At 31.1% G+C, this 115343-nt stretch carries 99 protein-coding genes, 3 tRNA genes, 5 rRNA genes, 2 pseudogenes, 2 riboswitches and 2 other annotated features (2 of these 113 only partly in view); of the genes and pseudogenes, 28 read left to right on the top strand and 81 right to left on the bottom strand.

Features of this window, described 5'->3' with window-relative positions:
- Nucleotides 1-3861: the 5' portion of an AAA domain-containing protein gene (locus tag CLOPA_RS01355; protein WP_015613669.1), read on the bottom strand. 195 nt of this gene lie to the left of the window's left edge; only the first 3861 of its 4056 coding nucleotides appear in the window; the start codon lies at nucleotides 3859-3861; its stop codon lies beyond the left edge, outside the window.
- A 175-nt stretch (nucleotides 3862-4036) separates the two neighbouring features.
- Here CLOPA_RS01355 and CLOPA_RS24665 point away from each other — a divergent pair, with 175 nt between their 5' ends.
- The gene (locus tag CLOPA_RS24665) at nucleotides 4037-4195 is read left to right on the top strand and encodes a hypothetical protein (protein WP_015613668.1); all 159 of its coding nucleotides are present in this window, start codon (nucleotides 4037-4039) and stop codon (nucleotides 4193-4195) included.
- A 122-nt stretch (nucleotides 4196-4317) separates the two neighbouring features.
- On the top strand, nucleotides 4318-5235 hold the full coding sequence (locus CLOPA_RS01350; RefSeq protein WP_015613667.1) for a CPBP family intramembrane glutamic endopeptidase: 918 nt from the start codon (nucleotides 4318-4320) through the stop codon (nucleotides 5233-5235).
- Between the two features lie 67 nt (nucleotides 5236-5302).
- On the opposite strand, the gene CLOPA_RS01345 is transcribed toward CLOPA_RS01350, so the two are convergent.
- The 4 genes from CLOPA_RS01345 to CLOPA_RS01330 form a co-directional block, all read right to left on the bottom strand.
- Nucleotides 5303-5881 carry a hypothetical protein gene (locus CLOPA_RS01345; RefSeq protein WP_015613666.1) on the bottom strand — a complete coding sequence of 193 codons (579 nt, stop codon included), beginning with the start codon at nucleotides 5879-5881 and terminating at the stop codon, nucleotides 5303-5305.
- A gap of 154 nt (nucleotides 5882-6035) precedes the next feature.
- On the bottom strand, nucleotides 6036-7034 hold the full coding sequence (locus CLOPA_RS01340) for a LacI family DNA-binding transcriptional regulator (protein ID WP_015613665.1): 999 nt from the start codon (nucleotides 7032-7034) through the stop codon (nucleotides 6036-6038).
- A gap of 363 nt (nucleotides 7035-7397) precedes the next feature.
- The gene (ileS, locus tag CLOPA_RS01335; protein WP_015613664.1) at nucleotides 7398-10505 is read right to left on the bottom strand and encodes an isoleucine--tRNA ligase; all 3108 of its coding nucleotides are present in this window, start codon (nucleotides 10503-10505) and stop codon (nucleotides 7398-7400) included.
- Between the two features lie 112 nt (nucleotides 10506-10617).
- Nucleotides 10618-10830, bottom strand: a binding site (T-box leader).
- A gap of 184 nt (nucleotides 10831-11014) precedes the next feature.
- On the bottom strand, nucleotides 11015-11956 hold the full coding sequence (locus CLOPA_RS01330; RefSeq protein ID WP_015613663.1) for a CPBP family intramembrane glutamic endopeptidase: 942 nt from the start codon (nucleotides 11954-11956) through the stop codon (nucleotides 11015-11017).
- A 310-nt stretch (nucleotides 11957-12266) separates the two neighbouring features.
- Here CLOPA_RS01330 and CLOPA_RS01325 point away from each other — a divergent pair, with 310 nt between their 5' ends.
- Nucleotides 12267-12902, top strand: coding sequence for an MBL fold metallo-hydrolase (locus CLOPA_RS01325; RefSeq protein WP_015613662.1), 636 nt, complete (start codon nucleotides 12267-12269; stop codon nucleotides 12900-12902).
- 279 nt (nucleotides 12903-13181) lie between these two features.
- Here the strand turns inward: CLOPA_RS01325 and nrdG are convergent, their stop codons facing one another.
- From nrdG to CLOPA_RS01235, 17 genes and pseudogenes are all read right to left on the bottom strand, one after another.
- The gene (nrdG, locus tag CLOPA_RS01320) at nucleotides 13182-13694 is read right to left on the bottom strand and encodes an anaerobic ribonucleoside-triphosphate reductase activating protein (protein ID WP_015613661.1); all 513 of its coding nucleotides are present in this window, start codon (nucleotides 13692-13694) and stop codon (nucleotides 13182-13184) included.
- Nucleotides 13695-13833: 139 nt separating this feature from the next.
- Nucleotides 13834-15957, bottom strand: coding sequence for an anaerobic ribonucleoside-triphosphate reductase (gene nrdD / locus CLOPA_RS01315; protein WP_015613660.1), 2124 nt, complete (start codon nucleotides 15955-15957; stop codon nucleotides 13834-13836).
- 712 nt (nucleotides 15958-16669) lie between these two features.
- Nucleotides 16670-18109, bottom strand: a complete 1440-nt coding sequence (gene gatB / locus CLOPA_RS01310; protein ID WP_015613659.1) for an Asp-tRNA(Asn)/Glu-tRNA(Gln) amidotransferase subunit GatB — start codon at nucleotides 18107-18109, stop codon at nucleotides 16670-16672.
- Nucleotides 18110-18196: 87 nt separating this feature from the next.
- The gene (gene gatA / locus CLOPA_RS01305) at nucleotides 18197-19693 is read right to left on the bottom strand and encodes an Asp-tRNA(Asn)/Glu-tRNA(Gln) amidotransferase subunit GatA (protein ID WP_431602562.1); all 1497 of its coding nucleotides are present in this window, start codon (nucleotides 19691-19693) and stop codon (nucleotides 18197-18199) included.
- 14 nt (nucleotides 19694-19707) lie between these two features.
- The gene (gene gatC, locus CLOPA_RS01300) at nucleotides 19708-19995 is read right to left on the bottom strand and encodes an Asp-tRNA(Asn)/Glu-tRNA(Gln) amidotransferase subunit GatC (RefSeq protein ID WP_015613657.1); all 288 of its coding nucleotides are present in this window, start codon (nucleotides 19993-19995) and stop codon (nucleotides 19708-19710) included.
- 192 nt (nucleotides 19996-20187) lie between these two features.
- The gene (gene aspS, locus CLOPA_RS01295; RefSeq protein ID WP_015613656.1) at nucleotides 20188-21480 is read right to left on the bottom strand and encodes an aspartate--tRNA(Asn) ligase; all 1293 of its coding nucleotides are present in this window, start codon (nucleotides 21478-21480) and stop codon (nucleotides 20188-20190) included.
- A gap of 190 nt (nucleotides 21481-21670) precedes the next feature.
- Nucleotides 21671-21924: a binding site (T-box leader), on the bottom strand.
- 342 nt (nucleotides 21925-22266) lie between these two features.
- Complete coding sequence (locus CLOPA_RS01285) at nucleotides 22267-24828, bottom strand: sugar phosphate nucleotidyltransferase (RefSeq protein ID WP_015613655.1); 2562 nt, start codon at nucleotides 24826-24828, stop codon at nucleotides 22267-22269.
- Nucleotides 24829-25081: 253 nt separating this feature from the next.
- Complete coding sequence (locus CLOPA_RS01280; RefSeq protein WP_041711102.1) at nucleotides 25082-25270, bottom strand: ferredoxin; 189 nt, start codon at nucleotides 25268-25270, stop codon at nucleotides 25082-25084.
- A 198-nt stretch (nucleotides 25271-25468) separates the two neighbouring features.
- Nucleotides 25469-26314, bottom strand: coding sequence for an Mrp/NBP35 family ATP-binding protein (locus tag CLOPA_RS01275; RefSeq protein ID WP_015613653.1), 846 nt, complete (start codon nucleotides 26312-26314; stop codon nucleotides 25469-25471).
- Nucleotides 26315-26420: 106 nt separating this feature from the next.
- The gene (locus CLOPA_RS01270) at nucleotides 26421-27287 is read right to left on the bottom strand and encodes a hypothetical protein (RefSeq protein WP_015613652.1); all 867 of its coding nucleotides are present in this window, start codon (nucleotides 27285-27287) and stop codon (nucleotides 26421-26423) included.
- A gap of 364 nt (nucleotides 27288-27651) precedes the next feature.
- Nucleotides 27652-28233, bottom strand: a complete 582-nt coding sequence (locus CLOPA_RS01265; RefSeq protein ID WP_015613651.1) for a PsbP-related protein — start codon at nucleotides 28231-28233, stop codon at nucleotides 27652-27654.
- Nucleotides 28234-28356: 123 nt separating this feature from the next.
- Nucleotides 28357-30195: a hypothetical protein gene (locus CLOPA_RS01260; RefSeq protein ID WP_015613650.1), complete on the bottom strand. Its 1839-nt coding sequence runs from the start codon at nucleotides 30193-30195 to the stop codon at nucleotides 28357-28359.
- 264 nt (nucleotides 30196-30459) lie between these two features.
- Nucleotides 30460-31285 (bottom strand): annotated as a pseudogene (gene rsmA, locus CLOPA_RS01255) (16S rRNA (adenine(1518)-N(6)/adenine(1519)-N(6))-dimethyltransferase RsmA).
- A 3-nt stretch (nucleotides 31286-31288) separates the two neighbouring features.
- Nucleotides 31289-31834 carry a ribonuclease M5 gene (gene rnmV, locus CLOPA_RS01250; protein WP_015613649.1) on the bottom strand — a complete coding sequence of 182 codons (546 nt, stop codon included), beginning with the start codon at nucleotides 31832-31834 and terminating at the stop codon, nucleotides 31289-31291.
- 252 nt (nucleotides 31835-32086) lie between these two features.
- Nucleotides 32087-33106, bottom strand: coding sequence for a 3D domain-containing protein (locus CLOPA_RS01245; protein WP_015613648.1), 1020 nt, complete (start codon nucleotides 33104-33106; stop codon nucleotides 32087-32089).
- Nucleotides 33107-33580: 474 nt separating this feature from the next.
- Nucleotides 33581-34348 (bottom strand): TatD family hydrolase, encoded by a 768-nt coding sequence (locus CLOPA_RS01240; protein ID WP_015613647.1) that lies wholly within the window; start codon nucleotides 34346-34348, stop codon nucleotides 33581-33583.
- A 19-nt stretch (nucleotides 34349-34367) separates the two neighbouring features.
- Complete coding sequence (locus CLOPA_RS01235; protein WP_015613646.1) at nucleotides 34368-35480, bottom strand: DUF362 domain-containing protein; 1113 nt, start codon at nucleotides 35478-35480, stop codon at nucleotides 34368-34370.
- Between the two features lie 372 nt (nucleotides 35481-35852).
- On the opposite strand from CLOPA_RS01235, the gene CLOPA_RS01230 reads away from it, so the two are divergent.
- Nucleotides 35853-36050, top strand: coding sequence for a cold-shock protein (locus tag CLOPA_RS01230; RefSeq protein WP_015613645.1), 198 nt, complete (start codon nucleotides 35853-35855; stop codon nucleotides 36048-36050).
- Between the two features lie 211 nt (nucleotides 36051-36261).
- Here CLOPA_RS01230 and CLOPA_RS01225 read toward each other — a convergent pair whose 3' ends face one another.
- Nucleotides 36262-36648: a DUF5684 domain-containing protein gene (locus CLOPA_RS01225; RefSeq protein WP_015613644.1), complete on the bottom strand. Its 387-nt coding sequence runs from the start codon at nucleotides 36646-36648 to the stop codon at nucleotides 36262-36264.
- A gap of 207 nt (nucleotides 36649-36855) precedes the next feature.
- Between CLOPA_RS01225 and CLOPA_RS01220 the strand changes: the two genes are divergently transcribed.
- Nucleotides 36856-37128, top strand: a complete 273-nt coding sequence (locus CLOPA_RS01220; protein ID WP_015613643.1) for a hypothetical protein — start codon at nucleotides 36856-36858, stop codon at nucleotides 37126-37128.
- A gap of 55 nt (nucleotides 37129-37183) precedes the next feature.
- Here the strand turns inward: CLOPA_RS01220 and CLOPA_RS01215 are convergent, their stop codons facing one another.
- The 4 genes from CLOPA_RS01215 to CLOPA_RS01200 form a co-directional block, all read right to left on the bottom strand.
- Nucleotides 37184-38476, bottom strand: coding sequence for an ABC transporter ATP-binding protein (locus CLOPA_RS01215; RefSeq protein ID WP_015613642.1), 1293 nt, complete (start codon nucleotides 38474-38476; stop codon nucleotides 37184-37186).
- A gap of 12 nt (nucleotides 38477-38488) precedes the next feature.
- On the bottom strand, nucleotides 38489-40207 hold the full coding sequence (locus CLOPA_RS01210; RefSeq protein ID WP_015613641.1) for an ABC transporter permease: 1719 nt from the start codon (nucleotides 40205-40207) through the stop codon (nucleotides 38489-38491).
- A 252-nt stretch (nucleotides 40208-40459) separates the two neighbouring features.
- Nucleotides 40460-40624: riboswitch (M-box (ykoK) riboswitch) on the bottom strand.
- Between the two features lie 1122 nt (nucleotides 40625-41746).
- Nucleotides 41747-42418 carry an NAD(P)H-dependent oxidoreductase gene (locus CLOPA_RS01205; RefSeq protein ID WP_015613640.1) on the bottom strand — a complete coding sequence of 224 codons (672 nt, stop codon included), beginning with the start codon at nucleotides 42416-42418 and terminating at the stop codon, nucleotides 41747-41749.
- Nucleotides 42419-42439: 21 nt separating this feature from the next.
- Nucleotides 42440-42982, bottom strand: a complete 543-nt coding sequence (locus tag CLOPA_RS01200; protein ID WP_015613639.1) for an NAD(P)H-dependent oxidoreductase — start codon at nucleotides 42980-42982, stop codon at nucleotides 42440-42442.
- A gap of 186 nt (nucleotides 42983-43168) precedes the next feature.
- Here CLOPA_RS01200 and CLOPA_RS01195 point away from each other — a divergent pair, with 186 nt between their 5' ends.
- The gene (locus CLOPA_RS01195) at nucleotides 43169-43768 is read left to right on the top strand and encodes a TetR/AcrR family transcriptional regulator (protein ID WP_015613638.1); all 600 of its coding nucleotides are present in this window, start codon (nucleotides 43169-43171) and stop codon (nucleotides 43766-43768) included.
- 519 nt (nucleotides 43769-44287) lie between these two features.
- Here the strand turns inward: CLOPA_RS01195 and metG are convergent.
- The 7 genes from metG to CLOPA_RS01160 form a co-directional block, all read right to left on the bottom strand.
- On the bottom strand, nucleotides 44288-46228 hold the full coding sequence (metG, locus tag CLOPA_RS01190) for a methionine--tRNA ligase (RefSeq protein ID WP_015613637.1): 1941 nt from the start codon (nucleotides 46226-46228) through the stop codon (nucleotides 44288-44290).
- 641 nt (nucleotides 46229-46869) lie between these two features.
- A complete protein-coding gene (locus CLOPA_RS01185; RefSeq protein WP_015613636.1) occupies nucleotides 46870-50136 on the bottom strand; it encodes a DEAD/DEAH box helicase in 3267 nt (1088 codons plus the stop codon).
- 132 nt (nucleotides 50137-50268) lie between these two features.
- A complete protein-coding gene (locus tag CLOPA_RS01180) occupies nucleotides 50269-50898 on the bottom strand; it encodes a uracil-DNA glycosylase (protein WP_015613635.1) in 630 nt (209 codons plus the stop codon).
- Nucleotides 50899-51164: 266 nt separating this feature from the next.
- Nucleotides 51165-51683, bottom strand: a complete 519-nt coding sequence (locus CLOPA_RS01175) for a spore maturation protein (RefSeq protein WP_015613634.1) — start codon at nucleotides 51681-51683, stop codon at nucleotides 51165-51167.
- Between the two features lie 15 nt (nucleotides 51684-51698).
- Nucleotides 51699-52274 carry a nucleoside recognition domain-containing protein gene (locus CLOPA_RS01170; RefSeq protein WP_015613633.1) on the bottom strand — a complete coding sequence of 192 codons (576 nt, stop codon included), beginning with the start codon at nucleotides 52272-52274 and terminating at the stop codon, nucleotides 51699-51701.
- A gap of 296 nt (nucleotides 52275-52570) precedes the next feature.
- Nucleotides 52571-53443, bottom strand: coding sequence for a L,D-transpeptidase family protein (locus CLOPA_RS01165; protein ID WP_242834250.1), 873 nt, complete (start codon nucleotides 53441-53443; stop codon nucleotides 52571-52573).
- A 186-nt stretch (nucleotides 53444-53629) separates the two neighbouring features.
- Complete coding sequence (locus CLOPA_RS01160) at nucleotides 53630-54409, bottom strand: YdcF family protein (protein WP_015613631.1); 780 nt, start codon at nucleotides 54407-54409, stop codon at nucleotides 53630-53632.
- Between the two features lie 324 nt (nucleotides 54410-54733).
- On the opposite strand from CLOPA_RS01160, the gene CLOPA_RS01155 reads away from it, so the two are divergent.
- Nucleotides 54734-55726, top strand: coding sequence for a putative ABC transporter permease (locus CLOPA_RS01155; protein WP_015613630.1), 993 nt, complete (start codon nucleotides 54734-54736; stop codon nucleotides 55724-55726).
- A gap of 60 nt (nucleotides 55727-55786) precedes the next feature.
- Here CLOPA_RS01155 and CLOPA_RS01150 read toward each other — a convergent pair whose 3' ends face one another.
- A complete protein-coding gene (locus tag CLOPA_RS01150) occupies nucleotides 55787-56065 on the bottom strand; it encodes a hypothetical protein (RefSeq protein ID WP_015613629.1) in 279 nt (92 codons plus the stop codon).
- A 275-nt stretch (nucleotides 56066-56340) separates the two neighbouring features.
- On the opposite strand from CLOPA_RS01150, the gene CLOPA_RS01145 reads away from it, so the two are divergent.
- Genes CLOPA_RS01145 through CLOPA_RS01135 form a run of 3 tightly spaced genes read left to right on the top strand, consistent with a single transcriptional unit; the run spans nucleotide 56341 to nucleotide 57303 of the window.
- Nucleotides 56341-56580 carry a hypothetical protein gene (locus CLOPA_RS01145; RefSeq protein WP_015613628.1) on the top strand — a complete coding sequence of 80 codons (240 nt, stop codon included), beginning with the start codon at nucleotides 56341-56343 and terminating at the stop codon, nucleotides 56578-56580.
- A 10-nt stretch (nucleotides 56581-56590) separates the two neighbouring features.
- A complete protein-coding gene (locus tag CLOPA_RS01140; RefSeq protein WP_015613627.1) occupies nucleotides 56591-56776 on the top strand; it encodes a hypothetical protein in 186 nt (61 codons plus the stop codon).
- A 26-nt stretch (nucleotides 56777-56802) separates the two neighbouring features.
- On the top strand, nucleotides 56803-57303 hold the full coding sequence (locus tag CLOPA_RS01135) for an anti-sigma-I factor RsgI family protein (RefSeq protein WP_015613626.1): 501 nt from the start codon (nucleotides 56803-56805) through the stop codon (nucleotides 57301-57303).
- A 38-nt stretch (nucleotides 57304-57341) separates the two neighbouring features.
- Here CLOPA_RS01135 and CLOPA_RS01130 read toward each other — a convergent pair whose 3' ends face one another.
- The 4 genes and pseudogenes from CLOPA_RS01130 to CLOPA_RS26360 all read right to left on the bottom strand — a co-directional run bounded on the left by CLOPA_RS01130 (nucleotide 57342) and on the right by CLOPA_RS26360 (nucleotide 59705).
- Nucleotides 57342-58253 (bottom strand): polysaccharide deacetylase family protein, encoded by a 912-nt coding sequence (locus CLOPA_RS01130; protein WP_015613625.1) that lies wholly within the window; start codon nucleotides 58251-58253, stop codon nucleotides 57342-57344.
- Nucleotides 58254-58283: 30 nt separating this feature from the next.
- Nucleotides 58284-58625, bottom strand: a pseudogene (locus CLOPA_RS01125) (polysaccharide deacetylase family protein); the annotation flags it as partial.
- A 365-nt stretch (nucleotides 58626-58990) separates the two neighbouring features.
- Nucleotides 58991-59584, bottom strand: a complete 594-nt coding sequence (locus tag CLOPA_RS01120; RefSeq protein WP_015613624.1) for a class D sortase — start codon at nucleotides 59582-59584, stop codon at nucleotides 58991-58993.
- On the bottom strand, nucleotides 59571-59705 hold the full coding sequence (locus tag CLOPA_RS26360; protein WP_278246026.1) for a hypothetical protein: 135 nt from the start codon (nucleotides 59703-59705) through the stop codon (nucleotides 59571-59573). Before CLOPA_RS26360 ends, CLOPA_RS01120 begins: the two co-directional genes overlap by 14 nt.
- A gap of 159 nt (nucleotides 59706-59864) precedes the next feature.
- Here CLOPA_RS26360 and CLOPA_RS01115 point away from each other — a divergent pair, with 159 nt between their 5' ends.
- Entirely contained in the window at nucleotides 59865-60044 is a 180-nt protein-coding gene (locus tag CLOPA_RS01115; protein WP_015613623.1) for a hypothetical protein, read from the top strand.
- A gap of 270 nt (nucleotides 60045-60314) precedes the next feature.
- Nucleotides 60315-60788, top strand: a complete 474-nt coding sequence (ispF, locus tag CLOPA_RS01110; protein WP_015613622.1) for a 2-C-methyl-D-erythritol 2,4-cyclodiphosphate synthase — start codon at nucleotides 60315-60317, stop codon at nucleotides 60786-60788.
- A gap of 150 nt (nucleotides 60789-60938) precedes the next feature.
- On the opposite strand, the gene CLOPA_RS01105 is transcribed toward ispF, so the two are convergent.
- The 7 genes from CLOPA_RS01105 to CLOPA_RS01080 form a co-directional block, all read right to left on the bottom strand.
- Complete coding sequence (locus CLOPA_RS01105) at nucleotides 60939-62189, bottom strand: EAL domain-containing protein (RefSeq protein WP_015613621.1); 1251 nt, start codon at nucleotides 62187-62189, stop codon at nucleotides 60939-60941.
- A gap of 234 nt (nucleotides 62190-62423) precedes the next feature.
- Complete coding sequence (locus CLOPA_RS25480) at nucleotides 62424-62663, bottom strand: hypothetical protein (RefSeq protein WP_015613620.1); 240 nt, start codon at nucleotides 62661-62663, stop codon at nucleotides 62424-62426.
- Between the two features lie 8 nt (nucleotides 62664-62671).
- Nucleotides 62672-62800, bottom strand: coding sequence for a hypothetical protein (locus CLOPA_RS26355; protein WP_278246025.1), 129 nt, complete (start codon nucleotides 62798-62800; stop codon nucleotides 62672-62674).
- A 139-nt stretch (nucleotides 62801-62939) separates the two neighbouring features.
- The gene (locus CLOPA_RS01095; RefSeq protein ID WP_015613619.1) at nucleotides 62940-64070 is read right to left on the bottom strand and encodes an ABC transporter permease; all 1131 of its coding nucleotides are present in this window, start codon (nucleotides 64068-64070) and stop codon (nucleotides 62940-62942) included.
- Entirely contained in the window at nucleotides 64067-64855 is a 789-nt protein-coding gene (locus tag CLOPA_RS01090) for an ABC transporter ATP-binding protein (protein ID WP_015613618.1), read from the bottom strand. Before CLOPA_RS01090 ends, CLOPA_RS01095 begins: the two co-directional genes overlap by 4 nt.
- Nucleotides 64856-64871: 16 nt before the next feature.
- Complete coding sequence (locus CLOPA_RS01085) at nucleotides 64872-65621, bottom strand: HlyD family secretion protein (RefSeq protein WP_015613617.1); 750 nt, start codon at nucleotides 65619-65621, stop codon at nucleotides 64872-64874.
- 85 nt (nucleotides 65622-65706) lie between these two features.
- Complete coding sequence (locus CLOPA_RS01080; RefSeq protein WP_015613616.1) at nucleotides 65707-66309, bottom strand: TetR/AcrR family transcriptional regulator; 603 nt, start codon at nucleotides 66307-66309, stop codon at nucleotides 65707-65709.
- Between the two features lie 362 nt (nucleotides 66310-66671).
- A riboswitch (FMN riboswitch) is annotated at nucleotides 66672-66786 on the top strand.
- A gap of 187 nt (nucleotides 66787-66973) precedes the next feature.
- On the opposite strand from CLOPA_RS01080, the gene ribD reads away from it, so the two are divergent.
- The 4 genes from ribD (at nucleotide 66974) to ribH (ending at nucleotide 70756) form a co-directional block, all read left to right on the top strand.
- Complete coding sequence (gene ribD / locus CLOPA_RS01075) at nucleotides 66974-68068, top strand: bifunctional diaminohydroxyphosphoribosylaminopyrimidine deaminase/5-amino-6-(5-phosphoribosylamino)uracil reductase RibD (RefSeq protein ID WP_015613615.1); 1095 nt, start codon at nucleotides 66974-66976, stop codon at nucleotides 68066-68068.
- Between the two features lie 75 nt (nucleotides 68069-68143).
- Nucleotides 68144-68800, top strand: coding sequence for a riboflavin synthase (gene ribE, locus CLOPA_RS01070; RefSeq protein ID WP_015613614.1), 657 nt, complete (start codon nucleotides 68144-68146; stop codon nucleotides 68798-68800).
- Between the two features lie 130 nt (nucleotides 68801-68930).
- The gene (locus tag CLOPA_RS01065; protein WP_015613613.1) at nucleotides 68931-70133 is read left to right on the top strand and encodes a bifunctional 3,4-dihydroxy-2-butanone-4-phosphate synthase/GTP cyclohydrolase II; all 1203 of its coding nucleotides are present in this window, start codon (nucleotides 68931-68933) and stop codon (nucleotides 70131-70133) included.
- A gap of 161 nt (nucleotides 70134-70294) precedes the next feature.
- Nucleotides 70295-70756, top strand: a complete 462-nt coding sequence (gene ribH / locus CLOPA_RS01060) for a 6,7-dimethyl-8-ribityllumazine synthase (protein WP_015613612.1) — start codon at nucleotides 70295-70297, stop codon at nucleotides 70754-70756.
- A 211-nt stretch (nucleotides 70757-70967) separates the two neighbouring features.
- Here the strand turns inward: ribH and argF are convergent, their stop codons facing one another.
- On the bottom strand, nucleotides 70968-71966 hold the full coding sequence (argF, locus tag CLOPA_RS01055; protein WP_015613611.1) for an ornithine carbamoyltransferase: 999 nt from the start codon (nucleotides 71964-71966) through the stop codon (nucleotides 70968-70970).
- Nucleotides 71967-72417: 451 nt separating this feature from the next.
- On the opposite strand from argF, the gene CLOPA_RS01050 reads away from it, so the two are divergent.
- Nucleotides 72418-73032, top strand: coding sequence for a GNAT family N-acetyltransferase (locus CLOPA_RS01050; protein WP_015613610.1), 615 nt, complete (start codon nucleotides 72418-72420; stop codon nucleotides 73030-73032).
- A gap of 215 nt (nucleotides 73033-73247) precedes the next feature.
- Here the strand turns inward: CLOPA_RS01050 and thiE are convergent, their stop codons facing one another.
- The 5 genes from thiE to CLOPA_RS01025 all read right to left on the bottom strand — a co-directional run bounded on the left by thiE (nucleotide 73248) and on the right by CLOPA_RS01025 (nucleotide 77324).
- Nucleotides 73248-73865 carry a thiamine phosphate synthase gene (gene thiE / locus CLOPA_RS01045; protein ID WP_015613609.1) on the bottom strand — a complete coding sequence of 206 codons (618 nt, stop codon included), beginning with the start codon at nucleotides 73863-73865 and terminating at the stop codon, nucleotides 73248-73250.
- 91 nt (nucleotides 73866-73956) lie between these two features.
- Nucleotides 73957-74760, bottom strand: coding sequence for a hydroxyethylthiazole kinase (thiM, locus tag CLOPA_RS01040; RefSeq protein ID WP_015613608.1), 804 nt, complete (start codon nucleotides 74758-74760; stop codon nucleotides 73957-73959).
- On the bottom strand, nucleotides 74753-75904 hold the full coding sequence (gene cytX, locus CLOPA_RS01035) for a putative hydroxymethylpyrimidine transporter CytX (RefSeq protein WP_015613607.1): 1152 nt from the start codon (nucleotides 75902-75904) through the stop codon (nucleotides 74753-74755). Before cytX ends, thiM begins: the two co-directional genes overlap by 8 nt.
- Entirely contained in the window at nucleotides 75897-76700 is an 804-nt protein-coding gene (gene thiD, locus CLOPA_RS01030; protein WP_015613606.1) for a bifunctional hydroxymethylpyrimidine kinase/phosphomethylpyrimidine kinase, read from the bottom strand. The genes cytX and thiD overlap by 8 nt, the downstream gene beginning before the upstream one ends.
- Nucleotides 76701-76724: 24 nt before the next feature.
- Nucleotides 76725-77324, bottom strand: a complete 600-nt coding sequence (locus CLOPA_RS01025; RefSeq protein ID WP_015613605.1) for a DUF1836 domain-containing protein — start codon at nucleotides 77322-77324, stop codon at nucleotides 76725-76727.
- A 416-nt stretch (nucleotides 77325-77740) separates the two neighbouring features.
- Here CLOPA_RS01025 and CLOPA_RS24055 point away from each other — a divergent pair, with 416 nt between their 5' ends.
- Genes CLOPA_RS24055 through CLOPA_RS01010 form a run of 3 tightly spaced genes read left to right on the top strand, consistent with a single transcriptional unit; the run spans nucleotide 77741 to nucleotide 79672 of the window.
- Entirely contained in the window at nucleotides 77741-78277 is a 537-nt protein-coding gene (locus CLOPA_RS24055; protein WP_155241849.1) for an amino acid permease, read from the top strand.
- A 19-nt stretch (nucleotides 78278-78296) separates the two neighbouring features.
- Complete coding sequence (locus CLOPA_RS01015) at nucleotides 78297-78986, top strand: PspA/IM30 family protein (RefSeq protein WP_015613603.1); 690 nt, start codon at nucleotides 78297-78299, stop codon at nucleotides 78984-78986.
- A 17-nt stretch (nucleotides 78987-79003) separates the two neighbouring features.
- Nucleotides 79004-79672, top strand: a complete 669-nt coding sequence (locus tag CLOPA_RS01010; RefSeq protein WP_015613602.1) for a hypothetical protein — start codon at nucleotides 79004-79006, stop codon at nucleotides 79670-79672.
- A 312-nt stretch (nucleotides 79673-79984) separates the two neighbouring features.
- Here the strand turns inward: CLOPA_RS01010 and thiI are convergent, their stop codons facing one another.
- From thiI to CLOPA_RS00995, 3 genes are all read right to left on the bottom strand, one after another.
- Nucleotides 79985-81133: a tRNA uracil 4-sulfurtransferase ThiI gene (gene thiI / locus CLOPA_RS01005; RefSeq protein ID WP_015613601.1), complete on the bottom strand. Its 1149-nt coding sequence runs from the start codon at nucleotides 81131-81133 to the stop codon at nucleotides 79985-79987.
- Nucleotides 81130-82269 carry a cysteine desulfurase family protein gene (locus tag CLOPA_RS01000; protein ID WP_015613600.1) on the bottom strand — a complete coding sequence of 380 codons (1140 nt, stop codon included), beginning with the start codon at nucleotides 82267-82269 and terminating at the stop codon, nucleotides 81130-81132. The genes thiI and CLOPA_RS01000 overlap by 4 nt, the downstream gene beginning before the upstream one ends.
- A 451-nt stretch (nucleotides 82270-82720) precedes the next feature.
- On the bottom strand, nucleotides 82721-83959 hold the full coding sequence (locus CLOPA_RS00995; RefSeq protein WP_242834248.1) for an HD domain-containing protein: 1239 nt from the start codon (nucleotides 83957-83959) through the stop codon (nucleotides 82721-82723).
- A gap of 768 nt (nucleotides 83960-84727) precedes the next feature.
- Between CLOPA_RS00995 and CLOPA_RS00990 the strand changes: the two genes are divergently transcribed.
- Nucleotides 84728-84973 carry an AbrB/MazE/SpoVT family DNA-binding domain-containing protein gene (locus CLOPA_RS00990; protein WP_015613598.1) on the top strand — a complete coding sequence of 82 codons (246 nt, stop codon included), beginning with the start codon at nucleotides 84728-84730 and terminating at the stop codon, nucleotides 84971-84973.
- A 223-nt stretch (nucleotides 84974-85196) separates the two neighbouring features.
- Here CLOPA_RS00990 and CLOPA_RS00985 read toward each other — a convergent pair whose 3' ends face one another.
- The 4 genes from CLOPA_RS00985 to CLOPA_RS00970 all read right to left on the bottom strand — a co-directional run bounded on the left by CLOPA_RS00985 (nucleotide 85197) and on the right by CLOPA_RS00970 (nucleotide 90013).
- Nucleotides 85197-86330 (bottom strand): NlpC/P60 family protein, encoded by a 1134-nt coding sequence (locus CLOPA_RS00985; protein WP_015613597.1) that lies wholly within the window; start codon nucleotides 86328-86330, stop codon nucleotides 85197-85199.
- Nucleotides 86331-86568: 238 nt separating this feature from the next.
- Nucleotides 86569-87822 carry a C40 family peptidase gene (locus CLOPA_RS00980; protein WP_015613596.1) on the bottom strand — a complete coding sequence of 418 codons (1254 nt, stop codon included), beginning with the start codon at nucleotides 87820-87822 and terminating at the stop codon, nucleotides 86569-86571.
- A gap of 583 nt (nucleotides 87823-88405) precedes the next feature.
- Nucleotides 88406-89248, bottom strand: a complete 843-nt coding sequence (gene rsmI / locus CLOPA_RS00975; protein ID WP_015613595.1) for a 16S rRNA (cytidine(1402)-2'-O)-methyltransferase — start codon at nucleotides 89246-89248, stop codon at nucleotides 88406-88408.
- A 27-nt stretch (nucleotides 89249-89275) separates the two neighbouring features.
- Nucleotides 89276-90013, bottom strand: coding sequence for a tRNA1(Val) (adenine(37)-N6)-methyltransferase (locus CLOPA_RS00970; protein WP_015613594.1), 738 nt, complete (start codon nucleotides 90011-90013; stop codon nucleotides 89276-89278).
- A gap of 517 nt (nucleotides 90014-90530) precedes the next feature.
- On the opposite strand from CLOPA_RS00970, the gene CLOPA_RS00965 reads away from it, so the two are divergent.
- Nucleotides 90531-90887: a CidA/LrgA family protein gene (locus CLOPA_RS00965; RefSeq protein WP_015613593.1), complete on the top strand. Its 357-nt coding sequence runs from the start codon at nucleotides 90531-90533 to the stop codon at nucleotides 90885-90887.
- Nucleotides 90884-91588, top strand: a complete 705-nt coding sequence (locus CLOPA_RS00960; RefSeq protein ID WP_015613592.1) for an LrgB family protein — start codon at nucleotides 90884-90886, stop codon at nucleotides 91586-91588. The genes CLOPA_RS00965 and CLOPA_RS00960 overlap by 4 nt, the downstream gene beginning before the upstream one ends.
- Nucleotides 91589-91816: 228 nt before the next feature.
- Here CLOPA_RS00960 and CLOPA_RS00955 read toward each other — a convergent pair whose 3' ends face one another.
- The 12 genes from CLOPA_RS00955 to CLOPA_RS00900 form a co-directional block, all read right to left on the bottom strand.
- Complete coding sequence (locus tag CLOPA_RS00955; protein ID WP_015613591.1) at nucleotides 91817-92584, bottom strand: OmpA/MotB family protein; 768 nt, start codon at nucleotides 92582-92584, stop codon at nucleotides 91817-91819.
- Nucleotides 92584-93378, bottom strand: a complete 795-nt coding sequence (locus tag CLOPA_RS00950; protein WP_015613590.1) for a flagellar motor protein — start codon at nucleotides 93376-93378, stop codon at nucleotides 92584-92586. Before CLOPA_RS00950 ends, CLOPA_RS00955 begins: the two co-directional genes overlap by 1 nt.
- Nucleotides 93379-93533: 155 nt before the next feature.
- The gene (locus CLOPA_RS00945; RefSeq protein ID WP_015613589.1) at nucleotides 93534-94013 is read right to left on the bottom strand and encodes a PTS sugar transporter subunit IIA; all 480 of its coding nucleotides are present in this window, start codon (nucleotides 94011-94013) and stop codon (nucleotides 93534-93536) included.
- A 122-nt stretch (nucleotides 94014-94135) separates the two neighbouring features.
- Nucleotides 94136-94306 carry a DUF362 domain-containing protein gene (locus CLOPA_RS00940; protein WP_015613588.1) on the bottom strand — a complete coding sequence of 57 codons (171 nt, stop codon included), beginning with the start codon at nucleotides 94304-94306 and terminating at the stop codon, nucleotides 94136-94138.
- Nucleotides 94307-94390: 84 nt separating this feature from the next.
- Nucleotides 94391-94594, bottom strand: coding sequence for a heavy-metal-associated domain-containing protein (locus CLOPA_RS00935; protein WP_015613587.1), 204 nt, complete (start codon nucleotides 94592-94594; stop codon nucleotides 94391-94393).
- A 10-nt stretch (nucleotides 94595-94604) separates the two neighbouring features.
- Nucleotides 94605-95510, bottom strand: a complete 906-nt coding sequence (locus CLOPA_RS00930) for a PSP1 domain-containing protein (RefSeq protein WP_015613586.1) — start codon at nucleotides 95508-95510, stop codon at nucleotides 94605-94607.
- 183 nt (nucleotides 95511-95693) lie between these two features.
- The gene (locus CLOPA_RS00925) at nucleotides 95694-96662 is read right to left on the bottom strand and encodes a DNA polymerase III subunit delta' (protein ID WP_015613585.1); all 969 of its coding nucleotides are present in this window, start codon (nucleotides 96660-96662) and stop codon (nucleotides 95694-95696) included.
- Nucleotides 96662-96991 (bottom strand): cyclic-di-AMP receptor, encoded by a 330-nt coding sequence (locus tag CLOPA_RS00920; RefSeq protein WP_015613584.1) that lies wholly within the window; start codon nucleotides 96989-96991, stop codon nucleotides 96662-96664. Before CLOPA_RS00920 ends, CLOPA_RS00925 begins: the two co-directional genes overlap by 1 nt.
- 355 nt (nucleotides 96992-97346) lie before the next feature.
- Nucleotides 97347-97943 carry a guanylate kinase gene (locus tag CLOPA_RS00915; protein WP_015613583.1) on the bottom strand — a complete coding sequence of 199 codons (597 nt, stop codon included), beginning with the start codon at nucleotides 97941-97943 and terminating at the stop codon, nucleotides 97347-97349.
- 16 nt (nucleotides 97944-97959) lie between these two features.
- A complete protein-coding gene (locus CLOPA_RS00910; protein ID WP_015613582.1) occupies nucleotides 97960-99372 on the bottom strand; it encodes an aminotransferase class I/II-fold pyridoxal phosphate-dependent enzyme in 1413 nt (470 codons plus the stop codon).
- Nucleotides 99351-99557, bottom strand: a complete 207-nt coding sequence (locus CLOPA_RS00905; RefSeq protein ID WP_015613581.1) for a sigma factor G inhibitor Gin — start codon at nucleotides 99555-99557, stop codon at nucleotides 99351-99353. Before CLOPA_RS00905 ends, CLOPA_RS00910 begins: the two co-directional genes overlap by 22 nt.
- 540 nt (nucleotides 99558-100097) lie before the next feature.
- Nucleotides 100098-100769 (bottom strand): L,D-transpeptidase, encoded by a 672-nt coding sequence (locus CLOPA_RS00900; protein WP_015613580.1) that lies wholly within the window; start codon nucleotides 100767-100769, stop codon nucleotides 100098-100100.
- A gap of 220 nt (nucleotides 100770-100989) precedes the next feature.
- On the opposite strand from CLOPA_RS00900, the gene CLOPA_RS00895 reads away from it, so the two are divergent.
- Together CLOPA_RS00895 and CLOPA_RS00890 are read left to right on the top strand one after the other, a co-directional pair.
- The gene (locus tag CLOPA_RS00895; RefSeq protein ID WP_015613579.1) at nucleotides 100990-102168 is read left to right on the top strand and encodes a metal-dependent amidase/aminoacylase/carboxypeptidase; all 1179 of its coding nucleotides are present in this window, start codon (nucleotides 100990-100992) and stop codon (nucleotides 102166-102168) included.
- Nucleotides 102169-102226: 58 nt separating this feature from the next.
- The gene (locus CLOPA_RS00890) at nucleotides 102227-103144 is read left to right on the top strand and encodes a S66 peptidase family protein (protein ID WP_015613578.1); all 918 of its coding nucleotides are present in this window, start codon (nucleotides 102227-102229) and stop codon (nucleotides 103142-103144) included.
- A 195-nt stretch (nucleotides 103145-103339) separates the two neighbouring features.
- On the opposite strand, the gene CLOPA_RS00885 is transcribed toward CLOPA_RS00890, so the two are convergent.
- From CLOPA_RS00885 to CLOPA_RS00860, 6 genes are all read right to left on the bottom strand, one after another.
- Nucleotides 103340-103413, bottom strand: a tRNA-Cys gene (locus CLOPA_RS00885).
- Between the two features lie 8 nt (nucleotides 103414-103421).
- Nucleotides 103422-103497 (bottom strand) — tRNA-Phe (locus CLOPA_RS00880).
- Nucleotides 103498-103506: 9 nt separating this feature from the next.
- Nucleotides 103507-103623: ribosomal RNA gene (rrf, locus tag CLOPA_RS00875) — 5S ribosomal RNA — on the bottom strand.
- Between the two features lie 119 nt (nucleotides 103624-103742).
- Nucleotides 103743-106642 (bottom strand): 23S ribosomal RNA (locus tag CLOPA_RS00870).
- Nucleotides 106643-106814: 172 nt separating this feature from the next.
- Nucleotides 106815-106891 (bottom strand) — tRNA-Ile (locus tag CLOPA_RS00865).
- Between the two features lie 156 nt (nucleotides 106892-107047).
- Nucleotides 107048-108554 (bottom strand): 16S ribosomal RNA (locus CLOPA_RS00860).
- Together the 16S, 23S and 5S rRNA genes with 3 tRNA genes alongside form the textbook arrangement of a ribosomal RNA operon.
- 459 nt (nucleotides 108555-109013) lie before the next feature.
- Here CLOPA_RS00860 and CLOPA_RS00855 point away from each other — a divergent pair.
- Together CLOPA_RS00855 and CLOPA_RS00850 are read left to right on the top strand one after the other, a co-directional pair.
- Nucleotides 109014-109739 carry an NAD-dependent protein deacylase gene (locus CLOPA_RS00855; RefSeq protein ID WP_015613577.1) on the top strand — a complete coding sequence of 242 codons (726 nt, stop codon included), beginning with the start codon at nucleotides 109014-109016 and terminating at the stop codon, nucleotides 109737-109739.
- 164 nt (nucleotides 109740-109903) lie between these two features.
- Complete coding sequence (locus tag CLOPA_RS00850; RefSeq protein ID WP_015613576.1) at nucleotides 109904-110116, top strand: helix-turn-helix domain-containing protein; 213 nt, start codon at nucleotides 109904-109906, stop codon at nucleotides 110114-110116.
- A 396-nt stretch (nucleotides 110117-110512) separates the two neighbouring features.
- On the opposite strand, the gene CLOPA_RS00845 is transcribed toward CLOPA_RS00850, so the two are convergent.
- Together CLOPA_RS00845 and CLOPA_RS00840 are read right to left on the bottom strand one after the other, a co-directional pair.
- A complete protein-coding gene (locus tag CLOPA_RS00845; RefSeq protein ID WP_015613575.1) occupies nucleotides 110513-111703 on the bottom strand; it encodes an ABC transporter permease in 1191 nt (396 codons plus the stop codon).
- Nucleotides 111693-112424 (bottom strand): ABC transporter ATP-binding protein, encoded by a 732-nt coding sequence (locus CLOPA_RS00840; protein WP_015613574.1) that lies wholly within the window; start codon nucleotides 112422-112424, stop codon nucleotides 111693-111695. The genes CLOPA_RS00845 and CLOPA_RS00840 overlap by 11 nt, the downstream gene beginning before the upstream one ends.
- Nucleotides 112425-112977: 553 nt before the next feature.
- Here CLOPA_RS00840 and CLOPA_RS00835 point away from each other — a divergent pair.
- Complete coding sequence (locus CLOPA_RS00835) at nucleotides 112978-114324, top strand: aspartate kinase (protein WP_015613573.1); 1347 nt, start codon at nucleotides 112978-112980, stop codon at nucleotides 114322-114324.
- A 323-nt stretch (nucleotides 114325-114647) separates the two neighbouring features.
- Here CLOPA_RS00835 and rrf (CLOPA_RS00830) read toward each other — a convergent pair.
- A 5S ribosomal RNA gene (gene rrf, locus CLOPA_RS00830) occupies nucleotides 114648-114764 on the bottom strand.
- A gap of 119 nt (nucleotides 114765-114883) precedes the next feature.
- A 23S ribosomal RNA gene (locus CLOPA_RS00825) occupies nucleotides 114884-115343 on the bottom strand (it continues 2440 nt past the right edge of the window).

Below are 115343 nucleotides of genomic sequence, written 5' to 3'. Positions count from 1 at the left end.
TGCAACTCTAGTGCTATTTCCTTCCACTACAAAGTCAACTTTATAATGTTTCAAGTTTACTGCTGGTGTTATATTGTATCCTCTCTTAGCTACCATTCTAAATATTTCTTTGTGAAAATCACTTTGGAACACGTATTGTTCTCTTGTTTTATCATCATTAACCACAGAAGGATCAAGACAATATCTTAACAACTTTGTTCTGACACAATCCGGGTTTAAATTTTCTGTATTTATAGAGTAAAATAACCAAAGCTGATTTTTTGCTCTACTTACTGCCACATTAAATCTTCTTATATCAACCTCCCTGGTAAGTGCTGTAAATCTCATATTTTCCCCCACTACCATAGACAAAAATATTATATCCCTTTCATCTCCTTGGAATGAATAAGCATCTCCACATATAAGCTTCCTATTCATCATTTCTTTTTCACCTATTTTTTCTCTTATTAAATTTTCAATAAGCTCTGCCTGTGGATCTCCAAGGAGTGATATAACTCCCATAGTCATACCTTCGTACCTTCTGTCAGTGCAGCACTTAACTATTTGCTCTGCTAAAGCCTTTGCTTCATTTACATTTATATTCTTTAATTTATCTTTTAATCCATCCATTACTTTTACCGCTTTTATTGGCGAACTAAATAATTCTGTTCTTTTAGGATGTCTTAAAGGTATTATCTCGCCAGAATAGCATAAATCATTACTAAAACCTATAATATCAGGCAGGCACCTAAAATGTTCTTTTAACAAAAGTCTATCTGGAAAAACTCTAAGAGCTGTATTGTACAAACTCGTCTCTAAATCAAACCATTCCCCATGAGGTATCCCCTTTAAATATCTATCAATAAGATCATTTACCATATCTTGATCTATACCTACAGCTTGAGGACTTATCTGTTTATCATCTCCTACAATCACAGCTCTTTTTGCCCTAAAGAGAGCACAAATTGAAAATATATCACTCTGACTACTTTCATCAAAGATTACCACATCAAAGGGAGTGCTATTTAATTCTATATTTTCAATAACCTTATTTAGAGGCATAATCCATACTGGTATACAGTCCTTACATATTTCCATTTCTCTTTGAGCCATGCTTCTATATTTATCTGTAAACTTACCCTTGCCTCTTCCTATTTTCTTAACCGCCTGAAGCCATGCATAAAGACTTCTCTTTTGAGCATCCGTAGTATGGTTTATCTGACTATACCAGGATTTTTTGGCTACTAATTCCTTTATTAAAGCTTTTTCTTTTTCCTTTTCACCCTTTAATAATCTCTCTATAAGTTCTGGTCTAACCTTATGAACCTTTTCCAGCATGCTGCTGAATTGTCTCCATTTCCATGCCATATTCAATTCTTTAAAATTATTTCTATCCTTGCTTTCATACAGCTTCATAGAGAACATAGGTGCTGATTTTTCAAGCTTTCCCATATATAAATTAATTTCCTGTATACTCTTTGATAATTCCTTTAGTCTTATGACTTCTTTATAACTTTCCTTAATATTTTCTATGTCCATCTTTTCAACAGCACTACCAAGCTGTTGAAACTGTGATACATTATTGCAAAGCTTTCTTATATTATTTATATATACTTTATCTTTTTTATATTCATTTATATGTTTTAAGCTTATTATCCCCGTTTTAAGATAAGTATAGGTTTTTTCCTCATACCAATTAATTTTATTTAGAAAAGTTATTTGTCCTAAGATATTTATAATTTTACTTTTAAAATCCATATTCCAATCAATAACTCTACCTAAGCCCTTTACACTTTCTTCAAGAACCATCATAGAATTAACACCTAAATTCTTTATCTGAAAGGCTCCATAATCCTTCATGGTGTTATTCCATAAACTCTTAAATTCCTCTTCTAAAGCTAACTTTTTTATATATATGCTTAATATTTCAGCTTCATCTCTTGACGTTATTAGCTGTGAATCCACAAAACAATTATTAAATATATACCCGTATTCCTTGTGCATTACCTTAAATACCTTAGTTATTTTACCTCTCGTCTTAATAACATCATATATATATTGAAAATCCAATTTAAACTTGTTAAAATCATCTATTTCTGGCACCTGTATCTTATGCACTGTAAGCCTTCTTTGGATTTCTGAAAGCTCTGTTACCAAGAAATTACTTTTTACATATAAATGCTTTAATATAGGTCTCATAATTTCGCTGCTATAATAACACTTCATTACATCTTTAAGCCAGGAACCCTCTATCTTTTTCATGTGTTTCTCTGCCCTTGATAGAATATCTATAAGTTCCTTATAATTTATATTTGAATCATAGCTCAGTGACCAATCCTTTAAATTATTTTTATATTCCTCATACCTTGCATCAGTCTTTTTAAAACTATCTATTTTTGAGCATATATCACTACAATCAGGAAGTGCTGATAATACATTCATTATGCTATTTACTTTAACTATATCCTCTCTTTCAACGGTATTTAAAAGATACAACAATCGTAAGTATTGCTGTTCCGTAAGGGGGCAATTAATCTCAAGCTTTATATCATCCTCTATCCATGAATATTTTCTTTCATTTAATTTTACCCATTTTGCTATATCCATTAATTTACTTATAGTTCCTTGAAACCTTAGTTTTTTATTCTCAATACATTCAGCTTCCTTTAATTTATTATATAAATCTTTCTGCCTATTTTTACAATTCTCCAATTGTCTTTTAAGAGGCATCATTTCTTTTTTTATATTTTCTTTATTCATGGCAAGATTTTCCGTAATCACTCTTACAGATTCATCTAGTTCTCTAAGGGCTTTTGTATCGTCTCCCAAAATACTCATACACAAAGGTTTTATTTCTTCTGGTATATTTTCCGATAAAACTCTTAGTGCTCTCCCAGTTTGACTGGTAATTAAAACCCTCTTTCCATGAGCTAAAAGATGACATATTAAATTTACAATAGTGTGGCTTTTTCCAGTACCAGGAGGACCTTGTACAACTACTCCAAAGTTTTCAGATAATTTTTTAACTATTTCCTTTTGTTCTTCATTACTGGAAAGTGGAAATAAAAGATTTTTGCCAATTTCCTGCCATCTGGCTTTTACTTTTAAATTTTCCTGTATTTCTTCTGAACTGACAAGGGACTCTATAGTAGGGGGAATTTCATATCCATTGTCTATTGCCTTTAAAATATTAGTCAATTCGTTATGCCACAATCTATGATCAGTCTTTCGTATTATAACTGCTGGAGCGTTATAAAATACAGGATATTTATTTGGATTAATATCCTCAGCAATACATATATCCCTTTGAATTTCTCCCTGAGGACTTATGTCTGAAGTTAAATAATGTAATATCTTATGTAGTATATTTTCCACAGCTTTTAAATTTCTTAAATCTATAGATGAATTTTCTATAGCTTCTTTTATCTCCAATAATTTATCTATATTGGGAATATTTATCCCGGAGAATATATCAAACTCCATATTTATTTTTCTATCATAGGGTCTTAAAAAGAAAATACCTTTTTCTGCATCAAAGCAAAGTTCCATTTTTGTTGTAAAAATAGGATGTGTAATCTGTTTATCCTCAGTACTCCAGGCAAGAATATAACTTCCCCAAATGATTTCAAAATTTTCTCCACTTTTCTGTACAGAAAGATATAATTGAAAGAACTCATCATACAATTCCTTATTACTACTATCAATGTAAAACCAGTTTTCCTCTTCCTCTTGATTATTTTCTGAATTATTGCCCGTTGTGTTTAAATTCCTTTGCCAATAAATTTTTTCATATTGATTTATATCTCTTATAACATCCTCGTCCATATTCTTTATGCTCAATAGATATGAAAACAAATTTTTTACCTTTGTCCTACAATTCATATTTACCACCTCTTAAGTTTTTCCTATTACCATCTACGAACTATTATACCATATTTTTCTAAATATTTTTAATTAAATTTCCTACAAATATTTCCTTAAATTTCACATACCATACTTAATTTGATATAATTATTGTCGTAAATAAACTATACAAGAAAATATTGGCGGTGACTGAATGGTTAATATATTGTTAGCTGAAGATGATGTTCTTCAGAGAAATAATCTTATAAAGATGTTAAAGGATATTGTAGGTGATATAAATGTATATGAAGCAGAAGATGAAGACTCTACCTTAAAAATATCTGATAAAGAAAATATAGATTTTTTACTATAATTTTACTATAATTAGAGTATCCATTTTTACAAAATGATTACTTCAGATATTTTCAACGATAGATATAGAATAAATTTAATAATTAAAATACTTTAAAATTTTACTAAAACAGGAGGTCCTACATGTTCAAAAATATTTTTATTAACAAAAACTCTCAACCAAGAGCTGGCTGGAAAATAGCTATCGTATTTATCTTCTTTACCCTACTTACATTCATAACTCAAATAGCTGTTGGAATTGTTTATACTGTAATTCAACTCTTATACCACCAGGATTTACTTAAGACTGCCAGCGACCTAAACAAATCATTAACTCTAAGTACTCCATTAGGCTTTATAGCCACGCTTTTACAATGTGCTTGCATGATTCTAAGTATAGTTATCTTTTGGAGAAAATTTGACAAGAAGCCTTTAAGAGACATTGGTCTGATTAATCTAAAAGATGGCTGTAAGGATCTCATTATAGGCTTAATTCTCGGTGCAGCTGCTCTGACCATAGTGTTCTTTATACTGCTTGTTACTGGCAATATAAAGCTTATAGGCGCTTTAAACAGACCTAATTTTAATACATATGCTTTAACAGGCATAATACTCTTCATCTTCGTAGGCATAAATGAAGAAATGTTTGCCAGGGGTTACTGCTTTACAGTACTTAAGCAGTCCACCAACAAATGGATAGCCCTAATAGTGTCATCTATTATATTTGCTGCCATGCATTCTCTAAATTCAGGCATAAGCTTTCTCAGTTATGTAAATTTATTTTTATTTGCACTTTTGGCTATGTATATGACAATTAAATCGGGAAATTTATGGCTTTCCATAGGTCTTCACATAACTTGGAATTATTTCGAAGGAAATGTATTTGGCTTTTTGGTCAGTGGAAATGAAACTAATGGGATATACAATGTAAGAAATACTGCTGACAATATAATTAATGGTGGACAATTTGGTCCAGAGGGAGGTCTTATAGTTACCCTAATACTCATTTTATGTTTTTTGTTTATGTGGAAATTTTATAATCGCAAAATAATTCATGCTTAAATTTCATTATTATTTTCGTTACCAAAAATCTAGATTTAATGGCATGTATATTTACATTTTCTAATAATTAGTTCTCAATATGTTCGGGTGGGAAATAATGGTTAATTTCTTCAGTTACCTTATCAATATTATCTCTAAAATCACCTTCTACAATAAAATCAGCTTTATCCATAACTTCACTTGCTGATTTTTTAATGTTTGAATTTTGTGTATTCTTTAGCATTATAAAGACTCCAGGTCTCACAATATTTCTAAGACTATTTGATTCACATATTATTAAATTATTTTCTGGAATCTCTGTTAGAAAATACTCTATACCTTCCTTAATATGAGTTTTTAATACCTTAAGCCAATATACTCTTTCAGCTCCAGCTGCAAGTAGAAGGGAGGTATCCTTATTACTATCTGAAGTTTTTTCTTCTATTAATTCAAAATTTTCTTTTATATTAGTACAAACTCCGCAGCCTCTTCCACCTCGGGGACATTTCCCATCTTTTTCTTCAATTGTAGTTATTTTTAAGGCTGTAATGGGAAATTTATCTTTCCAATGTCTAATTAAACTAGCTGCAAGAGTTGTCTTTCCACTATTACGTCCTGAAGAACCTATTAAAAGCATTTGTGGAAGATATATAAGTTTATCCTCCATAATTTTTTCACTCCTTTATTAAACTTTTATCCAATGACTATCCAGAGTGATGCTTCAGTGTACTCTGCAAAAGCCATTCATACAAAATTACATGCAGGTAAAAGCAAATAAAAGGCACCAAAGAATATATACTATGCTTTGATACCTTCCATCTTTATTTTTTACATGTATCTCTTTCAATTATCTTATAATCTAATACTATATGCTCAGTTTCCAATTCTGCTTTATTAATTTTCTTTATAAGCATTCTCATACCAACAGATCCCATGTCATACATTGGCTGTTCTACAGTAGTAAGATTTGGATAATATATGGAAGAAGAATAAATATTATCAAAACCAATAACATCTACATCCTCTGGTACCTTTATTCCCTTAGCTCTTAAAGTATTGATAACACCCATAGCTATTTCATCACTGCAACAGAAAACTGAATCTATTTTACCTTTATTAAGTATGGCTTCCATACCATCTCTTCCATCAGCTGCCTTTAGACCTCCAAATTGAACTAGATTATCATCATATTCTATTCCATTATCTAAAAGTGCCTTTTTATATCCAAAAATTCTTATTCCACTGGCATTAGCTGTATCTGGATTTACACCTATAAATGCAATTTTCTTATTTCCTTTTTTGATTAAAAATTCTGTAGCGTCATAAGCAGCTTTTTCGTTATCAATAGTTACGCTTGGGAAACCAAAATCTTTTCCTCTTGTTTCCACTAAAACTGTAGGCATAGATAAATCATTTAGTACCTTTATGATATCCTCCCCAAGAGAACTGCTCATATATATAACTCCATCTACCATTTTTTCTCTTAAAACTCTAAGATATTCAATTTCCTTTTGTGGATCAAGATCTGTATTACAGAGTATAACATTGTAATTGTAAATGTTTGATACATCCTCTGCGCCTCTAACTATTTCTGGATAAAACTGACTTGAAATATCTGGCACAATTATACCTATAGTTCTAGTTCTTTGTGTTTTTAAACTTCTAGCTACAATATTCGGCCTATATTCAAGCTTTTTTATTGCTTCTCTAACTTTTTTCTTTGTTTCTTCATTTACTACGTCTACATCATTTAAAACTCTTGAGACAGTGGCAATAGAAACTCCTGCCTCTTTAGCTACATCTTTTATTGAAGCCGCCATTTTGATATCAACTCCTAACTTTTTTGTTAAATTTGTCATTATGTAATAAAACGTATACAGATTTAAAAACCTTTATGTCAATTATGTATATTATGCTGTTTTTGTAATTTGAATATAACATTTTTCCTGCAATTAAGCATATGAAAATAAATAGACTAGCATACTGCCTAATTATTTATTTGAATGTGCCTTAGACCTTATCCTAAGATAAAGTAAATTAAAAATATATAGCTTATATTCAGCTTACTTTATTTTATAATAATTTAATACTATCATTATTGTAAATATAAAGCTATGCTTATTATAAACATAGCTTTATATAATTATAACTTTAATAATCTTCAAAGAAAAGATTAGTCTATTCTATAGACTCTTTTCCACTGCTAAATTTAGAGCTTCTCCATTGATATTGCACTCTGTATATTTTCTTTCATTATCATATACAACTTTTACAGCAAGAGTTTCCTTTTTTATAGCCTCTTCATATTTTTTAATTACAGCTTCTAATTTTTCATTATCAGCTGCATAGAGAACTATTTTGTCTGCAACTTCAAAACCACTCTCTTTTCTCATGTTTTGAATTTTACTAAGGATTTCTCTTACATAACCCTCTTCCTGTAATTCTGGAGTTATGGTAGTTTCAAGTACTACTCCCAATTCTCCTTCACCGGCAAAAGCAAAGCCTTCTAATCCTTGCATTGTCACAAGTAGATTACTGCTGTTGAGTTCTATCTCTGTTCCCTGAACATCTATTTTAACAGTTTCCCCAGCATTTACAGTCCTTGCAAGCTCCATCTGATCTTTTGATCCTATTTCCTTCCTTATACCAGGGATTAATTTTCCATAAGCCTTTCCAAGTACAGGTAAATTAGGTTTTATTTCAAAATTAACATATTTTGAAAGATCTGCTCCAAATACAATTTCTTTTACATTTAATTCATCTTTTATTATATCTCCATAATAAGAGGGAATAGCCTTTGTGCTTAAAAGCATTTCTCCCAATGGCTGTCTATTCTTTATATTAGCAGCATTTCTAGCACTTCTTCCAAGTTTAACTATAGTGTAAGCTAAATCCATATCATTTTCTAATTTTTTATCTACAAGTTTTTCATCATATACAGGCCACTTGCATAAATGAACACTTTCTTCAACCTTAGAATCTAAAGCTAATACTAGACTCTGATAAATCTGTTCTGTCATAAATGGTATAAATGGGGCTGCAACCTTACTTAAATCTATAAGTACATTATAAAGTGTTACATAAGCTCCTATTTTATCTTCTGTAAGCTCAGTAGTCCAGTATCTTGATCTGTTTCTTCTTACATACCAGTTTGAAAGTTCATCAACAAAACTTTCAATAGCTAAGGCGCTTTGAGTTATCTTATAAGCATTTAAGCCTTCGTCTACATCTTTAATCAATGTATTTAATTTTGATACAATCCATTTATCCATGACATTTTCAGATACAAAATCTTTATATTCTGTTGGATTAAATTGATCTATTTCAGCATAAAGTACATAGAAGGAATATACATTCCAAAGAGTACTCAAGAATTTTCTCTGAGTCTCAGCCACATCTTCCTCTGAAAATCTTGTTGGAAGCCATGGAGCACTGGAAGTATAAAAATGCCATCTTGCAGCATCTGCACCCTGATGTTCAAGTACTTCAAAAGGATCTACAACATTTCCCTTATGCTTTGACATCTTTAAACCATGCTTATCCAGCACATGACCTAAAACTACACAGTTTTCAAAGGAGTTTGTATCAAATATAGCTGTAGATATGGCAAGTAAAGTATAGAACCATCCTCTTGTCTGATCTACTGCCTCTGATATAAATTGAGCTGGAAAATTGTCTTCAAAAAGTTTTTTATTCTCAAAAGGATAATGATGCTGTGCAAAAGGCATAGAACCAGAGTCAAACCAGCAGTCAATAACCTCATGTGTTCTCGTCATTGGCTTTCCACACATCGGACAAGTTAATTTAACATTATCTATATATGGCTTATGAAGTTCGATATTTTCTGGTACATTTATTCCCTTAGTCTTAAGCTCTTCTATACTGCCTATACATTCTCTGTGACCACATTCACAATCCCATATTGGCAGTGGTGTTCCCCAATATCTATCACGGCTAATTCCCCAATCGATAACATTTTCAAGGAATTTTCCAAATCTTCCCGTTCTGATATTATCAGGATACCAGTTAATCCTGTTATTATTTTCAAGTAATTTATCACGTAATGAAGTCATCTTTACAAACCAACTATCCTTTGGATAGTAAAGAAGAGGTGTATCACATCTCCAGCAATGAGGATATGAATGAGTAAATTTTTCAGATTTATAAAGACTTCCCTTTTCCTTTAAATATTCAAGTATCTTAGGGTCAGCTTTCTTCACAAAAGTACCTTTCCAAGGTTCTACAGCATCTACAAATTTTCCTTCTAAATCTACTAGATTTATTAAAGGCAATCCATATTTTTTACCCAGTAAATTATCATCTTCACCATAGGCCGGTGCTATATGAACTATTCCAGTACCATCTGTTAGAGTTACAAAGTCTCCATGAACTACGTAAAAAGCTTTTTCCTTCGGAGTTTCAAATTTGAACAATTGCTCATATTCTGTTCCAAGAAGTTCTTCTCCTTTAAATTCCCTTACTAATTCATATTCACCTTCAAGCACCTTTAAAAGATCCTTAGCAAGAATTAAATGCTCATCATTATTTATAACTTCAACATAAGTGTAAGCTTTATTTATTGCCAGAGCTACGTTACTAGGTAAAGTCCATGGAGTTGTTGTCCATGCAAGTATGTATTTGTTATTTTCGTTCTTAACTTTAAACTTTACAAAAGCTGTAGCTTCTTTAACATCCTTATAACCTTGAGCTACCTCGTGAGAAGATAAAGAAGTTCCGCATCTTGGGCAATATGGTACTATTTTATGTCCTTTATATAAAAGATCTTTATCCCACATAGTTTTTAGTGCCCACCATACAGATTCTATATAAGTATTATGATAAGTTACATAGGGATTATCCATGTCAACCCAAAAGCCTAATTTCTCAGACATGTCTTTCCAAAGGCTTACATAAGAGAAAACACTATCCTTACATTCTTTAACGAATTTCTCTACACCATATTCTTCAATTTGTGGTTTACCTGAAATTCCAAGTTTCTTCTCTATTTCAAGTTCTACTGGAAGTCCATGAGTATCCCAACCAGCTTTTCTTAAAACCTTATAGCCCTTCATAACTTTATATCTAGGTATAAGATCCTTCATAACTCTAGTGATTACATGACCTACATGTGGTTTCCCATTGGCAGTAGGTGGTCCATCATAGAATGTAAAATATTCACCATCCCCATTAGATTCAAAACTCTTTTTAATTACTTCTTTTTCTTTCCAAAGTTTTAGTACATCTTTTTCCATATCGACAAAGGATTTAGAGCCATCCACTTTTTTGTACATAACATAGAACTCCCTTCAAATGACTTTATATACCAATTAAATTATTGACAATTTTCCAAATTACAAGCTATAATAATTTAAAAATCATTGTAGAATAAAAAAACTCCATCCCAACTAGGACGAAGTTAATTCGTTATACCACCTAAATTTAAGCTATCAAGTACAAACATACTCTATTTTTTAACGTAAAATACGGATAAGCTTACTTTTAGTTTCAGCCCTCAGCTCACAGGTGATTTTCCTTAAGTATCTACTATGGGGTCACAGCATTTCCCACTCTCTTTAAGCATCAAAAATAAGTACTCTTCCCGATCAAAGCTATTATATCAAATTAACTTTTAAATATTCCATATTAATACATTATATTATACTATATTTCTTTTGTCAATTACGAATACTTGGATATTATTATGAATTTTGTATGAGTATTAACTTTTGTACTTTATTTCTGCATTTCAATAAGGATTCAAACATTTGCAATAAAGAATTATTATTAAGATAAATGCACATTATTTATAATTATTAAATGTAAACAAAAAATATATAATTACACTTATTATAATAGGTGAATAAGTCTTTATACTTCCTATTTTCTGTCCACTTCCTAACTCTTCCTCGTAGCCACTATGGTAAACATTATCTGCTCTGCTTTCACTCTTTTGCATATAATTAATATTACTTTTTCTAAGCTGGTTTATTATGACAATAATAATTATAATACTTATAATAGAGGCTATGAAGTATATAATTAATGCTGAATTTCTTACAGCTGGAGATAAAGCCGTTATATCCTGAGGCCTTGAACCATTTTTTAAGCTTATCCAGGAAGCTAACACATTAATTCCATTAAATATAAAGTGGCATATCATAGAAGCAAAAATAGATCCTGTAGCATCTACTATATAGGCCAATATTATGCCAAGTGCAAAAGTATATAAAAACTGAGGTGGATTTAGATGAAGTACTCCAAATAAAAATCCTGTTATAACTGCTGATTTACTAATACCAAGCTTTCTATATCCAGATAATATAGCCCCTCTCATGGTAAGTTCTTCACATATAGCAGGCGTTAAAGCTATAATTAATAACATAGCCCAAAAAGGTAAAGAACTCATTTTGCCAAATACATCATTCACATTATTATGAAATACCAAATTTGTTATAAGTCCTAAAAACGTAGCAACTGGTACTACTAAAAAGCCTGTAATTATAACAAGAAATAACTGACTTATTTTAAGAGGTTTTATTCTAAGTGTGTTAATTGGCGATTGCTTTGTTACTAATAGATAGATTATTATAGGGACTATTAAAAATAGAATCTGAGTGGTAACAAGAATGCTGCCTAAATTTAGATGAAGTAATTTAACAAACGGCTTTATGATGTATCCACCGCAAATTTGAATTAATACTAAAATGAGAAAAAAAATGTTGGCATAAAAAACTTTTTTCATATAAAATCTCCCTAATATTAAAATAATTGTTTTCAAGGTAATGTGATTAAACTATAACTCAAGTATATTATATTCTACAAACCACCACACTATCCTTTTAAATATTTTTCTTATCTATAAGTTTTATCTTAACTTCAATTGGGCAAATAATACAGTGACCCATTGATAAAACTTAATTCTACATTATTTCACTTATTGTTTCTCTTCTATACTTAAGTTTATATAAGTACCAACATGGATATAGTATTATAATAAATACAAACTACTATTTTAGCAAATAATTTTTATACCAATAAGGAGATGAGTTCCATTGGAAATAGCTTGGCTAGGACATTCCAGCTTCCTAATAAAAGATTCAAGAAACAGATTAATTTTAACTGACCCCTTTAATGACCAGGTAGGCTATGAAACCTATAAGGGCAATGCCAATTTTGTAACCATAAGCCATTCACACTTTGATCACGCCTATACTGATGAGGTAAAAGGAAATCCTAAAATTATAAATACGCCTGGAAACTATAATTTTGATGATTTAAATATTATAGGCGTGAACTCCTATCATGACAAGCAATTAGGAGCAGTAAGAGGTAAAAATATTATATTTATCATTGAAGTAGATGGCTACAGAATATGCCATCTTGGCGATCTTGGCTACATTTTAAGTGATGAGGAGGTAACTGCCCTTGGAGCTATAGATGTATTATTAGTACCAGTGGGAGGAAATTTTACTATTAATGGCGTGGAAGCTAAAAAACTTTGTGAAAAAATTAATAGTCATTTAATTATACCTATGCACTATAAAACTCCATTATTAAGTTTTCCTATAGATGGAGTGGAAAACTTCATTAGTGCCATAAAAAATGGAGAACGACTTCAAAATAACACATTAAAGCTTGAAAGTAAACTTACTGAAAACAATAATGTTAAGATACTTACTGCAAATTAATTTTCTCCATATTAATTTTATTTATGTTAAGCCTATCAATATACTGTTACCAAAATCAAAATTGGTGACAGCTTTCTAAAATTATATTTGTAACTGGTTAAAAATAATAAGAGCACTATGAAAACCAATTACATGAATCTCATAGTACTCTTTACAATTATTAAAATTTAGTTAGAGAATGCAAGTCCCATAGCGTTTTCATTGGTGGTTGTGGCACTTGAGGCATGGATGGTTAGTTACCAATGCGTCTTACTTAACATTTTATATCTTCGTTAGATATCAACACTGCACCATACAAGCTCTCCCCATGTTCAAGCTCTTTTTTATATCGATAATCCTCTGATTATTTGAACCTCTAAATTTTAAGCTCTCATTTTTTTTATTTATATCAAACTTACCATCTACAAGGACATCGCAGTATTTAAGAAGTCCATCCCAATCTAAGCGTTTATCCTTAGCCTTAAGTATTTGCTCAAAAGTATATCCAGTGTAGACCCAAACACTTTTTCCTTTTTCTTTAACCTTTTTAGCAATATAGGCGAATTTTTCTGCCTGTTCCAAGGGATCTCCACCACTAAAGGTTACCCCTCTAAGAATAGGATTATTTACTATATCTTCCACAATACCATCCATATCTAGTAGCTCTCCACCTTGAAAAGAATGGGTATGGGGATTAAAGCAATGCTTACAATTATGTCTGCATCCTTGAGAAAATAAAACTCTCCTAAGCCCAGGACCATTGCTTAAGCTTTCATAAAGCATTCCTGCAAGTCTAATTTTATTATCACTCATAAAATTCTCTTCCTTTCCCCAATATACTCTATCCGAACCTTAACCCAAAAACCTCTCATTGATACCTTTTATAAATTAACTAATGCCGCTCTGCAATACATCAAATGCAAAGATGTCGTTAATCTCATGTATTTTCTAACTAAACACTTGTAATATCATCATATACAGAGTTACCATTAGCCTGTGAAATTCTATCAGATCTTTCCTCATATTTTCCCTTACCAAATCTCTCATCAAGACTTAAATAGCCTGTAACTCTTGATACTCCCTGTATATCATGACTTCCGCATTCCGTGCACTGTTGTTCGCCATTGTAAAGATAAGTTCCACAGCACTTACAATATCTTATGTGAAAATTAATTCCCATATAACTTATGTTAGTATTTTTATATGCATAATCTATTATATCCTTAATAGTATTACCATCTGGATAATTGTCTAATTCTATATAGCTTATATGTCCTCCATTACACAACTCATGATATGGGGCTTCTATATCTATTTTGTCTTTTATTGATATATTATAACCTACAGGTATGTGATAGCTATTTGTATAGTAATCCTTATCTGTAACTCCTGGTATTATACCAAATACAGCCCTATCCTTAGGAATAAATTTACCACTTAACCCTTCTGCAGGAGTAGCATAGCAGCTCCAATTAAGCTTAGTTTCCCTAGTCAACTTATCTGTATAATCTCTTATATATTTAATTATCCTTATACCAATTTCTCTTGATTTTTCATCTTCACCATGATGTTTTCCTGTCAATGCCACAAGAGCTTCTGCAAGTCCTATAAATCCTACTCCCCAGGTTCCCTGTTTTAATATAGGCTCGATGGAATCCTCTGGTAATAAATTTTCAGAGCCTTTCATAAGTCCCTGGCCCACAACAAAAGGTAAATCCTTAGATCTCAGATGCTTAAGCATGTTATATCTTTCAATAAGGCTATCCTTGGCCAGTTCTAGTCTTACATCCAATGCAGAAAAGAATTTATTCACATCACCTTTGGCAACTATACCTATTCTAGGTAGATTTATAGTTGTTGGTGCTATATTTCCTCTTCCCTTAGTACCTGGTTCTCCATTTACATTAGAACATACATAGGTTCTGCAGCCCATAGTTGCAGGTATAATTCCTTCATCATAGTACTTTTTATTAAAGGTTGCATCAATATTCATAAATGTGGGATTCATTCTCTTTGCTGCCACGTCACAAGCAAGCTTATATAAATAATAATATGGATCCTCTGGTTCTCTATTAACTCCAGCTTTAACTCTAAATATTATATTAGGGAAAATAGGCTGTTCACCTCTTCCAAGTCCCTTTTCATATTCTTTTAAAAATACCTCACATACCAGTGCCGCATCCTTATTATTTGGAATACCTAGATTTATTGATGAAAAAGGTACCTGGGAACCTGCTCTGCTGTGCATAGTATTTAAATTGTATACAATTCCCTGCATAGCCTGTTCTACAGATTTTATTAATTTTTTTTCAGCTATATCATCTATTCTATTTTCATCTATACCAAATTCTCTAAATTCATCTTTAATCTGCTGCCTTGTTGGATCTACAAATTCTCCCATATCATTATCAAAATCCGGATGAGACTGACCACCAAACATATCATTTTGAGTGGACTGAAGTAAAATACATGAAAGCTCAGCTGCAGATTCTATTCTCTTTGGGGGTCTTATATTCCCGTAACCTGTATTAAATCCTTTAAGTAATACCTCCTTTGTAGGTATATGCAAACAATTTACAGTTAAATTGTAGCTATCCAAATCATGATAATACACATCTCCGTTCTCATGAGCTTTAGCAAGCCTTTTAGGCATCTTAGCAAGATTATGCCATTTATTTGACTCACTGGCTATTCTAAGAAGCTTTGAACTAAAATTATTTCCTACGTTGGCATTGTCGCGATCCGTTTCTATGCCTATTTGAGATATTGCCCTCATTAAATCTGATTTTATATCTCTAACCTTAGTTCTTTCTTTTCTATAATTTGAATAGGCAATACCTATCTCCTTATATCCTTTATGTAAAAGAGTACATTCTACCATATTTTGAATTTCTTCTACGGTAACTCTCTGCAAATCCATCTCCTCAAGCTTCCTTATAAGCTCTTGAGTAAGTTCTAAAATCTCACTAATCTTAATACTAATTCCAATCTCCTCTGCCGCACCTTTTATAGCATTGCTAATCTTAATAGAGTTAAACTCTACCTCTCTTCCATCACGTTTCACTACATATAGCATATATTAATCCTCCCGAACACAATATCTTGTACTGAAATATTATACAGTAGGAAAAATTTTATAGCAATTTGTTAATCTACTTTATTCATATAAAAATTCTTTTTATAGCATCCTAGCTTCAAAATCTTCGCTTTTTTATAGGAAACTGATTGTTGATATTTATGAAGATGCCTAAATAATATTGCTAATACTGACATAACTGAATGTAAACCTGAAATTACATTTAAAAATAGTTGCTTACAAAAGCAGTCTTACTATAAATCAAATTTAAGTGACATACTTCTAAAACCAAATCACAATAAAAATACTATGGAAATCAAATTATCTTAATACGATATCATGTACGTTGTTACTTGGTCAAATAATATCCATTAAGTCTGTACCTAAAATAATGTAAAATTGGATATATTATTAATTTAATTACCTAAGTTTAAAAACTTTAAAGATTGAAATAATTATTTTAATTTTCAATTGTAAGAAAATTGCGAATTCCACAGAACAGTAGTTGTGTGGAATTCGCAAAAATAGTGTAAAGCCCTGGTACATAAGGCTTTACACTATTTTTTCCTTCTTTAAAAAACAAATTTTCAAAAATTAATTCCACATAATATAATAACATAATACATTATGTGGAATTATCTAAAAATTATATATTGATGATTTCAATATATAAATCTATAAATATTATATTGAAATACTCTTTTAAATAAATTTACATTTCTTTTATCTTCTCTTCAAGTATATCCCTTGCCATCTTGGGATTTGCCTTACCCTTACTTTGCTTCATAACCTGACCTACAAGGTATCCTACCGCCTGAGTTTTTCCAGCCTTGTAATCACTTACTGACTGTGGATTTGCATTTAACACTGCAACAGCTATTTCTGAAATAGCACCTGTATCACTTATTTGTGATAGTCCCTTTTCCTTTACAATGTCTTCAGGGTGCTTACCTGTTTTAAACATATCCTCAAAAACACTTTTTGCAGAAGTTACACTTAATTTCTTATCAGCAACCATTTTTAAAAGGGCAGCAAAATCTTCCTTCTTCACAGGAATATCTTTAAGCTCAAGTTCCTGTTCTTTTATTAGTCTTAGCATATCTGAAAGCATCCAGTTTGATACACTTTTTGCATCAGCACCAAGTTTAATAACATCCTCATAGTATTCTGAAAAATGTTTGTCAGACACCAAAATTTCTACTTCCTTTTCTGAAAGTCCATACTCTTTAATGAATCTTTCTTTTCTATCCTCTGGAAGTTCCGGCATATCCTCTTTAACTTTTTCAATTATCTCATCTTTAATTACTATAGGTATTATATCTGGTTCTGGGAAATATCTGTAATCGTTGGCATCTTCTTTACTTCTCATTGTTACAGTTCTTCCTTTACCAGAATCCCATCTTCTTGTTTCCTGAACTATCCTATGTGCTTCACCAAAATCATATAGTTCCTTTTGACGTTTTTCTTCTTTTTCAAGTGCCTTTTGAAGCTCTCTAAAAGAGTTTATATTCTTTATTTCTACTTTAGTGTTGTATTCCTCTTGGCCAACCTCTCTAAGGGATATGTTTGCATCACATCTTAAAGAACCCTGTTCCATTCTACAATCAGATATACCACCATACTCAAGAATTGCCTTTAATGTTCTTAAGAAAGTCACTGCCTCCTGCGGTGATCGCATATCAGGCTCTGTAACTATTTCTATAAGTGGAACCCCTACACGATTGTAGTCTATAAGAGAAAATGGTTCATATTCTAAATGTACAAGCTTTCCCGCGTCCTCTTCTATGTGTATTCTATTTAGCCTTACAGACCTCTCACCCTTTTCAGTCTCAATCTCCACATGACCAGGTCCACATATAGGTAAATCAAGTTGGGATATCTGATAAGCCTTAGGAAGATCCGGATAAAAATAATTTTTTCTATCCATTTTATTTAATTTATTTATTTTACAATTCAATGCTGTTCCGGCTTTCACAGCCAAATTAACTACTTCTTCATTTAGAACAGGTAGTGTTCCTGGAAGTCCCATACATATTGGGCATGTATTTTCATTAGGCCTTGCTCCAAATTTAGTGGAACAATTACAGAATATCTTTGTTTTTGTATTAAGCTCTGCATGTATTTCTAATCCTATTATAGTTTCGTAACTCATAATAATGCAGCAGTATCGCTGCTTGCCCCCTTTCTATTTGAGAGTATCAGACTCTGAGAACCCTAGTGTCTGACCCCCATCAATGTTCTATTTTAACGCACAATTTTTCAATTCAAATCCACCATTTTTTAAAGCTTCTTCAAGTGCTAAGGCAGCTTTGAATATTTTCTTTTCTCCAAAATGTGGTCCTAGAAGCTGTACTCCTATTGGTAGACCTTCTTTACTCTGTGCACAAGGCATGGATATTCCAGGAATACCTGCAAGATTTATATTTACAGTATAAATATCTGCAAGGTACATTTCCAGTGGATTACCCTTCTTTTCACCACATTTAAACGGAAGAACTGGTGATACTGGACTTACTATTATATCATATTTAGAAAATACTTCTTTAAACTGTTCTTTCACCTTTTTCTTAAGCTTTAAAGCTCTCTTATAATAAGCATCATAGTATCCTGAAGATAGTGCATAAGTACCAAGCATTATCCTTCTCTTAACTTCTTCTCCAAAGCCTTCATTTCTGCTTTTTTCCATTAAATCATATACATCTTCATAGTCTTTAGCTCTATGACCATATCTTATCCCATCAAATCTAGATAAATTTGAACTGGCCTCTGCTGAGGATATGATATAATAAGCTGAAAGACCTTCCTTTGTAATAGGTAATGATATTTCTTCTACCTCAGCGCCTAGTGCTTTAAACTTTTCAATGCTATTTTTTACAGCTGCTTTTATTTCTTCATCTAAACCTTCACCTAAGAATTCTTTTGGTACACCAACCTTCATACCTTTTATACCATCTTCTATTCCATTTAGGTAGTCAGTATCTCCAATCTCTTTAGAACTGGTATTATCCAGCGGGTCTGTTCCTGCTATAACTTCAAGAGTAAGTGCACAATCTCTAATATTATTTGAAAAAGGCCCTATTTGATCCAGTGAAGATCCAAAGGCTATAAGTCCAAATCTGGATACAAGACCATAAGTAGGCTTTAGTCCAACAACTCCACAGAAGGCTGCTGGCTGCCTTATAGATCCGCCTGTATCAGAACCTAAAGATATTGGTGCAAGCTCTGCTCCTACAGCTGCAGCTGAACCACCTGAAGATCCGCCTGGCACTCTTTCCAGATCATAAGGATTTTTAGTAGTTTTAAAGGCTGAGTTTTCAGTGGAGGATCCCATAGCAAACTCATCCATATTGGTTTTTCCTATTATAACTGCATCCTGTTCCTTTAATTTCTTTATAACGGTGGCATCATAAGGTGGTATAAAATCCTCCAGCATCGTTGATGCACAAGTAGTTTTCACACCATCTGTACATATGTTATCCTTTATTGCAATGGGAACCCCTGCTAGTTTACCTACTTTTTCACCCTTTGCTATTCTTTCATCTATGCTTTTGGCTTCTTTAATAGCATTCTCTTCACAAAGCGTTAGGTATGAATTTACCTCTCCGTCAAACTTTTTTATTCTATCAAAATAAAATTTAACTACTTCTTCTGATGTAAAAACTTTTTCTCTTATTCCATCCCTCAATTGTTCCACGGACATCTTTTCTATATCCAAAGCTTTCCCTCCTAATCTCATTAGCCTTATTGAATTTACTCTATTATCTTAGGAACTTCAATTGCTCCATCTCTAAGACTCTTTACATTCTGCATAAGCTTTTTCTTATCTTCAAATACCTCTGGAATATCTTTTCTAAATTCTGTATTAACTTCATCAAATTCGTTTAAGTCCACATCATTTAAATCCAGATTATCTATAGTTTTAAAATGAGTAAGTATGGCTTCAAATTCTTTGGCTATTTTTAAAGTTTCTTCTTCTGTAAAACCTAATTTTGCCAACTTAGCAATGTGTTTAACCTCTTCAACACTTACATGTTCCACTTAAATTCACTCCTTCTATCAAATATTAAATCATACTAAATTATTTATTCTGCATTACACTATATATCCACAATAGAAAGTTAAGAGTTGATAGTGACTGAAAATTCACCTTATTGATATTTGAACTTTTATTAACTTTCCACTATCCACTTTCAACTTTCCACTAAGAAAAGAGTTGCTTTGCCCTTTTCTTTAAGGTGTTATTCTCTTCATATCTCTTGGTAGTAGTGATGCTTCTCTGATATTATCTAAACCTAGTATTTTCATAGTAAGTCTTTCAAGACCTATAGCAAGCCCACCATGAGGCGGCATCCCATATCTAAAGTTTTCAGTATAGAATTCAAACTCTTCTGTTTTGAAGCCCATCTTAGCAATATTTGCAACTAGTGCTTCATAATCGTGTATTCTCTGTCCTCCAGTGGTTATTTCAAGTCCTTTGTATATAAGATCAAAGCTCTTAGTAGCTCCTTCTATCTCATCATCAGGCATTGTATACATTGGTCTTTTAGCAGCTGGATATTTTGTTAAGAATACAAAATCACTATCATATTCTTTCTTTATGTATTCCGAAAATAATTTTTCTCCTTCATTATCAATATTGCCCTTTGGAGATCTCTTTCCATATTCCTTAAGAAGTATTTCCTGTGCATCAAATAATGGAATTCTAGGAATCTTAACTTCATCTGGAAGTTCAATGTTATAAAGCTTTAATTCACTTTCGCATTCTTTTTTAATATATTTAAATAGATAGTTTATAAAGCCTTCTTCTAAATCCATTATTTCAAATTCATCTTCTATAAAGCCCATTTCAAGGTCTAAGCTTACGTATTCATTTAAATGCCTGTAAGTATTATGGAGTTCCGCCCTGTAAGCATGACCTATTTCAAATATTCTTTCAAAACCTGAGCCAACCATCATCTGTTTATAGAATTGTGGACTTTGTGCAAGAAAAGCTCTGTGATCAAAATAGTTAACCGTAAATACTTCACTTCCACCTTCCGTTCCCGATGCAAGTATCTTTGGTGTATATACTTCAGTAAAATTTCTTGCCTTTAAATAATCTTTAAAAGCATCAGCTATCTTCTCCTGCACTTTAAATACGGCAGTTATCTTTGGCGCTCTTAAGCTTATTGTTCTATGGTCAAGCTGTGTTTCTAAAGCAGCCTTAATCTTTCCAGCATTTATTGCAAAGGGAAGCTTATCATAATAAGTTTTTCCAAGTACCTTTAATTCATCCACCTGAACTTCTATTCCCTCTGGTGCTTTTTCATTTTTGACCTTTTTTCCCTTTACTGCTATGCACATTTCAAGTCTTAGCTTAGCATCAAGACTCTCATCAATAACAATTTGTACTATTCCTGTCTTGTCTCTAAGCTTTACAAAACTTATTTTTCCCAAATCATATATTTTGTGCACCCATCCCTTTAATTCTACTTCAGTTCCATCAGCTAAAGCAGCTACATCTTTTACATAAATATTTTTCATTAAAATAACCTCCTATGTATAAATTTTTACATACAATATACGTCTAAACTATCAATGAATCTTACTTGGTGGGAATTTGTACTCCCACCAAGTTTAGATGAATTATCCAGCGACTAGTCATCGGATAAAAACCTTTTCTAGTTTAATTTATTGCTTTACAAATAAATAAAACCCGCTCCATATCTTTCGATATAGGAACGGGTTAAAACTTCGCGGTACCATCCTACTTAACATATAAAATGTTCACTTTTACAGGTACAGATGAATTCAAAATATCAATACCCTGTCTTTTTAACGGTAGACAACCGTTTAAGCCTACTAGCTCACATAGCTTTCAGTTAACTGTTCAAGGATGTTCTTCCATATAATTTTCATATCAGATTTCCAGCACCTCTGACTCTCTACAAATCCAATTATATATACTCTTCCTATCGTCACCATTTTCACATTCTATATTATATAACCTTATGTAAATTAATACAATACTTTTAGGAATAATAATATTAATATGTGAATATATCAATATTATTATTCCCAACTTTGCAATTATACAAATCCATTCCATTTTAACCACATAATTTTGATAATTTGATAAACAAATTTCTGAGCATCAGTATTTTTAGTATTTAGAAATCATTGACCTTTAGGATAAATCGTTATTCAGGAACGTAGACACTCTTTACTCCCACTTTGAAGAAAAGCAGAGAACCAAAATCTTAGATTTTGTGCAAATCACTTTTACAGCGTGCAGTAGGAATATTAGAGTAGATAGTCATGGGATAAAATTCAGTAAAGTATTTTTTGTATATTAAGGGATATTTTTTTCAGTATCTTCTCCACATATTCTTCATCTTCGCCCTCAGCTTGTACACTGCATAAAGGTTCATCTAAATCTGGTAATATAATCACCCAGCACTTTGGAAAACTTATTCGTACTCCTTCTATTAAATCCAAATAATTAAAGTCACCATTTTCTATAATATTTCTCATAACCTTACCCTTCATTTCCCAAGGACATTTTACCTTCATAACCTTATTATGATATTGTGGTGCCGTTTCTGTCAGTCCTGATAAGGTCATATTAAATTCAGCCATTAAATTTAATATTAATGATAACATACTAACTGAATCTATAGTAGATAAATATGAAACTAATATTTCTTTTTCATTTTTATCTTTTTCATTTTTTATATACTCACTTACTATATTTCTATGATCAATCTTAGTTATTATAAATTTTGCATTATACATATTAGCTATCTTTTCTACAGAATGAGTAACATCTACAGCTACAGCAAGGGTTTTGAATTTAAAAGTATTTAGAATTATCAGAGCTTTAAGTACATCCTTAAAACTATTTTCCATAATTTTACCTTTTTCATCTATTAAAACATAATTATCAGCTTCATCTGAAATCCATATTCCAAGCGAAGCATGAGATTTTTTTACTTCCTCACTAAGTTCTCCTAAATCACTGCTATCTTTCATTACTACAGTATCTACCTTAATTTCATTGAACATATTTATCAGCTGCCACTTAATAATCCTATTTTTTGTTATAAATACTATCTTATATTTATTATTTATTATTTTTTCTCTATTTAATTTATCTAATATATTTTTAATATAATGCTTAGTACAGTCCTCCATAGTCACTATAGATTTAAAATTATCCATTTTCACTCTTCTAAAATCTTCTCTTACAAAATTACTTTCTATTTTCCTCTTCATATTCTTGCTTATATCAAGTCCATCTTTATCTATAAAAACTATAACAGCTCTTTCGTTATTATCTTTATCAACATATATATGAACTGCTCCACTGAATCCTCTTGAAACTGTTATAATCCTGGTTGCTTCTAATGTACTTTTATTTAGATCATATACCTGGATTCCCATAGATATAAGTCCTGTAGCTAAAGAAAACTTCAGCATTTGAGCTGATCCCTCATCACTACAGCTTATTATTATTTTAGAATTAGAATTCAGTATAGATCCATAGGCAGAACTTAATTTTAACACAAACTCTGGAGTAATATTTACATTTATATTTCCTCTTATGCCTTTACTGCTAAAAAAGCTCCTTTCAATTTTACGATTCCAAATCAAATTTTCCCTTATGACTTCTCCGTTTCCTATAGACTTATTTGGCCAAATTTTTACTTTTGGTTTTATTATAGATCTCTCTCCTATAATACTTTCATCCCCTATTACAGCCTCTTCGAACATGGAAACACCATTTTCAAGCTGTACCTTATCACATATTAAAGAAGCTCTAATTTCTGTATTTTCACCTATATAAGAATTATTAAATATTATGCTTTTTTTTATTGTACTTCCAGAGGATATAATATTATTTTTACCTATGACAGTATAAGGTCCTATTTCCACTCCATCATATACATTTGAATTGTCCCCTATATATACAGGGGGCTTTATATTCACATTAGGACTTAAAGTACAATTATTACCTATCCATATACCCTTCTTATATTCTTCGCCCTTTATGTTTACGTTTACACGACCCATAAGCACATCATAATTACATTGCATAAATTGATTGATATTCCCTATATCACACCAATAAAAATTAGAATTATAGCCATACATAGATACATTTTTCTCCATAAGTATCGGAAATAAATCATTACTAAAATCAAAACTTTTGTCTTTATCATCAATGAATCTTACTTGGTGTGACTTTGTACTCCCACCAAGTTTAGATGAATTATCCAGGGACGTATCGCTGTTATCTCCACCTTTGGAAGGTGGAGTATTACAGCGGCGACTAGTCATCGGATAAAACTTAAATATTTCTGGCTCCAGCACATAAATACCTGTATTTACTTTATCACTAAAAACTTCTCTCCAATTTGGTTTTTCTAAAAATCCAGTGATTTTGCCTTCTTTATCTGTAACAACTACTCCATATTCTAATGGAGCACTGACTTCTTTCAATATCAAAGTAGCCACAGCCTTTTTATCTTTATGATATTTTAATGCCTCTATTAAATTTACATCCGTTATAGCATCTCCGCTGATAACTATAAAAGTTTCATCAAGGAAGTCCTCTGCATTTTTGACACTACCTGCTGTCCCTAGAGGACTAGCTTCTATAAAATATTTCAGATTAACGCCAAACTCACTTCCATCACCAAAATAATCTATAATTGAATCCGGTAGATACTGAAGAGTAATTCCTATATCTTTTATTCCACTATTTTTTAAAAGCTCCAGGGAATACTGCATTACAGGTTTTCCCATTATAGGCATCATTGGTTTTGGTCTGCTGCAAGTTAATGGTCTAAGTCTAGTGCCTTTTCCTCCTGCCATAATAATTGCTTTCATAAAATCACATCCTAATTATAATTATAGATTTTAAAAATGCTAGAATTTTAGTATGCTATTTTAATTAATTTTATCTCACAATAAAAAAATTATCAAATATTCTTAAAATTTTTATTTTTAAGAATACATGTCCTAATAATATAAATGCTTTAATTTACATTATTATTCATAAAATATTACAATAAAACTAAAGGAGACTGCATTTTGCAGTCTCCCTTATCCATTTTTTAAATTATTTTAAGACAATACCTATCTATTCAACGGTTATAGCATTAACCGGACAGCTATCAGCTGCTTCCTTTGCAGCGTCTGATGAAGATTCTGGAACACTTTCAACAATTTCTTCAGCTTTTCCATCATCATCCATCTGAAACACCTCTGGAGCAACTGAGGGACATAGACCACAACCTATACAGGTATCTTTATCAACATGCGCTTTCATAATAATTACCGTTAAACAAAACTTATTTGTAAAATCTTTATTCATTAAGATTTTATCATTTGAAAAACTGGACTAGATTATTTATAGAACTGATAATCTATCAGCATTTCTTTAGTTCTGCTAACAGCTTCACCATCCTTTACAATATATTTAAAATCACGTATATATTGTTTCCAAACATAAGGCTAATGATACTTATTATATAATTTTTTCTACAAGTATTTTATACTCATTACTACTACTTATATATTTTTCTGCGGTACCTCTTTCTAAACTTTCAACTAAATCTAAATTTATAGGCATTTCAGCTAAAAGAGGAACACCTAAATATCGGGCTTGTTCTTCAGCTGTTTTTTTGCTGAATACCCTTATTTTATCACCACAATTATTACATTTTATATAGGACATATTCTCTACTACTCCTACTATTGGAATATTCATTTTCTCTATCATTATAACTACCTTTTTCACTATCATAGAAACCATATCCTGTGGTGTAGAAACTACAATCATAGATTTTACTGGCATAGTTTGCATAACTGTTAGAGCTATATCACCAGTTCCAGGAGGCATATCTATAAGAAGATAATCAAGTTCTCCCCATTCTGTATCAGTATACATTTGGCTTAAAGCTCCCGTTATTACAGGTCCCCTCCAAATTACAGGTTCATCTTCACTCTCTATAAGCAGATTAAGAGATATTAATTTTATTCCCATTTCCGTTTCTACCGGTATAAATTTAACCTCTGTTTCAGTCATAGGAATCATTTTTGCCCTTTCTTTATTTACTCCGAAAAATCTTGGCATTGAAGGCCCTGTTACATCCCCATCTAAAACTCCTACCTTGTAACCTGCCTTTCTTAGTTCTGCAGCAATCAATCCAGTCACAGTGGATTTTCCAACGCCGCCCTTGCCACTTATAATTCCTATTATATTTTTTATATTGCCATATTTAGGCATAACCTTATCATTTTTACTATTACATTTGTCTTTATCCCCAGTGCTGCAATTTTCATTGCTGGCACAGCTATCACAGTTACTCATTAAAAAATTCCTCCTATTGGAAAAAGTTTATTTAACTTTACTTCGGCAAATAAATATGTTAATCAACACCTACAAATATTACTTGTCTAATTTAGGTTTATTCTAGTCAAAAATCGCTGCTCTTTTTATCACTAATATTTATATTCCAACCATTTTTATATCTGGCTATAACATAATATTCCTTTGTCTCTTTAGTTGTATTATCATAAAAATCAACTATACTTTTATATATTGAATCGTAACTTATATTATTGTATCTATATTCATCTGCATATCCAGCTGCTTTATATCCAGTCGTAGTAATCGTTTCTTTTACATCACAAGCATCATTGGAATTTTTAAGCAGTTTTACATTGGAAGGCAGTGATTTTTGAAAATCATCTAAATCACTGGAAAATATATATTTGGCTACTTCTACATCATCATTTATATTTATACCTATAGATTTATTGTTATTTTTAGTATCAGCTCTATATTTATCAATACACTGATTTATAAATGTATAATAGAGTTTATTAAAATCCTTAGGAGTTCTTAAATCTTGAAAATTATTTAATATATCGTTATCAATTCTATTGGGAACTATATAATATTTATCTTTAGAATATAAATTTCCACCATCTTTTTTATCTAAACCCACTACGTAATCAAACTGCTGATAAACTTTATTAGAGTCCTCATATAGACTAAAAATATAATCTGGGTCAAGAGAAGTCTTGCTATTTACAGGTTTAGCATCTGATAAAATATCATATAATTCTGAAATGGCAACAGGATTTGTTACTACAAATTTATATCCACTGTCTCTACTATTCTGTATAACTACTTTTTTTACTTTTCCTTGTTTTATATACTGAAAATCTTTATTTTTTAAACCCAATTTAACCTTTGCTGAATCAATTTGATTACAGCTAGAAAGTAAACTGGCTATTATTACAAATATCCCTATTAGCAATAAACTCTTTTTTCTCACCAAAACCTCTCCCTTACAGAACATCCCTTTCTAGATAACATTCATTAAATCCACTTAAGGCACATTTCAAATAAATAACTAGTCAGTATGCTAGTCTATTCTGAATCTTACTATTTATTTTCATATACTTAATAGATATTATTTATTATACGTCTTATATTAATTGTAATCAAGAATAAAGGACCTTAGTTTTATGTATTCTATATGAATTATATTTGGAAATTTTATTGTTATTTATAGTCTTATTCACCACATTACTACATCATCATTTATGTACATTAACAAATTAATATAATAAGCTTACTTATGAATACTGTATCCCCATGTAAGAGTCAATTCATACAAGTAAGCTTTATTAAAATAATTATTCATATTTTATAGTTTCAACTATTGCTTTAAATACAGCTGGCATATTACCGTTAAGCTTGTCACTTTCTACATAAAAAGAAAACCTCACAAAAATATTATCATATTTTATAAAATATTCAAAGGCATTATAAGTTTTATCAGCTGCCTTGGTTTTATAAGTAACCAGATAACCTTTATTATTATTTATGCTTATATCGGATATCTTAAAATCTTCTGCACTATTTTGAATTTCCGACATTACTTTACTGTTTTGCAAGAAACTTTTCAAGTCATTTTGTAAATTCCATATTTGAACATATCCATGAATACTATTATCCTGTGAATTAAAATTATTATGATATAATATTTCTCCCCCTGCAAAATCTTCTCGACTTGTTGTCCACTTTGCTGGAAGCTTATAAGTTATTTTATGTTCTGATGCATAGTATTCCTTTAATGCTCCTAGATTATTTTGAATAAAGGCTGTTGTTCTTATTCTATTATCTAAGTTTATCCCTACAGAAAATAGAACTACCATAAGACCCATAACTACAAATATCACACCCATCTTTTTTCTGTCTACAATAAATATCTTCATATAAATACCCCCTTTATTAATAATTTTATTTAGTATGTATGCATATTAAAAATGAAGACGGCATAAATAAAATTCACAGGATAGATATCCATTTTATTTATACCGACTATAAGCTTACACATTTCACTTGTTCACAGGAATTACTATTACTGACTTTCTGAAATCATAGAACAATAGCCAATATCCCATATTTCCGTATTTACCCTTATGATTCTTTCCCTGAACCCAGCTTACAAATCCAAATTTTCCTCCAAAAGGCTGATCATAATGAGCCTTTGTACCAGGTATTCCATACACTATATATTTCACCTTTCCATCTTTATCATATTTGTATCCAAATAAATAGTGGCCATGTCTTATTATATATGGAAAGTAGCTTATCATAGGATAATATAATATAGTATACCTGTTGTAACTTGAAGCTTTATACATATCCTCTATAGATTTTACTGGTATATTATACCATTGACTTTTGCTAAGATCTTGAAAATCATCATTCCATTGCTGCAAATTCTTTGTTAGCCCTTGAAAAAATTTTGCTGACTTTGTTTTTGGATCATCATTTGATTTTTGATTATTATCGAATTGTATTTTCTCATTATTATTAACATTAGTATAGTTATTAGAATTAATATCATTATTTAAATTGTTATTAACACCAGTATTATTATTAAGATTAATATTATCCTTCGAAACAATGCTATTATAAAAACTTCCTAGGTTATTACTTAATACATCTCTTTCTTCTGATATATTATCTTCTTCATTTTGGTTAATATTGTATCCTAATTCATTATTATTAATTTCTGTATCATCTATGTCTTCTAATCTTTGTTTGTAACTATTTGATTTATATTTAAGTTCTTTATTTGCATTATTATTTGGCTTCTGTTCAACTTTAAATCCTTTAGTTCCTTGATTTTCTATTTTTGTATTTACTTTATTAGGAACACTGCTTTTGTTAGGTTCACTAATCTTATTAGATTCACCAACTTTATTGACTTGACCACTCTTATTGGGTTCACCAACTTTATTGGGTTGACTAGCCTTATTAGGTTCGCTAACTTTATTTGGTTGGCTGGCCTTATTAGGTTCATTGATCTTATTTGGTTGGCTAACCTTGTTATCCTTGTTATCTTTCTTGTCTTTGTTATCCTTATTACCTTTTTCAATTATAGGCTTTATTTTTGAGTTAGCCTTGTTGTCTTTGTTTGACTCATGCTTCCAATGCTTATGCTTCTTAAAATTTCTAATGTCATCACTATTTTCTCCATTTGAATCTTGTAAATTTTCTTCCTTATCATCTAATTCTTCTGAGGATCTAATTCCTATTGGTTCATTTATATCTGTATGTTCCTCACCATTCTGAGACATTTCCTCCCTGTATCTTTCACGTTCCTCAAACTGCTCTTTTGAATCTTCTTCCTTAATTTTTTCTATTCTTTTTTCATACTCATCGAAACTTCTATCTTTATTATCATCAATGCTAGTATCTTTTATTTCACTTTCTTCTTTATCTCTTTTCTGAACATTATCTATTAAAGTATATTTTTTCCAATCTCCCGGAATATCTGTAACCGAAAATCCATTTAATACACTTATGACATTTCTATCAACAGATCTAATTACTGCGGCTCCAGAAATTTTATCTACCGACACACCACTAGCTGCAATGTTTTCAGGAGTAAACTCCCTACTTACTTCTGCTCTTCCAGTATTGTCTATATTTAATTCACCAAGCTTAACTAATTTCTTTTCATCTTTCTTATCACAAATAAGTAATATATAATATGGCTTCATTTCTTTTTTCAGGTTTTGAACATAAAATGAAACTTTACATTTATTGTTCCTTACCTCTAATTTGGCATAACCGGTTGGTGCTTTATCTGATGCTAATCCATAGCCTTTTTCATCTTCTTGAAGTATTATGAAATATCTACTATATTTTTTTTTCTGACTCAACCTCTTTATCCCCCCGCAATATTTATACAATATAATATATGAGAGAAATAACTAAAAATGAACAAATAAAAAAAAATGCTAGGCATTTTTTATTTATCAATAAAAATATATCTGGCATTTCAAGTAAATATATGTTTTTATATTTATTAACTTGCTAAATTATCAATAAAACTTACCTAGTATTAATTCCCACTCTCACTAAGCTTAAGGCATGTTCAAAAAATAAACTAGCCAGTATGCTAGCCTATTTTAAATTCTATTATATCAGCTAATCATGAAATAAATAACATTAGATAATTTTGCAAACTCTTCAATAGAAAGAGTCTCTCCTCTTCTTTTAGAATCTATTCCAGCCTCTAAAAAGGCGCTTTCCAATTTTTCTTTACTTAATTTTAATTGTTTAAGTGCATTCCAAAGAGTCTTTCTCCTCATATTGAAAGCATTTCTTATTATAGTCATCTTTTACTTCTACCCTAGGTTTATTTAACTTATCTAATTTTATTACTATGGATTCAACCTTAGGCTGAGGAATAAAAGAAGTAGGTAAAACCTTTCTTATTATTTCCGTATCACAATAATACTGTACAAGCAGTGATAAAGCACCGTATTCCTTACAATTTGGCTTCGCAGCTATTCTCTCTGCCACTTCCTTTTGTATCATTATAGTGAGAGATTTAAAAATATATCCTCCGGTCAATAATCTAGATATTATTGGCGTAGTAACATAGTAGGGCAAATTAGCTACTAATTTAACAGACTTCTCATGAGCCATTATTTCATTGAAATCTACTTTAAGTGCATCTTTATGTATTAATGTAAAATTATCATATTCTTTTAATTCCTGTTCTAATATAGGTAAAAGGTCACCATCCAGCTCAATTGCACACACAGCCTTTGCTGCAATTAACAGCTGTTTTGTAAGTGTTCCAACCCCAGGCCCAATTTCAATTACAAAGTCTTCTTTTGAAACTTCCGCTCCTACTACTATATCCTTTAAAACTGTATCATCAATTAAAAAATTTTGACCTAAACTTTTAGTAAATTTAAAACCATATTTTTTTACTATCTCTTTTGTATTAACAATTCCCAACCTCTATTTCATCTCCTTTTCTGCTTTTCTTACAGCTTCTACAAGTTCTTCTTTGCTTATTCCAAAATTATTTAATCTTGTTAAAAATTGAGCTGAATTGGCATATCCAATGCCTAATTGTCTTCCTACTGCATCTCTTCTATCCTTTGCCCTAATATCTACTGTAAGTTTAAAAAATATCATATCTTGAATATTAAAATTTTCAACTTTCTCTTTATTTTCGCATTTTGCATTTTTAAGAGCTCTTATTATTGCTTTTGGCTCTGCATTCTCAACTCCAATATCATCAGCCTTAGTTCCTTCCTTTTGTGTAATTCGAGCATGCTTTACACCTTTTACTCTTTTTGTTATTATTCTTCGTATCTTTTCTCCAGCAAAATCCGGATCTGTAAACACAATTACTCCTCTTCTTTTTTGTGCATCTATTATTTTATCAATAACTGCTTTATTTATTCCAAAGCCTCCTACAGCTATAACATCAGCTTCTACAGCTCTCTTTATGGCAGAAATATCATCTCTTCCCTCCACAACAATTACTTCCTTAATCATTTTACAATTCCTCCAAATATCCTTAGAACATTATTCTAATTATATAGCTTAATCTATACAAAAAGAAATGACAAGTTAAATATAGTATTTTCTACTATATCTACTCCTTTAGTTTTTAGATTGACCGGCTAAACCATATCTATTATACCCAAATAAGATCTTTTCCCTCAACACTTAAGCTTTTTTGAACAAACCTATTTAGCAAACAGGTTTGTTCTTAATACAACAAAAAAAATAAGGAGCCTTAAGCCCCTATTTCAAAACATACACATCTACTGGTCTAACTCCCCAGTTATCACATTCTGTCTCGCTTGTAAAAAATAAATCTACTCGGTTTCCCTTTATTGCACCACCTGTATCTTCAGCTATTCCATAGCCATAACCTGGTACATAAAGCTTTGTTCCCAAAGGTATAACTCTAGGATCAACAGCTATAGAGCTGTATCCATTAACATCTCTTTTAACTCTCGTTCCAGAAGCAGTTATTCCAAAACTAAGATCTGCGGTATAAGCAGTAGCCTTTGCATTGATTTTACTCTTATAAACCGTTTTACTTCCACGATTTACATTTATAACGCCAAGAGTTCCTTCTTTAATAACAGCTTTTACAGGTTCACTTTTTACTACCTCACTTATTATATTTCGTGAGACTTCCTTACCATCTTCATAAGTAACATTACTTACTACTTCTTTAGAACCAGCTACTCCTTGCTGGATAACCTGTTTTTCATCATTTCCCATAGTATTATCTTTTTGAATTACTGTTTCAAAATCTATGGGCTTTGCCTCTGTAATCTGCTGAGTAGTAACTCTTGTCACTGCAACTTTCATATCAGCCTTAATGGCTTCATTTTCTGAAGGCTTTACCTTATCTAAATCACCTAACTTTATACCTTCTGATTTCAGCATATCCTTTACTGAGTTTTCTGCAGATTTAATTTTTAAATTTTTACCATCTACAAGCATTTCTAAACCTACTGCTCTTTTTATATATATCTCTTGTCCATTTTTCACTTTTGTGTCTACACTAGGTTCAACCTTATCCTTAGGTTCTATTCTAATATTATTTTGCTCTAAAACATCTTTTACAGTACTCTTGTATGATGTAACTTTTTTTACATCACCATTAAGAGATAATGTTATAACTTTTCTCATGCTTCTTGCATATATGGCAACACTTAATATTATAATTACCATAACTAGAGCTATAATAGAACCCTTTGAAAAATAACTGCTAAAATTAAACAAATTATCCTTCAATTTTTTAAACATGTTAATCCCCCCTCTAGCAAGAATCTTTAACATTATAACTATAAGTTTCACACAATGTCAAATTATCTGCCATAATTAGTCAAAATCAGAAAATACAGTATTGTATTTATCAATATAAATGTATAATAGCCATAATTTAGTAATTTACTGATTTTACTATAGGAGATTAATAACTAGGTTAATTCCTTTATTAAATTATATGAACACATATAGCAAAATAGTACTATTAAAGTCAAATCTATCTAAATACTTATTGACACTTGAATAAACATATTCCTAAGCACCAGGTGGAGTTTTTATGACCTATGATGATTAGAAATCGTTATCCAAGGACATAGCCGTTCTAATCTCTTACTTTCAAGAAAAGCAGAGAACCAAAATCTTGGATTTTGTGTGAATGGCTTTCATGGAATATGATAGACGATTAGATCGGGTAGTCATCAGATAAATTAAAACTTTAAATACTATTTTATACTAATATTGTATTTTAAACAAATTTTTAGTATTTAGTATAGTTTGATTTTTTACATTTATTGGAATATCCCTCCTAATTTCAGCTATTTTCTCTGCAATATATTCTATATAATCAGATCTGTTCCTTTTTCCCCTATTAGGTTCTGGTGACATATAGGGACAATCAGTTTCAAGGAGCATTCTATCTAAGGGTATTTCCTTTGCAACCTCTACTATTTTTTTAGCATTTTTGAAAGTCACAACTCCAGTGAAACCAATATAATACCCCAATTTAATACATTCTCTTGCCATTTCTACACTTCCTGCAAAACAATGTACTACCCCCTTTACCTTAGGAAATTGTTTTATTATCTCCAGCGTGTCTCCATGGGCATCTCTATCATGAATAACTACCGGAAGTTCAAGTTCCTGCGCAAGTTCCATCTGCCTTATAAATGCTGCCTTTTGGATCTCTCTAGCTGGATTTTCTTCATAATGATAATCAAGCCCTATTTCACCTATAGCTTTCACCTTTGAATTTCTAGCAAGTTCTTTAAGTTCCTCTATGGTTTCATCATTTACAATATCCGCAAACTCTGGATGAATACCCACCGCTGCATAAAAGAAATCATATTTATCTGCTAATTTTACAGAATCTCTAGCCCCCTCTAATGAAGCTCCACAATTTAGCACTCCTATAATCTCATTTTTTTTAAGTTCTTCTATAACCTTATCCCTATCTTCATTAAAGGCCTCATCATCATAATGTGCATGTGAATCAAAAATCATATATTTTTCTCCTTTTTAACTATATTAGGTTTATCAACTCATATTCTTCATTACCCAGTCCTATTTCTTGTCCATGATCCAATCCTGTTTTCCAATTAGTATTATCATGTATGTGACCAAATTTATCTTCTCCTTCATGATAGTGAATATCATCTAATATAGACCCATTTATCTTTGGTGCATTATTTACCATATCTACACAGGCTTTATCTAATGCCACAGGATCAAAGGAGGCTGCAATTCCAAGGTCAGGTACTATTGCCATGTCATTATTATCCCAGCAATCACAGTTAGGAGATACATTCATAATAAAATTAATATGAAAATTGGGTTTATCTTTTACTACTGCATAAGCATATTCAGCAATTTTCTCATTTGCAGTATCAGCAGATTCATTCCACACAACCTGTGCGGCATCAAACTGACAAATTGCTACGCATTGTCCGCATCCCACGCACTTCTCATAATCAATAGTAGCCTTTTTGTTTTCATCAAAGCTTATGGCTTCTTGTGCACAATTTTTAATACACATTCCACAGGCTACACAATTATCCTTTTGTATTTTAGGCTGTGATGCAGAATGCATTTCTAATTTTCCACCTCTTGAACCGGAACCCATTCCAAGATTTTTAAGAGCACCTCCAAAACCAGTCATCTCATGCCCTTTAAAATGATTCATAGAAATAATAATATCGGCATCTGTTATTGCAGTACCTATTTTAGCAGTCTTACAATGCTTTTGATTTATTTCAACTTCAGTATAATCTGTTCCCTTAAGACCATCTGCAATTATAACATTGCAGCCTACCACCATTGGATTAAAGCCATGCTTCATTGCTGTATCAAGATGATCCAAAGCATTAGCTCTTTTACCGGAATAAAGTGTGTTAGCATCAGTTAAAAATGGTTTTCCACCTAATTCTTTAATTACTTCTACAACCTTTGCTGCATAATTTGGTCTTATGTATGCAAGATTTCCTATTTCTCCAAAATGAATTTTTATAGCTGCAAATTTATCTTTAAAATCTATATCCTTAATTCCAGCCTTAACCATCAATTTTTCTAGTTTATCTAATAAATTAGCGCCTGGTTTTGTTCTCAAATTTGTAAAATATACTTTAGATTTTTCCATTTAATATCATCTCCATAACAAATTTTGATAGATTAATTCTAAACATAATCCTCATTAAAATATATTATACCTCGTAATTTAAAAGTGCTTCAATTGTTTTTTTATTACAATTAAGTTCATAATCCTAATTATTAGTTTCTATATAACTTTAGACATTATACTTTCTACAATACTTAATTTTATCCATGAGCAATCTATGATAATATGGATAACTTTTAACTTACAGCATACAAAGGTAATTCTAAATGTAATGCTAATAATTTATTTACTAACTCTTCCTATAATTTGAATAAATGCCTACTTAATAGGCATAATATATGTAAGAAGGTCATCAAAGTGATTTTCATATTAGTTATTCAGGAGGTTTTTTTAATGTTAGGAAATGTTAAATGGTTTAACGCTCAAAAAGGGTATGGCTTCATTACTACCGAAGATGGAAAGGATGTATTTGTTCATTATTCAGGTATTGAAGAATCAGGATTCAAGAGTCTTGAAGAAGGCGAAAAGGTTGAATTCGACTTAACCCAAGGTCAAAAGGGCGATCAAGCCGTTAATGTAAAAAAAGCATAGATTGAAAAGTAATTTTTCATAATAAAACTTACTTGGTAAATTTATTAGAAGCGTACAAGAAATTTTTCTATGTACGCTTTTTAATTTATAAAAATATATTTAAGCTGATTTTTTATTATGATTAATCTTTTAATAAACTGTTTAAACTTAATTAAACTACTTAAAGCTCATAACTAAACTAATTAATAAAATATTTCTCTTTTGCCTTTCTTCAATAACGATAGCTGCTGCCACCAATATAGTCTATTTTTTCTGAATAAGCCATATAAAGCATATAAATACAACCTATAGGATAAATTACTATGGATAGAACAATCCATAGCTTCTTTATATTAAATGAATTATAAAATTCTGTAAACCATACTATCATGAGAACTATATTGACTATTGGTATCATAAGTAATAACCCATACCACCCACTTCTATCTATAATATTTAAAAATACTATAATCTGAAGAAAAGGGGTGAAAGCTAACCATTGATTTCTTACATTTGCTTTCTCACACAGCTTGCACCAAGCTATAGAGAATATTATGTAATTTATAATTTCAATTATTACAGCAGGCTTTGAAGTCATTAAATAAAATATGTTATACATAGTATGTACCGACCTCCATTGACCAGAAATTTTATCTATATAATTAATATTCTTATAGAAGAAAAGTATTCCTTACAACTACAATTTATTTACAAATTGTATCCCTGCTCTCATTAAATAGTACTAAATTACATGTTTATAACATATTTATAGATAATAACTTCTAAAACATTCCATAGGATAATCAGAATTTTGAGGTGATAGTGTTTGATAAAAAATGATGATATGGCCATTGCCACTTTAATACTTGGAATAGTAGCTCTAATTCTCTGCTTTATCCCCATAATAAATTTTATTGGATTATTATTCAGTATAATTGGAATTTCACTTGGTATAAAAACCAAAATCAGATTTCATGAATCCGGTACAATTATGAAGGGAGACTCTTTAACTACTTCTGGCATTGTACTAAGCATAATGGGAATAATTGTTTTTATAATTGTCATAACTATTATGGGGGTATTTACTGCTTCTCTATAAACAACTAAAGCAGTCATACTTATCAATGACTGCTTTAGTGAATGCTTGCTCTCAATTATTCCACTTCTATATATAATTCTTCCGTATCATGATCATAATTAAATAATTCAGCATATCTTCCCCAATCTATAATGGCACTCATTTTCTTTTCTATATAATGCTCTCCTAAATGTTGAGAAAATAATTCTTTAAAAAATTCTTCTTTCATCTTTTTATTTCTCTTAGTATTTAAAACTTTAACTATAACCTTAAAGGTAGATATATTCATTATTTGTTCTCTAAAAATTTCCTTGCCCTCTTCTGTGTCAGATTCTATAAATCTGCTTCCCAGAGGTGTAATAATAATATCTCCTTCTTTTACCTCTGCAAATTTCAGCATAGATATACCTTCAATATTAGGCAAAAGATCGTCTATTTCCATCATAAGATCACGTCCAAGTTGATAAATATCCATTCTGCCATCATTATCATCTACCAGTTCCAAAAGTCCAGACATAACTCCAATACTGGCTTCGGGAATTTCAACTGGTTTTTCAATATTCTCTTTTACTACTTTTTCAATCTTATCTTTGTTTGGTTCTTCAAATTCACCTTTTGTCAGTATTTTATAAACACTATCAACAATTTTTTCAAATTCAGGTGATTTTCTGTTTCTTGGATGAGGCAAGTCTATATTTATTTCTGCTATAACTCTTGCAGGGTCACGACTTAGCATAACTATTTTATCTGCCATTAAAACTGCCTCTTCTATTCCGTGAGTTATCATTATTATACTCTTTATAGGCATCTTCTTAGTAGTCCACAGATCTATAAGCTCCGTTCTGAGGTTCTCTGCTGTTAAAAAATCCAGTGCAGAAAATGGTTCATCCATACATAACAATTTTGGCTGTACTGCAAGCGCCCTTGCAAAACCAACTCTTTGCCTCATACCTCCTGAAAGTTCCTTTGGATATGCTTCTTCAAATCCATCTAATCCTATAAGGCTTATGAGCTCTGATGCTTTTTCTGTGGTATAATCCTTTGGGAAACCTTTAGCCTTCAATCCCAGTTCCACATTTTCCTGAACTGTAAGCCAAGGATAAAGAGCAAAGGATTGAAAAACTATTGAAGCATATGGATTTACTCCTTCTACTTTTTTACCATCAAATATTACTTCACCTTCTGTAGGCTCAATAAGTCCTGTTATAATCCTAAGAAGTGATGACTTACCAGATCCTGAAGGCCCAAGAATAGCTATAAATTCATCTTCATTTATATTTATGTTTATATCCTTTATGGTAGGTTTTTCGGATTCTCCAAAATATTTTGTTATTCCTTCTACCTTTATAAATTCCTTTTGTTTCTTCAAATCATTCACTCCTTACATTTCTATTTTAAATCTTTCTTCTGCTAAAGTATAAAGTCTTTTCCAAACCACATTATTGATTACCACAACTACTATACACATAGTTATTGTTCCCATCAAAAGTAATGCAAAATTTCCACTTTCCGTGGCTTGTGATATTAAGGCCCCTAAACCTATAGTTTTAACAGAATGTCCTCCAAAATTTACATATTCAGACACAATACTTGCATTCCAACATCCTCCAGTAGCTGTAATCATTCCTGTAACAAGATATGGAAATATTCCTGGAAGTATAAGAGTTTTCCACTTCTTTAATCCAGTTATACCAAAGGTTTTTGTAGCTGCCTTTAAGTCTTCTGGTATTGCCATGGCTCCTGCCACTACATTAAATAGTATATACCATTGAGTTCCCATGAGCATAAGTATTATAGACGCAAAACCAAGTCCCCCAAGTACACTCATAAAAATTCCAAGCACTACAGGGAAAAGTGCTGTAGCCGGAATAGAAGCTATAATCTGTATAACTGGCTGGAGTACATTAGCAAGTTTTCTATTCATCCCAATTGCCACTCCCACAGGTACAGTCCAAATTAATGCTATAACCTGTGCTGCTATTACTCTTAATAATGAGAAAAGTACAGCTTTAGGAACTGCCTGTAGATCTCTGATTCTTAATGTAGATAAAAGCTTAATTACATTGAAGCCTAAGTATATGGCTACAATTATAGCCGCTGCCCTAATTATTATTTTTATTATCTTTCCAGCTTTCTCATTTTTTACACCTTTGTTTTTATTCATATTAGAAATAAATTTATCTATAAGTCCACCAATAAAAGTAAAAAATGGTTCTAATAATTTTTCAGTTAATACTTGAACTATATAAGAACGTCTTAATAATTTTAAAACAAAGGATTTAGGCTCATCATTTGATTGTGTAAGCTCTACTTTAAATTTATCTGACCAGGTAATTACAGGCCTCCATATGAATTGATCTAGAAGTATTATTACTATAATCAATGTTGCTATTCCATATATAAGTGCTTTAGTATTGCCTTCATTAGCTGCTGTCTGAAGAAATGATCCTATACCCTTAAGTCTGAAGTTTCTACCCCGCAGAGTAAACATTTCACAAGCCATTAAAAAGAACCAACCACCAGCCCAGGACATCATACTATTCCAAACTAATCCTATAGTTGCAAAAGGCAGTTCTAATTTTTTAAATTGCTGCCATTTATTTAATTGTAAAACACTGGATGCCTCTTTAAGATCTCTAGGCAAAACCTTTAAGGAATAATAAAAGCTAAAGGTCATATTCCATGCCTGACCGGTAAAAATCAATATAATGGAAGCTATTTCAACTCCCACAGTTCCATTAGGGAAAAGAGCTATAAGTCCTAGAACTACTGCTGGTAAAAAAGACAACACAGGTATTGACTGAAGTATATCCAGTATTGGTATGAGTATCTTTTCTGCCTTTGGATTATGCGCTGCTATATATCCATACACCAATGTAAAAATTATAGATATTATATAAGCAGCTGTCATTCTTAAAACAGATCTAAGTGCATAGTAAGGCAGCATATTTAAATCAGTTGAAATTTTTACGTTTACATTGCTAGAAGCTCCCTGCATGCCTGGAGACATTATTAAATATATAAACATAGCTATACATATAAAGATTACAATATCAATCATTCCAAATTTTTGTCTGTTAAAAACTTTTTCATTTCTCATGTAAACTTACCTCCTTAATATGAAATTAAGGTTTTAAGTATCTTCAAATAAATAATTTTTGACTAATGTATTTTTCATCTTTTATTTATTTTCAGATATCTAGTACAATCCTAATTTCGCTAAATAAATTTATACATCTATAATAACTGGCATCTCCATCCATAATCATCATCACCTTTCTTAAAAAGTAATCAACTTAAACGCTAAGAAAAAAGCCTTCACGGAAAGTGAAAGCTTTTAAAAGCATATCAAAAACTCCCCCTTTAGTCCAGCTTTGGCACTATATGACATAGAGAAAATCTCAGCTACATTAGATAAAACCTTAATTCGGTAGTATCAGCTGACCCATTGGCGTCTCTCGACATTTCTGGGTAGTAGCATATATTCATATAGGAACCTCACCTAACAAGTTCCGTTTACTTTATATAGTATAAATCTGTTACGCTAAATATATGCTATATTCATGTAAAACCAAAATAACAAATTCATAATTTTTTGTCGATTACCATCATCCTTTGTAATAATATACTTTGTTACCCATATTGTCAACAAAATTTATCCCTTAAGAAGTTTTTAGGGAGATAGCTCATTTGTTAGCAGTAATCTTATATTTAAAACATAAGAATTTATATAATTCAGCTCTTTTAATGATCTAGCGGTCTTTAAAACTTATAAGTCTTTTAATTAAGTGTCAAATTTTTAGTTTAAAAGCTTTTTTCGTAACATAGCGGAGAAAAAGCATCCTTCACTATTCACTCCGTGAATTCTTTCACTTTTAACCACGGCGAAGCTAAGGCTAAATCTTTCACCTTGGCCCCACAGCGGCAATCTTTCACTTTTTCACCCGCGAGTGTGAAAAGCTTTCACTGGTTAATTTTTTCCCCTGAACTTTCGTCCTACTGGCATTCGCTTTCTCCACAATCCTTTACCCTCTGGTATTGTAGCTTTCTCTCGATTGCCCTACCTCTATTGAGGAACACAAAGGGTTTACCAAGTTCCGTTAACAGTAGATTCAAATGGTTAAGTATCCTTCTATACTCCGATAGATATATGGGTTACTGCACGATTGCAAGACGATTCAATCTTTCCTATCCATATTAAGCTTGTTGCTCCGCAGTACGCTTATCTTCTTTAACGAAGCTTACAAAGGTTCAACTTTCGTTTATACTTTCCACTTTTCCCCTAACCCTGTATTGCTCCTGCGTAAAGCAATGACATTAGGTAGTTAACTCTCATGCAACCTACAAACCAATTACTCGGAGTGCAGTTTCAAGCGAGGATACGCCTAGTAACTGGCGTAGTTTCTTACGAAACACTACTAATTAGCGACTTCTTGTCGCACCGAAATATAAGAAGAATGCGTATTAATAAAAATAATACGTGTTGGTAATATAATCCCTACTTACAACATATTAAACAGTATATAATTAAGTAGCCACATTATGTATGTTAAACGTTGTTTTTGGCTTTCACTGCTGGAGGCAAATCATGCCTTTTAAAACCCACTACTATTAAATATAATATTGATTTTTTATGCACTTAACTTACATAAGGTCTTTTGTATAAGTCAAATTTATTTAATCCATTCTTTTTTGCAATTTTAATCCACACTGAACCTCCCATACGCAGTAATAAAGACTTGGGAAAGCTTGGTTTTATAAGAATATTTTCCTTTTTACTGTCCACATTATTTTCAATGTCCTTAGTCATTTTGAGCAAAGCCATATTAATATTCCTACTGGATTTATTCATAATAGGTACATCTTTAGTAGCTGCTACAAAAGGTCCGCAGCCAATTGAAATACCAAATCTCCAATTTAAATTTAATCTATTACAGAAATTTTGTATTACTCTTATAGCTTCATTATTTATTTCAGGTTCCGGGAAGCCACAATTTACTATGGCATAAACCTTAACTTCTTTATTAAATTCACTTTTATTTTTAAGAAATAAATAGTATTGCTCTAAAAATCGCATCAATACACCTGGCAGGCAATATACATACAGTGGAAAAGAAATAATAATAGCATCTGCTTTTGCCATTTTTTCAAAATCACCTTCTAAGTTATTTCCTTTAGTACTTGTTTTTACATCAATGAAATACTTACAATCTTCATTTCCATCGATCAAATTATTTAGCACCTCTAAAAAGTGTAATGAAATTGCTTCTTTTCCTTTTGGACTTCCATTTACAAAACAAACATTTTTCATAAATACATTCCTCCAATTAACTTATATTATTTTCTTAATATCTTCGATTATTTCCTTATTACTTTCTTGTGATAAACAAAAAAATATATTTTCAACCTTTTTTCTGTGCTTTTTAATTAAGTCTAAAAATGTGTTTTTTTCTTCTTTCGTTATGTCATCACTATAACCAATTATCATTTCATTAGGATACTTTTCGTATCTTGATGGATGTTTAGTCACTCCATTGACTTTTTCAAAAAACGGCAAAATATTAGGGATTCTTCTATCCATAGCATTTTTTATATTTGCACTGAATTGTCCAAATATTATAGGTGTCAGATAAATAACAATATCGCTGTTCATATAACTTCTATTTATCTCACTCATTAAATCATTTATAATACATTCTCCCGGTGTTTTTATCCAACATCCAAAACATCCAGCACAACTTGCCAAATCTTTTTCCCCAATTTTTATAGTTTTTGATTCATATCCCTTCTTAGTAAACAATTCATTCAACTTTTTGTCCAAATCTATAGAATACTCTGTTTTTAGATTCTTATCTCCGATAAATAAAACTTTCATACCTCTTATCCACTCCCATCTTTTCATTCAAGAAAATTTTACCACACAATGTTTACATTGTAAACATTGTGTGGTAAAATTATATTGAAATAAAATCACAATAAACTATATATATTTTTCAACTTCAATTTTATAAAATTACTTTTTAGATGAATTAGTCTTTAATTGAAAGGATAACAAACATAGATGGATAAAATAAGCTATCATCACGATAATTTAAAAAACGATTTAATAGAAAAAGGTTTAGAACTACTTAATGAAGAAGGATACAAAAATTTTTCTCTTCGAAAAGTTGCAAAGTCTTGTGGGGTAAGTCACACAGCACCCTATAGGCATTTTAAAAACAAAGATGAACTAATAGTTGCAATCACTCTTGAAGCTTTACAAAAATTTAATGATAGTTTAAAGGTAGCAGTAAAAAAGTACCCTGATGATATAAAAAGCCAAATTAAAGAAATGGGCTTTTTATATGTTAAATTTTTTGTTGAAAATCCAGAATATCTTCAATTACTATTTTTAAGTGATATTTTAAAATTTATTAATAAAAATAACATTCTTCCAAATCACTCCAATCATCCTTTTTTAACATTTTTTAATGCTATTGAAGCATTCTCTTTAGAGCAAAAAAACACTTCAACTAATATCAACTTCGATAAAAACGCTTATGCATTAGAATGTTGGGGTAAAGTCCATGGTCTTGCTATCCTTATTGCAAGAAAAGAATATCCCTATGAAGGTAATTATCTTGAACTGGTAAGAAAAATTATATGGAATGAACATAAATAAATCACAGTATTGGGTTTCTCCAATACTGTCTATGTATTCGTTGGTTTTATTGGTGGAGGCGAACCTCATCATACTACCTAAAATATATAAATCTCCATTACTTAATGTACGTTTCCCTCATCACATCCTATACTTTTAAAAGAATTTTTATTGTTAACTTCCAATTATATACATTAACTTCAATTTTTTATAATGCTTCCTTCTATACCATTATTCTGCAATCAAACTTAAGTTCCTTCAAAAGTAGAATTTTTACTAATAATCCATCCATTACTCTTTTCTTTATTTTATATTCACAGCAATATAATAAAACTTACTATATTAAATATTTATGAATATAACTTTGTAAATTAAATCATATATAATTAATTTTCCATTCCTTCTCATACTTTTATTTCATAAAACAAAAACTCGATATACTTAAATTTCTGAGCATATCGAGTTTTATATTTTAATGTTCAATATCCAATACTTTAAATAGTATAATGTCTAGTTTAAGACTTTTTTAGACAACTACAGTTATCTTACCTGGCTTCCTGTTGGAAGTTCTCCTGGAATGGATACAGTGAATAGCTTGCTATCATCATCTGTAGCTGCTGCAAGTATCATTCCCTGTGAAAGTTCTCCTCTTAATTTTGCTGGTTTTAAATTTGCTACTAATACTACATATTTACCCACAAGTTCTTCAGGTTTATAATACTTGGAAATACCTGAAATTACCTGTCTTTCTTCTCCACCTAATTCAACTTTTAACTTCAAAAGCTTATTTGATTTCTTTACAGCTTCACATTCTATTACTTTTACTACTCTTAAGTCTATCTTATCAAAATCCTCTATAGTAATTTCTTCTTTTATTGGCTGAATAGCTGCTTTTGCTGATGCCTTCAACTGATCTTCTCTTATCTTATTAAGCAATTCCAGTTTAGCATCTACGTCTATTCTTGGGAATATAGCTTCTCCCTTTTTAACCTTACTGCCAGCCCTAGTTCCATCAAAGGCCGCTATACTGTTCCAGGTTGTCAATTCTACATTTAACTGATCATTTATTTTCTCACTGGTTTCTGGTAAAAATGCTGATAAAAGCGTAGATACAATTCTAAGACTTTCCACCAGATTATATAGAACTGTTCCAAGTCTAGCTTTCTTATCTTCTTCTTTTGCAAGTATCCAGGGAGTAGTTTCATCTATATATTTATTTGATCTTCTTACAAGCTCCCATACATCATCTAAAGCTTCTGGTATTTTTAAAGCATCCATGTGTTTTTCTACATTCTTAGGAGTTTCAATTGCTAACTCAATAAGCTCATTATCTAAAGCTTCCTTGTCTGTAGGTGCTGGTATAATACCCTGAAAATATTTCTCTATCATTGCTACTGTCCTTGAAACTAAATTCCCAAGATCATTAGCTAAATCAGAATTTATTCTTTTAATAAATATTTCATTGTTAAATAATCCATCTGCACCAAAAGGTATTTCATGCAATAAATAGTATCTTACAGGGTCAGTTCCAAATTCATTAACCAATACTACTGGATCTACTACATTACCTTTGGATTTCGACATTTTTCCTCCATCTACTAATAACCATCCATGACCAAAAACCTGTTTAGGAAGCTCAAGTCCCAAAGCCATTAGCATTATTGGCCAATATATTGTGTGAAATCTTAATATATCCTTCCCAATAAGATGAACATCACAAGGCCAATACTTTTTATAGCGTTCATCATTTTCACTGCCATAGCCAAGAGCTGTAATATAATTTGATAGAGCATCTATCCATACATATACAACATGTTTCTTATCAAAGGTTACTGGTATTCCCCAATTAAAAGAAGTCCTTGAGATACATAAATCCTGAAGTCCTGGTTTTAAAAAATTATTTAACATTTCATTTTTTCTTGATTCTGGCTGAATAAATTCAGGATGATTTTCTATATATTCAATAAGTTTATCTGCATATTTTGACATTTTAAAAAAATAAGCTTCCTCTTTTGTCTTTTCCACAGGTCTTCCACAATCCGGACATTTTCCATCCACAAGCTGTGTTTCTGTCCAAAAAGATTCACAAGGGGTACAATATAGTCCTTCATAAGCGTCTTTATATATATCACCTTGCTCATAAAGTTTCTCAACTATTTTTTGAACCGCTTTTACATGATAATCATCAGTAGTCCTAATAAATTTATCATAACTTATATTCATCATTTTCCATAAGTCTTTTATTCCTGCCACTATTTCATCCACATATTCCTTAGGGGTAACTCCCTTTTCTTCAGCTTTTCTCTGTATCTTTTGACCATGCTCATCTGTTCCCGTAAGAAGCATTACGTCATACCCGCATAATCTTTTAAATCTAGCTAGCGCATCCGCAGCCACAGTAGTATAGGTATTACCTATATGAAGCTTAGCTGACGGATAGTATATTGGCGTAGTAATATAAAATTTTTTCTTTTCGTTCATTTTTCTTCCTCCTCAAATTCCATCTTATATTTCAATTTGTAATTTTCCTAAATTACTAATCAAAGATTTTATATAAAGTAATTACATTTTTGTTATTTGAAGCTAGAAACCTCTTCTAGCTTCACTATGATGCTTTTCTCTATACAAAAAAGCCTCTAAATAAAAACCAGTTTTATTTAGAGGCGTGTTATCGCGTTACCACTCTATTTCATTTCTACCTTACAACAGAAATCTTACTAAGTGACTCCTCAATATAAGATAATTCCAGAACTCATATATAAATTTCATCACCTTGCACTTTAACGTGTGCTTTTCGTTATATCCTACTAAACTATATGTAATTCTCATACACCAGCTTTAGTCAGATATACTGCTCAGGGGCCATGTTCACAAATATAGGCATTACTGATTTTCACCACTCTCAGCTCTCTTATAAATACTTCCAATTGTTACTCTTCCCATCAATGCATTCTTCTTCAATTATCTATTTCATATTATTAACAACATTTAAAATATTATAACAACATTTTTTAGTTTAGCTTACATTTTTATGTTATTACATATTTTTTCTATTGTCAATACTAGGTTTAAACATACCTATTATATACTTAATTTATACTTATAAAAAATTTAAAGATGCTTTAACTACTCAGTAAGTCTCTTATTTCTTCTTCTGACATCTTTGAAATTATGGCCTCTTCAGAATTATCAATATCCATAACACTTTTTATTATATCCCTTTTTTTCTCTTGAAGTTCATATATCTTTTCTTCAATAGTTCCAACAGCTATAAGCTTTATTATTTCTACAGTTTTCTTTTGACCAATTCTGTGAGCCCTGTCAGAAGCTTGTTGTTCAACTGCTGGATTCCACCATGGATCATAGTGTATAACTACATCTGCTCCAGTTAAATTAAGTCCAGTTCCTCCTGCTTTTAAGGATATAAGGAATATATCTCCCTTTCCCTGATTAAAAGCTGTTACCATATGTCCTCTTTCTTCCATCTTTGTCTGACCATCCAAATACATGTACTCTATATTTTTAGTACTTAGAAATTTACCTATATTTTTTAAAACACTGGTAAACTGCGAGAAAAGCAATATTCTGTGTCCAGAATTTATACTATTTTCGATTATATCATCCAAGGCTGCAAGCTTTCCACTATCTCCTTTATAATTTTCTATAAATATAGAAGGATCGCAACAAATTTGTCTTAACCTTGTCAGTATAGATAATATCATAAGTTTACTCTTGTTAAACCCTTTTTGCTTAATATTATTATCTATTTGCTCTTTAGCATTTTGTAAATAGGCAGCGTAAATTTTCTTTTGCTCCTCAGTCATTTCTACAGCTATCTTATGTTCAATTTTAGGAGGAAGTTCTTTTATGACCTCACTTTTTAATCTTCTTAATATAAAAGGTCTTATATGTTTATTAAGCTCATCCAAAGCATTTTTGTCATTCGCTTTTACGATGGGTGCTTCATATTTTTTTACGAATTTACCATGCGACAAAAGATATCCCGGCATAATAAAATCAAATATTGACCAAAGTTCCGTAAGAGAATTTTCAATAGGCGTTCCAGTCAATGCAAAATAATTTTTAGCTTTTATTTCCTTTGCAGACTTGGCATTTATAGAATTAGGATTTTTTATCTGCTGTGCTTCATCTAAAATGCAATACTTGAACTCTATAGGATTATAATATTCAATATCCCTTCTTATAAGCGGATAAGATGTTATTAAAATATCATACTCATTGGAGCTCTCTATAAGTTTTCTTCTTTGTTCTTTAGAACCAGATACTACTAAGGCCTTTAAATTTGGATAAAATTTTTCAATCTCGGAAAGCCAATTATAAACTAAAGAGGTTGGTGCTATTACAAGACTAGGCACACTGTCTCCTTTTTCTGTTTCTGAAGCCAAAAAGCTAATTATCTGCAAAGTTTTTCCAAGCCCCATTTCATCAGCAAGTATCCCACCAAATCCACAGCTAGCTAAAGTCTTTAGCCATTTAAATCCAACCTTTTGGTATTTTCTCATAATTTTTTCGAGAACTATAGGTACAGAAAAGTCTGCATCTTTTACATCCTTAATGCTATTTATAAGTTGTGTAAACTTATTATTTTTTTTAATATAGTCCATGCTATATAGTTTTATATTTTCATCTATGTACATTGAACTGTACTTTGGAATTATTACTGCATCCTTTTCCAGATCAGAGTCCTTTATATCCAAAAAGTCAATCATATTTCCAATATTTTTTATCTCTTCAGACTCTAACGGCACAAAGCCTCCTTTTTTCAATCTATAATATTTTTTCTTCTGCCTTAAAGCCTCAAATATATTTTTTAGTTCCTTTTTATCCACGCCTTCTATTTGAAAATTAAATTCTAGCAAATCATTATCATTTAATTTTATTCCACCACTATAGTATGGGGTTCCATATATCTTAAAATTTTTAAAAGAATTTGAATAATATATTTCACAAAAATCCTGTAACGTACTGATACCGTTATTTAGAAAATCAATTATCTCTTCCTCTTCATTATTTATAAATTCATCTCCATACTTTTGAAATCTATAATTTTTAAATAGTTTAACTACATTTAATTCTGTTTCTACATCTCTTATGAGTATAGAATCTTCAGAACCACCATTGTCTTTAGTCAGAGGATTTATGCTTATATCTCCGTAACAAAATTTAATCGTTCCCATTACCATATCATTTGACCTATCCAGATATATTTTCGTGTTTAATGGTTCCCTATAAAATTTTTCTTGAAGACTAGTATCTATTACAAGGTTATCCGATATCTTTTCCAAGCTTGGTATTATATAAGATGCAATTTTGCCGCTATCCTCTGCATCAAATTTTATTACATTTTTTCTTTCTTTCAAAAATGCATTATAAAAAGGTATATATAATTTTCTTTTCTGTTCCTCCACCTTATATATAAAGCCTTCACGAAAAAAATATTCTCCATTTTCTGTAATTGGATATGGTATGCTATCCTTTTGTATAAGCTCTATTTCATTATTCTTAGATACCAATTGAAACTCTAAAGGTATGGAATCCTTAACAATTTTTACATTTTTGTACTCTTGAGCCTTTATACTAATATTTATTTCTCTATCTTTTATTATATTTAAAAATCTTTTCACCTTAATATCCGTAAGATGAGCCTTTTTACCTACTAAAATTTTATTTCCGCCGCTGTAAGAGTATTCAAATTGATAATTTCTTTCATCATCTTCATAAATTTCTTCAATAAGTTCTACAATTTTTCTGTCTTCCTCATTAAAATGATGAACCATTGGATCAAAGGTAAATCCCTTGCCAAACTCTATATTTTGGCTTTTACCAATATAAGAATTTATGAATTCTCTCATATTTCTAACCACATATAATCTATCTTCCCCAATTTTCAATTGCAGACTTGAACCTTTTTCCGACCATGGATTTATTTCAAGCTTTACTTCCATGCTGAGCTCTTTCCCAATATTCTCTTTTTCTACAATTCCATTTTTTATTTGATCAATCAGCATCTTCGTTCTCATAGTATACTTCCGTCCCGTTATACTATTTTTATCTCTTATGTATTTAAACATAGCAGCAGCTATATGTGGGCAAATTCTATCATCTAAGGAATACTTGTGAAACTCTCTGCACTGGCATTTTATATTATTGACTCCCGTTCTATCATTAAACCATATTTCGTTTGCAAATTCCCCTCCATTATCTACTACTACAGCTTCTATTTTTGTCTCATTAGAATCAAGTTCCTTATTGTAATTCTTAGTAACATTTATTTTTTTAACGTTACCTTTTTTATAGTAATTATCTGCCTTTTTATATACAAACTCATCTGCCCAATACTTTACCGTTTCCTCTTTAATATCAAACACCGCTTCTCACCTCTGCTTATCTATATTTTATCCAAATATAAGAAATTATTTCAATTAAAAATTCTGTTTTAATTTTGTTAATATAAATAATATATAAAATTCACTTATTATTCATTTAATTATATCTGAATCTTAATATAACTTTTCCAGTTTTTCTTTCACACTTTTAAGATCCTGCCAAAATAATTTCTTTTTACTTTCATCTCTAAAAAGAGCTGCTGGGTGAAAAGTAGCCATAATATTAAAATTTTTTACTTTTAACCATTTCCCTCTATCCCGAGTTATTTTCATAGTTCCAGTTTTCAATACTTCCTTCCAAAGTTCACTTTCCGCCTCATCTAAGGAATTTCCACTATTATTTAAAGCTTCCTCCATAACATACTTCATAGCTACAGCCCCTAAACACACAATTATCTTAGGTTTTATAAGTGCAACTTGATTTCTTAAGTATGGTATGCATGCCTTTGCTTCTTCTTCCACTGGAGTTCTATTATTTTCTGGCCTACATTTACATACATTACAAATGTAATAGTTCTTTTCTCTTGTTAGTTCCAATGCATTAAGTGCCTTTGTAAGAAGCTGACCAGCTCTGCCTACAAAAGGTCTCCCAGTTCTATCCTCATCCGCTCCAGGTGCTTCCCCTATAAACATCAATTTGGAATTTACATTACCTTCTCCAAAAACTACATTAATTTTATTCTCACATAAGCCGCATTTAGTACAAGCTTCACTTTCTTCTTTAAGTTCTTTCCAATGAAGCATAATAATCACCTCAAGCTTTATAACATTTTATTTTAATAATATCATAAATCTACTAATTATATTTCCCCAAAATTTGTACTTTTTTAATCATCTTATTTTTATATTATATCATGATTAAAGCATAAAAACCTGTAAATTAAATTCCACTATACCATTTATAGTGGTTTCAATGTGAAATCTTCACGATATATAGTATATATATCTTATTAAATATACTTTTTGTGATGTAATCATGTCATAAGCTTTACTAAAAACTTTAAAGTGAGTTATATAATAAATTTTGCAAAAGTCACTGCCATAATAATAGCAGTAATATCTGCCAATACTGCTGCCCAAAGAGTATGTCTTATTTTTTTTATTCCCACAGAGCCATAATATACAGTTATAGTATAAAATATAGTTTCAGTAGATCCCATCATTATAGAAGCAACTAAACCTATGTAACTGTCTGTCCCATACTTTTTTAGTGTTTCTGCAAATATCCCCATAGCACCACTACCTGACAGAGGCTTAACTAAAGCTAATGGTACAAGTTCCGGAGGTAATCCGATGAATTTTACCACAGGTTTTACCAAAGCTATAAAATAATCCATAGCTCTAGACTCTCTAAAGACAGTTACAGCTATAATCATGGCAAGAAGATAGGGAAATATCTTAATGCATATACTTATGCCATCCTTTGCCCCTTCTACAAAGCATTCATATACCTTTACATTTTTTAGCATTCCATAAACTACTATCACTAATATGATTATTGGGATTATTGCCTTAATAGCATAATTCAACTACTTCACCCCGCTTCAAAAATATCTCTCCAAAATTTTACAATAAATCATGCCCATAACAGCAGCTATAGCTGTAGTTATTATAGCCGGTACTATAATTATTCCTGGATTTTGAGATCCACAAGCCGCCCTTATGGAAATAACTGAAGTTGGAACAAACTGAATGCAGGCTGCATTCAAAACTAAAAATCTAGCCATGTCATTTGTAGCAGTACCTTTAATGGGATTTATTTTCTCCATTTCACTCATAGTTTCAATTCCAAAAGGCGTAGCAGCATTGGAAAGTCCCATCATATTAGAGGTTAAATTCATAATCATGGGCCCCATAACCTTATCATTTTTAGAGCTATCTTTAAAAATCATCTTAAGTATAGGTTTTAATATTCTAGCCAATTTATCTGTTAACCCACTTTTTTCAGCAATTCTCATTACTCCACACCAAAGACACATTAATCCTAATAATTCTATTGTTAATTGTACTGTTGAAGTAGTTGAACCCACAATTGCCTTTGATACTATTTCACCTCTCCCTGTTATAAGTCCAAATATAATACCAAATGCTATAATAAGAAACCATATATAATTTATCATGTTAATCACCCCTTATATATTTATATATACAAGCTGTCATTAAAATTACTTTAACTTTACGTTTACCCATGCGGAATTAATATATGCAATTGTCCATTATAGAAAATAACGAAACAAACTTTCGCAAGTTGAAAATTAAAATTGGGAGAAATTACACTCCTGGGGTTTAAATATTACCAGTAAGCTGATGTTTATTTATCATAAAATAAAAAGCACTATCAAAATTACTAAATTTAAATAATTTTGACAGTGCTAAGTACAATTAATTAGTATTTAATTATTATTATAAACTGAAACTATTGTATCCAGATTCCAGAACCTATAGGCACATTATCATAAATATACTTTGCATTTTCAAGAGCCAACCTTACGCAACCATGAGAGGCAGATTTTCCCAGCGTACCATCTAATAAATTACCATTCTTATCAAATAAAACGCTGTGGAATAAATAATTACCTTGAATTTGAGTATAGTATTTAAGTATAGCTTCTCCTGACTTAAATTCAGGTCCTTTGATTCCTATAAAAAAATGTCCTAAAACTGTAGGTGTGCCACCTGTTCCTGATGCACACTGGAATGAATCTATTAATTTCCAGTTACGATTTGTCCCATTAAAGATATATACCATTTGTTGTGCTATATTTACCATAACATAATAGTTAGTGTAGCTTTGAGTATCTACTTGATTCACTATACTTTCAATATTTGCAGAATTAGCATTAGATACTACCGCTGCTGTAGGCTGATACATTACATCAGCCGTAGGATCTTTTTTCAGATCATCCAATGTGGAACCTTTTACTATTCCATCAGTGGTAAGACCATGCCTATGTTGAAAATCCATTACCGCATATACTGTCTGTTCTCCAAAATCCCCATCTTCATCTACAGTATAGCCAAATTTATTAAGTTTTTTTTGAATGTCCTTTACATCATCACCTTTTTCTCCTGATTTAAGAACATCTCTTGGTGGTGGTGGTGCTGGAGTTGACTTTTTTTCATCAGATGAACTAACATTACCTGACTTATTTACCTGTGGATTATCTTTTTTACTACTTTTATCTTTACTAGAAGATAAATTATGCGCAAAGGCACTACCTATATCAGCCAGGTTACTGCAGGCAGAAAAGGTAAAAACTATTATTAGACCTATAATTGCTATTAACAAGACTCGCCTCATACTATTTCTCCATCCCTCTCTTAACAAGATTTTAACTTATAAATTTTCCTCCTCTTATAATTGATATCTATCTTAGATTAATTTAGTTAATATTTATTAATTAAATTTATAAATTTATTATACTTTAAATTTAATTAATAGTTAACTATTTACATAAATTATGTTAAAAAAATTTTATTTATCCATAAAAAATGACTTTATTATAGCGAAGCATTCTCTTATAGAAAAATTAGGAAGTAAAATATTATTAACTGGTGCTGCTATACCCTCTACATTAAGCCCTGCTCGTCTTGCTAAAAATTTTGCCCTAAATACGTGATAATTGCTTGTAACTATAGCTATCTTTGGATTAGGTCTACTATCTATTTTATTTAAAATCTCTGCTGTATATTTCATATTTTCCATTGTATTTTTGGATTTTTCTTCTTTTAATATATTTTCACTATTAACACCATGTTTAATAAGGTATTCCTTCATAGACTCCGCTTCTGATATGTCTTCTCCCTTTCCTTGTCCACCAGATACTATAACTTTCACATTAGGATTTCTTTTTATAAATTCTAATGCCTTCTCAGTTCGCTGAAGTTGGATTAGAAGCATATTTCTTCCCCTTATTCCACCACCTAAAATCATAATATAATCCGGCTTGTCCTTAACAGTTTTATTTGCACTATATACAATGCATGCTTCAATAAATATAAACACTGATAAAATTAAAATAATGGAAATATTAAATATTCTAAAAGCTCTTTTTATTATTTTATTTTTATATTTTTCTCTTAGGCTAATTCTCAAAATTCCTACTGCTATGAAAATAATCCCCATTAACGCAAAAAAAAGCGAAAAATTTACTATAATGTTAAAGGTTAAAAAACATATTATAAAATACAATAAGCTTAATATCCCCAACATTATTATAATTTTCTCAAATACATGACACTTCAAATATATCATATAAATATCCTCCCAATAAATGTAACATGCTAATTTTTTCTCATATATGTTAAATTTTAATATATTCTCAAATGAATTTATACAGTATTGGTAAAATATTCATAGTTTTTTCTTATATCTCTATATAAATTACTAGTATAAATATGATATTATACATATTGTTAATTCATAAAAAATTTATTTTAGATTTTGTAATGGTATTTCTACATTTATTTGTGAATTTTGTGAAGGGGATTAAGAGTTGTTAATGATTTACTGAATTATTTTCCAATCGAATTTATGCTAAATTAGCATTTATATATGCTAGTTAAAAGGAGACTATTTATGCCATATTTATTTATATTTAGTATTGATTTTTATCATGCATTTTTTTACTTTGTTCTTTATTCCTTTTTAGGCTGGTGTGTGGAAGTGCTTTATTCTTTTAAACTTAAAGGAGAGTTTGTAAATCGTGGCTTTTTAAATGGTCCTTTTTGTCCTGTTTATGGCTTTGGTGCTATATCTATAATAACCTTAGCTAAGCCTTTTGAAAATAATATTATATTTTTAATTCTAAGTTGTCTTTTTTTCCCATCCTTTATTGAATATATTACAGGCTTTATTCTCGAGAAACTATTTAATACTACTTGGTGGGATTATTCTGGTACTAAATTCAACCTTAAAGGTAGAATTTGCCTCAAATTTTCCACAATATGGTTTTTAGTTTCGCTGCTTATATTAATTTTTATTCATCCATATCTAATAGAACCTATAATAAATGCTATACCTTTAAACTATGGCATTACTATTATGTACATATTAATGGGTTATTTTATAATAGATTTGTATATAACCATAATTTCTTTAATAAAACTAAAGGAATTATTTGTTGAACTTTATCATATTTCTTTAGAATTGAGGAGCAAACTTAATACAATAAAACAAATTGGTGATTCTATAAAACCTATAGCCGTATCTGCTGCCCCTAGAAACATAAAAAATAAAGTTACAGATGTTTTTGAAAATACAACTAAAAATTTATCTAACAAACTCGATAATATAAATTATAAAATTGATAATACAACTAATAACTTGGTTTTTAAAATATCTAGCAAATTACCAAAAGAAGAAAAAGATATAATTTATACTCTTAATAAAAAGATCAAGGAATTAAAGAATACTTATGAAGGAATTTTAGATAAAATCGCTTATAATCATTCAAGAATCTTTAAAGCTTATCCTAATCTAAAATCTAAATATGGTTCTAAAACTTTAATTGATATACAAAGAAAGATTACACTTATAAATTTGAAAGCCAAAAAGAAATTCAAGCATTAAAATTTTTGTAGAGGTTACACAAAACTATTGATAGCTGATAACTGCTTTCTAATATATCTTCTAAATACTTTTAGGCAATATAACTACATCATATCTCATAAAAGAATCTTTGACTAACGGCTTTTGGGAGGTAACATTTTTAATTTCCTCTAAATTTTTTGCTTTGAAAATTATAGTTCCACCGCTTTTATTGTATACACCGCCACCAATTAAATATTTAGTTGCTTTTATATCTGCATTTCTTATTTTAGTATTATGTAAAACTTTATTTTCCCCTGATTTATCCTCTGAACCATTAATTATATAATCGATTTTTACAAACAAATTGTTTTTATCCATAGATTAATCCTCCATCCTATTATTGATTTATTTAGTTACACTTTTTAACAACATCTATTAAATAGACTATAATAATCCATACCTAATACTTGTTTACATATAAAATATATGAATTTATAAAATGTATTATTACATCGAACTTCTGTTCGTATTTACATTGTACAGAACATTAGTTCGCATGTCAATATATTTTGTTACTTTTTAAAAAATATATGTTATAATATTTTGTATTGACAAGTTTTAAAAAATTATAATTCCTAAACTGGAGGCAAGAGATGATATTAACTGATATAATGAAATATATTGAAAGCGAATATAAAGTTATAAATAATACTCCCTGTGAAATCTGTGGAGGAGATTACGAAGCAAACGAATTGGAAATATTAGTTATAAATGATGAAACTTATGATATTTGTCAATGTACTTGTTCTCTATGTGGGCATGAAAAAATTTTTGAATTTCCAGCACCTTTTCTAAATGAAGAGTATTTAAAATACAAAGATAATATAAACTGAGGAGCTTACTATGAATAAAGAAAGTCTAGAGCTAGCAAAACAAAAAATTGACGAAGCACTAATTACTGTAGAAACCATGGAAAAAGATTTTGATTCTAAAATCATTTCAGATAAAAATGTAAAAGAACAATTTGTTTTTTTATCAGAAAAAGTGCAGCAATTGGAAGAAATATTAAAACAAGAAGGTATTTTATAACATAAATTTTATTGTAGGTGATAACAATGGATAAAATTACTGGAGCAGAAACCGTAGATTTAGAGGAATTTAAACTAAAAAAAAATAAGTCTTTACCTAGACTCAATAAAGTTAAAAATCCTTTGATAATATTATTTATCTCAATAATACTATTATTCATTATTGCCTACTATATTTATTCATATTCTTCAAGCCTGGTGATTATAGATGTGGGCACATCTATAAATTTAAAAGTAAATAAATATGGGAAAGTAGTAGATGCATCCTCCCTAACTTCAGGTGGTAACAATATAATAAATGAAAGTAATGTTAATAACAAAAATATAAGCGAGGCACTAATAATTATTTTAAGTAAAGCTGAGGCTAATAATTATATAGATCCTTTAGACAAAAATCAATTTAAGCATAATATATCTGTTTTTATCTCTGGTGATACTTTAGACATATCTAAGTTTTCTGATGAGGTGAAAACTAAAAAACTGAATCTTAATATAAATGAAAATGGATCAGAAAAAAATAACAGGTAAATATACTAATAATTTATCCTGTTATTTTATATACAAATTTATTGATAGTTTGGATTAGTGAGCCTTTCTTTAAATTGATCAAAGCCCTTTAGAGCATTAACAAATACCCTGTTTAAGAAAAGTATATTTGTATCTTTATTTGCCCACCCATTATTTATGGTAAATGCCATAGTATACCCTGCATTTTGGGCTGCCTGTTCAGTAAAATTATTATATTTTCCATAAGGATATGCAATATAATCCACTTTCTTATTTAGAAGCTTTTCAAGAAACTGTTTTGATTGTACCAAGGTTTCCTGCTGCTCTTTCAAAGACAATTTATCAAGCTCTTCATGATTTACCGTATGACTCTGTATATCAATTCCGTTAGCATCCATTTCCTTTAACTGGGCTGAAGTTAAATATGCACCAATTTTATCTGTACCGCCTGTGATAACAAAAATAGTTGCTCTAAAACCAAACTCTTTAAGTATAGGGTATGCGTTAGTATAGTTATCTTCATAAGCATCGTCAAAGGTTAAAACCACTGATTTTTCTGGAACCGGTTTGCCATTTTTTAAGAAATTATATAATTCATCTAAAGTTAAAGTAGTATACCCATTATCCTTCAGATACTGCATTTGCTGCTTGAAAGCTTCCGGAGGTAAGATAATACTTTTACTGGCAGTATCAGTTACCATACTATTATCAGCAATGCTGTGATACATAAGTACTGGTATTTGTTTGTCATTATGTATCAAATTTTCTCCCTTAAACTCTCTCAGCTTATTATATTTAGGCTCATCTTTTTTTACACCAATTTCAGAAACTTTATGTAAAATTTCTTGTTTATTATTGGCTGATGAATTATTATTTTTTTTGTTAGTAATTATATTATATGTAACTATACCACATAGCAAAACTAAGATAATTACAATTATACCTACTATTCTTAGTTTAAAAGTCCTCACCACTATGCCTCCTCAGAATATATCATAACTTTATTGATAATTGTTATTATTTATTCTTTCCTCAAAATTAGCTTCAGTATGTTTTAGTCCTATATAAACTCTACTTAATTTATATGCTCCATCAGTTTTATAACTCCATTTTCCATCTCTGCTAAGTCCTAATAAATAACCAGCTTTACTTGCTGCATCTAAAGTATTTGTATTGTAGCTCCCAAAAGGATAGGACACATAGTTAACTTTTTTATTCAAAATTGATTCCACAAGCTGTTTTGAATTTTGAAGACTTTTTAGCTGTTGTGCAGCGGTCAAATCACCAATCCTTACATTTTCATATGTACCACTTTCTATATCCAATCCATTATTTTGCATATCCTTTAGCTGTGATGTAGTTAAATAATTAGGATCTTTTTCTCTTCACTTTTCATTACTGCTTCCTTCCCAATAATTTAAATAATGATTACTTTTATATTAATTTACTAGTATATTTTATCAAAAAAATATACATTTATCCATATTATACTATAAAATATAAAATTCATGTTTTTAGATTATTAGTACTTATTCACATTATCCACAATTTACATGTTATTAACTTGTGTAAATTCGTAATTTTCTATATTAATTACATATAATCAGTAATTTATCTTATTGAGTTGTCCACATTGTCCACAGAATTGTTGATAACTTGTGGATAATAAGTTGATATTGCTTTTAGTATCCACTTATTTTTAGATATATTATTGTTTTTCAACAAGTCTCGCGTTAATTATAAGTCTATGGGTTGCAATTCTTATAGGCGTGCACGTAATAAGAGTCATTGTAGCATCTGAAGTTGGATTTAAAACTTCCACATGATCAGGGGTTACAACACTAATATTATATACTTTATAAGTATAAGTACCACTTTTAGCTTGTACATTAATTATGTCACCATTTTTAATTTCACCTAATCTATTAAAATATTCACTATAAGTATAGCTTCTATGTCCTGCTACGCAAAAATTTCCTTTTTGTCCTGGCATAGCTGTTCCCTTAAAATGCCCTACTGCATATTTTAAAGTGCCTAAATCAACGCCCTCTCCTATAGCTACTTTTAAATTTATCTTTGGTATTGTAAGTACTCCAATAGCAGCTTTAGTATCTGCTGGAGGTTGTGCATCTGTACTTGCATCTGCATTGGGTTTCTTATCTTCCTGAGCAATTGTCCTTTGAAAATCATTAATCATTGCATTTTCCTTATGTGCTGCCCATAATCTCATACCTATTGCTGAAGAAATTACTATTATCCCCGCCGCAATAAGAATACCTCCAACTATTTTAAATTTTTTCATCACTTTTACCTCCATTACTTTTATTGCTTATACTTTTATTACTTGCATTAATAATTAGAATGAAAAACACCATTCCAGAGATATATACTTCAATAATCTCTATTAATAATGGAATATCCATTAAACAACATTATTGTTATTATAGCACTCCATATATACCTTAATCGATTTGTAAAATATAAATTACTTTTTTTTTAAATACTATTAACATTTACTCAATAAAATAGTATTATTATATTATAGAATAGTTAATATGATAATGAAGGGCGGGTGGTTTATAATGAAAAATAATATTGTATATGTAGATTTTAATGAGAGGAAAGTTTTATTAGCCCATAATACTTCATTTTTTAATAGGATAAAGAAATTCATAAAAAAATTATTTATAGCTAATAGATTTAAAAGCAAAAAAGATGCTTCCACTTGTAAACGTATACCTAAAAAGAGATACTTTTCTTAATAAAAATTTTTTATTAAAATAGTAATTAACCGGTTAATTTAATCCCGGTTAATTCTTTATCTTATAAAGCAAGGGATTATCTCAAAATTCTAAATTCATGAAAGTTTTGTATAAATACTTGAAACAATTGATGTAAAAACAGGATTTAGTATTGAAATTATTTTTATTTCTTATGCTAAATAATTTAATTTTGCAAGTTAACTGAAAAATATTTGATGAAAAAACTATTTTGAGTCAGACCCAATATATTTATTTTTGTGGAGGTACTATATGAGAATAGGACTTGGATATGATGTACATAAATTGGTATCAGATAGAAAGCTTATACTTGGTGGAATTGAAATAAATTATATCAAGGGCTTATTAGGACATTCGGATGCTGATGTACTGCTGCACGCTATAATGGACAGTATATTAGGAGCTGCTGCCCTTGGGGATATAGGTACTCATTTTCCTGATAATGCTGATAAATACAAAGGTATAAGTAGCCTTACCTTGCTAAATGAGGTTGGAAAACTTATACAGTCTTCAGGATATAAGGTAGGCAATATAGATGCCACAATAATAGCTCAAAAGCCTAAAATGAGCCCATATATACCTGAAATGAGAAAAAATATAGCTGACACTCTTAATATATCCTTAGCTAAAGTAAATGTAAAAGCAACTACTGAAGAGGGGCTTGGATTTACAGGCAGTGGCGAAGGGATCTCTTCTCAAAGCATATGTCTTCTGGAGGAAATATAATTCAAATTAAAATAGTGTTGGATACTATTTTTGTAATAACTTTCTATTATAAAAAAAGTCATATGAATTTTAAAATTCATATGACTTTTTTTTAATTAGCCTCATTATTTTTATATAATATATTACTAATTAACTTCTAAATGCTTTATGTTAAATATTTATATAATCTGGATTAAAATCTACACAAAGTATATAATCCTCACCTGAAGTATTTTTAAAATAAGCTGAAATCGTTATACAAAGATTACCTGTAGCCAATGAAACATAGGGTTCTGTTACATATTTATTTAAATGCATACTCTTTGGGAAATAATAGTATTTCTTTAGTGCATGATTTGTTCCCTTTTTAGCTGGTTGAAATATAAGAGCCTTTTGGGATAGCATATTTTTACATCTGGTTGCCGTATCGGTAACCTGATATCCATCATTGTCTAGAATATATACACATTCCAATATAGAGTAATCTTCCACTATTTTGTCTATTGTATTATCATAATTCTTTTTATTTTCCTTAACAAGTTTATCTATAATATTATTTATTATATTATCATAATCTTCATGCGCTTTTTCTTTTGCATTTATCTCTTCTATCATGTAGTCCTTATAACCTATAGATAATTGTTTAGTTTTTTCTGTTATCTCTGATAAATTAACATTTTCTATATTAATAGCTTCCCTAAATACTGATCCTTGAATCATATCAGCACCTAATTCCATAACTACCATGGCTTCTGCCTCAGTTTCTATTTCTTCAGTAACCACAAGAGCTCCAACTTTTTTAGATAAGTTTATAAGTGATTTGAATATTTCCTGTTTATAATAATTATAGGATATCTCCTTAGTTATTACACTGTTAATTTTTATTATATCTGGTTCTACATAAGAAATCATATCCAGATTAGCAAAACCTGCTCCCAAATCTTTAAGTGCAATTAAAAATCCTCTGCTCCTATAAAAATTAATGAATTTTTGCATAGCTTCTATATCATCTATTTTTTCTGCAACTATTTCCAACACAATATTTTTAGGTTCTATTTTATATTCATTTACCACATTTAACAAAATTTTAGAACCTATATATTTATCTATTATGGATATATTTATATCAATAAACAATAGAGCTTCTTTATTATCTTTGTACACATTTACAAAACTCCCCAAAGCCTTTTCCCTGTATAATCTATCTAGTTCTATGGCTTCCCCTTCTTTTGATGCATAAGTCAATAAATAATCTTTATTTATAAATTTACCATTATCATCTAAAGAACCTGTAAATAAAGCCTCAAGTCCTATAACTGATTTTTTTATTACAGATACTACCGGTTGAAATACCAATTTAACACTTTTCTGTTCTATTATATTATTTATATTCAAGCTTACGCCTTCTTTTTTCGTATCCAAAATTCAGCCCGCCTTCCTTTTTTTATTACTATCATAAGTATATTATATTTGTACAATTAATACTGTGCAACATTATTTGTTGTTTTTTACTTTTAAATTGGCTAAATATTATATTTTTTATGCATGGAAATTTATCAAAATATAGATTTTAAAGCTATTTTTTTGTTATATAAAGCAAAAACATATATAAATAAATTCTAATTAGTGAAAGTTTATTTTCTCAGTTTCTATTCATCACGTAAATATAATAAAATAAATTATTAATATATTTCTTTTATTATATGATTTAGATAACTTTAATATAATTCCTTTTAGTCCAGGCGAAAGTTTAATCTTTATATGTCTCAATATTGCTTTTATATCCTCATCTTTTATTTGTAGAAAAAGTTTATTCCCAGTTTTATTTTTAAAGAAATCTCTATCATATTTTTCTGTATACTGCCATAAACCATTTTTAAATCTGCTTAAATGCATAGGATTTTTTATTTCTTTAAAAGCCTTTGAATATAATATATAGATTTATATTTATTATTCTCTTTATTTATATTTTTAATTTCTATAAACATTAAATCTTCATAGGTTATTTTAGCCATATCTATAGCTTCTACCATACCTGTTATTTATTCTAAGATGTTTTACGCTAGTTATATTATACAAAAAAAACAGTACACCTTCATCATAAATATACTAAAAATTAAAGATGTTTTAAAATTGCAATTTAAAACATCTTTAAGGCTACTGACTATAATATTATTCTAATTTTTTTCTAAACTGAACCATACTTATAACTAAAAGGATTATCCCAAATGTAAATAGTATTATTACATCATTAATCATATAATTTATACCAATACCCTTTAAAACTATATCTCTTACAATATTTAAGAAATAGGTAAGAGGTATAAAATAACTTATGATTCTAATGATCCACGGCATGGCCTCTCTAGGAAAAACGAATCCAGATAGAAGTACACTTGGAAGTAATATCATAAAAGTCATTTGCATGGCTTGAAGCTGCGTTTTAGCTGCTGTGGATATTAATATACCTATTGCTAACGCGCATATTACAAAACCTATGCCAAGAAAAATTAAAAGAAGCATACTACCTCTAATAGGCACATTGAAATAATAAAATCCCAAAATCATTGAAAGCAAAAAGTCACAAATACCAATTAGAATATATGGAATAAGTTTCCCAAGTATTATTTCCCCAGATTTTAAAGGTGAAACCACTAGCTGTTCAATAGTTCCTCTTTCCTTTTCTCTTACAAGTGCAAAAGCTGTAAGAAGTATAGTAACATTTTGCATGACAAGTCCTATAAGTCCTGGAATAGTATAATTTCTATTCTTTAAATCTGGATTATATAATACCTTAGTAGTAAAATTTACACCAGCACTATTTATATTTTCATTAATTTTCGCCATATTTTTACCAGCCAAATTTATACTGTAGTTTTCTCCCGTCAATATTCCTCCACTTAATGCAGTTCTTGCTGTAGTTGGATCTGAACCGTCTATTATAAGTTCTACAGAAGGCTTTTCACCCTTATCTAGTTTTAATCTATAATCTGATGGTATAATGATAGCTGCATGTATCTTTCCGTTGTTTATTTCACTATTAATATTGTCTATATTATTTTCTTCACCTGTAATCTTAAAATACTTTGTATTTTCAAAACTCTTTATAAGTTCTCTACTTTCAGTTGTATTACTCATATCTAATACTGCCGTATTTATATTATCCAGTTCTGTATTAACTGCGTATCCAAACAAAATCATCATCATTATTGGCATCATTATTGCAATTACAAGACTTGCCCTATCTCTTTTTATTTGTATAAATTCTTTTTTTACAACGGAGAAAAATCGCTGAAAATTCATTTTAATTTTTCCTCCTTTACTACAAATTTTAATTCCTCAAAAGAAGTTTTTACTTTTTCTTTTGTTTCTCTTTCCACATACTTAACAAATACATCCTCTAAATTATATACCTTTTCTCTTTCAATAAGCTCTTTTGGTGAACCCTTAGCGATAAGCCTGCTATTGAATATAAATGCAAGCTCATCACAGCTTTCAGCCTCATCCATATAGTGTGTAGTTACAAGTATAGTGATTCCCATAGCAGAAAGCTTATGAATAACCTCCCAAAATACTCTTCTTGAAACAGGATCTACTCCTGCTGTTGGCTCATCTAAAATTAAAAGTTTTGGCTGATGAATTAAAGCACAACCTAAGGCTAGTCTTTGTTTCCAGCCACCAGAAAGTGTTTTTGTTAATACTCTTTCTCTACCTTTAAGTCCTGCCAAAGCAATTATACCTTTCTTTCTTTCGTCTCTATCATTCTTATTTAGACCGTAAATTCCTGCATAAAAATCCAGGTTTTCATTTACAGTTAGATCTTCATAAAGACTAAACCTTTGAGACATATATCCTATGTTCTGTTTAACTTGTTGATTTTGTGTACCTATATCATAGCCAAGTACCTTAGCGCTTCCTTCTGTAGGAGCTAAAACTCCACAAAGCATTTTAATGGTTGTAGACTTACCTGAACCGTTTGGTCCTAAAAATCCAAATATCTTCCCCTTTGGTACATTAAAGCTTATATGGTCTACAGCTAATATGCTACCAAATTTTTTTGTAAGGTTATCTATTTCTATAGCGTTCATAAATTTCACCTCACCTCTATTTAATTTCAGCATCTACCATTGTTCCAACAGACACTTTATCTATACTGCTTAATGATATTTTTACTTCAAATACTGTTTTTTGCTTCTCATCTTTTGTTTCCGTATTCTTAGGCGTAAACTCTGATTGTGGTGATATATATGTTATCTTTCCTTCACCTAATTTTTTATTATCATCATAAATTGGAACGTTTTCATTCAAACTTACATTATTTCGCTTGCTTTCTTCTACATAAACCTTAATATATTTATTATTTAAGTCTATAATTTTAGCTATATTCATACCTGGTGACGCCATTTCACCCTTATGAAGGAGCACTTCCAAAACTGTTCCTCCTATACTGGACTTAATCGTACACTTATCTACTTGAAGCTTTGCTAAATCTAAAGCGGCCTGCGCCTGATTCACAGACGCCTGGGCTGAATTCTTTACATTGTCACTTGCATTTTCCGGTAAATCCCCTTGCTTGGCCTTTGTAATAGCAAGCACAGCTTCTGATTCCTTTTGCTGCAGTTCATAGCTTGTAGAATCTATAGACGCTATTTTGTCTCCTTCCTTTATTGTACTTCCTTGAGTTATCGGTATATCTGTGATTTTTCCAGATAGTTCTGAAACTATGTTATAACTTTCTGCCTCCACTGTTGAAGTATATCTGTTGTCCGTTTTAGAAGATGAGTTTGCAGCTTCGCAGGCTGCAAGAAGCACGATACTAAATGCCATAAAAACAACTATTGATAATTTTTTCATATAAATCACCCCTTGTATAATAAATTTTTTTTATTTTACTCAATATTTATTGAATAGCATATGCATTTACCTTACCTAAAAAACATCACTGCTTTTTCAATCCATTTATAACAATGTCAATTATATTATCTAATCCAGAATAATCTTCCGATTTGTTATCTATAATAATATAATTTTGTATTACATAGGATAATACTATTCCAAGTATGGCTGTTTCTGCTGCATCCAAATTCACTTCTCTAAATTTGTTTTTTTCAATACACATTACTACAAACTTTCTTATTATGGCCTTTGCTTTAGGCAATATATTTTTTATAATGTCTTCCCGGAGCTCAGAAGAAAATTGCATCTCTGTAAACATTATTTTCATCATATCTTTATATTTCTTTATAAGTTCGATTCTGTTTATTATTATCTTTTTTAATATTTCTTTTTCATCTTTGTCTTTATTTTTCTCCAAAAGTTTAGACAATTGATTATCTATAAGATTACTCCCAATAAAAACAGTGAATTTATTTAAAATGCCTCTAAGCAAATCTTTCTTTGTCTTAAAATACCTAAAGATTGTACCCTCCGCCACTCCTGCTTCCCTTGCTATTTCACTGGTTGTAGTGCCATTATAGCTCTTTTCTGCAAATATCTTTATAGCTGCTTCTAAAATCACCTGTTCTTTACTTTCCCTTACCACTTATATTCCTCCAATACATACAAGACATCCTCAAATCATACACCGTTTTGGCTTCATATTTATTTTCACATGCTTAAATTTCGTATTATCTTGTAATGAGTGATTACTCACTTTTATTTTATTATAAAATCCTATATCTGTAAAGTCCTATATAAAATTTTTATTAATACCAATTGCAATTGGTATTATACAATTTATACATTAAATATTCATAAATTTTTGCATAGACATTCAGAGTAAAAATACTCTAAAACTGCATTGTTTTGTTAAAATCTTTTTTATATGTGCCCAAATTGCAGTAGTAATAAATTTACTATTGACATTGCAATTCTAAAGTGTTATTTTTTTAATATACAAGTGAATAAGCTCTTCAGGGCGGGGTGAAAGTCCCCACCGGCGGTATAGCCCGCGAACCGTAATGGTTGATTCGGTGAAACTCCGAGGCCGACAGTATAGTCTGGATGAAAGAAGATGAACGTATTTTTATATAAGATTATTAGATTCGTAGATTTATTTGCAAATAATGATTTTATATATAATATAGCTAATTAGCAGCCCTGAAAAACTTTTTCAGGGCTTTTTTTATTGTTAAAAAATGAGATTGACCTGAAATAAAAATTCTCCTGAAATTTAAAAATTTTATTCAAAATTTGGAGGTGTTTTCTTGAATGTAGAATATATGAAGCATGCACTGGAACTGGCCAAGAAAGGTACCGGCTATGTAAATCCCAACCCATTAGTTGGCGCTGTTATTGTGAAAAATAATAAAATTATTGGTGAAGGCTATCATCACATCTACGGTGGAGACCATGCAGAGATAGATGCTTTTAAGAATTCCACAGAAGATGTTACTGGAGCCACTATGTATGTTACCCTAGAACCTTGTTCCCACTATGGAAAAACTCCACCTTGTGCCAAAACTATTGTAGAAAAAGGTATTAAAAAAGTAGTTATAAGTTTAAAAGATCCAAATCCATTAGTATCTGGTAGGGGAATAAAAATTTTGCAAGAAAATGGCATAGAGGTAGTTACAGGTGTTCTTGAAACTGAAGGAACAAAACTCAATGAAATATTTCTGAAATATATTACTTCAAGGCTTCCCTTTTGTATAATGAAAACCGCCATGACCTTAGATGGAAAAATTGCTTCTTATACTGGGGATTCAAAATGGATTACAAATGAAGCTTCCAGAAATTTTGTACATAAAATAAGAAATAAAGTTTCTGGAATTATGGTAGGAATAGGCACAATTTTAGCAGATAACCCTTTTTTAACTACAAGATTGGAAAATGGAAATGATGCTGCAAGAATAATTATTGACAGTAGTGCAAAAATACCTTTAGATGCCAATGTACTCACCCTTAAATCTAAAGCAAAAACAATTATTGCTACTACAGAACAGGCAGACGAAAAAAAGTTAAAGGCCCTAGAAACTATAGGTGCAGATATTATAGTAACTCCATTAAAAGAAGGCAAAGTCAATCTTAGTTACCTTATGAAGATGCTCGGGGAAAATAAAATAGACAGTATTCTTTTAGAAGGCGGCAGCACTTTAAATTATTCTGCTCTAGATGAAGGCATAATAGACAAAGTGTATACATTTATATCCCCTAAATTTATAGGTAGTGACACAGCGAAAACCCCCGTCGGTGGACATGGAATACCACTTGTTAAAGATGCTATTAAACTAAAAGACATAAGTATTCACAGATTTCAAGAAGACATGATGATTGAAGGATACTTAAGAAAAAACGATTGATTTTTTATAAACATGTAAAAATCTAATAGATTATGGGTTTAAGAAATAAAAAATTATTGAAGGAGGAAAATTCTAGTGTTCACAGGATTAGTAGAGGAAATAGGCACCTTAGAAAGAATAATTAAAGGTTCTAAATCCGCTAAAATTACAATAAAAGCGCATACTGTACTAGAGAATCTGAAGATTGGAGACAGCATAAGCACTAATGGTGTATGTCTCACCGTTGTGGACTTCAGTAAAGACCATTTTACAGTAGATGTTATGGCTGAAACTATTAGACGAAGTAATTTAAAGAATCTATCTATCGGTTCTAAAGTTAACCTTGAAAGAGCTTTACAGTTAAACAGTCGTTTAGGTGGACACATTGTAAGTGGTCATATCGATGGCATTGGAGTTATAAAAGACTATAAAAACGAAGATAATGCAGTATGGATTACCATTGAAGCTTCTCCTGAATTATTAAAATACATCGTAGAGAAAGGCTCTATCGCCATTGATGGAGTAAGTCTTACTGTAGCCTATGTTGATGATAAAGCTTTCAAGGTTTCAATTATTCCTCATACTAAGGATGCAACCTCTTTACTGGAAAACAAGATTGGTGATGAGGTAAATCTCGAATGTGATGTAGTTGGTAAATATATAGAAAAATTTTTAATCTTAAAGGAAGATAATTTACCCTCACAATCAAAAGGTATTGATTTAGATTTTTTAGCTTCAAATGGATTTATGTAATGAGGGTCTGACCCTAACCATTAAAACTTATTCTAAAAATAATAAAAAGAAAGGCAGGTGAAAATCCTGATTTACAGTTAATAATAAAGAATTTTCTTAAAGATAGCTTTTTAAAATCAGGATTACTTATATGTATAAATTTAATAGTATTGAAGAAGCCATAGAAGACATTAGAGCTGGCAAAATGATAGTAGTAGTAGATGATGAAGATAGAGAAAATGAAGGTGATCTCATAATTGCGGCTGAAAAAGTTACACCTGAAGCCATTAATTTTATGGCTAAATATGCTGGTGGCCTTATTTGTACCCCAATTGTAAATGAAAGACTAAAAGAATTAAATATAGGTTTAATGGTAGAAGAAAATACAGAATCTCACAATACTGCTTTTACAGTGTCCGTAGATGGTATAAATACAACTACAGGAATTTCTGCCTATGATAGAGCTGAAACTATACTAAAAATGATTGATCCAAATTCAAAAGAGGAGGATTTCAGAAGACCTGGACATGTATTTCCTTTGGCAGCTAAACCTTGGGGCGTATTAGAGAGAACCGGCCACACTGAAGCCGCTGTGGATTTAGCAAGACTTGCTGGTCTTTATCCTGCTGGTGTAATTTGTGAAATAATGAATGAGGATGGTTCTATGGCACGAACTCCTAATCTTATGGAATATGTGCAAAAACATAATCTAAAAATTATAACCGTGGCTGATTTAGTTGAATACAGAAAAAAGAATGAAATTCTTATAAAAGCAGTAACTGAAGCAAAACTGCCTACAAAATACGGTGAATTCAAAATTATAGGCTATGAAAATGCCATAAATGGCGATTCTCATGTAGCATTAGTAAAAGGAGATATATCCTCTGACTCTGAAGCACCACTGGTAAGAATACATTCTAAATGTTTAACTGGAGATGTATTTGGATCTTCAAGATGCGATTGTGGAGAGCAACTAGAAGCTGCTATGAAAAAAATTGAATCTGAGGGAAAAGGCATTATTCTGTATATGGACCAAGAAGGAAGAGGTATAGGTCTCTTAAATAAATTAAAAGCCTATGCACTTCAAGATGAAGGTATGGACACCGTAGAAGCAAATCTAGCATTAGGTTTTCCTGCTGATTTAAGAGAATACTGGGTTAGCGCACAGATATTAAAGTATTTAGGTGTAAATAAAGTTAATCTTATGACAAACAATCCTAGAAAAATAAATTCTCTTTCTAAATATGGTATAGAAGTAATTAATAGAGTCCCTATACAACTTCATTCTAATGAGAACAATGAATTTTATTTAAAAACAAAAAAAGATAAATTGGGTCACTTGTTGGATTTTTAAGTTTTAAAAACTGATGTGACATTTATAAAATAATAAAAATAAAAAAGGTAGGTGAAAAATCTGATTTAATAATTATCCACTGGTGAATAAGAGTACTAACATTTATTTTCTAGTGCTCCAAAGTCATTAAGTTTTACGATAATTATAGAACAGATAATATTATGAAAACATACGAAGGTAAATTAATAGCTAGCAATTTAAAGTTTGGAATTATTATAGGAAGATTCAATGAATTTATTGGTGGAAAGCTTTTGACTGGTGCTCTTGATGGATTAAAAAGACATGGAGCTGAAGATGATGATATAAGTGTTGCTTGGGTTCCAGGTGCTTTTGAAATTCCTCTTGTTGCAAAAAAAATGGCAAAGTCACAAAAATATGATGCAATCATATGCCTAGGTGCTGTAATACGAGGTGCTACTCCTCATTTCGATTACGTATCTAATGAAGTATCTAAAGGAGTTGCTCATGTATCTCTTGAAACAGAAGTTCCAGTAATTTTTGGAGTTCTTACTACAGACACTATTGAGCAAGCTATTGAAAGAGCTGGTACTAAAGCTGGCAATAAAGGCTATGACGCTGCTGTTACAGCTATAGAAATGGCAAACATGCTAAAAGAATTTTAAGCTTTCTACAAATATTAATTTAAAATGAGGTTAAAAAAACAGTATAACGTATATATTGGAAATGTATATATATTTATTTAATCAAATCATGCATGTTTTCTATATGTTCGATAATCACTAACCATAAAAATATTAAGCTTTCAAGTAGTTTATAGATATGCTACCTGAAAGCTTAATGTTTATATATTATAATTTCTTTAAAAGAATATTTCTATGCCAGAGTTGCAACCATTACGGCTTTTATCGTGTGCATTCTATTTTCAGCCTCATCAAAAACTAAGGAAGCTTCACTTTCGAAAACCTCATCCGTTACTTCGAAAGGATCTATTCCAAATTTATCATGTATTGCTTTTGAATCAATAGTATTTAAATCATGAAAAGAAGGAAGACAGTGCATAAACTTAACATTATTATTATTATTAGTCTTTTTTAATAATTCTTTATTTATTTGATAAGGATATAATATTTCCAATCGTTTCTTCCAAACTTCCTCATCCTCACCCATAGATACCCAGATATCGCTATATAAAACATCAGCTCCTAGAACAGCCTTATCTACATCTTCTGTAATTGTTATTTTCCCACCAGTTTCTTCTGCTACTTTTGTACATTCTTCTATAAGTTCAGCTTTAGGAAAAAGTGTTTTTGGAGTAGCTATTCTAAAATCCATTCCCATCTTACAAGCGCCTATCATTAATGCATTAGCAGTATTATTTCTCCCATCACCACAATACACTAAAGTGACTTTATTTAAAGGCTTGTCAAAATGTTCTCTTATAGTCAAAAGATCTGCCAAAACCTGAGTAGGATGATCATCGTCTGTAAGTCCATTCCAAACTGGTACTTTAGCATGCTTTGCCAATATTTCAACCTTTTCTTGTTCAAATCCTCTATATTCAATTCCATCAAACATTCTGCCTAAAACTCTTGCAGTATCCTTGATAGATTCTTTATTTCCTATTGGAGTCCCTGTAGGCCCTAAATAAGTAACGTTTGCTCCCTGATCATAAGCACCTACTTCAAAGGAACATCTTGTTCTAGTAGAATCTTTTTCAAATATCAACGCTATATTTTTACCCTTTAATCTTTGTATTTCTGTTCCCGCTTTTTTGGTGGATTTTAATTCTTCTGCTAGATCCAATAAAAAATTTATTTCCTCGGTAGAAAAATCCCTTAAAGTTAAAAAATTTCTATTCTTTAAACTAACCAATCACATCACCCTTTTACCATTTTATATTTATTCATATTTACGTATAATTATACTACATTTTATAAAAAATTTCAACCTGTATTTGTACAATACTAGATTTTTGCTTAATATTAGTAAAATCCTATCTCTTTTATTGGAATTCAAACAATTTATGAATTCATCTAAACTCATGTGGAATACAAACTCACGTCAAGCAAGCTTCATTGATTATTGATAGTTAATAATGCTATAATCTAGCTATATTACAATTTAAATTTCAATGATACTCCATTGTACGTTTTATATTTTTAAGAAATACCATTGGTTAATTTTATATTCTGCATATTAAATATTAGCATATGATACACTTAATATTCGCTAAAAATATATTTATTATTTGTAAAATAATTTTGATTTTATATTATACAACATTTATTAACTAGCCATAATATTTTTATAGGAGGACATAAAAATGGCGATTAACAAAAAAATCAGATTGACAACAGAAGCTGATACTGCTTCAATTTTAGAAATTTACACTCCATTTATAACTGATACTGTTATTACTTTTGAATATGAGATTCCAACTATAAAATCTTTCAGTGAAAGAATATTTAACATTCAAAAGAAATATCCCTGGCTTGTATGTGAAATTAATCATAAAATTGTAGGTTATGCTTATGCCTCTCAATTTGCTGAACGTGCTGCTTTCGATTGGTCAGTTGAGTTTTCAATTTACATAAATTCAAAGTATCATGGTATGAAAATTGGCAAAGCATTATATTTTAGCTTATTTGAATTATTGAAACTACAAGGTTATTATAATATCTATGCTAAAATTACTTATCCAAATATTAAAAGTGAGGGTCTGCACAAAGCACTTGGCTTTAAACCTGTAGGAATATACCGAAATGTAGCTTTTAAATTTGACAGCTGGCGAGATTTAATATGCTATGAATTAAAACTTATGGATTATCCAAAAGCTCCTGAAACGCCAAAAACTATTGACAAGATAAATAACACTACTGAGTTTGAAGAAATACTACAAAAAGCAGAAAGTCTAATAGAAATTTATAAAGTTAAATAAGTTCATCCCATGCTTCACCGCTGTGATACGCCCCTTTCCAAAGAGGCATACAACAAAACTAAAATTACTTTTCTGGATAATTTATTTTAATTGATGGAAGTACACTCTCCCACCAATTAAGATAAATTGATTAAATTATCACTAAAAATAAGCATAAACACGTACAATTCCTATTCCTTATAATTATTTTCATAGAACTTGTTAATTTTAAAATCTTACAGTGTTACTTTCAATTCCTTAGCTGCCTGCTCTATATTCTCCTTGCCAAGTATTGCGGAAATTACTGCTGCACCGTGGGTTCCTGTTTTTATAACTTCAGACAAATTTTCCTTATTAACTCCACCTATAGCTACTGATGGTATATTTATGCTCTCTACAATCTCCTTTAATCCTGAAATGCCTATGGGTATGTCTATATCCTTTTTACTTCCTGTAAAGAAAATTGCTCCTATACCTACATAATCTGCCCCGTCTCTTTCTGCTTCTTTAGCTTCATCCACATTTCCCACAGATATTCCTATTATCTTATCCTTACCAAGTATCTTTCTGGCTAGCCTAAGAGGCATATCATCCTGTCCAAGATGGACTCCATCAGCATCTATGGCCTGTGCAATATCAATTCTATCATTAATTATAAGTGGAACATTATATTTATCTGTAATTTTCTTTACTTCCAGCGCCACTTTGTAAAATTCTCTGGTAGTTACATCCTTCTCTCTTACCTGTACCATAGTTACTCCGCCTTTTATGGACTCCTCAACAGCACTTTTAAGAGTTCTATCTTTTAAAAATCTCCTATCAGTAACTAAATATAAACTATAATCTATATCCATATGAAAATCCCCTCTAATCTTTTTAAATTATGTGACGCTTAGCCGCCACTAAGCACTGCTACTATCCTAAGAAGGAAATAAAAAATAAGTCTTATTTCCCTAAAAAGGTAATTTTAGAAGATTGAATTATCTCCTCTTCATTTATTTCATATATTGAATCTAAAAGCTTAACTCTAAAACTTCCAGGCGCTTTTGCAGCTTCATAAGCCTTTTCACCGGCAATTCCCATAGAAACTATTGCTGCACAGGTAGCTGTAAATTTATCTTCCTCAGCTCCTACAGTCCCAGCGCAAAGGGCTCCAAGCATGCATCCTGCCCCTGTTACTTTAGTTAACATCTCTACTCCGTTTTCAATTACTGCTATTCTTTTCCCATCGGATACAATATCCTTTTCACCTGTAGCCGCTACCACACAATTATATTTATTAGCTAATGTTATGCAAGCTTCTATTAGACCTTCTTGATTACCTATTGAGTCTACCCCTCTAACCTCTGCTTGTAAACCAGCTAAAAATTTTATTTCGCCAGAATTGCCCTTTATAACATCAACTCTTCCCAGCTGAATAATTTTATCTATTATATCTACTTTTCTTTTGCTTACAGGACATGCAACTGGATCTAATACTACAGGTATATTATGTACCTTTGCAGATATTGCCGCCATAATAATTGATGCCTCTTGTTCCTTTGTAAGAGTACCTAAATTTAAATACAAGGCACTAACTATTTTAGCAAAATCAAAACTCTCATCATAAGCTTCACACATGGCTGGTGAAGCGCCAAAAGCCAGTAGAATATTGGCACAATCATTGATTGTTACATAATTAGTAATGGCTTGTACTAAAGGTACTTTCTTTCTCAGTTTTGTTATAACCTTAGAAATATCCTCAATCATTCTCAAAACCTCCTAAAAATTTCACATTCTTAAATATGACATATATGATTGCAACTGCAATAAATGTAAATACTGTAGGTATACCTAAACTATTATTGTTAAAATAATTATATAATAATATTCCAGCTATAGCTGCTATACCTCCCACAATATTAATATTACCTTTATATCTCTTCTTTAATATATAATTTATAAAAACTACCGTGTACACAGGTACAAATATGCTACCTATGAGGAGCAAAAAATTTTGGTAGTTTTCCATAGGAAAAATAAATGCCAGTGCTGTAGATACTGCACAATAAATTATTATTCCCAAATTATTTCTTTTAAAACTATATATTTGCTTAGAGGATATTACTGCAGAATATATATCTATAAAGGTAGTAGTTACAGTGGCTAAAAGTACTATCAGCGCTGCAATTATTCCTGTGCTTGATAAAAACTCCACTATGTCCTTTCCTGTATATAAGGCTATTGCAAGTCCTAAGGAATACATCAAAACACTTCCTACAAAATATCCCCAAAAACTTGATAGAAAAACTCCCTTACCACTACTACCATCCTTTGAATAATCTCCTATAAGAGGCAACCAGGACACTGGCATTGCTATGGTTATCTCAATTGCAGTAGTAAAACTTATGTTTTGTGAAATTGAAAGAGCCTTTGAACCGTCCATCTTAAAAAATAATAATATGCATAATATTATAAGTATAATAACTGATATATCATTTACTTTTTTAGTATAATTACTAAAACAATAAGACCACAAAAATACCGCTGCAGCCACCACTAAAATACATAAATTTAATGATAACTTTGTTTGCCCGCTTATTGCCCTTCCTCCCTGTATTATCATTATGGCGGACCAACCTATAAGCTGAAGAACATTTAAAAGTGCTACTATTTTACCTCCCAAACCACCAAAGGAATCCCTAACCTTTTCCATAGCATTTCTATTTCCCTTAAAGGATATGTAGCCACCAAAAGCCAAAAACAATGTTCCTATTATGTGCCCAATAAATATTGCCAGTAATCCCTTTTTTATGCCTAATGGTGCTATCATACTTCCTGTATATATTTCAGCTATGGATATGGCCGCACCAGCCCATAAAAAGAACATGGATGAATTTTTTATTTTATTCAAAGTCTACACCGCCTCGTTTGTATAAGTCAATAAAGTGTCCTACTGGTCCTACCCCTTTTCCTATTGAAAAAGAATTTTTTATTGCTTCATTTATATACTGTTTAGATAAATCTACTGATTTCTCTATACTATATCCCTTTGCAATATGAGATGCTATTGCTGAAGATAGTGTGCAGCCTGTTCCATGGGTATTCTTTGTATTTATTCTATCACCCTTTAAAGTAAAAAAACTCTCTCCACTATACAAAATATCATCAGCATCGTTGCATCTATGACCACCCTTAACTAATACATGCTTAGCTCCTGTTTTGGCAATTATTTTTGCTGCTTCTTTCATATCCTCTGCATTGTTTATTTTTAGTCCTGATAAGACTTCTGCTTCTGGTATATTAGGAGTTACTACATCTGCAATAGAAATAAGACTCTTAAGTTCTTCTACAGCTTCTTCCCTTAAAAGAAAATATCCACTTTTAGAAACCATTACAGGATCTACAACTATATTTTTAGCCTTATATTTAATTAGCATATCTTTTATTGTCTTTATAATTTCATTATTTGAAACCATACCTATTTTTACAGCATCTACTTCTATATCTTCAAAAATACATTTGATTTGAGCCTCTATCATCTTTTTATCAACTTCTAGAACATCAAAAACTCCCATGGTATTTTGAGCTGTAACAGCTGTTATAATACTCATAGCGTATACTCCAAGAGCGCTCATTGTCTTTATATCCGCCTGTATACCTGCCCCGCCGCAGCTATCTGAGCCTGCTATTGTCAAAACTTTTTTCAATCTTAGTACACCTCTTCTACAATTCTATTCTCTTCCGTTAAAGTATTCATCAATAACATTTTTAGCTATATTCTTAATAACACTAGCTTCTGCTATAAGATTCATAACTACAATGAATACCATTATTCTTTCTTCTTCTTCACCTTCTAGTTTAGCTTCTTTTATCATATTTTTAAACTCTTTTTCATTAAAATAATCTTTAGCTAAAAAATTATTATAATTTTCCTGCTGTATATTTGAAAAAGCCTTATATGCTATTTCCAAGGATATTATATCATCTTCCCTATCATTAATCTCATTAAACGCTAGTCTAAATACCTTTTTAATCTCTTCCGTAGTTAGAATAGGCCTCATATAACTAAGGAGCAAAAGTTGTACTAAATGATTTTTAGTATATCCTCTTTTTCTCCCATCTTCTGGCTTTGATATAACCTCATTTTTTATATAATTTTGAACTATATTATTAGTATATTTTTCTCCTTTAAATTTATCATTGAGATAATCTGTTACTTGAGATAGAAATAAATCATATCTAGGCAAATCTTCATAGGGTATAACACTTTCTTGGGATATCTCATTTGCCATTTTTCTTATATCATCTATAGTAAAATTCTTATATTTCAATAAAACCACACCTCCTAATTAATATTTTATCCCACAACTATACAATCTAATACTCTCACCTTTAGGTTCATTGCATAAGTAGCTTAAGCAAATTATTTATAAGATTCAGTAATTCAGTTTTCTTTATGAATTATCTTTAAAAGGTCATTGCAACGCATCAAGTATTATTAATTTATCTTCATTATAAGTTATGTAAAAACTTATTACAAGTTATATACTATGTTCAAAATCGACATTTACAGAGATATATTAAGATAAATAAAGCTTTAATGAGATTTACATTAAATAATTAAGTATAATGGCTATAATTAACTTTAAATATGATTATTTTTAAGTTGTAATATAGTATTAAATAACTTATAATAAACTCATGTTCTTATTACTTATCTACATAAATTAGTATATAATATAATTAAGTGAAAGTAATCTTTATTGTAAAGGGGGTGCTTTCAATAAAGCAGAAAAAGCGTCTAATTTTATGTTTATTCCTTACACTAATATTTACCTTTTATAACCTAATATCTCCTGAATTCTTAAACTTTAATTCTAATACTAAATATAATATAGTTTACGGAGCACCTAGAGGTGGTTTTAATGGCGGCAGCTTCAAAGGAAGTTCATCTTCAGGAAGTTCTAAAAGCTATAAGTCCGGCAGCTTTAGCAGTGGTTCCTCCAGCAGCTCCAGTTCTAGTAAAGGAACTTCTGGAAGTACCAGCAGTAATCCTTCAGGGGGTAGTACCAGCAGCAGTGGTTGGTTTGGACAAAATAACAATAATTCAAATCAGGGTTCAACAAAACGTTCCTTTATACCAATACCTATACCTATACCCTTTGGTGGGTCACATTATGGCGGTTATGGTGGTGGATCAATAGCTTCATTTATTTTTAAACTTATATTTTTTATCATAATAATCATAATTATTTACAAAATATTTAAAAAATTTAAAAGATAATTTTTAGGAGGAATTTACAATGGGAGTAATAAACAGATTATCTAATATCTTTAAGGCAAAGGTTAATAACGCATTAGACGAGGTTGAAAATCCAATTGAATTATTGGATCAAAAATTAAGAGACATGGACAAAAGTCTAAATGATGCAAAGCTTTCTTCAGCACAAATACTTGGTAATGTTCATGAAATTGAAAAGAAGCTTGAAAAAGCAAAAGTAGAATCAAAGGATTTTGACGAGAAAGTGAAGCTTGCAATAAAAGCAGGTAATGATGATTTAGCTAAGAGAGCTCTTGAAAGAAAACTTGAAGCTGACAAAAGAATTCAAAGTTTAGAAACAAGTTATGCTGATGCTTCTGCGAAAGCTACAGCCATAAAGACAAAATTAAGAGATTTAGAAGAGGAAATACAAAAAACTAGAAACTACAGAGATGAAGCTGCTGCAAGATACAATAATGCAGAAGCTACTAAAAAGGTCAATGAAGTTCTTGCAAACGTAGATGCCGGTTCAAATAAAATCAATATTGACGATATAGAAAGAAAAATTGAGAGAAAAGAAGCTCTTGCTGAAGGTCTTGGTGATTTACAAGTTGATAATTCTTTAGATAAAGAATTTGAAAAATTAAATGATCTAAATCTTGATGATGAACTTGCAAAATATAAATCTTCCATAGACTCTACAAATTCAAAAGACTCTACAAATTCAAAATAAAAAGTAGGGAGGTCATTATGGGTAAGACAGAAGAATTCATCTCACAAGAAAAAGAATACTATGGCAAAATCTATTCTGACATAGCTTTTGCCATAGATGAAATAAGAGATTTTCTAGATGAGGAAACTCTTAAAAATAGAAAGTATTTTTCAAGACAACCTGTTTTAGACAAGTATATAGAAGTTTTAGATTCTGCAAATCAGGAAAGTAAAAAGAGAGGCTTTATAAAGGGTTTTATTGACGGTGACAAATACATCAACTTACTTCAGTCCTTTAAGGCAGATCATACTGAAGAGCTCAACCAGCTTGAAAAGTGCTGGAAATGTGAATGTTTAAGATGTACTGCTGCCTGTAAATTCGATAGCTGTGATGGTTGTAGAACTGGAAGACGTGTAGCCTACTGTGATCACAAGAGAACTAATGTAGCCTTCTTTGACAATTCACAAAGTGCTATGCTTAACCTTGTAAACAATAATACTGGACAGGAAGACAGATATAATGTACTAGCTGTAGTGCAGGATGCTCTAGAAGATAAAAGATATATATTAATAGAAAATATCCATGATAAAGAACGTTTTATCCTTTACTATTATCCTAAACTTCCAGAGGACACCTATGGTGAAATAACTGATGAAGAAGATTTTAATTTTGCAGCTTCCGCCTACGAAAATGTAGAGAGAAGTTAAGCTAAAAAATGTTAACTAATAAGATTATCATTAACTCAAATAATAATTAAAATCATAGTAAAAGAAGCTGTCTCACAATGCATAGCGAGACAGCTTCTTAACTATTCTACTATTAAAAATAATTATTAAAATCTGATTTTTAATAAACAAATGAGGCCATTCTCAAATTTAATGAATATTTATTCCTTTTGAGACATCCCTTTATTTTATTATACTTTTTTAGATATCTGCAAGTAATTTTCAGAACAATTCCAACAGCATAAAAACATAAATAATTATTTATAATTTTAAACTGAAAAACAAAGTCTCTTTCTATAGATCACTATAAATTTCCATATTGTCTACTGCGTTTTTCACCAATTCATCTATATCCAAAATAGATTCTTCTTTAATAATTTCCCCTAATATGGGCTTTGTCTTTGGGTGCTTTGGTACAAATATGGTACAACAATCCTCATAGGGCAATATAGATGTTTCATAAGTTCCTATTATTCTTGCAGTATCCATTATGTCACCCTTATCACTGGCTATAAGCGGCCTAAATACAGGCCTGTCAGCTGCATCATTACTAACTACAAGTCCTTCCATTGTCTGGCTTGCCACTTGCCCAATACTTTCCCCAGTTGATACTGAATGAATTCCATTTTTTTCGGCAATTTCACAGGCAATTCTCATCATAAATCTTCTCATAATAATTGTAAGTTCATCTTTTCTGCACTTCTCAATTATACTCATTTGAATATCTGTAAATGGTACTACATAAAGAGTTATATTTCCCGTATAGGTTTGCAGAATTCTTGCAAGGTCTTTAACCTTTTCCTTTGCCCTTTCGCTGGTATAGGGATGGCTATGATAATAAACGCAGCTCAGTTCAACACCTCTTCTTGCCATCATATATCCAGCTACAGGTGAATCTATCCCACCTGAAAGCATAAGAAGAGTTCTGCCATTAGTACCATAAGGCATTCCTCCCGCTGCTTTTATCTTTTTAGAATATACATAGGTATTATTTCTTATTTCCACAGTTATCCTGCATTCAGGGCTTTTTACATCTACTGAAACATTCTCTACATTCTCTAATATGTATGCTCCAACCTTCTGATTAATCTCCATAGAATTTATAGGAAAACTTTTATTAGCTCTCTTTGTCTCTATCTTAAAGGTACTCGATCCATCTTCTCTAATTTCTCTAATACATTCTTCATATATTTTTTCCATATCCGTCTCTATCTCTGTAACAATGCAAAGTTCTGCAATACCAAATAATCTCTTAAGTCTGTTTACCAATTCATCTATTTGTTCTGAGTAAATAAACCACCTTCCCTGATCACTTATAAATTCGTAGTCTAATCCCTTTAGCACGTATTTTATATTGTCTCTAAGTTTTTTTTCAAATTTATTCTTATTCAACCCCTTCAAAAATATTTCTGAAGCATATTTAACAAGTATAAGTTTTCTCATATTTTTAATCTCCTTAACATTTGCAAACCGCTATTAAGCTTTTCTATAGTATAATCTACTTCATCAAAAGAATTATACTCATTGAAACTAAATCTTATGGCTCCTTCAATTTCATTATTACTTAATCCTATAGATTTAAGTACATGGCTCATCTTATGTCTTTTAGCAGAACATGCCGAACCATTGGAAACGTAAATTTTATATTCTTCAAGATAGTGCAGTAAAACCTCTGCTCTCACACCTTTAAAGGAAACATTTAGTATGTGAGGAAGATAGTCATCGGCTATTTCACTATTTATCCTAATATCCTTAATATTCTTTAATTTATCTATAAAATATTTCTTAACAGCCTCTACACTTTTATAATTATTTTTAATATTTTCATATATTTTTTCTGATGCTTTTGCCATACCACAAATAGCTGGAAGATTTTCTGTACCCGACCTATAATTTTTTTCCTGTCCTCCACCTTCAATTAATACTTTTGGAACAAGTCCTTTTCTAACATAGGCAAAACCGATTCCTCGTGGCCCATGTATCTTATGTCCACTGGCCGATAACAAATCTATATTACATTTATGAACATCTATATTAAGTTTCCCATAACTTTGTACTGCATCTACATGAAATTTTATTCTACTGCTTTTTTCTTTAATTATCTTTCCTATAGTCTCCAGATCCTGTATCACTCCAATTTCGTTATTTACATGCATGATACTTACAATTTGTGTATCCTTATTTATGCTGCTTTCTAATGCTTGTACATCAACTTTACCTCGTGCATCTACATCTAAATAAGTAACTCTTATCCCTTCACTTTCTAGCTGCATACAAGTATTCATAACACTTGGGTGCTCAATCTTTGTTGTAATTATATGTCCTTCACCTTTTACAAAGCCCTTTAAGAGAAAATTATTGCTCTCACTACCTCCTGAAGTAAATATTATTTCCTCCTTAGAAGCATTTATTGACTTTGCAATTATATTTCTTGCCTCATTACACTTTTTTTCCGCTTTAACACCAATACTATATGCCGAGGATGGATTACCGTAGTAATCTTCCATAACATATACCATTTCATCTATTACTTCTTTATATGGCCTGGTTGTTGCGCTATTATCCATATATACTTCCAAACAATCACCTTCTTAAAATATATAGATTCTATTTTCTATTATAAAAATTACAAATATAAAACTGATACCATTTAACCACATAGTTACTATAATATAAGTAATTATGCCGTAATTCAATATTTTTTCACATATTATAAAAAATATTGTAAACATAATATAATCCACATTTAATTTTAACTATTTTATTCTTAATTTCGACAAGAGTTAACATTATGACAAATGAAATTTTTATTTATATTACCTTCATCTGAAAAAGTTATGCACATCGTTCACAGTTGTCCACAGTTTTAAGGATTTAATCCACAGAAACTGTGCATAACTACATAATTACCTACAATACTGATTTTTATAGCATTCAAAAACCTACAAATTTTTTATTCACATTATCCACAATTGGCATGTGTATAACCTGTTTAAAGTATGTGAAAAATCTTAATATATTAAGCAAGAATTATTTCATTTCTATAAGTTCTTCAATAAAAATTTTATATTCTTCAGCTTTATGCTGAGAGTCATAATATATATTAGTTGCCAAAATATCACAATAAGATGCTATAATTATATAGATACTATAGTTACTATACTTGTTAAAAAATTTATTTAGCTCTTTCTTAAATTCATTCTCATTTTTCTTTATTTTATATAAGCTTAAAGGATACATATGTGCTTCTACTACAGTACAGATTAATTCTTGTGCTGCTTTAGGCATATCTAGCTGTTTACACACTTCTCTCATTATATTTTCGCCAGCTATCTCATGACCTGCAAAACTTACCTTATTATCAACTTTTTTATAATTTTTAAATTTCCCTATATCATGCACGAAAACAGCTAATGCTAAAAAATCTATTAATTTGTATCCTTCCATATCCTCACTTAATAATTCTAGATCTAATCCCTGTAATTCTATTTTTTTAGCCTGAATTTCTTTTAATAATTCATAAGCAGCATTCATATGGGTGAAAGCATCCTCTAAATGGTACTTACATTTCCCTATAGTTTTAAGTTCTTTAGTATATGGCAATATATTCTCTAAAATTGAATATTGATCCAATATATTAAAGGCTACACCATTTTTATCTATATTAATAATATGCATAAGTTCTCTTAGTAAGGTATTGCCAAATTTGTTCTTTAAATTTTTACTCTGCTCTTTTATGTGCAATTCAGTATTAATACTAAAGTGCATTCCATATCCCATATAATAGGCAATACCCTTTAGTATACTCAAAGGATGCTTTTCTATACTTTTATCATTAATTTCCTGTATAATTCTTCTCTTAATATGAATTCTTCCTTGATAAGGATCAATAATTTTATTGTCCGTTAATTTCAGGGCCACTGCATTCATTGTATAATCCATATTCTCTAAATATTCTTCTATGCTTTTAAAAGTTAATTTCCATATCTCCACTATGAAGCCTTCATTTTCTATTATTAACACTTTTTTATTATTATAAAATCTAATATTATAGTTTAATTTCTCTTTAAATAATTTAAAAAGCTCATTAATATCCTCACTATAAAGAATTTTCATTTTTTTAATATTGACTTCAGGCTTTATAAGTTTTTCCCTTACATAGTCACCTACTAGATATGCATCTCCGCCTAAATCAATAAGTGCTTTTTTCATTTCTTTTATTATGTTTACCATGTTTACTGCACGTCTCCATTCTAATTTATATAACAATTTATCCGATGACTATCTCCTCTAATACCATCACCGCACTCTGTGAATCGCTTTTCTTGAAGTTAGGTAAAAAGAGTGGCTACGTCCCTGGATAACCATTTACCCTAAAGAACAACGATCTCTAAGTATCATAAATACCTATACCAAGAACTCTGTTTATGATTGTCCATTATTCTCTATAAAATTCATTGATTGTATTATATCATATGGACTGCTTCACCTGATAATTGTCTACATCAATATCTTATTAACTGTTAAAATACTAAATAAATCCGCTAGTTTATATCTATAAAAAATTATTCTTTTTTTTAACAATATTTATAAAATAAACATTAATAATATTATATATTTATATGTATTTCTACATAAATAATATTTTTTGTATTAAAAATATATCACTATCCTTTATAAAAAAATTTATATAATAAATTTATATACTTAAAGCTATATTTTATACAAGTCTTCGACAAATATAAAATATAAATCCATAAAATTACTTTTATTTTTTATACAAATCTCATACCTATTCTATAAATCCGTTTTAATTAATATTTGTCCTAACAGCTTGATACATATAGCTTTATATGAATTATATAAACGCATTGACTTTTCTATAATATGATAGTATATTTACTATAGATGGAATTTCATAAGAATTTTGTAATAAAAAATAAAAAAGTAAAAATATATATTGACTTTTATTGTAATTTTTGTTATTATTTAAATATAGTTTTTGTCGAATAGTGTGAATTTAAGGAGGAATATAAAATGAAATCAATAGGTGTAGTAAGAAGAGTGGACGAACTAGGTAGAATAGTTATCCCTATAGAATTAAGAAGAACTTTAAATATAGCTGAAAAAGATGCTTTGGAAATTTACGTAGATGGAGAACAAATCATATTAAAAAAATATGAACCAGCATGTATATTCTGTGGAGACGCAAGAGATGTTGTAAATTATAAGGGAAAAAATATTTGTGAATCTTGCCTAGAAGAATTAAAACAAGGTAGATAAACATAATGAAATTTTTGAAAAACACATGATTAAAAATCATGTGTTTTTTCTAGGTCAAACAATAAAAATAAACTTTCATTAACTTTAAATATAATGAAAGAAGTCTATATCTAACAAATTAAATATAAACTTCTAATAAACTTATTCTAAACAAATTACACATATAAAATAAATTTTATTACATTATTATGTATTTAAACTTCTTATTTATAATAATCAACTACTATCTTACTCTTCTTGCTCCACAATATCCACTTTCGTATGAAAGCGGCATAATTTTTACTACATCTCCAGTATGAGGTGCATGTATCATAAGCCCTCCGCCTATATACATACCAACATGGCCTGGCCCTCTGCCGTCATTATGAAAAAATACTAAATCTCCTGGTTGAAGATTTGATATATCTACAGGAGTTCCAAAATTAAATTGATCTTCACTTACTCTAGGTATTGATATACCAAAATGTGCATATACATACTGAACAAAGCCTGAACAGTCAAATCCACTAGGGCTCGTCCCACCCCAAACATATTTAACTCCCTGAAATTGAGCAGCATAGGTTACTATAGCATCACTGGAATAACCACCAGTTACTGCTGGAGCACTGCCACCTCTATTTATTGAAACAACAGCCGCTGCTTGTGCAACTTTCATATCTTGAACTTTCTTATTTATAGCTGAAATTTGAGCATTTGCGGAAGCACTTAACTGCTGTGCTGAATTCACCTCAGCATTAGCCTGCTCCACAAGAGGAGTTTGATCTGATTTTTGTTTATTTAAGGCAGTAAGCTTCGTATTCTGTTCATCCTTAAGAGCGACAAGCTTTTGTTTTTCTCCGTCTAAAACATCTTTTTTCTTTTGTATTTCTTGTTTTCTTGAATTTAAATCTGTAATAATCCTATCATTGTAGCTAGCTACTGTTTTTATATTATCCACTCTAGAAATAAAGTCACTTAATCCCTTTGATTGCAATACTGCATCTAAATAACTATTATTTCCGTTAATATACATAGCTCTTATAGTCTCATTATACTTATTTTGTTCTACTTTTATATTTTCTTCTGATCTTTTTATTTTGTCCTGTGATACTTTTATATCAGCTTCTGTATTGCTTATCTTGCCATTTAAACTGTCAATTTGAGCCATCCCCTGTTGAATCTCATTATCAAGTGTCTCTATTTTGTGCTGTAAATCGCTAGCCTTTTTCTGCGCTGAACTAAGCTTACTTTGTCCCTGATTATATTGAGTTTGTGCGGAATTAAGCTGATCATCTAAAGATGGATCTGCAAAGGCCCTGCCACTGATAGATAAAGTAATACCTAAAGCTATAACAGCACATAGTAATTTTTTGTGCACCTAAATTCCCCCTTTTTTAGTTGTACATATCTTCATAAACTATGTGTTATAATAATCAATTTTTAAAACTACCTTTCTATTATAACATTAATAAATAAAATGCTACAACACGCTTACACAGCATTATCCCTCATATTATATAAATTAAATAGGAATGCTCTTGTTTTCTCCGTTATATATCACTATCTATCAAATTTAGACTTTTATTTACAAAAAGAAAAGAAGAGATAGATTAACTCTATCTCACTCTTCTTGCGCCCATATATGAACCCATATACGCAAGTGGCGTAATTTTTACAACATCACCTGTGTGAGGTGCCTGTATTATATCTCCTCCGCCTATATACATACCAACATGACCTGGAAGACCATTGCTATCAGGTTCAAAGAATACTAAATCACCTACTTGAAGTTGTGATTGACTTACAGGTGTTCCGTATCCAAATTGATCCTCACTTGTCCTAGGTATTGATACACCAAAATGAGAATATACATATTGAACAAAACCTGAACAGTCAAATCCGCTAGGGCTTGTACCTCCCCAAACATACGGTACATTAAGAAATTGCTCTGCATATCCCACTATAGAACCACTTACTGCTGGATTAGGCGCTGGTGGCTTAGGCGCTGGCTTTGGTGTTACTGGAGTACCTCTATTAATAGAAACCGTAACATCAGCAGTTGATGTTGTTGCACTAGCAACTGCTGAACTTGCTGCTGCTTTAGCAGCCGCTACTGCTTTAGCTGCCTCCGCAGCTTGTGCAGCCGCAGCAGCCTCTGCATTCTTCTGTGCCGTTATTTTACCATTTACTGCATCCACTTGTGCCTTTGCATTAGCACTAGCTGTAGTTGCTGATGCTATTTCAACTTTATACTGTGCCACTAAAGGCTCTTGATCCGCTTTCTGTTTTCCAAGGTTCGCCAAATTTTTACTACTTTCAGCTTGTAATGAAACTAATTCTTTTTTACTTGTCTCTAATGAATTTTCCTTGTTTTGAACTTCCTGTTGTCTTTCATTTAACGAGGCTATTAAATTATTGTCAAATTGAGCTACTTTGCTAATATTATCAATTTTTGTTATAAAATCCCCAAATCCTTTAGAATCCAATAAAGCACTTAGATATCCATCATTACCCATTATGTACATGGCTCTCAGCCTACTTTTATATAAGTCTTGTTCTTCTTTTACACGCTGCTGCGCCGCTTCTAGATTCTTCTTTTCCTGGGTTATATTGCCTTCAACCTTATCTATTTTACCTTTTATTTGCTCTGCTTGAGTCATATTCTCTTGCATTTGAACATCTAAAGCCTGTATCTTATTCACCAAATCATTAAATTTAGCCTGCGATGCATTCAATGCGGCTTGGCTTTGATTGTATTGAGCCTGAGACGAACTTAGCTGATCACTTAAAGAAGGATCTGCAAATGCCTTAGTACTAATACCTAATACAACACCTACTGCCATAACAATACATATTATTCTCTTATGCAAATTTTATTCCCCCCTGTTTCTTCTTAATTACACATTCGTATTATACAAAATTCCCTATTACTTCATATTCTATCATTAACAAGGTATATGCCACAATAATAATGTTTGCTATAAATTCAGTGCATTTTAAAGTATTTTTAAAAATATTAAATGTTTTCAATGTCTATGTACTGTTTTTGAGCTAATTTGCAAAATTAGTTGAATTCTATCATCAAATTTATGTTTTATATATTTATCTTACAAATATTTTCCACAAAATACTTCCCATATGCCTAATATTTTTTGAAAAATGTCCATTTGTTGCATTAATCCATTTTATAACATACAGTTATGAAAAAACTTTTAATAGTGCTGCTATTTATTAATACTTACTTGAGTATATGGTATAAAATACATATAAGGCATATTCAAATAAATAACTAGTCAGTATGCTAGTCTATTTTGAATCCTACTACGTCAACAGAACCCTCAGATAGCTCACTATCCTCGGAACCCATTTCCTTTGTATGATTAAAAATATCCGTCGTATCTTTGACTTACTATTTATTTTCATATGCCTAAATCTTTAATTTGTTATTTGATTTTACATATCTAATGAGTGCTTATATACTTCAGACTTTGGAATTTCCCTTTCCTTTGACACTATTTTAATAGCTTCCTTTTTCGTAAAACCTCGATCTATATAATTCAATATATGTTCCTGTATACTTAAGTCTTCCCATTTACTCTTTCTTTCTCTTTCAATATCCTCATCACTTTTACCTGATATCACCAATACATATTCCCCTCTTGGCTCATTTTTATCATAATGTTCCACTGCCCCTTTTATACTATCTCTAAATACATCCTCGTGCAATTTAGTGAGTTCCCTACATATGGATATATTTCTATCACCTAATACTTCCATAATAGCTATAAGTGTATTTCTAAGTCTATGAGGTGCCTCATAAATTATAATAGTATCTCTATATTCCTTTATTTCCTCCAACACTTTTTTTTTATCTTTATTTTCTCTAGGCAAAAATCCCCTAAATACAAATTTACTTGTATCAATATTAGAATATACAAGAGCCGTAATAAGCGCCGTGGCTCCTGGTATTATTTCAAATAATAGATTGTTTTCTATACATTTTTTTATTATTATACTTCCTGGGTCTGATATTCCAGGCATACCTGCATCTGTTACAAGGGCTATATTTTTACCACTTGAAAGTAAATTGATAATCTCACTAGATTTACCATTTTCATTAAATTTATGATAGCTTATCATGGTCTTCTTTATGCTGAAATGATTTAAAAGCTTAAGGGTTTGCCTAGTATCCTCTGCTGCAACTATATCGCATTCCTTTAAAGTCTCCAGAGCTCTTAAAGTAATATCCTTTAAATTTCCAATAGGAGTTCCTACTAAATATAATTTTCCCGCCATAATATATCTCCTTCAAATCACCTTTTACTATACTCTTGCATAAATCTTTTCTATTTCATTAGTATAACTTCCGTCCTCCTTGTGTACATAAATTGGTTCTCTCCATTTAAGAAATGCACCACCATCTCTCTGTCCTTCTATAAGTACAATATTAGGTGCTTTTTTTAAAGTAGGATGTATCATTTGTATAGTTTTAGGCTCTATTCTATGTTTTCTCATAAGACAAAGTATATCTACTAATCTTTCTGGTCTATGAACCATAAACATCCTTCCATTATCCTTTAAAAGTATTCTAGCTGCAATTATTACATCCTCTAAATTGCAACATATTTCATGTCTTGCTATAGCATTTTTATCATTAGGATTTAAAATTCCTGAATTTATAAGTTTGTATGGAGGATTCACTGTAATCACATTTGCTTTTGCCATAGTTTTAATAAATTCAATATCTTTAATATCTTTATGTATAAATTTAATTTTATCATTTAATTTATTATAAGCTGCAGATCTATTAGCCATGTCTACCATATCTTCTTGAATCTCTATTCCAACTATGTCTGAAGCCTCTGTTTTCGCTGAAATTATAAATGGCACTATTCCTGTTCCCGAGCATAGATCTATTACTGTAGAATCTTTCTTTATCTTGGCGAAATTTGCTAGAAGTACTGCGTCTATTCCAAACCTAAATGCATTCTTTTTTTGTATAACAAAAATACCTTTAAGTTGTAAATCATCTAATGTCTCATTTTCTCTTAATAAACTCAAGTTTCACTCGTCCTTTCCATAATTCACAAAAAACAATCATCCAATATACCAATTTATTTTGTACTGTATTATGTAAATATAAGTATATCATTATAACTCTATTCTTACATAATACCAGATGTTACATGATATCTAAGAAATTATTTCTTTTAAACCCAGTTAAAAATCTTTCTTAACATTATACACCAAAGCTGTATTACTTTAAAATTAAAAATTTATGATTTTATATTTGACTTTATATTATTATCCATTTAAAATTTAATATGCAATCTATATGAAATATATATAATTGGAATTAAAATATTGAATCAAAATTAGTATAAAAACTTTAAACAATGGATTTGTTCCAATCATATGTAGTTTAATGTAAAATTTACAATATAAATATATTATATTTATCTAATTAAAATAAATTGAATATTCACTTTATTTTATTTTTTCATAAAATGAGCTTTTTTTTATAAAAAAGGTTTATATTATAATTATATATTTCTAAATCTAAATTGGGGTGATTCATATGAAACTTTTAAGACAACTCTGCATAGTTGTTATAATATGCTTTGTTGGCAGTTTTTTAAGCACTGTTTTTAACTTACCTATACCAGGTAATGTTCTTGGTCTTATAATTTTACTAGTATGCCTTTGTACTGGAATTGTAAAACTTGACAAAATTGATTTGATAAGCAAATTTTTACTTGATCACTTAGCTTTCTTTTTCTTACCTGCAGGGGTTGGACTTATGGCATCTTATGGAATTATTAAAAATAGTTGGCCTATTCTTTTAATTATCTGTTTTATATCAACTATAATAATAATGGCAGTTACTAGTCTGGTAGTAACCGCTCTAAAAAATAAAGGAGCTGGTTCCAAATGAATACAGTAATTAGTTCTCCTATTTTTTCCGTTATGATTTCTTTAATAGCTTTTGAAATAGGTTGCTTTCTGTATAAAAAAACAAATTTCCCTATATTTAACCCACTACTTATCGCCATGATAATCGTAATCGCTTTACTTAAAATATTTAACATAAGTATTGCTACCTATAATAAAGGTGGAGATTTAATTAATTTCTTTTTAACTCCATCAACGGTTATACTTGCTGTACCACTTTATAAAAAGTTACAATTGCTGAAGAAGAATGCAATTCCTATAATAGTTGGTATATTTGTTGGTTCCTCAACAGGAATGTTCTGCATAATAATAATGTGTCGCATATTTCTCATTCCTAAAAATATAGATTTATCATTGATACCAAAGTCAGTTACAACTCCAATAGGCATGGAAGTTTCAAGACAATTAGGAGGAGTTCCACCAATAACAGTTGCAGCTATTATTATAACTGGAATTATAGGCGCAGTGGTCGGGCCAGTTGTATTCAAGGCTTTGAGAATTAAAGATCCAATTGCTAAAGGTATTGCTTTAGGCACCTCTTCACATGCTATAGGTACTACAAAGGCCATAGAAATGGGAGAAGTTGAAGGGGCTATGAGCAGTTTAGCTATTGGTGTTGCTGGGCTTTTAACTGTGGTACTTGCACCTATAATGTCTAGAGTATTTAGTAGCCTTATTAGGTAGTATTGCTATAACCTATTTATGAATAATTAATATACATTGTATATTACAAATTTATGGATAAGGGGCTGTTCCACAATGCATACATAGATATTGTAAAACAGCTTTTTAGTTATTCTACTTTTAAGAATAATTATTAAAATCTGATTTTTGATAAATAAATTGGGCCGTTCTCAAATTTAATGAATATTATTCCTTTTGAGACAGACCCTTATTATTTATAGATTAAACTCATTTTTTACTATTATCTTCTGTAGCATTATATTTGCTATCAATTACTACTATGTCTACTCTTCTATTGCGTGCTCTTCCAGCATCTGTATTGTTATCTGCTACCGGTCTTTGATCTCCATATCCCATTGATGCAAGTCTCTTTGGATTTATATTAGATTGATTTTCTAAAACTCTAAGCACCGCATTTGCTCTGGCTGTTGATAAATCAAGATTATCCACATATTTGTAATTGCTTATAGGAACATTATCTGTATGACCTTCTATTCTTATGTAATTATCAATAGTATTCAGTATCTTTCCTATCTCTACAATTCTCTTTTGAAATTCTGGCTTTACATCTGCTTTTCCCGAGTCAAAAAACAACGTATCCTGAATACTTATTACAAGTCCTCTTTCTTCAATTTGGGTACTGGCACTTGTACTCATATTATTCTGTTTTATATAATCATCTATAATTTGTTTTACCTGTTTAAGCCTATCCTCTTCCGCTTGATTAGTTTTATCATTTTGTACCTGTCCATTATACTCTGTACTACTACGATTCGGTTTATTTTTTATATCCATTGAATTTCCACTGCCAACAATAGTTTGTCTCCCACTAAAAGCTATTTTAAAAGAATCAGATATTTCTTTATATTTTGTTGCATCTACATTACTAGAAGCATACATTATTATAAAAAACATCATAAGAAGGGTTATCATATCAGAGTAGGTAAGCATATATCTTTCCGTATTAACATGCTCTTGTGGCTTTTTCTTTCTCATTACTCTTGTTCACCACTTTCCCCTCCGCTATATTCTTCTAGTTGCTTTTTATCTAAGAAGCCCTTTAATTTCTCTTCAAGTGTATTTGGATTAACTCCCTCTTGAATACAGAGTATTGCTTCTATTATTAAATTTTTTTCTCCCATTTCTTGAAAATTTAATTCTTTTAACTTAGTTCCAATTGGTAACCAGAAAAGATTAGCCGAACCTATTCCGTAAAGAGTGGCTATGAATGCTCCTGCAATAAGTCCTCCAAGTTTAGTAGGATCTGATAGATTATTTAAAACGTGAATAAGGCCCATAACGGTACCTGTTATACCCATTGTAGGAGCAAAACCACCTGCTGATTCGAACATGGCTATACCAACTCTATGTCTTTCTTCAATGAGATCAGCGCTAAGTTCAAGGGTATTTTTAACTGTTTGTGGTTCTATTCCATCAACCACCATTTGAAGACCTTTTTTCATAAATGGATCCATATTTTCATCTGTAGAAATCATTTCCTCAATGCTAAGAAGCCCCTCTTTCCTAGTTTTGAAAGCAATATTTTTAAAATATTTTATAAGCTTTACAGTATTTGCCTGCTTGCTGGCAAAAGCAACTTTTAAAACTTTTCCTAAATTTTTAATCTCATTTCCGGGAAATGAAACGCCTACGGCACCAATAGTACCCCCAAATACAACTAGAGCTGGTGCTAATGATACAAGAGCTGCTAAATGCCCTCCATCCATAAGAAATGATCCAATCAACGCACCAAAGCTTATAATTAAAAATAATATAGTAGATATGGCCAAATTCTTTTCCCCCTCACATTTCTCTAGCGTTAATTAATTTTATTATCCTTATATTTATTATCGTATATTTATTGCATATATTTATGTTTGTTTTTAATATTACTAATTTTTAGATTAAAATAATACTTTATATTATTTAATTTATATATTTAAATTCATTTAATTCTATAAGTCATAATAAAATTTTCACTACCTAATACGCAAGTATTATTTGTAAAAATTATATCTTTTACATAATCCAAATTTGTAATAACCACAGGTGTAATAAGTTCATAACCCTTATCTATAATTTTTTGTCTATCTATTTTTATAACAGGATCGCCAACTTTTACAAACTCGCCTTCCTCTACTAATCTGTTAAATCCATCTCCATTTAACTCTATGGTATTTATTCCAATATGCACCAATAACTCGATACCTTTTTTGCCAGTAACAACAAAAGCATGATTTGTATTAAATATAAGCTTTACTCTTCCATCTATAGGTGATTTTATTATGTCCTCTGTTGGGTCTATTGCTATTCCCCTTCCTACTATTTCCTCTGAAAACATTCGATCTGAAACCTTATTTAAATTTACTACATTTCCGTTAACTGGTGACATAACTTGAAAGGTGTCCCTAAATATATTAAGCATACCTGTTTCCCCCTGATATTTTCTTTTTATATATAGTATAGCATATTGAACTTTGGTTACAATAAAAATAAGAAGTATACCTTATTAAGGTATACTTCTTATTTTTATCTCTTAATTATAAACTATTCTTGTACTGGAGCTCCAACTGGACAAACGTTAGCACAGTTTCCACAATCAATGCAAGTATCAGCATCTACAACAAATATAGAATCTCCTTGGCTTATAGCGTTAACTGGACATTCTGAAGCACAAGCTCCACAGCTTACGCAAGAATCAGTAATTTTGTATGCCATTTAAAACACACCTCCTTAAAGTTTTAATCAACAAGTTTACCATAAACTATTGTATCATGTTTTTTTATTTTTTAAAAGTGTATTTTATATTACAGTAAATCCTAAATCTTCTATAGCTTCTATAACTTTATCCATATTTATAGAGTAAGCATCATATACTATTTCTATTTCGCCTTTTTCTTTGTTTATTTGACATGCAACAATACCTTCATTAGACGCTATAGAATTTCTTACTACACTAACATCCCTTAAAGTCCTTATATTGCAAATTTTAAGAATGGATTTCATTTTTATCCTCCTAGTCTGGTTTAAATAACTCTTTTATAATCTTTTCATCTTCTCCATCAATTTCTAGCTTAATATCTGCTTCATCAACAGCACCTTCAAAAGAGCCAGATACTAGAGTAAGTTCATTTATAGGAACCTCTTTAATGGTGTCCTCTCCATCCTCAATCTTCACCTTTATTTTAACACTTTCATTAACTACACTATTAGATACAACCTCGCCCTTACCATACTCAGTTTGAACAATTGATGCTACCTTTGGAAGTCTTTTTCTTATATCTTCATAAGTATTCTGTTCGTAATTAAGGCAGCACATAAGTCTTCCACAAATCCCTGATATTTTAGTAGGGTTTAGTGATAAATTTTGTTCCTTAGCCATTTTGATAGACACAGGTGCAAAATCTCCTAAATGTACAGAACAGCACATTGGTCTTCCACAAGGTCCCAATCCCCCTATCATCTTTGCTTCATCTCTTACACCAATCTGCCTAAGTTCAATTCTGGTTCTAAAAACTGAAGCTAAATCCTTTACTAATTCTCTAAAGTCTACTCTTCCTTCAGCAGTAAAATAAAATATTATTTTATTATTATCAAAAGTATACTCTACATCTATAAGTTTCATAATTAAATTATGCTTTTGTATTTTTTCTGAACAAATATTAAAGGCATCTTTTTCTTTAGATTTATTTTCTAAATATTTTTTTTCATCCTCTTCATTTGCTTTTCTTATAACATTTTTTAATGGCAATACTATTTTATCCTCACTAACTTCTTTAGGTCCTATGACACAATTACCAAATTCTATTCCTCTAGCAGTTTCTACAATAACATTATCTCCGCTAGCTATAACCTTGTCTTCAGGAGAAAAATAATATATTTTACCAGCTTTCTTAAAACGTACTCCTACAACAGTTACCATGTTAAACCTCCTGTATTTTCTTATAAGTAAACCATCTAAAAATAATTACTTAAAGATGTGATCTATATTTTCAATTACACAAGAATTCAAATAAAAAAACATTTTACACTGTGAAAAATTTTTACTAACACAGTATGACATAAAATATCATAGCATACTAACTAATTATTATCTTAAGCTATGCTAACTAAAAGACTTAGTTTCTTTCATATTAAGCAGCATTATATGATAAACCATACTTGCATTTACATTACTTTCTAAATTACTTTTAGTATTATTTACAATATCAATGATACTATTAAGTTTATTGTATGAGAATACTTCCGTTAATTTTTTTATATAGGAAATTTTATCCAAATTTATAATTAACTCATCCATTCCCGTTTCCTTGTATATTATAATATCTCTAACATAAGATAATAAACAAGTTAGAATTTCTTGCCACATATCCTTATATTTCGTTAAGAACTCTTCATTTTTAAGAAAAGTTTCTATATCTGCATTATTTACATCCATCATTATATTAATTAGTTTTTCCCTTATTTCTTTAAATGAGTCATTATCAATAAAGCTTACTATTCTTCCAGGAACACCATCTGCAAATGCCTTAACAGCTTTTTTTTCATCTTCTAAAATATTAGGATACTTATTGTAAATAAATTCATCTATCTCACTGTCACTTAATTTTTTTAATTTATGAATTTGACATCTTGACTTAATAGTGTCTAAAATCTTCTCTTGATTTTCGCATAACAATAGTATAAATACACCATCAGGAGGTTCTTCTATAGTCTTTAAAAAAGCATTTTGTGCTTGTGTGGTCATTTTATCCGAATCATGAAGTATTATTACTTTTCTATTTCCTTCATAGGCTTTCTTATTTGATTCTTCTATTATTTTTCTAATTTGATCTACGGAAATGGATTTTCTATTATTTGCTATTCTGCATTCTACTATATCAGCATATTCTCTATATATCTCTTTACCTATAATATTCATAGCAGCTTCTAAAGCAACAAAACTTTTCCCTATACCATCTTCACCAGTTATCAAATGTGCATGGGAAAAATTTCCTGATTCTATAGCGTTAATAAAATTTTTCCTAATATCAGTGTGTCCTATTATATTGTCAAACTTCATACTTTTCACCATCAAATCTTTATAAATTTATCTACATCCACTACAAAAATAGTAGCTCCACCGATTTCTACATCAATAGGATAGGGTACATATACTCCTGTAGCTCCATCTATAGGTGAAGGTGACGTTATAACTTGATCCCTAGTTTTACATTCTTCTTCTATAGTTCCCAATACTCTATCTACATCCTTTTCATCAACGCCTATCATAAGAGTTGTATTTCCAGCCTTTAAAAAGCCTCCAGTAGTAGCAAGTTTTGTCACACGAAAATTTTCTTCAGTGAGCACATCTATTAAATCACCAGCATCATCATCTTGTACTATAGCAATAATAAGCTTCATAAATATAACCCTCCCTTATACTTTTTTATTTTACTAGTAAATATAGAATTTTATTTTAATAATTATAAATAAATCTTTTCTTGTATAAGTCGTAATTAAAATCATATAAATAAGCAATAATATATAAGTTTTAAACAAGATAGCTATTTTATACTAAAATTAATCAATTCCAAACAATTAATCTTTGTAAATATATAAACTTATATATCATATACCTATATTTTATCATAAATTTCTGTAATTAAATATAGGTATATAAGTTGCAATTGAAATTATACATTTGATTGATGATAGCTAATAAAATAATATTTTTTATTCAATAACTTATATAATCATTATTCACCATCGGTTAATTCTAATGCCTTTTAATGTCCTGTAAAATGTCTTTTTTTATGCTATTAATACATTCATCAATTTCATAATTACAATATAATTTTTCAATTCCAGCATCTTTTAATTTCTCCATACTAAAATCACTATTATCTGCAAGAAATCTTCTACATAATTCACTGTAGTTAGGCTTTTCCTCATTCATTTCCCTTTGCAGTGCTCTCTCCAATCTTATTCCATCATCTAAAGTAATATAAATTGGAAATACTTCATCTTTTCCAAAGTACTTCTGTAAGTTTTTATATGCTTCTAGAGTAGTTATTATAAGATAGCTATTAATTTTTATATCAATCTGTCCATCATCTATAGTTGAATAATACCATTGTCCATTTACAGTATTATATTCTCTACTTTCTATAATCTTTCCTAATGTCCTGTACTTACCTAATTTTTCTTTATCTATGAAATAATACTCTACTCCGTCCCTTTCTTTTTCTCTTTTGGGTCTTGTTGTATAGGAAACTATTGGTTTTAGATTCAAAACTTTTTCTTCCATTAGCTTTTTAAATATAGTATCTTTCCCCGATCCGCTTTTTCCTAATAAGCAAAATATTTTACCCATAAGCTCCTCCAATATACTAGTCTATAATTTTAATTTCTCCATCTTTATTTATACCAAGTACAGTACATTTCTCTCTTAGATAATACTCTATAGCTTTTATTGTGTTTTTATTTATAATCTCTCCTGGTAATATTATAGGTATCCCTGGTGGGTACGGAACAATAGAATCTCTACACAGCTCCCCCTGAGCTTTGCTGTAATGTATTAACCTATATTCTTTTTCTACAGCCTCAAAAGGCATAATTTTCATATCCGCTATACCTGACTCTATTATATGAAAATTTCTAAGTTTTATAGCTTCAAGTTTGCAGTCTAAAAGCGATTTATAAAGGAGTTCAAACTCCTCCTCCGTATTAAAAGTGGAGAATATAAGAATTACATTATTTCCATCGCACATTTCAGGCTGTATTTTTTTACTTTTCAGGTACTCATACAGTTTATATCCACTAAGTCCATCTTTTACATTTAAAATATATCTTGTTACATCTATATTATTCTGTAAATCTTCTCTGGAGATTATATGAAATCCTTCTATTAAATTTATTTTCTCCCTATAATAATTACATAAATCTATTAATTTCTTATATTCACTTGTTCCCTTTTCCTGCAAATAATATCGTGCATAATCCATTGAACACATTAGCATATAAGAAGGGCTTGTACTCAAAAATGCACTAACATAAAAATCTACTTTCTCTGTATCAATATCCTGGCCAATATGTAAATAAGCTGTTTGGGTAAGGCTGGGAAGTGTTTTATGAGAACTCATAACAACAAAATCCCCTCCTAGATTTACAGCATGCTGAGGCAGCTCATTATGAGCTCCAAAGTGAGCTCCATGGGCACTATCTACAAGTACTTTTATACCTCTTTTATGGGCTTCTTTTACTATGAATTTTAAATTACAGCATACACCATAGTAATTTGGATAAGTTATTATAACCGCCTTTGCATCTAAATTATTATCAAACAAATCTATTAAGTAATCCTCATCTATAGATAAGGGGGCATTAAACTTATTGTATATCTTATTTTTTATATAAACCGGTTTAAGTTTTCTCATTATTATTCCATTAAAAATAGATCTATGACAATTTCTCTCTACTATTACCTTTTCTCCTTCTCTAAGACAGGAAAATATCATAGCTAAATTCCCACTAGTACTTCCATTCACTAAAAAATATGACTTTTTACTTCCATAAAAATCTCTTAACATATTTTCTGCTTCTTTGATTATACCCTCTGGATGATGAAGATTATCTACTCCATCCACTTCTGTAATATCGGCCTTTATAAAATTCTCGTACAATTCTTTCCCTACATCGGTGTTCTTAAATCCTCTGCCACTTTTATGACCGGGCATGCAGAGCATTGAATTATTTTCTCTTAAGTATTTAATTATGCCCTCTACAAGTGGTAATTTTGACAATTACATTCAGCTCCTCTTACTTGGATCATATTTTTTCTTATGGATTCTTTATAGTATTCGTAAAAATCATTTCCAGGTTCCAAATTAACCAGTCTTTCTTCACAAGCTTTACAAATACCTCTTCCATTAACTATTATACCATCAGCTAGAGACTTCCCGCATATAATACAACTTGGTTTTTTCATTACAACCTCCTAAAATCATCTTCATTTACAAACTATATAGTTTATACTGCTAAATAACTAATTAAGCCCATAATTTTATTGCTTTTGTCTGAATACTAATCAGCAATTTGTTGATGCAAATTACATAACTTGATTATTACCTATAATTTCAATATCTCAATTTATTATAATGTAAACATTATATGAATTCAGTAAATTTGCATGTATTTATATAAAGTTTTATCACCTGTTATTTTGCCTCTTAATATATATTTTATTCAATTACATGTCAATTTTTATTTTGTCCATAAATATTTTTTATAAATAAAAAATTAACCCCTTCTATTTTAAGCATTAGAAAGAGTTAATTTTTTATTTATAGTATATACTGCTTTATATTCTTATTATAAAACGACTATTTTATTTGCATTTAACTATTATTGTATGATTGCAATGTTTATCGCACAGTATCATTACTGTAAATAGATCTTAAGCACGTGCAGAGTGTAGATTACAAACTCTAGGAAGCATGAAACTCTAACTTCTATAAATTGGAGTAGCTCATGTTCCCACATATACTTTAGTATTTCTAGGTATATTATTATAAATCCACTTTGCATTTTCTATAGAAAGTCTAACACAGCCATGAGATGCTTTCTCACCTAGTTTAGCCACCTCACCTTGGATGATATTTTTGTCTTTATCAAAGGGGACACTGTGAAAAAGATAATTTCCCCAAAAGCTTGTCCAATAGTATCCACCTTCACCATATTTATCGCTAAAAAAAGAAGTTCCTTTATTTCCAGTAACAAATGTACCCGTGGGTGTAGATGCACTATCTATACCAGTAGAACAAATCATGGTTTTTATTAAATCATTATTATTATAAACATCTACTGTTTGGCTTCCAATATGAACAACTACTTTATAAACATTAGTATACTTTTTCTCATAATTACCAACAATTTTTTTTAATTTATAATTTTCCGGTTTTAAATTTTTATTATTAATAGAATCTACTATTTCATTATTTTTCTCTTTATTTGAATAGGTATTTCCTAGAATTTTAACATTAGTACTTTTTGCTTTATTACCCTTAATCTCTATAGGTTTATTTTTAGGCGCCTTATAAGTATTTTCAATTCCCTTTACATTAAAAGAAAGTATTAATGTAAAAAAACATACCAGTATAAAAGCAGCTAGACTTAAAAATTTAAAGGATTTTTTATACATTTCTTATCCCTCCAGTAATTTTTTATGAATTCTTGAATATAATATTATATTAACAAGTTTTATATTATAATATTTTCCATATATTTACAACCATTTTATATTCCATTTATAGTAAATATATTTGGTTCTATTAGCACATACTATAAATATCATAAAATATCTAAGTTTTTTATGTTTATCTAAATGATTGCCCTATTTAATATCCTAGGAGGTATAAATCATGAAGCAAGAAGTTATAAGTTTTTTAAGTACTATTGAAGATGAAATATATGGAATATCTAAATATATCTATGAAAATTCTGAAGAGAGTTTTCATGAAAACAAAAGCTGCAATTATTTAATGAATCTATTGAATAATCATTCTTTTAAAATACAAAAGAGTTATCTTAATATTGATACTGCTTTTAAGGCAGAATTTGGTAATGGCCATCCAAAAATTTGTTTTTTATGCCAGTACGATAGTGTAAAAGATATGGGACAAATATATGGATATAACCTTCAATCTGCCATATCTATAGGTGCTGCTCTAGGGCTCTCCAAGATAATTTCTAGATTAGGCGGCTCTGTGATTGTGATAGGTTGTCCTGGAGAGATACTGGGAGGTTCAAAGCTAACTATGGCACATCAAGGTGTCTTTGATGATTTAGACACAGTTCTTGCAGCTCAACCTTATACTGAAACGGCTGTTATTGGCACTTCTCCTGCTGTCTTACCTCTTGAAATAAAGTATAGTAATACTATAAAAGAAACTTTTGAAAATCATCCTAAGCTATACTCACCTATAGATTCTTGCATTTTCACTTTTAATGCAGTTAATCTAATAATTAAAGGTTTTGATAATATCTGCACTATTGATAGTGTGGATATACATAGTGATTCTAAAAATAAAAGTATTTCACAAGCTACTGCTCGTTTTTTATTAAAGACAGACAACATAAAAAATGCTGAAAATATAAGAAATAAAATTGATTATTTTATGAATTCCATAGAAAAATTATTAAATATGGAAGGAGAGCTGCATATATATGACTTACCTTGTAGGGAACTTATTTCAAATAACACTCTAAATAGGCTGCTCTCTCATAACCTAAAAGAGATAGGTATAATAGATATGTTTGGAATAAAAAATTTAAGTTCTCCTTTAAGCCTTGGTAATGTGAGCCATTTAGTTCCCAGCGTAAATTATTATATAAATATTACTAAAGATAAAACTATAAAATATGGTACCAGAGATTTTGCTCTGGCTACTCAAACTGATTTTGCCAAAGATATACTTATAAAAACTGCTAATGCCCTTGCTATAACTGCACTTGACTTAATAGAAAAAGAATCTCTAATTTCAGAGGCTAAAATGGAATTATCCTCAAAAACAAATAATTTAACATATTCACTTATTTAATATATACTATACTATAGCAGTTAAGCTATTATAGTATTTTAAAGAGGTGCAGTTATGTATGATAGGTAAAAGACTTTGTATTGGAGATACCATAGGCATAATATGTCCATCAAGTGCTGAAAATGTTGAAGCTATAAAAAATGGAATAAATTTTTTTAAAAAACAAGGCTTTAACATAAAAGATGGAAAACACATATATAATCGTTTAGGATATCTTGCAGGAACTGACATGGAAAGAGCCCAGGATTTAAACAATATGTTTCTTGATCCCAATATAAAGATGATATTATGTATAAGGGGCGGTTATGGCTCCATGAGAACCTTACCTTATATAGATTTTGATATCATAAAAAATAATCCTAAGATATTTGTGGGCTTTAGTGATATAACTACTTACTTAAACGGCTTTTATGAAAAATGTAATTTAATAACCTTTCATGGACCTATGCTTACTTCAAAATTTGAAGATGAATTTACATTAAATTCTCTTTTAAATACAGTAATGAATGGATATAATCCTTTTACTATAAAAAATCCTGACCATATACCAACTGACTCCAATTCAGCTATAACTATAGAGGGTACACTGTTAGGTGGCAATTTATCGCTGATTTGCAGCACACTATCCACTGATTTTGAAATAGATACTACAGATAAAATTTTATTCATAGAAGATGTAGGAGAAGAACCCTACTCTATAGATAGAATGCTTACACACTTATTACTGGCTAACAAGCTTCAAGTTTGCAAGGGAATAATACTTGGCCAATTTACTAAATGTTCTCTGCCTCATTATGAAAGAAGTTTAACACTGGAAGAAATAATACAGGATAGAATTTTATCCTTAAATATACCAACAGTATTAAATTTCATGTCCGGACATGATTACCCAAAACTTACTCTTCCCATTGGTGCAAATATACAGCTGGATTGTAAAAATGGTACTATAAAGGTTCTTGAACCAGTAGTAGGCTAACCTAAGGGTTAGCCTAACTTTAATTTAAAGTATAAATATTATTTGTTAATTTTTTATCCTATTTTCATCTATATATAATAAGACTTTGATTAACGTTGGTCTGTAAATCTAAAGAAGTGATAAATTCTGTAACCAAAAAAGAAAAAGCAGTCTATTCACTGAAAAATCAGCAATCAGACTACTTTCTTGTTATTATGGAGGCGCCACCCAGATTTGAACTGGGGGTAAAGGTTTTGCAGACCTCTGCCTTACCACTTGGCTATAGCGCCATAATATATGGTGGCCAATCCAGGAATCGAACCAGGGACACGAGGATTTTCAGTCCTCTGCTCTACCGACTGAGCTAACTGGCCAAAAATAAGACCCAGCATCGACCTACTCTTCCACAGGGCTACCCCTGCAGTACCATCAGCACATAAGAGCTTAACCTTCGTGTTCGGAATGAGAACGGGTGTTACCTCTAAGTCATAGACACTGGATATATTAAGTTGAGAGTTAAAATTAATAATTAAAATGTACTCTCAAAATTGCATAGTAAAGGGTAAAAGTAAAATATAATATTGTATACTAATATACACTTTAGTAATTTATTTAAATATTGGTCAAGCCCTCGACCTATTAGTATCAGTCAGCTGAATACATTGCTGCACTTACACCTCTGACCTATCAACCTGATGTTCTTTCAGGGGTCTTACTAGCTTACGCTATGGGAAATCTAATCTTGAGGTGGGCTTCACGCTTAGATGCTTTCAGCGTTTATCCCATCCCGACATAGCTACCCAGCTGTGCCACTGGCGTGACAACTGGTGCACCAGAGGTCAGTCCATCCCGGTCCTCTCGTACTAAGGACAGCTCCTCTCAAATTTCCTACGCCCGCGACGGATAGGGACCGAACTGTCTCACGACGTTCTGAACCCAGCTCGCGTGCCGCTTTAATGGGCGAACAGCCCAACCCTTGGGACCTACTTCAGCCCCAGGATGCGACGAGCCGACATCGAGGTGCCAAACCTCCCCGTCGATGTGGACTCTTGGGGGAGATCAGCCTGTTATCCCCGAGGTAGCTTTTATCCGTTGAGCGATGGCCCTCCCACGAGGAACCACCGGATCACTAAGCCCGACTTTCGTCCCTGCTCCACTTGTTTGTGTCGCAGTGAGGCTCCCTTATGCCTTTGCACTCTACGCGCGATTTCCAACCGCGCTGAGGGAACCTTTGGGCGCCTCCGTTACTTTTTTGGAGGCGACCGCCCCAGTCAAACTGCCCATCTAGCAATGTCCCGTGACCAGCTTCATGGCCTCCGGTTAGAATTCCAGTACTGTCAGGGTGGTATCCCAAGGACGACTCCACAGCAGCTGACGCCGCTGTATCCCAGTCTCCCACCTATCCTGTACAGACAATACCGAAAACTCAATGCTAAACTACAGTAAAGCTCTACGGGGTCTTTCCGTCCAATCGCGGGTAGCAAGCATCTTCACTTGCACTACAATTTCGCCGGATTCGTTGTTGAGACAGTGCCCAAATCATTACGCCATTCGTGCGGGTCGGAACTTACCCGACAAGGAATTTCGCTACCTTAGGACCGTTATAGTTACGGCCGCCGTTTACTGGGGCTTAAGTTCACCGCTTCGATTACTCTAACGGATCCCCTTAACCTTCCAGCACCGGGCAGGCGTCAGCCCCTATACATCAGCTTACGCTTTAGCAGAGACCTGTGTTTTTGCTAAACAGTTGCTTGGGCCTATCCTCTGCGGCCTACGTTAAGTAGGCACCCCTTCTCCCGAAGTTACGGGGTCAATTTGCCGAGTTCCTTAACAACGATTCTTCCGATGGTCTTAGGATTCTCTCCTCACCTACCTGTGTCGGTTTGCGGTACGGGCACCTTAATTCCTTGATAGAGGCTTTTCTTGGCAGTGTGAAATCAGATACTTCGCTAAAAATTAGCTCCCCATAACACCTCAACTAAGCAGGCGGATTTGCCAACCTGCACGTCTTAGTGCTTAGACGCACATCCAATAGTGCGCACATCTTATCCTTCTGCGTCACCCCATCTCTCAAAACGGAAAAGGTGGTATCGGAATATCAACCGATTATCCATCACCTACGCCTTTCGGCCTCGGCTTAGGACCCGACTAACCCTGAGCGGACGAGCCTTCCTCAGGAAACCTTAGGTTTTCGACCACTAAGATTCTCACTTAGTTCTCGCTACTTATGCCAGCATACTCACTCCTGTATAGTCCACCGCTCCTTACGGTACGACTTCAATCCATACAGGAAGCTCCTCTACCGCTCTTACGAGCCCATAGCTTCGGTGGTAAGTTTTAGCCCCGGACATTTTCGGCGCAGGATCTCTTGACTAGTGAGCTATTACGCACTCTTTAAATGAGTGGCTGCTTCTGAGCCAACATCCTAGTTGTCTTAGAAATCCCACATCCTTTACCACTTAACTTACACTTAGGGACCTTAGCTGATGATCTGGGCTGTTTCCCTTTTGACTACGGATCTTATCATTCGCAGTCTGACTGCCGAAATAAAAGTATATGGCATTCGGAGTTTGATAGAGTTCAGTAACTGTTGTCAGCCCCTACCTCATTCAGTGCTCTACCTCCATAACTCAATTAATCGACGCTAGCCCTAAAGCTATTTCGAGGAGAACCAGCTATCTCCGAGTTCGATTGGAATTTCTCCGCTATCCACAGCTCATCCCATGGTTTTTCAACACCAATGTGGTTCGGTCCTCCACGGAATTTTACTTCCGCTTCAACCTGGCCATGGATAGGTCACCCGGTTTCGGGTCTACAGCATGCAACTAGTCGCCCTATTAAGACTCGGTTTCCCTTCGGCTGCGCACCAGAAGTGCTTAACCTTGCTGCATACCGTAACTCGCTGGCTCGTTCTACAAAAAGCACGTCGTCACACATAAAAAGTGCTTCGACCGGTTGTAGGCACACGGTTTCAGGTTCTATTTCACTCCCCTTCCGGGGTTCTTTTCACCTTTCCCTCACGGTACTGCTTCACTATCGGTCACTAGAAAGTATTTAGCCTTGGGAGGTGGTCCTCCCAGCTTCCCACAAGGTTTCACGTGTCTCGTGGTACTCTGGAATAGATCCGGCCATTTTCTCTTTTAATCTACAGGACTGTTACCTTCTACGGTAGAGCTTTCCAGAACTCTTCGATTAAGATATTAGGCTTTAATGATCTATCCACAACCCCAGGAACAAAGTTCCTGGTTTGGGCTCATTCCATTTCGCTCGCCGCTACTAAGGAAATCGATATTTCTTTCTCTTCCTCCGGGTACTTAGATGTTTCAGTTCCCCGGGTATGTCTCTATATACCTATGTATTCAGTATAAAGTACATGTCGTTAAGACATGTGGGTTGCCCCATTCGGAAATCTCCGGATCACAGGCTATTTGCGCCTACCCGAAGCTTATCGCAGCTTGTCGCGTCCTTCTTCGACTTCTAGTGCCAAGGCATTCACCATGCGCCCTTTGTAGCTTGACCTGTTATACTCTTAAGCGTTAGCTTTCGAGTTTAGTCTTTTATTTTTGTTCTAATCTTCATTTTATTAAAGATTAATTATACAAAGGATATTTGTTTTATTATTTTACTTTACTTTTTGTTTCACTATGCAATTTTCAAAGTACATATTTATTTTAGAACTATCGTCCCAAAATGGTGGGCTTAAATGGACTCGAACCATCGACCTCACGCTTATCAGGCGTGCGCTCTAACCAGCTGAGCTATAAGCCCCTATAAAAATTTCTAAGAGATTAAATGTATTAATTATACTTAGCAAAAATTGACTAGTAATCTAGTCAACTATAAGTTGTAATCTCTCAAAATTAAACAGAGATAAGAGTTAAATAACCATATCACAGTAGTTATCCTACCATGCTTACTCCTTAGAAAGGAGGTGATCCAGCCGCAGGTTCTCCTACGGCTACCTTGTTACGACTTCACCCCAATCACTAATCCCACCTTCGGCCGCTGGCCCCATAAAGGTTACCTCACGGACTTCGGGTGTTACCAGCTCTCATGGTGTGACGGGCGGTGTGTACAAGGCCCGGGAACGTATTCACCGCGACATTCTGATTCGCGATTACTAGCAACTCCAACTTCATGTAGGCGAATTTCAGCCTGCAATCCGAACTGGGATGAGTTTTCAAGTTTGGCTCCACCTCGCGGTATTGCATCTCGTTGTTCTCACCATTGTAGCACGTGTGTAGCCCTAGACATAAGGGGCATGATGATTTGACGTCATCCCCGCCTTCCTCCCGGTTAACCCGGGCAGTCTCACTAGAGTGCTCAACTTAATGGTAGCAACTAATGATAAGGGTTGCGCTCGTTGCGGGACTTAACCCAACATCTCACGACACGAGCTGACGACAACCATGCACCACCTGTCTTCCTGCCCCGAAGGGCTTCACGTATCTCTACGCTATTCAGGAGATGTCAAGTCTAGGTAAGGTTCTTCGCGTTGCTTCGAATTAAACCACATGCTCCGCTGCTTGTGCGGGCCCCCGTCAATTCCTTTGAGTTTTAATCTTGCGACCGTACTTCCCAGGCGGAGTACTTATTGTGTTAACTGCGGCACAGAAGGAGTCGATACCTCCTACACCTAGTACTCATCGTTTACGGCGTGGACTACCAGGGTATCTAATCCTGTTTGCTCCCCACGCTTTCATGCCTCAGCGTCAGTTACAGTCCAGAAAGCCGCCTTCGCCACTGATGTTCTTCCTAATCTCTACGCATTTCACCGCTACACTAGGAATTCCGCTTTCCTCTCCTGCACTCTAGATACCCAGTTTGAAATGCAGTCCCCAGGTTAAGCCCGGGGCTTTCACATCTCACTTAAGTATCCGCCTACACATCCTTTACGCCCAGTAAATCCGGACAACGCTTGCCACCTACGTATTACCGCGGCTGCTGGCACGTAGTTAGCCGTGGCTTCCTCCTTTGGTACCGTCATTATCGTCCCAAAAGACAGAGCTTTACAATCCGAAGACCGTCATCACTCACGCGGCGTTGCTGCATCAGGCTTTCGCCCATTGTGCAATATTCCCCACTGCTGCCTCCCGTAGGAGTCTGGACCGTGTCTCAGTTCCAATGTGGCCGATCACCCTCTCAGGTCGGCTACGCATCGTCGCCTTGGTGAGCCGTTACCTCTCCAACTAGCTAATGCGCCGCGGGTCCATCTCAAAGTGGATTACTCCTTTAATTACTGCTTCATGCGAAGCTGTAATATTATGCGGTATTAATCTCCCTTTCGGGAGGCTATTCCCCTCTTTGAGGCAGGTTACCCACGTGTTACTCACCCGTCCGCCGCTAGAAACCCGAAGGTTTCTCGCTCGACTTGCATGTGTTAAGCACGCCGCCAGCGTTCGTCCTGAGCCAGGATCAAACTCTCAATTTATAAGTTTGATGTTAGCTCATCGCTTCTCTTCATTTTACTGAAGAATTTGTTACTCTTGATTTCAATTTCTTAAAATCTAAAGAATTGCTGGTTTACTTATTCTTATACTCTGTTTAATTTTCAAAGATCAATTCCTGTCATCTGACAGCTTTTATATTATATCAAGTGAATTTAATAATGTCAACTACTTTTTTAACAAACTTGCATAATATAATTCATATCACTTACATCAATTATATTTAACAACTCTAAGCACTTGATAAAGCGACATTAAGATGATATCATACTGTCATTATATTTGTCTATAAAGCCCTACCATAATAAAATTTTATCTTTAATTTACTCACTTTTATTAACTTTTCCTTTATATTTTGTATATAGATACTCCTGGTTAGGTTTATGTTGTTAAATTATAATTATCTTATATTTTATGTTATAATATATAAAAGAGGTGGTAATATGTGTAATGATGAATTAAAGCATATAATAGAAAATAGTAATAATATTGTATTCTTTGGAGGAGCTGGAGTTTCTACTGAAAGTTCTATTCCAGACTTTAGGTCCGAAAGTGGTCTATATAAAACAAAAAATAATTTTTCCTATGCCCCAGAGATTATGCTCAGTCACAGTTTTTTCATAAATCATACGGAAGACTTCTTTGACTTTTACAGAGCAAAAATGATATACAAAGAGGCAAAACCAAATCCTGCTCACTATGCACTAGCTGAACTTGAAAGAAAAGGCAAACTAAAAGCTGTGATAACCCAAAACATAGATGGACTCCATCAAATGGCTGGTTCAAAAAAAGTTTTAGAGCTTCATGGTTCAATTCATAGGAACTATTGCACAAATTGTAATAAATTTTTTGATCTAGAATACATTTTAGATAGCAAATCCATTATTCCAAAATGTGATATGTGCGGTGAGACCATAAAACCAGATGTAGTACTATATGAAGAAGGCTTGAATACGGATATTATAAATGAATCAGTTAGATTTATTAGTAATGCTGATGTACTTATTGTAGGAGGAACTTCACTTGTTGTTTATCCAGCTGCTGGTCTCATAGATTATTTCAAAGGCAAAAAATTAATTCTTATAAATAAAGCCTCTACTCCCTATGATAGAAGAGCAGATTTAGTGATAAACGATAGTATAGGTAAAATCTTAAAAGGAGTACTGTAATATAGCATAAAAATTTTATAATATTTACAAATAATACAATAAATTGCACTAAAAATTTAATTTTATTTTTCAGAAATTTACGATATAATAAAAATATAAATAAAACTTCATCCTAAGTTAAACTTGAGTATATAATTTCATATAGAGCTAGAGGGGGTTTTTTAATGGTAAATGGTAGTAAAATAAGAGAGATTAGATTGGAGAAAGGATTAACCTGCATGGATGTGTCTAATTTGTCCAAAAACCTAGCAGTTCCTATTTCTAAAACTTATTTGGAGGAATTAGAAAGAGGTTCTAAACGTAACCCATCCTTTAATGTTATAGAGACTATATCAATTATATTAAAAGTACAATTAGATGATTTAAAAGTAAGTTAATATATTGAAACCGTTAAGCTTTTAAATATTTTAAAAGAAATATGTTTATATATTGATTGATTATTTCTTTAAGATAGCGTATATAAGTTTAGCGGTTTTTTATTTTAATTTTAAATTTTTATTGAAACCTTAATAAGTCTTATATTACTATATCTATATAATATTTATATTAAACATTTCTATATCTAAACTGAATTCTGCAAGTAATTCTAATAAATATTAATATTTCTGTATTTATTTCATATTTGGCAAATAATCCTTATAAGTCTTCATATCACTAGATTTGCCTGTAAAATTTTTTATCCGATGACTAGCCGCTATAACACTCCACCTTCAAAAGGTGGAGATAAAAGCATAGGTGAAAATTGATCACTGCCTCTTATAAATTGTAGAAAATTACGCTCTAAAGACCACATCTTCTCTACTAAACATATATCTCGCAAATAAAAGTGCCACCACTACATATACTATCATCCAAATAAAAGTTATGGCAATATGATTATAATTATATATTCCTACTAATAATTCCTTTATGAGACAAGATGCATTAGTAATAGGTATATTAAAATAATAACCCTCTATACTTTTGGCATCCTTAAGCATTGTTAAATAAGCCAATATCATACCTATAATCATTACTGGTGAAAGATATGTTTGAGCTTCTTTAAAAGATTTAGCATAAATACTTATAGATAACTGAATAGCTCCAAAAACCATAGTTAATAATATTGGAATAAGCATAATAAGAATAATGTTAGCAAAGTTTAAGTTTAAATCAGCTTTACCTGTTGAAGAAAAAATACCATTTTTTTGCTGCATGGCTATAAATAAGCTTGATAGAGAGGCTAGTGATATAATTATTCCCATGATTGCTATTGCAAAAAGTTTTCCCCAGAGTATTGACATTCTATTGGCCTTTGTTGTTAAAAGTGGTTCCAATGTTCCTCGCTCTTTTTCACCTACACCTAAATCTGTTGCAGCTGCCATGGTTCCAGTTATACTATAAATTATTAAAAGCAGTGGAACCAACATTACTATCATCATTTTTCCAACTCCACTTTCCTTTTTATCAATGGTATCCTCTACTATATCTATAGGATTTAAAATATTAGCATTTATATTTCTATCTGATAATCTTTTAGATACTATTTCCTTTGAATATTGATCTATGTATGCTTTAACAATACTTACAGCGGTGGATGCATTAGTACTGGAATTATCGTAGTCCATAGTTATCTTTGCATCAGTTTCATGTGCTATATTTTTATCTAAATCTTTAGGTATAGTTATTGACAATAGTATTTTTCCTGTTCTTATATCATTACTTACATCTTTAGAATTTATAATTTTTATATTCTTTTGTGCTTTAATAAATTTACTTAAATTACTATTACTCTTATCTGTTATATTTATTGATATACTCTTCTCTACATTTTTAATATCATTATTAGAAGCCTTTCCTATAAAGTAAGACAAGGCAGGTAAAACAATTAGAGGTATAAGAATGCTTAATATTAAAGTTTTTCTATCTCTAAATATATCTAGAAGTTCTTTTTTAAATACTATTAGTACAATATTATTTCTCATCATTTCCACCTACCAAATTCATAAATATTTCTTCCATATCTTCACTTTTGTATTTTAACTTTATATTTTTAATAGTTCCCTCTTCTAATATTTTCCCCTTATGAATTATAATTATTTTATTACACAACTTTTCAACCTCTGACATAGTATGACTAGAAAATATTATTGCTTTTTTTTCGTTCTTACATTTTAAAATAAATTCTTGTACAATTCTAGCAGCGGTCACATCTAAGCCTGCCGTAGGTTCATCAAATAGTATCACTGAAGGATTATGAACTATAGACCTAACAATAGCTACTTTTTGTTTCATGCCCCTAGAAAACTTACCTACTTTTTTATCTATATATTTGTCCATTTCTAAACTTTGGGATAATTTATCTATACTTTCATCCGCTTCTCTTCTTGACATGCCATTAAGCTCTGCAAAATATCTTATATTCTCTCTAGCGGTTAATCTATCATAAAGTCCAACCTCTCCCCCGAATAATATACCTATTTCACCTCTTACAGTTTCAGGCTCCTTATTGATATCATATCCATTTACCATAGCAGTTCCCTCAGTGGGCTTTAGCATTGTAGCTAGCACCCTTAAAGTAGTAGTTTTACCAGCTCCATTTTCCCCTAAAAGACCAACTATTTCACCATCATTGACTTCAAAATTAATACTATCTACTGCCCTTATCTTTTTAAAAGACTTACTTAGATTTTTTACAGCTATCATTGGCTTACCACCTTTACACTTTAATTCACAACAATAAATTGTTAGCTTTTGTTAAAATTTGTCTGTGATACTATGATATAATTGTATAATAATGTTATTATAACATATACTGTGAGTTAACTAGATTATATTATTCTTAAATATTGCATAAATCCAACAATATATGACGTATTTTATACAATTATCAGAGATGATTATTGTACATGGCTAAAATGAACATTGCATAATTATTAATTTTTTGATATTATGGTTTAGTTATATAATAAAAATATTTTTAATTTTAATAAAAAATTGGCACTAATGAAATATTTATCCTAATTTCGGCAAATAATCTACATAAGTATTAATATATTATTTATCCGATGACTAGCTGATGTAACATTCCAGCTAAACATCAATAACGGCGTCACATCCCTGGATAATTCATCTAAACTTAGCAGAGTACAAACTCCTACTAAGTAATATTCATTGATAAAATTTTTTCATAAACAAATTTAAGCTTTATGAATTGTTTGTTGAATTAAAATTTATACTGTTTTGGGAGGGTAATAAATTGGAAAACATTATTGTAGCAAAATTTGGTGGCAGTTCGCTTGCAGATGCCCATCAGTTTGAAAAAGTAAAGCACATTGTAGAAAGTAATCCAGAAAGAAAATATATTGTACCTTCAGCTCCAGGTAAAAGGCATGGTAAAGACTATAAAATAACAGATTTACTATATCTCTGTCATACCCACGTACAGCAAGGTATACCTTTTGATGATGTATTCAAAATTATAGCGGAAAGATATACAGAAATCGTTGAAGAACTATCTGGAAGATATAATAATATGAAAGATCTTGATATAAATCATTATTTAAATGTAATTAAAAAAGATATTTCTGAAGGTGCATCCTCAGATTATACTGCAAGTCGTGGTGAATATTTGAATGGAATTATATTATCAACCCTATTGGGTTATGAATTTATAGATCCTGCTGATATAATTTTATTCGACGAAAATGGTTGCCTCTCTTCTGAAGGCACTCAAGAAGCTGCACATAGCCGTCTAATTAAGATAAATAAAGCAGTAATTCCTGGTTTTTATGGTTCTCAATGCCAAGGCCAATGTGAAAGACACATAAAAACTTTTTCTCGTGGAGGATCAGACGTAACCGGTGCTATAGTTGCCCGTGCAGTAAATGCTTCCTTATATGAAAACTGGACTGATGTTTCAGGATTTTTAATGGCTGATCCAAGAATAGTTACTAGTCCTCATCCAATTAAAACAATAACTTATAGAGAACTTAGGGAACTATCTTATATGGGTGCTACAGTTCTACATGAAGACTCTGTTTTTCCTGTAAGAGAAGCAGGCATTCCAATAAATATAAAAAACACCAACATGCCACAAGAACCTGGAACATTAATAGTTAGCGATACTAAGGCAACAAATAATATTGGCACTATAACAGGAATTGCAGGAAAAAAAGACTTCACAGTAATAACAATAGAAAAAAACCTTATGAATACTGAACTAGGCTTTTGCAGAAAATTATTGTCCATTCTAGAAACACATGGAGTGGTATTTGAAAATATGCCTGCAGGTATAGATTCTGTTTCATTAGTAATTGCAGATTCACAAATAAAAAATAAATTGGAAAATATACTTCATGATATTAAGAGACAATGCAATCCTGATTCCATAGAGGTTCTACCAAATATGGCATTGGTAGCTACTGTTGGTCGGGGAATGTCTCAATCAAAGGGCGTTGCTGCAAAAATATTTGATGCTCTTGCTAAAAATACTGTAAATATACGAATGATAAATCAAGGCTCTAGTGAAATAAACATAATAGTAGGCGTTGAAAATAATGATTTTGAGAAGGCTATTAGATCTATTTATGAAACTTTTATGTAATAACTTTATTTAAACTAAAAATTTACCGCCCTTAAAGATTAAGGGCGGTTTTTTTATCTTTCAATGATATTAAAGATTACTTTATATAAGTCATTTATTTTGAGACAATGTTTACTCCAATTATATAAGTAACTAAAAAATATGTTTATCCGATGACTAGTCACTCTAATCTTCAAAGTTGGAGTAAAGAGTGGATACGTCCCTGGATGACGATTTACCCTAAAGGACAACGAGTTCTAAGTATCATAAATACTGATACTTAGAACTCTGTTTATAAAAATTTTTCATGAAAAAAACAGCTCTATACAGAACTGTTTTTAAAAACCCAGCATCGACCTACTCTTCCACAGGGCTACCCCTGCAGTACCATCAGCACATAAGAGCTTAACCTTCGTGTTCGGAATGGGAACGGGTGTTACCTCTAAGTCATAGACACTGGATATATTAAATTGAGAGTTAAAATTAAGAATTAAAATGTACTCTCAAAATTGCATAGTAAAGGGTAAAAGTAAAATATAATATTGTATACTAATATACACTTTAGTAATTTATTTAAATATTGGTCAAGCCCTCGACCTATTAGTATCAGTCAGCTGAATACATTGCTGCACTTACACCTCTGACCTATCAACCTGATGTTCTTTCAGGGGTCTTACTAGCTTACGCTATGGGAAATCTAATCTTGAGGTGGGCTTCACGCTTAGATGCTTTCAGCGTTTATCCCATCCCGACATAGCTACCCAGCTGTGCCACTGGCGTGACAACTGGTGCACCAGAGGTCAGTCCATCCCGGTCCTCTCGTACTAAGGACAGCTCCTCTCAAATTTCCTACGCCCGCGACGGATAGGGACCGAACTGTCTCACGACGTTCTGAACCCAGCTCGCGTGCCGCTTTAATGGGCGAACAGCCCAACCCTTGGGACCTACTTCAGCCCCAGGATGCGACGAGCCGACATCGAGGTGCCAAACCTCCCCGTCGATGTGGACTCTTGGGGGAGATCAGCCTGTTATCCCCGAGG

Origin of the sequence: Clostridium pasteurianum BC1 (assembly GCF_000389635.1) — a bacterium.
Lineage (GTDB): Bacteria > Bacillota > Clostridia > Clostridiales > Clostridiaceae > Clostridium_I > Clostridium_I pasteurianum_A.
Note: the sequence above shows the minus strand (reverse complement) of the source record. Positions and strands in the feature narration are given on the sequence as shown.

What these genes read in the sequence shown, in the direction of transcription:
- CLOPA_RS24665 (WP_015613668.1), top strand. Translation starts at nt 4,037, where the DNA reads ATGGTTAATATATTGTTAGCTGAAGATGATGTTCTTCAGAGAAATAAT.
- CLOPA_RS01350 (WP_015613667.1), top strand. Translation starts at nt 4,318, where the DNA reads ATGTTCAAAAATATTTTTATTAACAAAAACTCTCAACCAAGAGCTGGC.
- CLOPA_RS01345 (WP_015613666.1), bottom strand. Translation starts at nt 5,881, where the DNA reads ATGGAGGATAAACTTATATATCTTCCACAAATGCTTTTAATAGGTTCT.
- CLOPA_RS01340 (WP_015613665.1), bottom strand. Translation starts at nt 7,034, where the DNA reads ATGGCGGCTTCAATAAAAGATGTAGCTAAAGAGGCAGGAGTTTCTATT.
- ileS (WP_015613664.1), bottom strand. Translation starts at nt 10,505, where the DNA reads ATGTACAAAAAAGTGGATGGCTCTAAATCCTTTGTCGATATGGAAAAA.
- CLOPA_RS01330 (WP_015613663.1), bottom strand. Translation starts at nt 11,956, where the DNA reads ATGAAAAAAGTTTTTTATGCCAACATTTTTTTTCTCATTTTAGTATTA.
- nrdG (WP_015613661.1), bottom strand. Translation starts at nt 13,694, where the DNA reads ATGAGTGATAATAAAATTAGACTTGCAGGAATGCTTTATGAAAGCTTA.
- nrdD (WP_015613660.1), bottom strand. Translation starts at nt 15,957, where the DNA reads ATGCTATATGTAGTGAAACGTGATGGAAGAGAGGTAGAGTTTAACTCT.
- gatB (WP_015613659.1), bottom strand. Translation starts at nt 18,109, where the DNA reads ATGAGTTACGAAACTATAATAGGATTAGAAATACATGCAGAGCTTAAT.
- gatA (WP_431602562.1), bottom strand. Translation starts at nt 19,693, where the DNA reads ATGAGATTAGGAGGGAAAGCTTTGGATATAGAAAAGATGTCCGTGGAA.
- aspS (WP_015613656.1), bottom strand. Translation starts at nt 21,480, where the DNA reads ATGAAAAATATTTATGTAAAAGATGTAGCTGCTTTAGCTGATGGAACT.
- CLOPA_RS01285 (WP_015613655.1), bottom strand. Translation starts at nt 24,828, where the DNA reads ATGAAAGCAATTATTATGGCAGGAGGAAAAGGCACTAGACTTAGACCA.
- CLOPA_RS01280 (WP_041711102.1), bottom strand. Translation starts at nt 25,270, where the DNA reads ATGAAAGCGCATGTTGATAAAGATACCTGTATAGGTTGTGGTCTATGT.
- CLOPA_RS01275 (WP_015613653.1), bottom strand. Translation starts at nt 26,314, where the DNA reads ATGAGTAACTGTGATAGCTGTGCCAGCAATGAAAATTGCAGCACTGGG.
- CLOPA_RS01265 (WP_015613651.1), bottom strand. Translation starts at nt 28,233, where the DNA reads ATGAAGATATTTATTGTAGACAGAAAAAAGATGGGTGTGATATTTGTA.
- rnmV (WP_015613649.1), bottom strand. Translation starts at nt 31,834, where the DNA reads ATGATTAAGGAAGTAATTGTTGTGGAGGGAAGAGATGATATTTCTGCC.
- CLOPA_RS01245 (WP_015613648.1), bottom strand. Translation starts at nt 33,106, where the DNA reads ATGTTTAAAAAATTGAAGGATAATTTGTTTAATTTTAGCAGTTATTTT.
- CLOPA_RS01240 (WP_015613647.1), bottom strand. Translation starts at nt 34,348, where the DNA reads ATGATTTTTGATTCACATGCACATTATGATGATGAGGCCTTTAATGAA.
- CLOPA_RS01235 (WP_015613646.1), bottom strand. Translation starts at nt 35,480, where the DNA reads ATGGAAAAATCTAAAGTATATTTTACAAATTTGAGAACAAAACCAGGC.
- CLOPA_RS01230 (WP_015613645.1), top strand. Translation starts at nt 35,853, where the DNA reads ATGTTAGGAAATGTTAAATGGTTTAACGCTCAAAAAGGGTATGGCTTC.
- CLOPA_RS01225 (WP_015613644.1), bottom strand. Translation starts at nt 36,648, where the DNA reads ATGTATAACATATTTTATTTAATGACTTCAAAGCCTGCTGTAATAATT.
- CLOPA_RS01210 (WP_015613641.1), bottom strand. Translation starts at nt 40,207, where the DNA reads ATGAGAAATGAAAAAGTTTTTAACAGACAAAAATTTGGAATGATTGAT.
- CLOPA_RS01205 (WP_015613640.1), bottom strand. Translation starts at nt 42,418, where the DNA reads ATGAAAAATGTTTGTTTTGTAAATGGAAGTCCAAAAGGAAAAGAAGCA.
- CLOPA_RS01200 (WP_015613639.1), bottom strand. Translation starts at nt 42,982, where the DNA reads ATGAAAGTTTTATTTATCGGAGATAAGAATCTAAAAACAGAGTATTCT.
- CLOPA_RS01195 (WP_015613638.1), top strand. Translation starts at nt 43,169, where the DNA reads ATGGATAAAATAAGCTATCATCACGATAATTTAAAAAACGATTTAATA.
- metG (WP_015613637.1), bottom strand. Translation starts at nt 46,228, where the DNA reads ATGAACGAAAAGAAAAAATTTTATATTACTACGCCAATATACTATCCG.
- CLOPA_RS01180 (WP_015613635.1), bottom strand. Translation starts at nt 50,898, where the DNA reads ATGCTTCATTGGAAAGAACTTAAAGAAGAAAGTGAAGCTTGTACTAAA.
- CLOPA_RS01170 (WP_015613633.1), bottom strand. Translation starts at nt 52,274, where the DNA reads ATGATAAATTATATATGGTTTCTTATTATAGCATTTGGTATTATATTT.
- CLOPA_RS01160 (WP_015613631.1), bottom strand. Translation starts at nt 54,409, where the DNA reads ATGATATATTTGAAGTGTCATGTATTTGAGAAAATTATAATAATGTTG.
- CLOPA_RS01155 (WP_015613630.1), top strand. Translation starts at nt 54,734, where the DNA reads ATGCCATATTTATTTATATTTAGTATTGATTTTTATCATGCATTTTTT.
- CLOPA_RS01150 (WP_015613629.1), bottom strand. Translation starts at nt 56,065, where the DNA reads ATGGATAAAAACAATTTGTTTGTAAAAATCGATTATATAATTAATGGT.
- CLOPA_RS01145 (WP_015613628.1), top strand. Translation starts at nt 56,341, where the DNA reads ATGATATTAACTGATATAATGAAATATATTGAAAGCGAATATAAAGTT.
- CLOPA_RS01140 (WP_015613627.1), top strand. Translation starts at nt 56,591, where the DNA reads ATGAATAAAGAAAGTCTAGAGCTAGCAAAACAAAAAATTGACGAAGCA.
- CLOPA_RS01135 (WP_015613626.1), top strand. Translation starts at nt 56,803, where the DNA reads ATGGATAAAATTACTGGAGCAGAAACCGTAGATTTAGAGGAATTTAAA.
- CLOPA_RS01120 (WP_015613624.1), bottom strand. Translation starts at nt 59,584, where the DNA reads ATGAAAAAATTTAAAATAGTTGGAGGTATTCTTATTGCGGCGGGGATA.
- CLOPA_RS26360 (WP_278246026.1), bottom strand. Translation starts at nt 59,705, where the DNA reads ATGGATATTCCATTATTAATAGAGATTATTGAAGTATATATCTCTGGA.
- CLOPA_RS01115 (WP_015613623.1), top strand. Translation starts at nt 59,865, where the DNA reads ATGAAAAATAATATTGTATATGTAGATTTTAATGAGAGGAAAGTTTTA.
- ispF (WP_015613622.1), top strand. Translation starts at nt 60,315, where the DNA reads ATGAGAATAGGACTTGGATATGATGTACATAAATTGGTATCAGATAGA.
- CLOPA_RS25480 (WP_015613620.1), bottom strand. Translation starts at nt 62,663, where the DNA reads ATGCATTTAAGCAGATTTAAAAATGGTTTATGGCAGTATACAGAAAAA.
- CLOPA_RS26355 (WP_278246025.1), bottom strand. Translation starts at nt 62,800, where the DNA reads ATGGTAGAAGCTATAGATATGGCTAAAATAACCTATGAAGATTTAATG.
- CLOPA_RS01095 (WP_015613619.1), bottom strand. Translation starts at nt 64,070, where the DNA reads ATGAATTTTCAGCGATTTTTCTCCGTTGTAAAAAAAGAATTTATACAA.
- CLOPA_RS01090 (WP_015613618.1), bottom strand. Translation starts at nt 64,855, where the DNA reads ATGAACGCTATAGAAATAGATAACCTTACAAAAAAATTTGGTAGCATA.
- CLOPA_RS01085 (WP_015613617.1), bottom strand. Translation starts at nt 65,621, where the DNA reads ATGAAAAAATTATCAATAGTTGTTTTTATGGCATTTAGTATCGTGCTT.
- CLOPA_RS01065 (WP_015613613.1), top strand. Translation starts at nt 68,931, where the DNA reads ATGTATAAATTTAATAGTATTGAAGAAGCCATAGAAGACATTAGAGCT.
- ribH (WP_015613612.1), top strand. Translation starts at nt 70,295, where the DNA reads ATGAAAACATACGAAGGTAAATTAATAGCTAGCAATTTAAAGTTTGGA.
- CLOPA_RS01050 (WP_015613610.1), top strand. Translation starts at nt 72,418, where the DNA reads ATGGCGATTAACAAAAAAATCAGATTGACAACAGAAGCTGATACTGCT.
- thiE (WP_015613609.1), bottom strand. Translation starts at nt 73,865, where the DNA reads ATGGATATAGATTATAGTTTATATTTAGTTACTGATAGGAGATTTTTA.
- thiM (WP_015613608.1), bottom strand. Translation starts at nt 74,760, where the DNA reads ATGATTGAGGATATTTCTAAGGTTATAACAAAACTGAGAAAGAAAGTA.
- CLOPA_RS01015 (WP_015613603.1), top strand. Translation starts at nt 78,297, where the DNA reads ATGGGAGTAATAAACAGATTATCTAATATCTTTAAGGCAAAGGTTAAT.
- CLOPA_RS01010 (WP_015613602.1), top strand. Translation starts at nt 79,004, where the DNA reads ATGGGTAAGACAGAAGAATTCATCTCACAAGAAAAAGAATACTATGGC.
- thiI (WP_015613601.1), bottom strand. Translation starts at nt 81,133, where the DNA reads ATGAGAAAACTTATACTTGTTAAATATGCTTCAGAAATATTTTTGAAG.
- CLOPA_RS00990 (WP_015613598.1), top strand. Translation starts at nt 84,728, where the DNA reads ATGAAATCAATAGGTGTAGTAAGAAGAGTGGACGAACTAGGTAGAATA.
- rsmI (WP_015613595.1), bottom strand. Translation starts at nt 89,248, where the DNA reads ATGGCGGGAAAATTATATTTAGTAGGAACTCCTATTGGAAATTTAAAG.
- CLOPA_RS00965 (WP_015613593.1), top strand. Translation starts at nt 90,531, where the DNA reads ATGAAACTTTTAAGACAACTCTGCATAGTTGTTATAATATGCTTTGTT.
- CLOPA_RS00960 (WP_015613592.1), top strand. Translation starts at nt 90,884, where the DNA reads ATGAATACAGTAATTAGTTCTCCTATTTTTTCCGTTATGATTTCTTTA.
- CLOPA_RS00955 (WP_015613591.1), bottom strand. Translation starts at nt 92,584, where the DNA reads ATGAGAAAGAAAAAGCCACAAGAGCATGTTAATACGGAAAGATATATG.
- CLOPA_RS00945 (WP_015613589.1), bottom strand. Translation starts at nt 94,013, where the DNA reads ATGCTTAATATATTTAGGGACACCTTTCAAGTTATGTCACCAGTTAAC.
- CLOPA_RS00940 (WP_015613588.1), bottom strand. Translation starts at nt 94,306, where the DNA reads ATGGCATACAAAATTACTGATTCTTGCGTAAGCTGTGGAGCTTGTGCT.
- CLOPA_RS00935 (WP_015613587.1), bottom strand. Translation starts at nt 94,594, where the DNA reads ATGAAATCCATTCTTAAAATTTGCAATATAAGGACTTTAAGGGATGTT.
- CLOPA_RS00930 (WP_015613586.1), bottom strand. Translation starts at nt 95,510, where the DNA reads ATGGTAACTGTTGTAGGAGTACGTTTTAAGAAAGCTGGTAAAATATAT.
- CLOPA_RS00925 (WP_015613585.1), bottom strand. Translation starts at nt 96,662, where the DNA reads ATGGTGAAAAGTATGAAGTTTGACAATATAATAGGACACACTGATATT.
- CLOPA_RS00920 (WP_015613584.1), bottom strand. Translation starts at nt 96,991, where the DNA reads ATGAAGCTTATTATTGCTATAGTACAAGATGATGATGCTGGTGATTTA.
- CLOPA_RS00915 (WP_015613583.1), bottom strand. Translation starts at nt 97,943, where the DNA reads ATGGGTAAAATATTTTGCTTATTAGGAAAAAGCGGATCGGGGAAAGAT.
- CLOPA_RS00905 (WP_015613581.1), bottom strand. Translation starts at nt 99,557, where the DNA reads ATGAAAAAACCAAGTTGTATTATATGCGGGAAGTCTCTAGCTGATGGT.
- CLOPA_RS00900 (WP_015613580.1), bottom strand. Translation starts at nt 100,769, where the DNA reads ATGTATAAAAAATCCTTTAAATTTTTAAGTCTAGCTGCTTTTATACTG.
- CLOPA_RS00895 (WP_015613579.1), top strand. Translation starts at nt 100,990, where the DNA reads ATGAAGCAAGAAGTTATAAGTTTTTTAAGTACTATTGAAGATGAAATA.
- CLOPA_RS00890 (WP_015613578.1), top strand. Translation starts at nt 102,227, where the DNA reads ATGATAGGTAAAAGACTTTGTATTGGAGATACCATAGGCATAATATGT.
- CLOPA_RS00855 (WP_015613577.1), top strand. Translation starts at nt 109,014, where the DNA reads ATGTGTAATGATGAATTAAAGCATATAATAGAAAATAGTAATAATATT.
- CLOPA_RS00850 (WP_015613576.1), top strand. Translation starts at nt 109,904, where the DNA reads ATGGTAAATGGTAGTAAAATAAGAGAGATTAGATTGGAGAAAGGATTA.
- CLOPA_RS00845 (WP_015613575.1), bottom strand. Translation starts at nt 111,703, where the DNA reads ATGAGAAATAATATTGTACTAATAGTATTTAAAAAAGAACTTCTAGAT.
- CLOPA_RS00840 (WP_015613574.1), bottom strand. Translation starts at nt 112,424, where the DNA reads ATGATAGCTGTAAAAAATCTAAGTAAGTCTTTTAAAAAGATAAGGGCA.